74 protein-coding genes, 3 tRNA genes and 1 pseudogene (1 of these 78 running past the window's edge) are annotated in these 81,507 nt (G+C 71.7%); 29 read left to right on the top strand and 49 right to left on the bottom strand.

Annotated features, from left to right (window positions below; genetic code table 11):
• Positions 1–388: 388 nt before the first annotated feature.
• From ADK67_RS46295 to ADK67_RS46270, 6 genes are all read right to left on the bottom strand, one after another.
• Positions 389–658: a GlsB/YeaQ/YmgE family stress response membrane protein gene (locus tag ADK67_RS46295; protein WP_053722976.1), complete on the bottom strand. Its 270-nt coding sequence runs from the start codon at positions 656–658 to the stop codon at positions 389–391.
• Positions 659–697: 39 nt separating this feature from the next.
• A complete protein-coding gene (locus ADK67_RS46290) occupies positions 698–1,228 on the bottom strand; it encodes a hypothetical protein (protein WP_053722975.1) in 531 nt (176 codons plus the stop codon).
• Positions 1,229–1,289: 61 nt separating this feature from the next.
• Positions 1,290–2,378 (bottom strand): DNA cytosine methyltransferase, encoded by a 1,089-nt coding sequence (locus ADK67_RS46285; RefSeq protein ID WP_053723007.1) that lies wholly within the window; start codon positions 2,376–2,378, stop codon positions 1,290–1,292.
• Between the two features lie 14 nt (positions 2,379–2,392).
• Positions 2,393–2,836 carry a very short patch repair endonuclease gene (locus tag ADK67_RS46280; protein WP_053722974.1) on the bottom strand — a complete coding sequence of 148 codons (444 nt, stop codon included), beginning with the start codon at positions 2,834–2,836 and terminating at the stop codon, positions 2,393–2,395.
• A 64-nt stretch (positions 2,837–2,900) separates the two neighbouring features.
• Entirely contained in the window at positions 2,901–3,617 is a 717-nt protein-coding gene (locus ADK67_RS46275; RefSeq protein WP_053722973.1) for a hypothetical protein, read from the bottom strand.
• A 48-nt stretch (positions 3,618–3,665) separates the two neighbouring features.
• The gene (locus tag ADK67_RS46270; protein WP_053722972.1) at positions 3,666–4,781 is read right to left on the bottom strand and encodes a DUF2786 domain-containing protein; all 1,116 of its coding nucleotides are present in this window, start codon (positions 4,779–4,781) and stop codon (positions 3,666–3,668) included.
• A gap of 90 nt (positions 4,782–4,871) precedes the next feature.
• Here ADK67_RS46270 and ADK67_RS46265 point away from each other — a divergent pair, with 90 nt between their 5' ends.
• Positions 4,872–5,543 carry a hypothetical protein gene (locus tag ADK67_RS46265; RefSeq protein ID WP_053722971.1) on the top strand — a complete coding sequence of 224 codons (672 nt, stop codon included), beginning with the start codon at positions 4,872–4,874 and terminating at the stop codon, positions 5,541–5,543.
• 40 nt (positions 5,544–5,583) lie between these two features.
• Here the strand turns inward: ADK67_RS46265 and ADK67_RS54970 are convergent, their stop codons facing one another.
• Both ADK67_RS54970 and ADK67_RS46260 read right to left on the bottom strand, forming a co-directional pair.
• Entirely contained in the window at positions 5,584–5,712 is a 129-nt protein-coding gene (locus tag ADK67_RS54970) for a hypothetical protein (protein WP_269436183.1), read from the bottom strand.
• Positions 5,713–5,850: 138 nt separating this feature from the next.
• A complete protein-coding gene (locus ADK67_RS46260; RefSeq protein WP_197289931.1) occupies positions 5,851–8,820 on the bottom strand; it encodes an AfsR/SARP family transcriptional regulator in 2,970 nt (989 codons plus the stop codon).
• 197 nt (positions 8,821–9,017) lie between these two features.
• Here ADK67_RS46260 and ADK67_RS46255 point away from each other — a divergent pair, with 197 nt between their 5' ends.
• Positions 9,018–10,226 carry a hypothetical protein gene (locus ADK67_RS46255; RefSeq protein WP_053722969.1) on the top strand — a complete coding sequence of 403 codons (1,209 nt, stop codon included), beginning with the start codon at positions 9,018–9,020 and terminating at the stop codon, positions 10,224–10,226.
• Positions 10,216–10,500: a hypothetical protein gene (locus tag ADK67_RS46250; RefSeq protein ID WP_053722968.1), complete on the top strand. Its 285-nt coding sequence runs from the start codon at positions 10,216–10,218 to the stop codon at positions 10,498–10,500. Before ADK67_RS46255 ends, ADK67_RS46250 begins: the two co-directional genes overlap by 11 nt.
• On the opposite strand, the gene ADK67_RS46245 is transcribed toward ADK67_RS46250, so the two are convergent.
• Both ADK67_RS46245 and ADK67_RS46240 read right to left on the bottom strand, forming a co-directional pair.
• Entirely contained in the window at positions 10,456–12,561 is a 2,106-nt protein-coding gene (locus tag ADK67_RS46245; protein ID WP_053722967.1) for an NB-ARC domain-containing protein, read from the bottom strand. The two genes, ADK67_RS46250 and ADK67_RS46245, sit on opposite strands and share 45 nt — an antisense overlap.
• Before the next feature lie 217 nt (positions 12,562–12,778).
• A tRNA-Lys gene (locus ADK67_RS46240) sits at positions 12,779–12,851 on the bottom strand.
• 234 nt (positions 12,852–13,085) lie between these two features.
• Here ADK67_RS46240 and ADK67_RS46235 point away from each other — a divergent pair.
• A complete protein-coding gene (locus ADK67_RS46235; RefSeq protein WP_053722966.1) occupies positions 13,086–14,288 on the top strand; it encodes a L,D-transpeptidase in 1,203 nt (400 codons plus the stop codon).
• A gap of 68 nt (positions 14,289–14,356) precedes the next feature.
• Here ADK67_RS46235 and ADK67_RS46230 read toward each other — a convergent pair whose 3' ends face one another.
• The 5 genes from ADK67_RS46230 to orn all read right to left on the bottom strand — a co-directional run bounded on the left by ADK67_RS46230 (position 14,357) and on the right by orn (position 17,894).
• Positions 14,357–14,926, bottom strand: coding sequence for a PIN domain-containing protein (locus ADK67_RS46230; RefSeq protein ID WP_053722965.1), 570 nt, complete (start codon positions 14,924–14,926; stop codon positions 14,357–14,359).
• 10 nt (positions 14,927–14,936) lie between these two features.
• Positions 14,937–15,398 (bottom strand): helix-turn-helix domain-containing protein, encoded by a 462-nt coding sequence (locus tag ADK67_RS46225; RefSeq protein WP_082404854.1) that lies wholly within the window; start codon positions 15,396–15,398, stop codon positions 14,937–14,939.
• 57 nt (positions 15,399–15,455) lie between these two features.
• Positions 15,456–17,087 (bottom strand): ABC-F family ATP-binding cassette domain-containing protein, encoded by a 1,632-nt coding sequence (locus tag ADK67_RS46220; RefSeq protein WP_053722963.1) that lies wholly within the window; start codon positions 17,085–17,087, stop codon positions 15,456–15,458.
• A 57-nt stretch (positions 17,088–17,144) separates the two neighbouring features.
• Positions 17,145–17,220: transfer RNA gene (locus tag ADK67_RS46215), tRNA-His, on the bottom strand.
• A 62-nt stretch (positions 17,221–17,282) separates the two neighbouring features.
• Complete coding sequence (gene orn / locus ADK67_RS46210) at positions 17,283–17,894, bottom strand: oligoribonuclease (protein ID WP_053722962.1); 612 nt, start codon at positions 17,892–17,894, stop codon at positions 17,283–17,285.
• An 83-nt stretch (positions 17,895–17,977) separates the two neighbouring features.
• Here orn and ADK67_RS46205 point away from each other — a divergent pair, with 83 nt between their 5' ends.
• Complete coding sequence (locus tag ADK67_RS46205; RefSeq protein WP_053722961.1) at positions 17,978–19,516, top strand: helicase HerA-like domain-containing protein; 1,539 nt, start codon at positions 17,978–17,980, stop codon at positions 19,514–19,516.
• Here ADK67_RS46205 and ADK67_RS46200 read toward each other — a convergent pair.
• Positions 19,448–20,743, bottom strand: coding sequence for an MFS transporter (locus tag ADK67_RS46200; RefSeq protein WP_053722960.1), 1,296 nt, complete (start codon positions 20,741–20,743; stop codon positions 19,448–19,450). The two genes, ADK67_RS46205 and ADK67_RS46200, sit on opposite strands and share 69 nt — an antisense overlap.
• 71 nt (positions 20,744–20,814) lie before the next feature.
• On the opposite strand from ADK67_RS46200, the gene ADK67_RS46195 reads away from it, so the two are divergent.
• The gene (locus ADK67_RS46195; RefSeq protein ID WP_231648697.1) at positions 20,815–21,789 is read left to right on the top strand and encodes a GlxA family transcriptional regulator; all 975 of its coding nucleotides are present in this window, start codon (positions 20,815–20,817) and stop codon (positions 21,787–21,789) included.
• Here ADK67_RS46195 and ADK67_RS51940 read toward each other — a convergent pair.
• From ADK67_RS51940 to ADK67_RS46165, 7 genes are all read right to left on the bottom strand, one after another.
• On the bottom strand, positions 21,778–23,376 hold the full coding sequence (locus tag ADK67_RS51940; RefSeq protein WP_053722959.1) for a PH domain-containing protein: 1,599 nt from the start codon (positions 23,374–23,376) through the stop codon (positions 21,778–21,780). The genes ADK67_RS46195 and ADK67_RS51940 overlap by 12 nt on opposite strands.
• A complete protein-coding gene (locus tag ADK67_RS46185; RefSeq protein ID WP_231648696.1) occupies positions 23,373–23,864 on the bottom strand; it encodes a PH domain-containing protein in 492 nt (163 codons plus the stop codon). Before ADK67_RS46185 ends, ADK67_RS51940 begins: the two co-directional genes overlap by 4 nt.
• A 63-nt stretch (positions 23,865–23,927) precedes the next feature.
• On the bottom strand, positions 23,928–24,077 hold the full coding sequence (locus ADK67_RS51935; protein WP_157621617.1) for a hypothetical protein: 150 nt from the start codon (positions 24,075–24,077) through the stop codon (positions 23,928–23,930).
• 223 nt (positions 24,078–24,300) lie between these two features.
• The gene (locus ADK67_RS46180; RefSeq protein WP_053722957.1) at positions 24,301–25,626 is read right to left on the bottom strand and encodes a helix-turn-helix domain-containing protein; all 1,326 of its coding nucleotides are present in this window, start codon (positions 25,624–25,626) and stop codon (positions 24,301–24,303) included.
• A 24-nt stretch (positions 25,627–25,650) separates the two neighbouring features.
• Positions 25,651–27,231, bottom strand: a complete 1,581-nt coding sequence (locus ADK67_RS46175) for an AMP-binding protein (RefSeq protein ID WP_082404853.1) — start codon at positions 27,229–27,231, stop codon at positions 25,651–25,653.
• Positions 27,228–29,087: an SDR family oxidoreductase gene (locus tag ADK67_RS46170; RefSeq protein WP_053722956.1), complete on the bottom strand. Its 1,860-nt coding sequence runs from the start codon at positions 29,085–29,087 to the stop codon at positions 27,228–27,230. Before ADK67_RS46170 ends, ADK67_RS46175 begins: the two co-directional genes overlap by 4 nt.
• Before the next feature lie 67 nt (positions 29,088–29,154).
• A complete protein-coding gene (locus ADK67_RS46165) occupies positions 29,155–29,358 on the bottom strand; it encodes a hypothetical protein (RefSeq protein ID WP_053722955.1) in 204 nt (67 codons plus the stop codon).
• Positions 29,359–29,530: 172 nt separating this feature from the next.
• Here ADK67_RS46165 and ADK67_RS46160 point away from each other — a divergent pair, with 172 nt between their 5' ends.
• Positions 29,531–30,727, top strand: a complete 1,197-nt coding sequence (locus ADK67_RS46160; protein WP_053722954.1) for an NAD(P)/FAD-dependent oxidoreductase — start codon at positions 29,531–29,533, stop codon at positions 30,725–30,727.
• A 15-nt stretch (positions 30,728–30,742) separates the two neighbouring features.
• Here the strand turns inward: ADK67_RS46160 and ADK67_RS46155 are convergent, their stop codons facing one another.
• Complete coding sequence (locus ADK67_RS46155; RefSeq protein ID WP_063797940.1) at positions 30,743–31,213, bottom strand: MarR family winged helix-turn-helix transcriptional regulator; 471 nt, start codon at positions 31,211–31,213, stop codon at positions 30,743–30,745.
• A gap of 104 nt (positions 31,214–31,317) precedes the next feature.
• On the opposite strand from ADK67_RS46155, the gene ADK67_RS46150 reads away from it, so the two are divergent.
• From ADK67_RS46150 to ADK67_RS46125, 6 genes are all read left to right on the top strand, one after another.
• Positions 31,318–31,929, top strand: a complete 612-nt coding sequence (locus ADK67_RS46150) for an FMN-dependent NADH-azoreductase (protein WP_053722952.1) — start codon at positions 31,318–31,320, stop codon at positions 31,927–31,929.
• An 87-nt stretch (positions 31,930–32,016) separates the two neighbouring features.
• The gene (locus ADK67_RS46145; protein ID WP_053722951.1) at positions 32,017–33,009 is read left to right on the top strand and encodes a tetratricopeptide repeat protein; all 993 of its coding nucleotides are present in this window, start codon (positions 32,017–32,019) and stop codon (positions 33,007–33,009) included.
• 23 nt (positions 33,010–33,032) lie between these two features.
• Complete coding sequence (locus ADK67_RS46140) at positions 33,033–33,362, top strand: hypothetical protein (protein ID WP_053722950.1); 330 nt, start codon at positions 33,033–33,035, stop codon at positions 33,360–33,362.
• A gap of 37 nt (positions 33,363–33,399) precedes the next feature.
• On the top strand, positions 33,400–35,553 hold the full coding sequence (gene secD, locus ADK67_RS46135; protein WP_053722949.1) for a protein translocase subunit SecD: 2,154 nt from the start codon (positions 33,400–33,402) through the stop codon (positions 35,551–35,553).
• Positions 35,550–36,719: a cation:proton antiporter gene (locus ADK67_RS46130; protein WP_053722948.1), complete on the top strand. Its 1,170-nt coding sequence runs from the start codon at positions 35,550–35,552 to the stop codon at positions 36,717–36,719. The genes secD and ADK67_RS46130 overlap by 4 nt, the downstream gene beginning before the upstream one ends.
• Before the next feature lie 12 nt (positions 36,720–36,731).
• Complete coding sequence (locus ADK67_RS46125; RefSeq protein ID WP_053722947.1) at positions 36,732–37,892, top strand: lactate 2-monooxygenase; 1,161 nt, start codon at positions 36,732–36,734, stop codon at positions 37,890–37,892.
• On the opposite strand, the gene ADK67_RS46120 is transcribed toward ADK67_RS46125, so the two are convergent.
• The 4 genes from ADK67_RS46120 to ADK67_RS46105 are packed head-to-tail and all read right to left on the bottom strand — an operon-like array spanning position 37,864 to position 41,095.
• Entirely contained in the window at positions 37,864–38,682 is an 819-nt protein-coding gene (locus ADK67_RS46120; RefSeq protein ID WP_053722946.1) for an ESX secretion-associated protein EspG, read from the bottom strand. The two genes, ADK67_RS46125 and ADK67_RS46120, sit on opposite strands and share 29 nt — an antisense overlap.
• 17 nt (positions 38,683–38,699) lie before the next feature.
• Positions 38,700–40,058 carry a hypothetical protein gene (locus ADK67_RS51930; protein WP_053722945.1) on the bottom strand — a complete coding sequence of 453 codons (1,359 nt, stop codon included), beginning with the start codon at positions 40,056–40,058 and terminating at the stop codon, positions 38,700–38,702.
• Positions 40,059–40,063: 5 nt separating this feature from the next.
• The gene (locus ADK67_RS46110; RefSeq protein WP_082404845.1) at positions 40,064–40,675 is read right to left on the bottom strand and encodes a DUF3558 domain-containing protein; all 612 of its coding nucleotides are present in this window, start codon (positions 40,673–40,675) and stop codon (positions 40,064–40,066) included.
• 3 nt (positions 40,676–40,678) lie between these two features.
• On the bottom strand, positions 40,679–41,095 hold the full coding sequence (locus ADK67_RS46105) for a hypothetical protein (protein ID WP_053722943.1): 417 nt from the start codon (positions 41,093–41,095) through the stop codon (positions 40,679–40,681).
• A 150-nt stretch (positions 41,096–41,245) separates the two neighbouring features.
• On the opposite strand from ADK67_RS46105, the gene ADK67_RS46100 reads away from it, so the two are divergent.
• Positions 41,246–42,109: a hypothetical protein gene (locus ADK67_RS46100; RefSeq protein ID WP_053722942.1), complete on the top strand. Its 864-nt coding sequence runs from the start codon at positions 41,246–41,248 to the stop codon at positions 42,107–42,109.
• On the opposite strand, the gene ADK67_RS46095 is transcribed toward ADK67_RS46100, so the two are convergent.
• From ADK67_RS46095 to ADK67_RS46085, 3 genes are all read right to left on the bottom strand, one after another.
• Positions 42,091–42,759: a helix-turn-helix transcriptional regulator gene (locus ADK67_RS46095; protein ID WP_053722941.1), complete on the bottom strand. Its 669-nt coding sequence runs from the start codon at positions 42,757–42,759 to the stop codon at positions 42,091–42,093. The genes ADK67_RS46100 and ADK67_RS46095 overlap by 19 nt on opposite strands.
• A gap of 60 nt (positions 42,760–42,819) precedes the next feature.
• Positions 42,820–44,217 carry a carbohydrate-binding protein gene (locus tag ADK67_RS46090; protein ID WP_053722940.1) on the bottom strand — a complete coding sequence of 466 codons (1,398 nt, stop codon included), beginning with the start codon at positions 44,215–44,217 and terminating at the stop codon, positions 42,820–42,822.
• Positions 44,218–44,333: 116 nt separating this feature from the next.
• The gene (locus tag ADK67_RS46085; protein ID WP_053722939.1) at positions 44,334–46,007 is read right to left on the bottom strand and encodes a bifunctional 3'-5' exonuclease/DNA polymerase; all 1,674 of its coding nucleotides are present in this window, start codon (positions 46,005–46,007) and stop codon (positions 44,334–44,336) included.
• On the opposite strand from ADK67_RS46085, the gene ADK67_RS46080 reads away from it, so the two are divergent.
• A complete protein-coding gene (locus tag ADK67_RS46080) occupies positions 46,006–47,391 on the top strand; it encodes a hypothetical protein (protein ID WP_157621616.1) in 1,386 nt (461 codons plus the stop codon). The two genes, ADK67_RS46085 and ADK67_RS46080, sit on opposite strands and share 2 nt — an antisense overlap.
• On the opposite strand, the gene ADK67_RS46075 is transcribed toward ADK67_RS46080, so the two are convergent.
• Together ADK67_RS46075 and pruA are read right to left on the bottom strand one after the other, a co-directional pair.
• Entirely contained in the window at positions 47,371–48,294 is a 924-nt protein-coding gene (locus tag ADK67_RS46075) for a proline dehydrogenase family protein (RefSeq protein WP_053722937.1), read from the bottom strand. The two genes, ADK67_RS46080 and ADK67_RS46075, sit on opposite strands and share 21 nt — an antisense overlap.
• 2 nt (positions 48,295–48,296) lie before the next feature.
• Complete coding sequence (pruA, locus tag ADK67_RS46070) at positions 48,297–49,922, bottom strand: L-glutamate gamma-semialdehyde dehydrogenase (protein WP_053722936.1); 1,626 nt, start codon at positions 49,920–49,922, stop codon at positions 48,297–48,299.
• A 112-nt stretch (positions 49,923–50,034) separates the two neighbouring features.
• On the opposite strand from pruA, the gene ADK67_RS46065 reads away from it, so the two are divergent.
• Positions 50,035–51,576: a PucR family transcriptional regulator gene (locus tag ADK67_RS46065; RefSeq protein WP_053722935.1), complete on the top strand. Its 1,542-nt coding sequence runs from the start codon at positions 50,035–50,037 to the stop codon at positions 51,574–51,576.
• A gap of 32 nt (positions 51,577–51,608) precedes the next feature.
• Positions 51,609–52,643, top strand: a complete 1,035-nt coding sequence (locus tag ADK67_RS46060; protein WP_053722934.1) for a fatty acid desaturase family protein — start codon at positions 51,609–51,611, stop codon at positions 52,641–52,643.
• Here the strand turns inward: ADK67_RS46060 and ADK67_RS46055 are convergent.
• From ADK67_RS46055 to ADK67_RS46035, 5 genes are read right to left on the bottom strand one after another with little or no spacing between them, the layout of a single operon-like run.
• Entirely contained in the window at positions 52,552–53,220 is a 669-nt protein-coding gene (locus ADK67_RS46055; protein WP_053722933.1) for a YidC/Oxa1 family membrane protein insertase, read from the bottom strand. The two genes, ADK67_RS46060 and ADK67_RS46055, sit on opposite strands and share 92 nt — an antisense overlap.
• Positions 53,221–53,258: 38 nt before the next feature.
• Positions 53,259–53,534 (bottom strand): DUF6412 domain-containing protein, encoded by a 276-nt coding sequence (locus tag ADK67_RS46050; RefSeq protein ID WP_053722932.1) that lies wholly within the window; start codon positions 53,532–53,534, stop codon positions 53,259–53,261.
• Positions 53,535–53,554: 20 nt separating this feature from the next.
• Positions 53,555–54,169 carry a uridine kinase gene (locus ADK67_RS46045; RefSeq protein ID WP_053722931.1) on the bottom strand — a complete coding sequence of 205 codons (615 nt, stop codon included), beginning with the start codon at positions 54,167–54,169 and terminating at the stop codon, positions 53,555–53,557.
• Positions 54,166–54,765, bottom strand: coding sequence for a DUF402 domain-containing protein (locus tag ADK67_RS46040; protein WP_053722930.1), 600 nt, complete (start codon positions 54,763–54,765; stop codon positions 54,166–54,168). The genes ADK67_RS46045 and ADK67_RS46040 overlap by 4 nt, the downstream gene beginning before the upstream one ends.
• A gap of 6 nt (positions 54,766–54,771) precedes the next feature.
• Positions 54,772–56,184: a GAF domain-containing protein gene (locus ADK67_RS46035; RefSeq protein ID WP_053722929.1), complete on the bottom strand. Its 1,413-nt coding sequence runs from the start codon at positions 56,182–56,184 to the stop codon at positions 54,772–54,774.
• A 132-nt stretch (positions 56,185–56,316) separates the two neighbouring features.
• Between ADK67_RS46035 and ADK67_RS46030 the strand changes: the two genes are divergently transcribed.
• Entirely contained in the window at positions 56,317–57,627 is a 1,311-nt protein-coding gene (locus tag ADK67_RS46030; RefSeq protein ID WP_053722928.1) for an aldehyde dehydrogenase family protein, read from the top strand.
• A 6-nt stretch (positions 57,628–57,633) separates the two neighbouring features.
• Here ADK67_RS46030 and ADK67_RS46025 read toward each other — a convergent pair whose 3' ends face one another.
• Both ADK67_RS46025 and ADK67_RS46020 read right to left on the bottom strand, forming a co-directional pair.
• Positions 57,634–59,217 carry a beta-N-acetylhexosaminidase gene (locus ADK67_RS46025; RefSeq protein ID WP_053722927.1) on the bottom strand — a complete coding sequence of 528 codons (1,584 nt, stop codon included), beginning with the start codon at positions 59,215–59,217 and terminating at the stop codon, positions 57,634–57,636.
• An 87-nt stretch (positions 59,218–59,304) separates the two neighbouring features.
• Positions 59,305–60,789, bottom strand: a complete 1,485-nt coding sequence (locus ADK67_RS46020; protein ID WP_053722926.1) for a CYTH and CHAD domain-containing protein — start codon at positions 60,787–60,789, stop codon at positions 59,305–59,307.
• Between the two features lie 151 nt (positions 60,790–60,940).
• Here ADK67_RS46020 and ADK67_RS46015 point away from each other — a divergent pair, with 151 nt between their 5' ends.
• The gene (locus ADK67_RS46015) at positions 60,941–61,732 is read left to right on the top strand and encodes a hypothetical protein (protein ID WP_053722925.1); all 792 of its coding nucleotides are present in this window, start codon (positions 60,941–60,943) and stop codon (positions 61,730–61,732) included.
• Positions 61,733–61,890: 158 nt separating this feature from the next.
• Here the strand turns inward: ADK67_RS46015 and ADK67_RS46010 are convergent, their stop codons facing one another.
• The gene (locus ADK67_RS46010; RefSeq protein ID WP_053722924.1) at positions 61,891–62,553 is read right to left on the bottom strand and encodes an HNH endonuclease family protein; all 663 of its coding nucleotides are present in this window, start codon (positions 62,551–62,553) and stop codon (positions 61,891–61,893) included.
• A gap of 72 nt (positions 62,554–62,625) precedes the next feature.
• Here ADK67_RS46010 and ADK67_RS46005 point away from each other — a divergent pair, with 72 nt between their 5' ends.
• The 3 genes from ADK67_RS46005 to ADK67_RS45995 all read left to right on the top strand — a co-directional run bounded on the left by ADK67_RS46005 (position 62,626) and on the right by ADK67_RS45995 (position 65,317).
• Positions 62,626–63,669, top strand: a complete 1,044-nt coding sequence (locus tag ADK67_RS46005) for a sensor histidine kinase (protein ID WP_053722923.1) — start codon at positions 62,626–62,628, stop codon at positions 63,667–63,669.
• Entirely contained in the window at positions 63,666–64,319 is a 654-nt protein-coding gene (locus tag ADK67_RS46000) for a response regulator (RefSeq protein WP_197289930.1), read from the top strand. The genes ADK67_RS46005 and ADK67_RS46000 overlap by 4 nt, the downstream gene beginning before the upstream one ends.
• Positions 64,320–64,387: 68 nt before the next feature.
• Positions 64,388–65,317, top strand: coding sequence for a hypothetical protein (locus tag ADK67_RS45995; protein WP_053722922.1), 930 nt, complete (start codon positions 64,388–64,390; stop codon positions 65,315–65,317).
• On the opposite strand, the gene ADK67_RS45990 is transcribed toward ADK67_RS45995, so the two are convergent.
• Positions 65,301–66,248, bottom strand: a complete 948-nt coding sequence (locus ADK67_RS45990; protein WP_053722921.1) for a methionyl-tRNA formyltransferase — start codon at positions 66,246–66,248, stop codon at positions 65,301–65,303. The genes ADK67_RS45995 and ADK67_RS45990 overlap by 17 nt on opposite strands.
• A gap of 73 nt (positions 66,249–66,321) precedes the next feature.
• On the opposite strand from ADK67_RS45990, the gene ADK67_RS45985 reads away from it, so the two are divergent.
• On the top strand, positions 66,322–67,908 hold the full coding sequence (locus tag ADK67_RS45985) for an amidohydrolase (RefSeq protein WP_197289929.1): 1,587 nt from the start codon (positions 66,322–66,324) through the stop codon (positions 67,906–67,908).
• 236 nt (positions 67,909–68,144) lie between these two features.
• Here ADK67_RS45985 and ADK67_RS45980 read toward each other — a convergent pair whose 3' ends face one another.
• On the bottom strand, positions 68,145–68,786 hold the full coding sequence (locus tag ADK67_RS45980; RefSeq protein ID WP_053722920.1) for a hypothetical protein: 642 nt from the start codon (positions 68,784–68,786) through the stop codon (positions 68,145–68,147).
• Positions 68,787–69,036: 250 nt separating this feature from the next.
• On the opposite strand from ADK67_RS45980, the gene ADK67_RS45975 reads away from it, so the two are divergent.
• Together ADK67_RS45975 and ADK67_RS45970 are read left to right on the top strand one after the other, a co-directional pair.
• Complete coding sequence (locus tag ADK67_RS45975; protein WP_053722919.1) at positions 69,037–69,828, top strand: SAM-dependent methyltransferase; 792 nt, start codon at positions 69,037–69,039, stop codon at positions 69,826–69,828.
• A gap of 311 nt (positions 69,829–70,139) precedes the next feature.
• The gene (locus ADK67_RS45970; RefSeq protein ID WP_157621615.1) at positions 70,140–71,456 is read left to right on the top strand and encodes a hypothetical protein; all 1,317 of its coding nucleotides are present in this window, start codon (positions 70,140–70,142) and stop codon (positions 71,454–71,456) included.
• A gap of 102 nt (positions 71,457–71,558) precedes the next feature.
• Here the strand turns inward: ADK67_RS45970 and ADK67_RS45965 are convergent.
• Both ADK67_RS45965 and ADK67_RS45960 read right to left on the bottom strand, forming a co-directional pair.
• Positions 71,559–71,631, bottom strand: a tRNA-Arg gene (locus ADK67_RS45965).
• A 126-nt stretch (positions 71,632–71,757) separates the two neighbouring features.
• A complete protein-coding gene (locus ADK67_RS45960; RefSeq protein ID WP_053722917.1) occupies positions 71,758–72,813 on the bottom strand; it encodes a LacI family DNA-binding transcriptional regulator in 1,056 nt (351 codons plus the stop codon).
• A 63-nt stretch (positions 72,814–72,876) separates the two neighbouring features.
• On the opposite strand from ADK67_RS45960, the pseudogene ADK67_RS45955 reads away from it, so the two are divergent.
• Positions 72,877–73,779, top strand: a pseudogene (locus ADK67_RS45955) (MFS transporter); the annotation flags it as partial.
• A 262-nt stretch (positions 73,780–74,041) separates the two neighbouring features.
• Here the strand turns inward: ADK67_RS45955 and ADK67_RS45950 are convergent.
• The gene (locus ADK67_RS45950; protein ID WP_157621614.1) at positions 74,042–74,614 is read right to left on the bottom strand and encodes a DUF3558 family protein; all 573 of its coding nucleotides are present in this window, start codon (positions 74,612–74,614) and stop codon (positions 74,042–74,044) included.
• Positions 74,615–74,693: 79 nt separating this feature from the next.
• Between ADK67_RS45950 and ADK67_RS45945 the strand changes: the two genes are divergently transcribed.
• Complete coding sequence (locus ADK67_RS45945; RefSeq protein WP_053722914.1) at positions 74,694–76,649, top strand: cytochrome c oxidase assembly protein; 1,956 nt, start codon at positions 74,694–74,696, stop codon at positions 76,647–76,649.
• On the opposite strand, the gene ADK67_RS45940 is transcribed toward ADK67_RS45945, so the two are convergent.
• Genes ADK67_RS45940 through ADK67_RS45930 form a run of 3 tightly spaced genes read right to left on the bottom strand, consistent with a single transcriptional unit; the run spans position 76,646 to position 79,019 of the window.
• Entirely contained in the window at positions 76,646–77,449 is an 804-nt protein-coding gene (locus ADK67_RS45940; RefSeq protein ID WP_053722913.1) for an ABC transporter permease, read from the bottom strand. The genes ADK67_RS45945 and ADK67_RS45940 overlap by 4 nt on opposite strands.
• Before the next feature lie 14 nt (positions 77,450–77,463).
• Positions 77,464–78,393, bottom strand: coding sequence for an ATP-binding cassette domain-containing protein (locus ADK67_RS45935; protein WP_082404841.1), 930 nt, complete (start codon positions 78,391–78,393; stop codon positions 77,464–77,466).
• A complete protein-coding gene (locus ADK67_RS45930; protein WP_053722912.1) occupies positions 78,390–79,019 on the bottom strand; it encodes a TetR/AcrR family transcriptional regulator in 630 nt (209 codons plus the stop codon). Before ADK67_RS45930 ends, ADK67_RS45935 begins: the two co-directional genes overlap by 4 nt.
• 164 nt (positions 79,020–79,183) lie before the next feature.
• On the opposite strand from ADK67_RS45930, the gene ADK67_RS45925 reads away from it, so the two are divergent.
• Together ADK67_RS45925 and ettA are read left to right on the top strand one after the other, a co-directional pair.
• Positions 79,184–79,801: a single-stranded DNA-binding protein gene (locus ADK67_RS45925; protein ID WP_053722911.1), complete on the top strand. Its 618-nt coding sequence runs from the start codon at positions 79,184–79,186 to the stop codon at positions 79,799–79,801.
• Between the two features lie 318 nt (positions 79,802–80,119).
• On the top strand, positions 80,120–81,507 hold the 5' portion of the coding sequence (ettA, locus tag ADK67_RS45920; protein WP_053722910.1) for an energy-dependent translational throttle protein EttA. Its footprint extends 289 nt past the window's final position; 1,388 of the gene's 1,677 nt are visible here — the first part of the coding sequence; it begins with the start codon at positions 80,120–80,122; its stop codon lies beyond the right edge, outside the window.

The raw sequence follows: 81,507 nt of genomic DNA, 5'->3' as shown, positions 1-81,507 counted from the left end.
CCCCCAACCCGCCCCCACCAAGCCACCAGCCCGGTCGCCCACTCCGGCAGCCAGCCACCCGGCCCGGCCCGGTCACCCGACCAGTCGAGTCACCTGGCCCAGCCGGGCTGCCCCGCCTGCCTTCGGCCCCGCCCGCCCGGCCAGCCACCTGATCCCGGCGTTCAGCCGTCCGTTCTGGCACCCGGCAGCCAACCTCCGGCACCGAGCCGCCCACCCGGCACTTGGCAGCCACCACCCAGCACTCAGTAGCCAGCCGCCAGCGCCGCCGCCCGATCCCGGCACCGAGCCTCCCGACCCGTCGTCCCGGCGCGGGTGCCAAGCCAGTGCTCGCCGCCGTGGCAGGCCGGACGGGGTCGGACCGGGCGGCCTGCCCGCGGTCGGTGGGCGGTTACTGGGGTTGGCGGGACCTCTTGCGGGCCAGGGCGCCGACGCCGACGGCGGCCAGGCCGACCTGGAGGGCCAGTTCTATCCAGTCGATGCCGGAGGTGTTCGAGACGCCGATGATCGACGCCGCGAACGTGCCCACCAAGGCCGCCGCGATACCGACCACGAGCGTCATCACCATCGAGATCTTCTGCCTGCCCGGCACGACCAGCCGTCCCAGGCCACCGACGATCACGCCGATGACCAGCGCCGAGATGAGCCCGGTGATCTCCACGAGAGGTCCTTTCCTCGCCCTACGCGTCCACCACGAGCATCACTCGACGCCCTCCCCTCCCGAATCGGGTTTGCCCCTGACCCGCCCCTGATCCCGACCCTGAACCCGGAACACCTGCGCGCCCTCGTCGGACAACGTTCGGCCGGGCACGTCCGGGTCGCAGCCCACCTTGGCCAGCCGTGACCTGATCGAGGTGGGTGAGCGCTCCAGCCGCTTGGCGATCGACCGGATCAGGTCGGCGGTCGGGGTGTCGGTGGTGGCGGCCAGCCAGTCGGCGCGCAGGCCGTCGTCCAGCGCCTGCGTCCACGGTTGGTTGGCGTTGGCCGGGCGGTCGCGGGCCGCGAGCGTGGACGGCGTGCTCAGCCTCCCCAACGCCTCCAGCACCTGCGCCAGCAGCTTGCCGATCTTCGCGCCGGCGTCGGCGGGCAGGCGGATCGTGCCTTCGGCCACCAGGACGCCCGAGCCGTCCACGCCGGCCAGGTCGACGGACAGGTCAGGGTCGGCGGTGGCCACCACCTGGTAGGTCGTGGAGCCGATCCGGACCGCGTTCTCATACGTGGTTGTCGTCATGGTGATGACGTTAGCGGAGGGGTCCGACAATTCCGGGTCCGCGCGTCGGAGACCGGCCGGGTCAGGAGCAGAGTGGGCAGGTCGGCGCGGTCGGCTCGGCGCCCGTCAGGTACGGCTTGAGGTGTTCGGCGATGGCCCTGGCCAGCGACGGCGGCACGGCGTTGCCGATCTGCCTGGCCACCTCGATCTTCGACCCGCACCACTCGAACGTGTCCGGGAACGACTGGAGCCGGGCCGCCTCCAGGTGCGTGATCGGGCGGTCGACCCGGTGGCCGTCCTCGCCCGGTTCCCACTGCGGGTGCAGGTAGCGGCCCTTCTCCGGCTTGTAGAACTCCGTGCGGATGGTCACCGACGGCTCGTCCCACCGCAGCCGGCCCATCACGTCCGTCGTGCCGGTCTTCTTCTCCCGCCAGCACCGCGGCAACAGCTCCGTCGGCAGGTCGAACCGACCGCCGCCCGGCGGGATGTGCCGGTACCGCTCCAGCGACAACGGCGTGGGGTTGCGGCCGATGTGCAGGTCCGGGCTCTTGAACGGCCCGGGCAGCTCCCGACCGAAGAACTCCACCGCCGAGTTCGGCAACGCGGTCGTCGCCGGCCGCTCCGGCAGGCCGCGCAGCACGTCGCCCACCGTGTGCCAGTGCCCACGCGGGTGCGTCGCGACCGGCAGCGGGATCGGCCCGATCCGCGAGCCGATCACGATCGTCCGCCGACGCCGCTGTGGCACACCGAAATCCGCCGCCAGCAGGATGCCGAAGCTCAGCTCGTAGCCCTCGGTCTCGGCCTGAAGCAACGCGAACTCGGTCGACGCCAGGAACCGGTCGACGTTCTCGATCACGAACACCTTCGGCCGGGCCTTCCGCACGAACCGCAGGTACTCGCGCCACAGCGAGTTGCGCGGGTCGTCGACGTCCTTCGAGCCCAGGTTCGAGAACCCCTGGCACGGCGGACCGCCCACGATCACGTCGACCTCGGGGATCGCGCTGTCCGGCACGGCCGCGATGTCGGACCAGCGGATGTGGTCCTCGCCGAAGTTCGCCGCGTACGTCGCCGCCGCGTGCAGGTCCCACTCGACCGCCATGACCGGCCGGTAGCCGCCCGCCGCGGCGAACCCGGAGGTCATGCCGCCACAGCCGGCGAACAGGTCGATCATGGACAGCACGAGGCTCAGGCTAGCCGACCGCGCCGCCGCAGGACCGTGCTCCGCACCCGACTCGCCGCGTCGGCCGGGTCCTCGTGCTCCCACACGCGAACCGCGACCCACCCCGCCTCCGCCAGCACCTGGTCGGTGTTCGCGTCACGCGCCTGGTTCGTCTCGATCTTGGTCCGCCAGAACTCGCCGTTGCGCTTGGGCCACGTGCCGTGCTCCGGGCAGCCGTGCCAGAAGCAGCCGTCCACGAACACCGCCACCTTGGCCGGCCCGAACACCACGTCCGCCTCCCGCCGGACCGCCCGCACGGGCCGCTGGTGCACCCGGTAGCGCAGCCCCAGCCGGTGCAGCTCGCGGCGCAACGCCACCTCGATGCCCGTGTCACGGGACCGCTGCTTGCTCATCCGGGCGCGGACGTCGTCCGTCGTCTCCAGGTTCGGCACCCCGTCATGATGGCTCATGCGCATGGTTCGTTGACGCTCGCCACGGCGAGAGTCCAGGGCACAGCGTTGCCCGCAACCGTCCTCATTCCGGGTGCAGCACGTCCCGCAGCCTCCGCGCCGCACGGTCCAGCTGTCCGCGTGACGGCAGCAAGGCCGGGCCCACCTGCGTGAACTCCGTCACCCCCAAGTCCGTGAAGAAGAACGGCGGCATCGCGTGCACCAGCAAGTCCGCCGACCGCTGCCCACCGCCGCGCGGGTTCAGGATCAGCCGCTCCACCCACGCGTCCACCTTGAACACGGTGTCCGCCAACGGGTGCACGCGCACGTCCAGCCCGTGCCCGCGCAGCACCGCGAGCACGTACACGTCACGCAGGAACCCCAGGAAGTCGGACACCACGCGGTTGCGCAGCGCGGCACGCCCCTCCGGCCCCACCTCGGCGATCACCTCACGAGCAGGCGTCCACAACATCCCCCGCGCCTGCTCGTCGGCCTCGCAGAACTCCCGGAACTCCGGCCAGCCGGGTAATCGGCCCAGCGCCTCGACCACGTGGTGCGCCACGTGCGTGAACGCGAAGTCGGGCCGCCAGTCCCGGATCTCCGGCACGTCGGTCGGACCCGGCCGCGGCGCGCTCCGGCACGCGGCCTCGACCTCGTCGGCGGTGATCCGGTGGACGGCGACCGACTCGTGCGCCATCACGTGCGCCACGACGTGCTTGCGCCTGCTGTACCAGTGGTTGAAGTGGAACCGGGTCTCCTGCGTCACGTTGAACAGCCGGCGCACTTCCATCGCGGTGGTCATGACGCGGAGAGTACGGACGACCACCGACAGTTCCGAGGAAACCGCAGGTCAGGTGATCGACAGGTTGGCGCGGTCCGCCGCCGTCCGGCCCGCGTCCCAACCCGCGGCGCTGCGCACCGGCGTCGTCTTGGCGACGGTCCGGCTGAACATCGCGCCGAAGTACTCCTCCACCGCCTTCTTGCGCTCGGCCAGCACGGGCAGCAGCCGGTCGTCGTCGGCGGGCACCTCGTTCGCGGTCCGCAGCCGTTCCCCGATCCGGTGCGCGTAGGACAGCAGGAACGACTTGCGGAACGCCACCGAGCGCGCCTCGTCGCCCTTGCGCGCCTTGTCACCCGCCGCGATCATCGCCCGCGTCGCCTGGACCAGCAACGACGCCGACAGCAGCTCCACGATCTCGAGGTCCAGCTCCTCGCCGACCAACGCCACGAACCCCAGGTCGTACACCACGGCACGGCACCGGTTCGCCTCCGCGACCACGTGCACGACCTGCGCCTTGCCGTCGAAGTACCGCTTGTCCAGCCACAACCGGCGTGACGTCGTCGTCGGCGCCTCCAAGGGCATCCGCTCCAACGCGTACCGCGTCACCAGCTCCTGCGCCTTCGCCGACAGCGCCTCGGCCTCGTCCGGGAACGCGGTCGACTCCGCCTTGGCCAGCAGCCCGCGCACCCGGTTGAGGATCTTCGGGTCCACGTGGTGGTGGTCGATCGCGGCCAGCGGCGTGCCCGGCTTCGGCACGATCACCGGCAGACCCGGCAACGTGACCAGCACCGCCAGCACCGCCACCGCGGCGGCCACGGCGTCGTCGCGCAGCTCGATGTGCCTGCTCGCCCACTGGTCGACGTGCGGCTGGGACGTGTCCCACCACACCGTCGCCCCGATCTCCTCCAGCTGCTCCCGCCAGCGCGGGTGCAACGCCGGGTAGCGGGACGCCTCCAACGCCAGCGAGTCGACCAGGAACGACAGCACGCGTTCGTCCTCGTTGCGCCGCACGACCTCGTACACGTCGTAGGGCAGCCAGCCGTGCTCCCAGAGGTGCTCGAAGGCACGCCTCAGCACCGCCTGGACCGCGTCGTCCACTTCGGCCGGTGGGAGGGAGGAGGTGCGCGGCAGCCTGGCCCGGCGGTTCGCTGCGGCCCGCCACAACGCCTCGCGCAGGGAGTCCACGACTGCCGATTGTCCCCTTTCGGGTGTGGTGTCGCCGCAGCCGGTGCGCGTTGCGGCCTCCCACGTGCCCCGACGTGCCAGCCTCGCGCGGTGAGCCGGAAGACGCAGTACCCGAAGCGGCGGCCGATCGTGGTGGTGAACCGTCCACAGGGGACGCCACTGACCACGGCGCAACGACAGGTCGTCCACCGCTGCCGCGCCCTGCCGCAACTCCTCGACCCGCTGGACGCGGAGCTGACGGTCAGCAGCGCGGTCGCCGACCTCGGCCCGGACGAGGAGTTCTGGGCGGGCCTGATCGAACACGCCGTCTCGCTGCCCAGCCGGCGCAACCACGCCCTGCTGCGCGTCCTGGCCGCCGTGCTCACCGGCCGCCCGCGCGAGTGGGCGGCGAGCGCCGTCACCCCCGCGGGCCCCGCCCTGACGGTCGGCGGCGCCTGGATCTGCGACCGTTCGATCGACGCCGGCTACCTGGCCCTGATCTGCACGTACACGTTCGCCGAGGCCGAGCACGCCATGGTGTTCCTGATCGACGAGCTGACCGGCGGCGAAGTGCGCACGGCGTTCGTCACCAGGGACGTCACCACGGCCCGCACCCGCCTGGCCGACCAGGGCCCGCTGACCCCGATAGGAGCCGAGGCCGCCCACTGGCTGCTGGCCAAGTCGTACAACCGCCTCGACCGCAACGCGGACGCGGTGGTCGACCAGGACGTGCAGCGGACCCGGCTGCTGGCGCGCAGGCGCATCGCCCTCGCGTTCGGCTAGCGCCCGGCGGGGTTGACCACTGGTCGAGGGACTGGACGCGCTAGTGGATGATCGTGATCCAACCCACCAGGTCGGTCGCGACTGCGAAGAACGTCGGGAGAGGGGTGCTCACCAGGGCCGTCATGGCGAACCCGAGTGCTGCGAGAGCCAGAACGACTCGTGCGGTCATGCCGCCGAATTCTAGATCGCCTGGAAACCTCGGGACCGCCGGGGGTGGGCTGACCCCGTTGCGCCGCCGCAACCTGGGACTACTTGCTGTCGTACCAAGTCGACCCGACCGGGTGGCGAGCCACCCGGTGTGATGAACCTAGCGTGTCCCGTCGCGGGTCGTCATGCGGCAAGTCGTCCGGAACCGCTCGTCGTGGGCGCGTGGATCGGGAATGGCTCCCTTCAACGCGCGCAGGTCCCGCAGGTGGTCCAGCACGGTGACGGCCTCGGTGCTCCCGGCGTCGCAGAGCTCCGCGGCCCGGGTCCACCGCCGGTGCGCGCCTTCGTGGTCTCCGATGGCCACGTGCGCGTGGCCGGCGGCGTGGAGGGCTCTCGCCAGCTCGCGGGACGCGCCGGCGGCGGGCAGTTCCTCCGCGCGTTCGGCCGCGGCGATCACCGCGTCGAAGTCGTTCAACGCCAGGTGTGCCTCGGCCGCGGTCGCCAGCGCCTCGACCATGCGTGGCCGGTCGCCGCTGTCCTGGTTCGCTTCGAAAGCGGCGTCGAAGAGCTCCAGCGCCTGCGCGTGCTTGCCCTGGGCGTGCAGGCAGGCCTGCATCTTCACGAGCACGGTGGCCCGGCCGTGCCGGCTGTTGACGGCGTTCCAGACCGCGAGCGCGGCCTCGTAGTGCGCGAAGGCCTCGACCTCACGTTCGACGCGGTGCCGGGCGAAGCCCAACTGCTCCAACGTCGCCGCCTCCAGGCTCGCCAGCCCGAGATCCCGGGCCAGCGCCAGCGCCTCGTCGAAGAGCGCCGTCGCGCGACCGATGTCCCCGCGCTCCAAGTGCATGTTCCCCAGGTTGTGGACGGTGATCGCCTCCAGTTCCGGTTGCCCGACCTCGCGGATCACCGCCAGCGCCTCCTCGCTGAGCCGGATCGCCGTGTCGTACTGGCGGAGTCTGAAGTGGACGGTCGCGGTGTTGCTCAGGGTGCCGCCGAGGGCGGCCCGGTCGCGGAGGGTGCGCACGGCCTCGACCGCCGCGTGCTGCGAGCGCAGGAGGTCCTCGTGGTACCCGAGCCGGTCGAACACCTCGTGCAGGTTGGCCGACAGGCGCCAGGTGTGCTCCGGGAAGCCGTGCCGGCCGGCGTCGAGGACTGCGGCGACCAGGTTCGCCCGCTCGCGCACGAACCAGTCCAGGGCGTCGCGGTCGTGGTCGAACCGCTCGGTCACCGGCACGTCATCGAGCGCGGGGACGGGGGAGCGGTCGGGATTGAGCCGCCGACAGGCGGCGATCGTCGCGCCGAGGTAGTGGTTGAGCAGCCCGGTCCTGGCCCGTGCCCGTTGCGCCGCCGACTCCTCCCGCTGCACGAGGTCGTAGGCGTGCTCGTGCAGGAGGTCGTGCAGGCGGAACCGGTGCGCCGTGCCGTGCTGGAGGAGGTTGACCTTGGTCAGCGTGCGCAGGTGCCGGTCGGCGGTGGTCTCGGGCTCGCCGAGCAGGGCGCTGGTGGCCTCGGCGCTGAACTCGGTGGTCGGGTGCAGGCCGAGCAGGCGGAAGACGCGCGCGGTCTCCACGGGGAGGCTGCGGTAGGACCAGGAGAACGCCGCCAGGAGGCTGCCGTGCTCGTCGTCGCTGTCCTCGGACGAGCCGAGCACCCCGAGACCTTCGTCGCGCCGGAACTCCTCGACGAGGTCGGCGAGCGCGGTCTCCGGCCGGTGGTCCACGTGCTGGGCGATGATCCGCAACGCCAGGGGCAGACCGGCGGAGCGGCGGACCAACTCCCGGACGGCGCGCGGGTCCTCGGCTGCCCGGGACGACCCGATCACCGCCCGCAGCACGGCGGTCGCCTCCGCGGGCGAGAGCGGCGGCACGAGGATCACGTGCGCGTCGTCGTGCACCGGCAGGCCGAACGGCCGGGTGCGGCTGGTGATGAGCACGAAGCACGACGGCATGGCGTCGAGGATCGGTCGGACGTGCCCGCTGTCGCCTGCGTTGTCCAGCAGCACGAGCAGGCGGCGGCCGTCGACGGCGTGCTGGAGCCGGGCCCGGCGTTCCGCGCCGGACGCGGGCACCGGACCCTCGCCCAACTTGGTCAGCAGGATGCCCGCCGCGTCGTCGGCGGCCAGCGGCGCGCCGGGACCGATCCCCTGGAGGTCCAGGGCGAACGCGCCGTCCGGGAAGCGGTCGACGCGCCGGTGCGCCCACTCGGTCGCGAGTCGCGTCTTGCCGACGCCGGGCATGCCGTGCAGCGCCACGACCTGACCGCCGTCGCTGCCGTCGAGGATGGCGTCGAGCCGGTCCAGCAGGTCGGCACGGCCCGCGAAGCTCTTGAGCGCGCGGAACAGGTGCCTGCGCGGCGACTTGCGCGGGTCCGGCTCCGCGTCGCCGGTGTGCGCCTGCTTGCGCAGGATGGCCCGGTAGACGACGCGCAGTTCGGGGCCCGGCTCGACGCCGTTGCTGTCCATGAGGTGGTCGCTGAACCGCTCGTGGAACTCGAGCGCGTGCGAGTACTTGCCCAACCCGTACAGGGATTGCAGGTAGAGCCTCGCGCAAGTCTCGTCCGTGTCGTGCGCTTCGGTCAGCCTGAGCGCCGTGCCGACCACTTCCGCGTACTCGCCGAGTTGCAGCCGGCTGTCCAGCAGCGCCTGCTGCGCGATCAACCGGTCGAACAGCTCCAACTGGTCGCGGATGTGGTCGGCCCACGGTCCGGCCAAGTCCTGCAACGGCTCGCCGCGCCACAGTTCGAGCGCTTCGCCCAACAATGCCTTGGCCAACCTGTGGTCGTCCTGCGCCGCCGCGGCCCGCCCTTTCTCCGCCAATTTGCGGAACCGGTGGTAATCGACCAGCCGTGGGTCGACGTCGATTCGGTACGCGTTGCCGTCCCGGTGGATCGCGCCGTCGAACCCGGCGTCCTTGAGTATCTTGCGCAGCTTGCTGAGCTGCGGCTGGAGTTTCGTCGGCAGGTCCGGTGACGCGACGTCGCGCCACAGCGTCCGGCCGATGAGGTCGGTCGACACCGGTTTCCGGGCGTAGAACAACAACAATGCGAGGAGACCTCGCTGCTTCGCCGATTCGAACTTGACGTCATTCTCGCCGATGTGTAATCGCGTCCTGCCGAGGATCTTGAACTCCACCGACGCCGCCTCTCGCTGGCACGGTATGTCCGGAAAATACAGTGTGAAGCGGCGCCGATCATTCCGCAGCAGCCTCATAAAGGTTGCTCCGACTTGGTGAGCAGAGCAGTGCGATCGGCGCTGCAAGCGAACTGCAAGTCCACCGGCAAACCGGCCCGCCACGCTCGCTCCAGGGAGAGAGCGTGAGGGGGAAGCGCATGACGAACACCGAATGGCTGCGGGTGCCGGTCGGGATCGACGCGCCCAGGTGGGTCACCAGGGGCAGGTGCCGACAGGTGCTCGCCGTGGTGCACACGGTGACCAGCGGACAACGCCTGCTGGAAGCCGTGGAGCTCGTGGAGTCCGATCCGCGGGTGCAGGTCACGTTCAGCCAGGCGCCGGACACCTTCAGCGCGGGCGTGGCCGACTTCCTGAGGTCGACGCGCGGCGTCGTGCTGTCGTGGGAGCAGGCCACCAGGGAGCGGTTCGACCTGGCGTTGGCGGCTTCGTACGGCAGCCTGCACCTGCTGCACGCGCCGTTGCTGCTCATGCCGCACGGCGCCGGGTACGGCAAGTCCGTCTCCGTCGGCGACGAGCCGATGGTCTACGGGCTCGACTCGCAGCGGCTGATGCACAACGGCGTGGTGCTGCCCGCGGCCGTCGTGCTGTCGCACGAAGACCAGCGGGAGGTGCTGCGCCGCCAGTGCCCACAGGCGTTGGACGTCGCGGTGGTGGCGGGTGATCCCTGCTACGACCGCATGGTGGCCAGCCTGCCCCGGCGTGACGCCTATCGCGAGGCGTTGGGCGTGACGCCGGGGCAACGCCTGCTCGTCGTCACGTCCACGTGGGGACTGGACTCGTTGTTCGCGCGGTTCGAGGACTTCCTGCCACGCCTGCTCGAAGAGCTGGCCGCGCACGACTTCAGGGTGGCGGCGATGCTGCACCCGGCCGGCTGGTTCGCGCACGGCGTGCGCCAGGTCCAGGCGTGGCTGGCGGAGTGCCGCGACGCCGGCCTGATCGTGGTGCCGCCGGAAGTGGACTGGCGGGCCGCGGTCGTGGCCGCCGACCAGGTGGTGGCAGACCACGGCTCGACCGGTGTCTACGCCGCGTCGATCGGCACGCCGGTGGTGCTCGCCGAACCGCCGGTCAGCGCGGTGCTGAGCGACGGTTCGGCGCAGGAGCTGCTCCAGCGGGTCGCGCCGCGCCTCACCTTCGACCGGCCGCTGCTCGCGCAGTTCGACGACGCCGCACGGGGCGCGCCGGGGCTCGGCGAGCTGATGCGCGAGCGGCTCACGTCCAGGCCGGGCGGGTCGGCGGCGGAGTTGCGTGGTGCCATGTACCGGTTGCTGGACCTCGAGGAACCGGGACGGCACCGTGCGCCGACACCGGTTCCCGCGCCCACCGGAGGAGGCCGGGATGACCGCTGAGACCGGAGGGCTGCGCGCCGTCGTCTCGTCCGGTGGGCAGATCGTCGCGCTGATGGGCGACGAGGTGCTCGAGTTCGTGCTGGCGCATCGCACGTCCTGCTTGTCGGACGCGGACGCGTGGTGCTCGGCCGTCGAGTCGCTGCGCGCCTGGTCCGAGGCGGGACTCGACCTGCGGATCCTGCGTCGGCACGGGCTGCCGGTCTGGTGCCCGCCGCACCGCGCCGAGCGCTCACCCGAGCCGTGTGGGCGGCTCGACGTCCGCCAACCTCGCTGACACCAGCGCCACCCGGGTCGAGCCGAGTTTCGTCAGCAGCCGCAGCGCGTGGCCCCAGTGCTCGGCGGCGCGCACCGCGTCGGCCCGTTCGGCGGCCGACTCGGCGAGGAGTTCGTGGGCTTCGGCCGCGCCGCGGTCGGAGTCCAGCTCGCGCATCGCCGCCAACGCGACCTCACCGAGGCGGTCGGCGGCGGTGGCGTCACCGCCGTGGTGGTGGACCTTCGCCATCGCCAGGGTCACGCGTGCCCGGTTGTACGGGTCCGGCTCCGCCAAGCCGTCGAACAGGCGCACGGCCTCGTCCAGTGCCTCCAGCCCGGCCGCCGGCTGCCCGGTGCGGGCCAACGTCGTGCCGAGGTGGATCAGGACCAGCCCGAGGCTGCGGTCCGCCGCGAGCTCCCGGTTGACCCGCACGAGGTCGCGCAGTTCGGCCAGCGCCTTGGCGGGCTCGTCCTGGTCGAGGTGCAACAACGCCACCATCTCCCGCGCGTCGGCCGCGCCGCGCCGGTCACCGGCGGCGGTGGCCCGGTCCGCCGACGCGGCCAGGTGCTCCTCGGCTTCGGCGAACCGGCTGAGGGTCGTGAGCGCGAGTCCTTGTCGCTTCAGCATGTCCGCCTCGGCGACGAGGTCGCCGAGGCGGCGTGCCGCGGTGATCCCGCACTCGTTGATCGCCAACCGGTCGCGGTAGTGCTTGTGGTGCAGCAGCAGCGGCCACATCACGTCCGACAGCTGCCAGGCGAGGTCGGGCCACCCGTGGTCCAACGCCGCGCGTCCACCGGCGATCAGGTTCGCCCGCTCGGCCTCCAACCAGGACAGCGCCGCCTCCCGGTCGGCGAGCCGCGGCAGACCCGGTGGCGTGGAGCGGAACTCGTACGCCAACCGCCTGCGGTGCGGGGTGATCACCAGGTCCGCGACCCGTGCGGCGGCGAGGTACCACTCCAGCACCCGGCGCAGGGCCTCCGCCTTCTCCTCCGGGCCCGCCTGGTCCCTGGCGTGGAGCAGGAGCAGGTCGTGGAAGCGGTAGCGGTCCTCGACGATCTCCTCGACCAGGCTGTCCTGCACGAGTTCGTCCAACAGGTCGAGGGCCCGCTCCGGCGGGTCGTCCAGCACCGAGTGCGCCACCTCCGGTCCGAAATCGGGCCCGGGGTGCTGCGCGAGCCGGCGGTACAGCGCGGCGGCGGCCGGTCTCAGCGCCCGGTACGAGAGGTCGAACGTGGTGCGCACCGACAGCTCCGATCCGGGTGACAACGCCGAGAGCCGGTCGCGTTCGTCGGTCAGCTCCGCCACGACGCGCCGCACCGACCACCTCGGTCTGGCGGCGAGCCGTGCCGCCGCCACGCGCAGCGCGATGGGCAGCCCGCCGCACATCCCGACCAGCTCGCGTGCCGGCGCCTGCTCCCGGGTGATCCGGGTGCCGCCCACGGCGTGGCTCAACAGCCGCACCGCCGACGATTCGCCGAGGGGCCCGACCTCGACCAGCCGGGCGCCCTCGGCGACGAGCCCGGCGAGCCTGCTGCGGCTCGTGACGAGGACGGCGCTCTCCGACGAGGCGGGCAGCAACGGCAGCACCTGGCCGACCGACACGGCGTTGTCCAGCAGCACCAGCAGTTCGCGGTCGGCGGTGAGCGAGCGGTAGAGCGAGGCTTGCTCGGCCGGCTCGGCGGGCACCTGACCCGGCGGCGTGCCCAGACCGCGCAGGAACAGCCCGAGCGCGTCGGCGGGCCGCATCGGGTCACCCCCGCTGAACCCGGCCAGGTCGACGTAGAGCTGGCCGTCGCGGAACCGGTCACCCCTCCGGTGCGCCCAGTGCAGCGCGAGCGCCGTTTTCCCGACGCCGCCCGGCCCGTGCAGCAGCGCCAGCGTGCGACCGCCCTGGGCGGCGATGGAGTCGAGTTCGGCCAATTCCTCGGCCCGATCCGTGAAATGCGCGGGCGCGCCGAGCAACTGACGCGGCACGGTTCGCGGTGCGGGAATGCCGTGGAAGTGGACGCCGCCGTGCACCGCGCCGGCTTGGACCACACCGCCGAGCACCGAGCCGGACAACTCGTTCTTCCGGTCGTCCATCGTCGTGCGTCACCTCCCCCGGGCAACGGATCGACCGTACGGGAGGCTTGCGGGCGTGGACGGGTTCGCGGGCCGGAACCACCCGGGTTGGGCAAGCGGGACCGCCGGGGGGTGGCCGCCGGCTGGGGCGATCGGCGCAGGCGCCGTTGGTGGCATCGGCGCAAATGGAAAAACAACAATGGGGGCCACCGAAAGGGTGGCCCCCATTGTTGGGTTGTGCGCCGCCAGGGACTCGAACCCCGAACCCGCTGATTAAGAGTCAGCTGCTCTGCCAGTTGAGCTAGCGGCGCTCGGACTCTCTTGCTCTGTCCGACGCGGAGAACATTAGCACAGCGTCCGACCGGGCTCCCAATCGCCTGGTCAGGGTGGGTGTGCCGCCCTGGTGCAGGGGGAACTTCACCTCGGTAACGATCCAGCATCTCGGGCAACATCGTCAACCCTCCAGGCGTCACCTTGTCAGGGGACGCCGACAGACTCCTGTTGCGGACTGTCATGGCGTTCTGGGGATGAAGCGGAGGACGGGGATGTACCGCAAGCGGGGGGCGCGCAGAGCGCTGGGGATCGTCGCGATGGGGCTCGTTGCGACGTTGATCACAAGTTGTTCGTCCGGTTCGGCCGCGACCGGGGACGCCGGCGACGAGGCCTCGACCACCACCACTTCGTCCACACCGCCGCCCAAGCCCGTGTCGCTCAGCACCGGTCCCGCGGACGCGGCGGTCGACGTGCAGCCCGGCGTGCCGGTCGTCGCCACGGCCACCGACGGCAAGATCACCTCGGTCGCGCTGACCAACCCCGAGGGCAAGGCCGTGGCCGGCCAGGTGAGCCCCGACGGTCTGCAGTGGACGAACACCGAGCCGCTCGGCTACCAGAAGACCTACACGCTGGCCGTGACGGGCGAGGGCGCGGACGGCAAGCCCGTCACCAAGACCTCGACCTTCACCACCGTCAAGCCGCGCACGCTGACCTACCTCTCGGTCAACCCGCAGGACGGCACGACGGTCGGCGTCGGCCAGCCGCTCGCGTTCTACTTCGACGAGCCGATCGCCGACAAGGCCGCCGCCGAGGCGATGATCTCGATCACCACGACGCCGCGCGTCGAGGGCGCCTTCTACTGGTTCGACGAGAAGACCGTGCACTGGCGCCCGCAGGCCTACTGGACGCCCGGCACCAAGATCACGATCAACGCCAAGATCTACGGCAAGCACGTGGGCAACGGCGTGTACGGCGAAGAGGACCGCGTGATCAACACCACGATCGGCGACGCCGTCGTGCACGAGGCGGACGGCCAGACGCACCAGGTCGTCACCAAGGTCAACGGCCAGGTCGTGCGCACCATGCCGACGTCCATGGGCGACGCGCAGAACCCGACCCCCACGGGCACGTACGTGCTCATGGAGAAGCACGCCCACATGGTGATGGACTCCCGCACCTACGGCCTCTCCCTGGAGGCGGGCGGCTACGTCACGCCGGTCGACTGGGCCTACCGGATGTCCAACTCCGGCATCTTCTTCCACAGCGCGCCGTGGTCCATCGGCGACCAGGGCCACCGCAACGTCAGCCACGGCTGCCTGAACCTCTCGCCCGAGAACGCCAAGTGGGTGTTCGACAACTCCAAGCAGGGCGACATCGTGGTGGTCACCAACTCCGGCGGCCCGGTGCTGGAGTCGTGGGACGGCTTCGGCGACTGGCAGATCCCGTGGGAGCAGTGGATCAAGGGCAACCGCTAGGCCTCAGAGGTCGGTGACGCGACCCGCCGCCACCACCAGGCGGCGGGTCGTGCGCACCGCGTCCAGCACTACTTCAACCGGCGACGTACTCGGGCGGCGAAACGGGGCACGCCAGTCGGGTGGCTCAGGCGATCGAGCAGTTCATCGGCAGTCAGACGGGATCTCGTCAGGTCGGCCACTTGGTTGCGGACCACTCGAACGAGATCCTCGGGGAACGCCCCGAACTGCTCGCACATGAACTGATCCGCTGTGGTCACACGCAGGCCGCGCCGACCCAGCGCCGCTTTGGGGAAGCCTTTGGTGTCACGGGTGAGCAGGATGTCGGCCTTGCCCGCGAGGGCGGCGGCGGAATGCGCCCAGTCGTCGGGATCGCTTCCCGGCATGGAGGCGATGAGGTGCTCGTAGTCGCGCCGGGGCACCTCGTCGTCAGGGAAGACCTCCCGGATCGCCGCGCACAGCCCTGCTACGGCCTGCCTGCTCTTGCGCCCTGACCGGGGCACCACTTCGACGAGTTCCGCCAGCAGGTCCTCCGACCACAGCACCCGGAACAGGTCTTCTTCGGCGCAGTGCAACAGCAGGTCGCAAACGTAGAACGGGTACAAGGTGTTGGTGTCGGCGAAGACGCGGGTGATGGTCACCGAAGATCGGTCAGTCCTGTCGATCGTAAAGGCCTGCTTCGGCGATCTCGTTGATCGCCGCGGACAGTCGGGCACGTCGGTCGACCTTGCGGTCGAGGTAGGACTCCAGTGCGGCGACCGAGACGCGTCGATGACGACTTCCCGGCAGGTTCCGCGCCGGGATGGTCCCGTCATCGAGCAACTTGACCAAGAGCGGTCGGGAGATGCCCAAGTACTTCGCGGCCTGGTTCGGCGTCAGCTCCTCGTCCGCGTCGGGCGCCACCACGCGGACCCGGCGCCCGGCGGCCTGCTGGTGCACGGCGTGTAGCAGGACTTGTACCAGCGCCTTCGGGACTTCGACCTCTTGGCCGTCGACCACGAGCACGGCACGGGCGAAGCGCGCGCCCGTCATCGCATGTTCGAGTCGCGAGGATGCCTGTCGGGTCACCTCGTCGGGGCGTTCAAGTTCGAAGAGCGGTTCGACCGCGGACATCGCTACCCCCTCTGCGAATCGAAGGTAACGCGTATCTGCAGTATCTGCAACCGCCAGCTACAAGTCGGTGACGCGACCCGCCGCCACCACCAGGCGGCGGGTCGTGCGCACCGCGTCCAGCATCCGGCGGTCGTGGGTGACCAGCAGCAGCGTGCCCGAGTAGGACTCCAGGGCCGACTCCAGCTGTTCGATCGCGGGCAGGTCGAGGTGGTTCGTCGGCTCGTCCAGCACGAGCAGGTTCACGCCGCGGGCCTGGAGCAGGGCCAGCGCGGCACGCGTGCGCTCACCGGGGGAGAGCGACGCCGCCGTCCGCAGCACGTGCGCCGCCTTCAGCCCGAACTTCGCCAGCAACGTGCGCACCTCGGCGGGCGGCACGTCGGGCACGGCGGCGCCGAACGCGTCCAGCAGCGGCTCGTCGCCCAGGAACAGGCCCCGCGCCTGGTCGATCTCGCCGACCACCACGCCCGAGCCGAGGGACGCCGAACCCGAGGTCAGCGGGACGCGACCGAGCAGCGCCGCCAGCAACGTCGACTTGCCCGAGCCGTTCGCCCCGGTGATGGCGATCCGGTCCGCCCAGTCCACCTGCAGGTCCACCGGCCCCAGCGTGAACGACCCCCGCGTCACCACCGCCGCCCGCAGCACCGACACCACCGACCCGGACCGGGGCGCGGCGGCGATCTCCATCCGCAGCTCCCACTCCTTGCGCGGCTCCTCGACCGTGTCCAGCCGCTCGATCAGGCGCTCGGTCTGCCGTGCCTTCGACGCCTGCTTCTCGGTCGCCTCGGTGCGGAACTTGCGCCCCACCTTGTCGTTGTCGGGCGCCTTGCGGCGGGCGTTCTTCACGCCCTTCTCCATCCACGCCCGTTGCGCCCGAGCGCGCTCCTCCAGCGACGCCCGCGTGGACGCGTACTCCTCGTAGTCCTCACGCGCGTGCCTGCGGGCGATCTCCCGTTCCTCCAGGTACGCCTCGTAGCCGCCGCCGTAGGACCGCACCTGCTGCTGCGCCAGGTCCAGCTCCACGACCCGCGTGACCGTGCGGGCGAGGAACTCGCGGTCGTGCGACACGACCACGACGCCCGCCCGCAGCCCCGTCACGAACCGCTCCAGCCGGGCCAGGCCGTCCAGGTCGAGGTCGTTGGTCGGCTCGTCGAGCAGGAACACGTCGTACCTGCTCAGCAGCAACGACGCCATGCTCGCGCGGGCCGCCTGGCCGCCTGAGAGGGCCGTCATCGGCAGGTCGAGCGAGACGTCGAGCCCCAGGTCGGCCGCCACCTCCCGGGACCGTTCGTCCAGGTCCGCGCCGCCCAGCGCGAGCCACCGCTCCAACGCGTCGGAGTAGCCGTCGTCACCCGAACCGGACGACAACGCCTCGGTCGCCCGGTCCAGCTCGACCTGAGCCGCCGCCACGCCCGTGCGGCGGGCCAGGAACTCGCCCACGGTCTCGCCCGGACGGCGGTCCGGCTCCTGCGGCAGGTGGCCGACGGTCGCGGTCACGGGAGAGAGGCGGATCACACCCCGCTCGGCGGGCAGCAGGCCCGCGAGCGTCCTGAGCAACGTCGACTTGCCCGCGCCGTTGGCGCCGACCAGCCCGATCACGTCACCGGGTGCGACGACCAGGTCCAGACCTTCGAACAGCACGCGGTCGCCGTGCCCGGCGGCCAGGTCCTTCGCGACGAGTGTGGCGCTCATGACAACTCCACGGCAAAAGAAGACGCCCCTCGACAGGGCGTCGAGGGGCGTTCCGCTTGGGGTGAGTGACGGGACTTGAACCCGCGACACCTGGGATCACAACCCAGTGCTCTGCCAGCTGAGCTACACCCACCAAGACCGGCTGACCCGGCGCGTGAAGCATACAGTGCCCCACCGCCGGGTCTGAAATCGACCCTATTTCAGGCCGTCGGCGGCCAGCAGTTCGGCGGCTACGGCCTGCGCCTGCTCCGACGACGGCCCCGGCTGCGGCACGAACGCCGTCCGCCGGTAGTACGCCAGCTCGCGGATCGACTCCTTGATGTCGGCCAGCGCGCGGTGGGCCAGGCCCTTGCCCGGCTGCGCGTAGTAGATGCGCGGGTACCAGCGCCGGCACAGCTCCTTGATCGACGACACGTCGACCATGCGGTAGTGCAGGTGGGCGTCGAGCTCGGGCATGTCACGGGCGATGAACCCGCGGTCGGTGGCGATCGAGTTGCCCGCCAGGGGAGCGGTGCGCGGGTCCGGCACCCACTCCTTGATGTACGCCAGCACCTGGGCCTCGGCGTCGGCGAGCGTCACGGTCGACCGCCGCACCTCCTCGGTGAGCCCCGACTTGGCGTGCATCTGCATGACGACGTCCGGCATCGAGTCGAGCGCGGTGTCGTCGGCGTGGATCACCACGTCGACACCTTCGCCGAGCACGTTCAGCTCCGCGTCGGTCACCAGCGCCGCGATCTCGATCAAGGCGTCCTTGCCCAGGTCGAGGCCTGTCATCTCGCAGTCGATCCACACCAAGCGATCCATCACCCGCGCGAGCCTAGTCGCCCCGTGCCGCCGGTCCCGCGTCGCTTCGGGTGGCGGCCCCTACCAATCTCATTACGCTCAGGGCAATGACGGCCCAGAGCGACATCGCCGCCGGCTACGCCACGGCCGGTGCTGCCATCGAACTCGGCTCGGTGCTCGTGGACGGCGCGGTGGAGGCCACCGCGCACGTGCGGCTGCCGCTGGCCACCCTGAACCGGCACGGCCTGGTCGCGGGCGCCACCGGCACCGGCAAGACGAAGACGTTGCAGCTGATGGCCGAGCAGCTGTCGGCGGCGGGCGTGCCGGTGGTGATGGCGGACGTGAAGGGCGACCTGTCCGGTTTGTCACGACCGGGTGAGGGCGGCGAGCGGGTCACCGCACGGGCCGCCGAGACGGGTGACGACTGGCAGCCGCAGGCGTGTCCGGTGCAGTTCCTGTCGCTGGGCACGGGTGGCGCCGCCGTGCCCGTGCGGGCGACCGTGACGAGCTTCGGGCCGATCCTGCTGTCGAAGGTGCTCGGGCTCAACGACACGCAGGAGTCCACGCTCGGGCTGATCTTCCACTGGGCCGACTCGCGCGGCCTGCCGCTGCTGGACGTCAAGGACCTGCGGTCGGTGATCACGCACCTCACGTCCGACGAGGGCAAGGCGGACCTGAAGGGCCTGGGCGGTGTGTCGTCGGCCACGGCGGGGGTGATCCTGCGGTCGCTGGTGAACCTGGAGGCGCAGGGCGGCGACACGTTCTTCGGCGAGCCGGAGCTGGACCCGCGCGACCTGATGCGGGTGGTCGACGGTCGCGGCGTGGTGTCGCTGCTGGAGCTGGCGGAGTTGCAGGCCAGGCCGGCGTTGTTCTCGACGTTCCTGATGTGGCTGCTGGCGGAGCTGTTCGAGGTGCTGCCCGAGGAGGGCGACCTGGACCAGCCGAAGCTGGTGTTCTTCTTCGACGAGGCGCACCTGCTGTTCGCCGACGCGTCCAAGGCGTTCCTGGAGCGGATCACCCAGACGGTGAAGCTGATCCGGTCCAAGGGCGTGGGCGTGTTCTTCTGCACGCAGCTCCCGACCGACGTGCCGAACGCCGTGCTGTCGCAGTTGGGCGCACGGGTGCAGCACGCGTTGCGGGCGTTCACGCCGGAGGACCAGGCGGCGTTGGCGAAGGCGGTGAAGACGTACCCGACGACGCCGCACTACGAGCTGGACGAGGCGTTGACGTCGTTGGGGATCGGCGAGGCGGTCGTCACCGTGCTGAGCGAGAAGGGCGCGCCGACGCCGGTCGCGTGGACGAGGCTGCGCGCGCCGCGGTCGTTGATGGACACGATCGGGGCGGCGGCGATCTTGCAGGCTGCGGAGGCGTCCGAGCTGCACGGCAAGTACGCCGAGACGGTGGACCGCGAGTCGGCGTACGAGAAGCTGACGGCCAAGGTGGCGCCCCCGGAGCCCGCCGCGTCCGCGGAACGGGTGGAGGCGCCACCGGCTGAGCCCGAACGCCGTGCCGAGCGCGAGGAGCCGGGCGTGGTGTCGCAGGTGCTCGGCAACTCGGCGGTGAAGTCGTTCCTCCGGTCAGCCGCGAGCACGCTGGGTCGCGAGATCACCCGTGGGCTCTTCGGCACCTCCCGCAAGCGCCGGTGAGCGCTTGACCTTCATCGACAGGAACGCGGCGCCGATGCTGAGCGCGCCCGCGACGTACCAGGCAGGCGCGTAGTCGCCGAAGTGGTCGCGGGTGAGGCCGGCGGCCGTGGCGGCGATCGCGGCGCCGACCTGGTGCGAGGCGAAGATCCAGCCGAAGACCACCGGGGCGGACAGGCCGAACACCTGGCGGCACAGCGCCACGGTCGGCGGGACGGTGGCGACCCAGTCCAGGCCGTAGAAGATGATGAACACGAGCATCGACGGGTGCACCGAGTCGTGGAACAGCTGCGGCAGGACGAGCAGCGACGCGCCGCGCAGCACGTAGTACACGGCGAGCAGGATCCGCGGGTCGACGCGGTCGGTGAGCCAGCCCGACAGGACCGTGCCGACGATGTCGAAGATCCCCACCAGGGCGAGCAGGCCCGCGGCCGTCGTGGTCGGCATGCCGTGGTCGTGCGCGGCCGGGATGAAGTGGGTGCCGACCAGGCCGTTCGTGGTCGCGCCGCAGATCGCGAAGCCCGCCGCCAGGAACCAGAACGGTCCGGTGCGCGCGGCGCTCGTCAGGGCGCCGATGGCACGGCGGGCCGCACCGCCCGTCGACGGCGGCACGGGCACGACCTCGTCGCCGCCGTAGGGCGGGATGCCCAGGTCGGCGGGGTGGTCGCGGATGAACAGCAGCACCAGCGGCACCACCGCGAGGGCCGCCACCGACACCACGATCGACGCGCTGCGCCACCCGGACGACTCCGCCAGCGCCGCCACCACCGGCAGGAACACCAGCTGCCCCGTCGCACCGCCCGCGGCCAGGATGCCGGTGACCAGACCGCGGTGCTTGACGAACCAGCGGCCGGTGATGGTCGCCACGAACGCCAGCGCCATCGAACCGGTGCCGAGGCCCACCAGCACGCCCCAGAACAGCACCAGCTGCCAGGCCGCGGTCATGAAGACGGTCAACCCGCTGCCCACCGCGACCAGCGTCAACGCCGAGGCCACGACCTTGCGCACGCCGAGGCGTTCCATCAGGGCGGCGGCGAACGGCGCGGTCAGCCCGAACAGCATCAGGTTCACCGACACGGCGAAGCCGATCGTGGTGGTGGACCAGCCGAACTCGCGTTGCAGCGGTCCGATCAACGCACCCGGGGTGGCCCGGAACGCCGCGGCGCCGACGAGCGCGATGAAAGCGACGCCGGCGACCACCCATGCCCAGTTCTGCCTGCTGCGGATCACTTCGCAAGCCTCATCGATTCCACCCGGTTCCGAGAAGTGGCTCGATGGCCATCATGTGCAAGAATCGGGCCATGGACAGCCGTCACCTGGTCGCCGTGCTCGCGCTGGACGAAGTGGTGACGTTCGACCTGGGCACGCCGACGCAGGTCTTCAACGCCGCCCGCGACGAGCACGACCGGCGGTACTACCGGGTGCGGATCTGCACGCCCGGCGGCCGTCCGGTGCGCAGCGCGGCCGGGTTCACCATCACCCCCGACCACGGCTTGGAGCTGCTGGCGGAGGCGGACACGGTGATCGTGGCCGGCGTGAGCTACGGCGCGCGGGTGCTGGCGGACGGCACGCTGGACGAGCCGGTGCGCGACGCGCTGCTCGCGGCGGCGGAGCGGGGCGCGCGGGTGATGTCGATCTGCACCGGCGCGTTCGTGCTGGCCGCGGCCGGTCTGCTGGACGGGCGCAAGGCGACCACGCACTGGGCGCACGCGGACAACTTCCGCCGCCTGTTCCCGGACGTCGACCTCGACCCGGACGTGCTGTTCGTGGACGAGGGCGACGTGCTGACCTCGGCGGGCGTCGCCGCGGGCGTCGACCTGTGCCTGCACCTCGTGCGGCACGACCACGGCAGCGGGGTGGCGAACATGGCCGCACGCCGGTGCGTCGTGCCGCCGTGGCGTCCGGGCGGGCAGTCCCAGTTCATCGTCCGCCCGATCCCGGACCGGACCGACACGTCCACCGCGCCTGCCCGCGCGTGGGCCGCGGAACACCTGCACGAGCCGCTGGACCTGCGGGCGCTGGCCGCGCACGTCCGGATGAGCGTCCGCACGTTCACCCGGCGGTTCCGCGAGGAGACCGGGGTGAGCCCGGGCAAGTGGATCACGCAGCAGCGCGTCGAACGGGCGCGGCACCTGCTGGAGACCACGGACCTGGCCATCGACCAGGTGGCCCGGCACGCGGGCTTCGGCACGGGCGCGGCGCTGCGGCAGCAGATGAGCGCGACGCTCGGCGTGGCGCCCAGCGTGTACCGGACCACGTTCCGCTCAGTCGGGTAGCTCCAGGAACGGCCGCAGCAGGTCCGGCACCGCCGCGTCGGCCAGCGCCAGGCCGTCGGCCTCGGCCACGTCGATCACGTGGTACGCGCCGTTGCCCGCCGCGGTGGTGGCGGTGATCGTGACCAGGCCCGCGCGGCGTTGGAAGAACGAGCGGGAGATGCGCCAGCCGATGATGCCGGTGCGTTGCAGCGCAACGGTTTCACGGACCGCCGAACCCGCCCGCGCGAGCAGGTGGCGGTCGGTCAGCGCGTGGCCGAGCGAGCGGTAGCGGTCCCAGCCGAGGGCGGCGGAGAACGGCACCAGCGCCAGCACGACCTGCCACGTCCAGCTGGGCGCGAACCACGCCAGGCCCGCCGCGAGCACCAGCAGCGGCACGACGGCGCGCACCATCCGGCGGCGCAGCGCGGCCACCGGGTGCCGCCGCAACGGCGTCCGCGTCGGCGACTCCACGACCTGATCGGCTCCACCGTCGGCCGTCCGGTCGCCCACGCTACCGGGGGTTGCCCAGTCGTCGGCGGTTGTCCGGTCGACGGCGACCCGATCGACGACGTCCGGCTGCCGCAGCACTTCCGCGGACACCCGGTGCGCCTCCGCGACCGGGGCGGGCGGCAGCAGCAGGTTGCTCTCGCCCTTGCGGCCCAGGCCGGTCGTCACGGTCTTGGCGTGCGCGCCCCGCCCGGCGCGCAGCAGCAGCGGTTCGACCAGCTCGACGCCTCGAAGTCGTTGCTCGGCAACGGAAACCGAACGCGTGGTGAGCAGGCCGCGGCGCACGCGGACCGTGTCGTCCGGCTCACGCGTCAGCCGATAACCCCAGAACTGCACCACGTACACCAGCACCGAGCCGAGCGTCGCCACCAGCAGCACGACGCCCGCGAACACCGCGACGGTCAGCCCGAGCGGCTGTGCCACGACCCAGCGCGCGGCCTCGCTCATCGGCTCGAACACCTCGATGTCCAGCTCCCGCGCGAAGTTCATCACGAACCCGAACAACGCGCCCGCGGCCACCAGCCCGGACAGCGTCAACGGCGCGTACCGCAGCCACCGGTTGTCCCATTCGGACAACACGACGCCCGCCCGACCCTCGTCGGCCACCGCGGGGGCTTCCGCCTTGGCGATGGTGAGCAGCAGCACGCGCAGCCGTTCCGCCTCCGCCGACGACACCGCGTCCAACGTCAGGCCGTCCTCGCCGGGCTGGTCGCGCTGCCCGGTGCCGACCCGGATCGCGGACAGCCCGAACAGCCGGTGCCCGAGCTTCGCGGTCAGGTCGACCGTGCGGATCCGGTCACGCGGCACCGCCAGGCGCTTGCGCACGAGCAGACCGGTGTGCATCTCGACCTGCTCGGTGGTGATCCGGTACCGGGTGGTGATCCAGCGCAGCAGGCCGAACAGCACGATCGCCGCGATCACGCCCGCGCTGACCAGGATCCGCCACGTCTCGCCCCGGCCCAGCACGAGCAGGCCGACGAACAGCGGCACCAGGCCGATCAGCTCGTTCAGCGGGCGGACGATGAGCATCCGCACGTCCAGCCGGTGCCAGTCCACCACCGGCTCGGCGTACTCGGGCGCGGCGGGCAGGTCCGTGGTCACGTGGCATCACCCGGCGTGGCCTGGGTGGTGGTGGTCAGCTCGTCGGCCAGCCGCACCGCGTCGTCGTGGTCGAGGCCCTCGATGAGCACGGGGCCGGCCGCCGAGGCGGTGGTCACGGTCACCGTGGACAGCCCGAGGAGCTGTTGCAGGGGGCCGCGCTTGGTGTCCACGGTCTGGATGCGCGAGACCGGCGCGATGCGCCACTCCTGGTTGAGCCAGCCGGCCAGCGTGTACACCGCGTCCGGGGTGGCCTCCCAGCGGTGCACCCGGTACCGCCAGCGCGGCATGACCAGCGTGTGCGCGGTGCCGAGCACGAGGGTCGCGATCGCGGCGGTCACCTGCCACGGCGACGCGGAGAAGATCAGCACGACCAGTTGCGGCGCCAGCAGCACCGCCCAGCCGATCAGCGCGTGCAGGGTCCAGAGGGTGATCGACTTGCGGCTCACCTGGTGCCGCGGCGCACGCAGGCGCAACACTTCGTTGCTCACGCCGTCCACTGTGCCTCAAGGCCGAGCTCACGTGCGCGCGAACCCGGCCTCGGGGCCGATCGGTTACGGCTGCGGTGCGTAGGGCGCCTGGAACACCCTGGCCGTGGCGCTCTCGCCCTGGACGGCCACGGCGGCGGGCACACCGACGACGACCGCGAGACCGGCGCAGATGGCGAGCGCAGCCATGATCTTGTGCAGGGAGTGCACAACCATCGTCGAACTCCGTTCGTTCGTAGCGGCTTTGTCGGCAGGGGGGAGCCGGACCAGATCCGCGGGTAACGCCCGGAAGCGTCCAAGCGGAGCATGGCACAGAGGGGTCGGCACGGTCATCACCCACTTCTGTCCCTGCCCGCTAGGCAATACCCCCGGAGCGGTGGCCCCGATCGTCGGGGACATCCCACCATTACGGGTAACGAGCCGGAAACCCGGAAGTGACTCAGTCCAGCACAGGTCGTGCCCGGGCCTCCTCGTCCAGGTCCACCCACCAGACCGCCGCGCCCGCACGGTCGCGCACGCCGATCGTCCGGTAGATGCGCTGGAGGTGGTTCTGCACGGTCTTCGGCGACAACGACAGCTCGGCCGCGATGTCCGCGGTGCTCTCACCGGCCGCGACGCGCCGCAGCACCTCGATGCCGCGCTTGGTCAACCCGGACCGCAGCGCCCGCGCGATCCGCCGGTTGTCCTGCTCCGCGGTGGCCGAGCTGCGCAGCGGGTCCGGCGCGGCCCGGTTCTCCCGGCGCAGCCCGAACGTCCGCTCGGCCAGCTGGTCGACCAGCCGGGCGGACAGGTCGTGCTCCCGCATCCGCAGCAGGTCGCGGCCTTCCTGCAGCTCCCAGAGCCGGTACTGCTCCAATTGAGACCGGGCGTGTCGCAACGCCGAGTCCAGCTTCCCGGCCCGCTCGTGGGCCACGCTCAGCGCGCCGTGCGCCCGCACCGCGACTTCCCGCGCCAGCACGCCCATCGCCAGCTCCGCGGCACGCGTGAGCAGCCGCACCTGGTCGTCGTGGCGCTCACGCGCGCCGCTGATCCGGGCCCGCGCCATCAGCAGCTCGGCCCGCAGCACGGGCCGGTCCTGCCCGGCCAGCAGCCGGTCGGCCCGCTGGCACGAGCGCAGCGCCCGTTCCACGTCGCCGAGGTCCAGCCGCACGTGCGTGAGCAGCAGGTTCAGCCGGGCCATCCGCAACGGCTGGTCGAGGTGCTTCCAGCGGTCCCGGGCCTGCGCGCACAGCGCCTCCGCGCGCCGCAGCTTGCGCGTGCACGGCTCACCGTCGGGGCTGCACCGGCTCGCCGCCGTGCGCACCATGCAGTGCTCGTGGTACTGCGTGCGCAGCACGTTGGCCTGCTCGAACAGGATCGAGCCGATCAGCTCGACGTCCTTGGTCAGCTCGGCCAGGCCGAGGGCGCGGGCCAACGAGTGCAGCGACCGCTCCCGCGAGTCGAGCCGCAGCTCGACCACGGCCTGCGAGAAGGTGCACCACGCCTGGAGCCCGACGTGCCGGTTGGCGACCGCGATCGCCTGCACCCGGTCGATGGTGTCCAGCGCGCCGGGCAGCAGCCCGCGCTTGCCGAGCGCCACGGACTGGGCCAGCACGCTGTGCGCCACGCCTTCGGCGTCGTCCAGCCACGAGAACGCGGCGACCGCCTTCTCGGCGGACTCCAGCGCGTCACCGGGGCGGCCCTCGTCCAACGCCATCCGCGCCTCGCGCAGGTTGGACACCGCGGCCTCGCGCGGATCCGCCGCTCGCTGGACGGGAATCGTCATGTGTGCCCCCGCCGGAGAGCGTACTCACCCCAACTCGCGCTTGAGCACCTTTCCCGTCTCGTTGCGCGGCAGGGCGTCGAGGAACACCACGTCCCTCGGCACGGAGAACCTGGCCAGGTTGCCGCGCACGTGCTCGCGGACCGCGTCCTCGTCCAGCGCGTCCGGCTCCTCGCGCACGACGTACGCGGCGAGCCGTTGGCCGTACTGCTCGTCCGGCACGCCGACCACGGCCACCTCGCGCACGCCGGCCAGCCCGGCCAGCAGGTCCTCGACCTCGCGCGGGTACACGTTCTCGCCGCCGGAGACGATCATCTCGTCGTCGCGGCCCGCCACGAACAGCAGGCCGTCGTGGTCGCGGTAGCCGACGTCGCCCGTCGACATGAGCCCGTCCCGGACCTCTTTGCCGGAGCCGTTGGTGTAGCCGTCGAACAGCATCTCGTTGGCCACGAAGATCCGGCCGGTCGCGCCGGCGGGGACCCGGTTCCCGGCGTCGTCCAGGATCTCCAGCCGGGTGCCGTGCGGCGGCAGGCCCGCGGTGTCCGGGTGCCGGGTCAGCTCGTCGGGCCGGGCGATGGTCACCCAGGACACCTCGGTGGAGCCGTAGAGGTTGTAGAGCACCGGGCCGAAGTCCTCCAGGCACCGCCGCGCCACCGGCGGCGGCAGCGCCGAGCCGCTGGACGCGATCACCCGCAGCTTCGGCAGGTGCGGACGCCCGGTCAGCTCCAGGATGCGTTGCAGCATCACGGGAACCGCGAACAACGCGTCGCTGCCGTGCTCGCGCGCGTCGGCGAGGACGAGCGCCGGGTCGAACCTGCGGCGCAGCACGAACGTCGCGCCGAGCACGAGCCCGATCTGGAACGCGGCCAGGCCCCAGGTGTGGAACAGCGGCGCGGGCACGGAGAACCGGTCGCCCGCCTTGAGCGGGATGCGGGACAGCAGCGCGGCGGCGGGCGCGAGGCTCGCCGGCTCCGGCCGCTTGGCCCCCTTCGGCGCACCCGTGGTGCCGGACGTCAGCACGATCATCCGGCCGCGCGGAGGGCGTCGCGGCAGGGTCGTGGCGGGGGAGTCGGCGATCAGCTGCTCCAGGGTCTTGCTCTTGGTGACGCCCTCGACCCACGCCATCACCCGGCGCACCTTGCGCGGCGCGTTGGCCAGCAGGCCGCGGAACTCGGTGTCGGCGACGACCACGGACACGTCCTGCTCGCGCAGCACCACCGCGATCTGGCCCGCGCTCAACCCGGTGTTGAGCAGCACGGTGTGCGCGCCGAGCTTCACGCACGCGGCCACGGTCTCCACGAAGCCGCGGTGGTTGCGGCACAGCACCCCGACCTTCGAGCCTGCCCGCACGCCCAGGTCGTGCAGGCCGTGCGCGAGCCGGGTGGTGCGCTCGTCGACCTCGGCGTAGGTGAGCGTGCCCGCGTCGTCGACGATCGCCGGCCGGTCGGGGTGGCGTGCCGCGCCGTGGGCGAAGCCGAACGCGACCGTGACGTCCCACTGGAGGTAGGCGTCGACGACGCCGAGCAGCCTGCCGGGGCCCATCGGCCGCACGACGCCGGCGCGCACCAGCGTCGCCAACGCGCGCAGCGCTCCCAGGACCCGGTTCACCGCGTCGCCCGCAGGACGAGGCGGGTGACGCCCGCGGCGACGGCGGCCGGCGGTGACGTGCGCGGTGCGCCCCGCTCCGGCATCGCCCGGTACGCCAGGTGCAGCAGCGACCGCACCTGCTTCGGCGCGGCCTTGCGGGCCAGCTCGGCCAGCACCCCGAACGGGTGGTTGACCTCCTCGGGACGGCGTTCCAGCGCGCGGACGACCCACCGCGCCGCGCGTTCGGGCGTCGCCGCCGGGAACGCGTCGTAGACCTTCGTGGGACCGATCATGGGTGTTCGCACCAGTGGCATCCGCACGGAGGTGAACGTGACACCGTCGGCGACGGTTTCGCCGGCCGCCACCCGGCTGAACGCGTCCAGCGCGCTCTTCGAGGCCAGGTAGGCGGAGAAGCGCGGGGTGTTGAGCTGCACGCCCATGCTGGAGATGTTCACGATGTGCCCGAACCGCCGTTCCCGCATGTGCGGCAGCAGGCCGAGGACCAGCCGCAGCGGTGCGAAGTAGTTCAACGCCATGGTGCGTTCGTAGTCGTGCAGCCGGTCCACGGACAGGTGCACGCTGCGCCGGATCGACCGGCCCGCGTTGTTGACCAGCATGTCGACGCCCTCGTGCTCGGCGAGGACCTGCTCGATCAGCGCGCCGACCGCTTCCGGGTCGGTCAGGTCGCACGGGTAGGTGTGCGCGGTGCCGCCTTCGGCGCGGATCCGCTCGGCGACCGCCTCCAACTCGTCGGCGCGGCGGGCGACCAGCAGCGGCACGGCCTTCTTCCGCGCCACGGCGAGCGCGGTGGCCGCGCCGATGCCCGACGACGCGCCCGTGATCAGCACGGTCCGCCCGGCCAGGCCGTGACCGCGTGCGGCGCGCAGCGGGTCGAGGTGGTCGGCCCAGTACCGCCACAGGGTGTGCGCGTACGTGGTGAAGTCGGGTGGTTCCAGGCCGGTGACCGCGCGGGTGGCGGTCGAGTCGAACTCGGCGTGCAGCGCGATGTGCGGCACGATCCGCGGCGGGATGCCCAACTCGGTGAGCACGCCGGTGACGATCGCGCTCGTCGGCGCGGCGGGCAGCGGCATCGGCAGGGTGAGCCGGACCTTGGGCGCGCCGGCGGCGTCGGCGAGCGCGTTGTAGACCTCGTCCAGCGACCGCGAGCGGGACGCGGTGAGGTGGAACGTGCTGCCGGACGGCACGTCGGCGTGGATCAACCGGTCCAGCGCCGCCACCACGTAGTCGACCGGGACCAGGTTCGCGGCGCCGAAGTGCGGCGCGACCAGCGGCAGCAGGCGCGGCAGGCGGGCGAGCGCGGCCAGCGCCGGGAAGAAGTGGTACGGGCCGTCGACCTTGTCGACCTCGCCGGTGCGCGAGTCGCCGACCACCGCGCCCGGCCGGTAGACCCGCCACGGCGTCCCCTGTTCCCGGACGATCCGCTCGGCGGCGTGCTTGGTCGCGTGGTACGGCGAGGGCAGGTGTTGGCCCAGGTCGAAGTCGTCCTCGGTGAACGTGCCCCGGTGGTCGCCCGCGACGGCGATCGACGACACGTGGTGCAGCAGCCCGCACCCGGTGCGCTCGGCGTACTCCACCACCCGTCGGGTGCCTTCGACGTTGACGGCGCGGTGCGCGTCGGCGGACGCGGTGAAGTCGTAGACGGCGGCCAGGTGCACCACGTGGTCGACCCGGTCGGCGTCGATGGGTGACGTGAGGTCGCCCAGCACCGGGGTCAGCTTGTCGTGCCGGTCCAGCGTGTCCGCCGACTGGGGTCTGACCAGCGCGAACACCCGTTCGCAGGTCGGCCGTCGGAGGAGCTCGGCGACCAGGCGCCTGCCGATGAAACCCGTCGCGCCGGTGACGAAGTAGGTGCTCACGGCCCCGATACTGACACTACCTACCCGTGAGTAGGAAGAGTGCGGGCCGAAATCGGAACGTGGGTGATCAGTTCTCCGGCGTGCCGGACGCGTTCACCACCGCGTCGCGCAAGGCCGCGCGCAGGCGGCCCACCTCCAGCGGCGTCAGCACGGCCGCCTCACCCGGCGGCACGGTCACCACGACGTGGCCCTGGCTGACGAAGACGGTCATGTCGCGGCGACGTGACGCGATGTCGCGGCAGGAGATCTGCCACTCCTTGCCTGTACTCACGGCCCCCAACCTCCAGGTGTCTCGACACGGGGTGCTCGGACCAATCCGGGCGCTCGTGGGAGGAGACGCACGCGGCTTGGTGCCATGACGGGACGTTCCGTCGGGCGACCGCGCCGAGCAGTCGCTAGCGTCGCATGAGGCTGTCGTTGCAGTCACCCGAAGGGGTTAGAAAATGGCTGAACCGCAACGGATCGTGATAATTGGATCAGGTCTGGCCGGCGCCGCGGCGGCAGGAGCGTTGCGTGAACGCGGTTACACCGGTGATCTCGTCGTCTTCGGCCGTGAAGAGCACCAGCCGTACGAGCTTCCGGCGCTGTCCAAGCAGATGCTGCTCGGCGACGCCGACGAGCCGAACCGCGTGCACGAGCCCGAGTTCTACGAAACCCGCCAGGTCGAGCTGCGGCTCGGCGTCGAGGTCGTCCGCGTCGACGTCGCGGGACGGGTGGTCGAGGACTCGACCGGCGCAACGCGTTCGTACGATCGGCTGATCCTCGCGACGGGCTCGACGCCGCGCCGGCTGCCGGTGCCGGGCGGAGACCTCCCAGGTCTGCGGACGTTGCGCACGGTGGAGGACTCGCTGGCGTTGCGGCGCGAGCTGACCGACGGCGTCGAGGTCGTCATCGTCGGCGCGGGGTGGATCGGCTGCGAGGTCGCCGCCGCGGCCCGGCGGCACGGCGCGTCGGTGACCGTGGTCGACCCGGTCGACCTGCCGCTGCGGCGCGTGCTCGGGCCGCGGATGGGCGAGGTGTTCCGCGACCTGCACGCCGCGCACGACGTGACGTGGCGGCTCGGCATCGGGGTCGACGGCTTCACCGAGCACGGCGTCCGGCTCGCCGACGGCGGTGCGCTGACCGGTGACGTGGTGGTGGTCGCGGTGGGCGCCGCGCCCAACCTGGGACTGGCGCGGGACGCCGGGCTGGCGCTGGCCGACGGCGGGGTGGCGGTGGATGCCGCGCTGCGCACGTCCGCGCCGCACGTCTTCGCCGTCGGCGACATCGCCGCGCACGACCACCCCCGCCACGGGCGCCGGGTCCGGGTCGAGCACTGGGCGAACGCCAAGGGGCAGGGCGAGCACGTGGCGGGCACGGTCCTCGGGCAGGACGAGCCGTACGAGGCGTCGCCGTACTTCTTCACCGACCAGTACGACCTGGGCATGGAGTACCGGGGTCTCGCCGACGCCGAGCGCGACGAGCTGGTGGTGCGCGGCGACGTGGACGCGCGCGAGTTCACCGCGTTCTGGCTGCGCGACGGGCGGGTGCAGGCGGCGATGAACGTCAACCAGTGGGACGACGGCGAGGCGTTGCAGCTGCTGGTCGACGCGCGGGCCGAGGTGGCGCCGGAGCGGCTGTGCGGCGGCGACCTGGGCTAGGGCAGCCCTAGGCCGTCACAGGCAGGAGCCGCTGTCGGGTCCGTGGCCGGTCGCGATCAGACGCTCCAGCAGCTCGCGCAGGGCGCGGGCTTCCTCCGGCGCGAGTTCGGCGGTGAACTCCTGCTCCACCTGCACGTGCAGCTTCTCGACCTCGCACTGGACGGCGCGGCCCCGCTCGGTGATCACCGGCACGCGCACGCGCCGGTCGTTCGGGTCCGGCTTGCGCATGATCAGGCCCGCGCGCTCCAGCCGGTCCAGCTCGGCGGTCAGGGTGGTCTTGTCCACGCCGAGCGCGTGGCCGAGCGCGAGCTGGGTGCGCTGGAACTCCTCGCTCGCCAGCGCGGTCAGCACGATCTGCCCCCGCGTGGTGATGCCGTGGCGCACCGCCGCTTCCTGCGCGACCGTGCCCAGCTTCTGCGCCGCGCGGTGCAGCAGCCAGTTCAGGCCCGCACGGCTGGTGCAGCCGAGGTCAGGGGCGAGATCCATGCCGCCGATCCTACGCCAGGTGTGAGATATTCTTGGATAAGAACATCTTGACTCGGAACGCATCCGCCCATATGTTCCGAGTCAAGAACTTCTGAGAGGGAACCATGGCGCACTTGTTGCACATCGACACCAGCCTGCGGTTCGAGGGTTCGGTGTCGCGCGAGGTCAGCGCGGCTTTCGCGGAGGAGTGGCGCGCCGCGCGCCCGGACGGCGAGTACACCTACCGCGACCTGGCCGCCGACCCGTTGCCGCACGTCGACCCGGCGTCGCTGGCCACGCGGCAGGCCGAGGGCGACGTTCCGCTGGAACGGCAGCTGATCGCGGAGGTCAAGGCTGCGGACACGGTGCTGCTCGGCGTGCCGATGTACAACTACGGCGTGCCGTCGAGCCTCAAGGCGTGGCTGGACTGGATCCTGGTGCCGGAGCTGTTCGCCGACCAGGAGACCGGTGAGGGCGTGCTGACCGGCACCCGGGTCGTGGTCGTGACCGCGCGGGGCGGTTCGTACGCGCCCGGCACGCCACGGCACTCGTTCGACTTCCAGGAGCCGTACCTGCGCGCGGTGTTCGGCGCGGTGGGCCTGGACCGGGACTTGGAGTTCGTGCACGCCGAGCTGACGCTGGCCGGCGTCGTGCCGCACATGGCCCAGTTCCGCGAACTCGCGGTCGCCTCGCTGGAGGACGCGCACCGGGTGGTGCGCAAGTTGGCGGTCGCCTGAGGGGAGAGATCGGGTGACGGGCCGAGGTCGAGGGGGCGGCCCGTCACCCGATAGTGCAAGCGTCGGCGGCCTGCGACCATGTGGACCATGTCCGAGTCGATCGCCGCGGTCGTGGTGCGCGCCGCCGAGCTGACCGCTCGCGGGTTGCCGCACAAGGCGATCGAACTGCTCCAGCCCGCCCTCGTGGTCAACCCCCTGCACGGCGAGGCGTGGTGCCGGCTGGCCGCCGCCTACCTCGACGCGGGCGAACCTGACCCGGCCCTGACCGCCGCCAAGCGCGCCCTCGTGCTCGACGGCGACCCGGCGTGGGCGCAGCGGCTGACCGCGCTGGCGTTGAGCGAACTCGGCAGGCACACCGAGGCGGTGGTCGCGGCACGGGAGTGCGTGCGCCGCAAGCCCGGCGACTGGCGCTGCCAGGTCGTGCTGGCCGAAGTGCTGGCGAACAGCCCCGCAGGCCAACGCGAAGCGGTCGAGGTGGCCCGCGAGGCCGCGCACCTCGCGCCGACGGAAGCCCGCGCGTTCCAGGTGCTCGGCGACTCCGCGTTGCGCGTGCGCGACTGGGGCACCGCCGAACGCGCGTACCGCACCGCGTTGCGCCTCGACCCCGGCGACGACGACGTGCGCGCGAACCTGGCCACCGTCCGGCGCAAGCGCGGCGGCGCGCCCATGCCGCCGCCGTCCGGTGAAGCGCTGCACGCCGCGCACGTCCTGGCCTGGCCCGCGCTGTCCCGGCTCGCCGCGCTGCTCGTCGCCGGCGGCCTGGTCCTGCTGCTGGCGGGCATGCCGAGGCCGACGCCGCTGCTCGGCTGGTTCGCCGGCCTGCTCGTGCTCGGCTGCCTCGTGATCGTGGGGCTGGCCGTGCTGAAGGCGGGGCGCGGTGTGCGGCGGGCGTTGCTCCGCCTGCCGCTGCACCGGCCCAAGGTCGCCGTCGTCGCGACGATGTTCGGGCTGGCCGCGGTGATCCTCGCCGGCTGGGCGGTCGCGCTCCTCCTCGGCGCGACCACGATGCAGCCGCTCGTGATCGCCTGGCTGTGCGCCCTGATCGGCGGAGCCGTCGTCGTCCTCGCCGGCGGTCGCTAACCTGGACGTCGGGAAGGAGGCCGATGACCCGACGCGCGCTGCTCGCGATCCTGGCGTTGATCGCGGGTTTCGTCGTGTCCGGACCCGGCCCGAGCACGCCCGTCGACGTGGTCGCCGTCTCGTCCACCGTGGACGCCGCCCACCTGGCCGGCGCGGCCACCCGCGGCACGAACGCCGCGCACCCCGTGCAGGTGCACCTCGGCCAGCCGCTGGACGGCGTCCAGCCCGCCGTGCACGTCACGCCCGCGCCGCCGATGCGGGTGGACGTCGTCGACCCGACCCACCGCGCGCCCGAGCGCGCCGGCCAGACCCCGCTCGGCGAACGCGCCCCGCCCCCGACCTCCGGTAGCTGAACCCACCCCGTTCACCTCATCCGGAGGTCTCTTCACCATGCCGCGCCCCAGCGCGCGGCGAGCGCTACTCGTCCGTGGGCTGCTTGCCCTCGGCGTGCTCGCCGCGTCTGCGTTCACCCTGCTCACCGTCCAACCGCGCCTCGGCCTCGACCTGCGCGGCGGCACCCAGATCGTGCTCGAAACCCCGTCCGAGGCCACCTCAGACGCCACCGACCGGGCGATGGAGGTGCTGCGCCGCCGGGTCGACGAGCTCGGCGTGGCCGAACCCGTGCTGGCCCGGTCCGGCGATCACCGCATCGTGGTGGAGTTGCCCGGCGTGCAGGACCCGACCGAGGCCATCGAAGTGCTCGGCCGCACGGCCCAGCTGCGCGTGCAGCCGGTCACCGGGCCCGGCGACGTGCCTACGCCAGAGGGCGACGCGGTGGGTCTTGGCGAGGTCGTGATGACGGGCGAGGGCATCGAGGACGCCCGCGCCACCCCCAACTCGCAGGGCGTCGGCTACCTGGTCGGCGTCGACTTCCAGGGCGACGCGCCGCAGGCGTGGCAGCGGGTGACCGCCGAGGCCGCGTGCTCACCGCCGGGCGACCCGAAGCGGCGGGTGGCGTTCGTGCTGGACGGCGAGGTGGTGTCCGCGCCGCAGGTGGACGTGTCGACGGTGTGCGGCACGGGCATGATCGGCGGCAGCACGTCGATCACCGGGCAGTTCAGCCAGGCGGAGGCCGAGGAGCTGGCGCTGGTGATCCGGTCCGGCGCGCTGCCCGTGCCGGTGGAGGTGGTGGAGCAGCGGACCGTCGGGCCCACGCTCGGCGCGGAGGCGATCGAGGCCAGCGCCCGTGCGGCGATCATCGGCGTGGCGCTGACCGGGCTGTTCCTGGTGTTCGTGTACCGGCTGGCGGGGCTCGTCGCCGTGCTGGCGCTGGGTGGTTACGCGGCCTTGGCGTACGCCGCGATGCTCGCGATCGGCGCCACGCTCACGTTGCCGGGGCTGGCCGGGTTCGTGCTGGCCATCGGCATGGCGGTGGACGCGAACGTGCTGGTGTTCGAGCGGTCGCGGGAGGAGTTCGCGCGGCGCAAGCGCCTGCCGCGGTCGGTGGACCAGGGTTTCCGCGGCGCGTTGAGCGCGGTCGCGGACTCGAACGTGACCACGCTGCTGGCCGCCGGCCTGCTGTTCTGGCTGGCCACGGGTCCGGTCAAGGGTTTCGGCGTCACGCTGTCGATCGGTGTGCTGGCGTCGCTGTTCAGCGCCCTGGTGCTGAGCCGGGTGCTGTTGCAGCTGGTCATGCCGCTGCTGGAACGGCGGCCTCGGTGGAGCGGGCTGCACACGTTGGGGCGGGTGCGCACGTGGCTCACCGCACGCGGGATCACCCTGTTCCGGCGGCCCCGGCGTTGGCTGCTCGCCGCCGGGCTCGTGCTGCTGGCGGCCGTCGGCGGGTTGCTGCTGCGCGGGCTGGAGCTGGGCGTGGAGTTCACCGGCGGTCGGATGCTGGAGTTCACCGCGTCGTCGGTGGACACCGGTCGGGTGCGGGCGGAGCTGGCGTCCGCCGGGTTCGGTGACGCCGTCGTGGTGACGTCGGGCTCGGACGGCCTCTCCGTGCGCACCGGCCCGATCGACTCGGCCGCCGCCGTGCGGCTGGGTGAGGCCGTCGACCGCGCCACCGGTGGGGCGGAGCAGGTCAGCAACGAGCTGATCGGCCCCAGCCTCGGCTCGGAGCTGCGGCGCAACGCGCTGATCGCGCTGGCCATCGCGGTGGCCGCGCAGCTGGTCTACCTGGCCGTGCGGTTCGACTGGCGGCTCGGCGTGGCGACCGTGGTCGCGCTGGTCACGGACGTGGTCGTGCTCGTCGGCGCGTTCGCGTGGCTGGGCAAGACGGCCGACGGCGTGTTCCTGGCCGCGCTGCTCACCGTGATCGGGTACTCGGTGAACGACTCGGTGGTGGTGTTCGACCGGGTGCGCGAACTGCGGCGGACGAAGGCGCCGTTCCCCGACGTGATGAGTTCGGCGGTGCTGCAAACCCTGCCGCGGACCGTGAACACGGGTATCGGCGTGCTGTTCGTGCTGGCCGCGCTGCTGGTGCTCGGTGACGGCTCGCTCGCCGACTTCTCCACCGCGCTGCTGATCGGGCTGGTCGCCGGCACGGTCTCGACCGTGCTGACCGCGGCGCCGGTGGCGATCGTGCTGGACGACCGGTGAGCGCGGGCCACGCGCTGCTCGCGGTCGGCGGAGCGTTCCTCGCCGCCGGTGTCATCGCGCGGGCGGGAGTCCGGATCGGACTGCCGACGATCCCGCTGTTCATGGTGGCGGGCATCCTCTTTGGGCCTCACACACCCGGTCTGTCGCTTGTGGACGACCCCGGCGAGCTGGCCGTGCTGTCCAGCCTCGGCCTGGTGTTCCTGCTGTTCTACCTCGGCCTCGAGTTCTCCGTGGACGACCTCGTGTCGGGCGGGCGGCGGTTGGCCCTGGCCGGCGTCGGCTACCTGGCGCTGAACATCGGCGGCGGGCTGGCGTTCGGGTTCGCGCTCGGGTGGGGCACGCGGGAGGCGTTGGTGATCGCCGGCGCGATCGGCATCTCGTCGTCCGCGATCGTGACGAAACTGCTGGTCGAGGCACATCGGTTGCGCAACCCGGAGTCACGGCTGGTGATGGGCATCATCGTGATCGAGGACGTGTTCCTCGCGCTGTACCTGGCCGTGCTGCAACCCGTGCTCAGCGGCACGTCCGGGGTGTCCGCGCTGGTGGACTTCGGCAAGGCGTTCGCGTTCCTGCTGGTGCTGGCCGCCATCGCGCGCTGGGGCGGCCGGGTGGTGACCGGGCTGTTCCGCTCGGCGGACGACGAGCTGCTGGTCGTGTGCTTCGTCGGCGTGGCCGTGACGGGCGCCGCGGTCGCGCACGAACTCGGGGTGTCCGACGCGATCGGCGCGTTCATGGTGGGCGCGGTGCTGGGCGGTTCCGGCGTCGCGCCCCGCGTGCACAAGCTGGTGCTGCCGCTGCGGGACGCGTTCGGGGCGCTGTTCTTCTTCATCTTCGGCCTGAGCATCGACCCCGGCGCCGTGGGCACGGTGGCCCTGCCGATCCTGGCGGCGGTCGCGGTGACCATCGTGCTGAACCTCGGCGCCGGCCTGTTCGCCGCGAAGCTGCACTCGTTCGACCGGCAACAGGCCGTGGGCATCGGCCTGACCGTCCTGACGCGCGGTGAGTTCTCCCTGGTCCTCGCCGCGATGGCGGTGGCGGCGGGCCTGGACTCCCGCATCGCACCGTTCGTGGCGGGTTACGTCCTGCTGCTGGCCGTCGTCGGTCCGCTGGCCGTGCTGCGCTCGGCCCGGCTGACCTGGCTGCTGCCGAAACGCCTGTTCGTGTAGCAAGGTGTCCTCATGACCGGATTCGCCTCGTACCAGAACGAGATCTACCTCCAAGGCCTGGCGGGCAACGTGCCGCCGTTCACCACGGACCCCGAGGCGTTGGAGGAGTCCGCCCGGGTGCGGCTCGGGCCCGGGCCGTTCTGGTACGTGGCGGGCGCGGCCGGTGGGGGGCACACGGCTCGGGCGAACCGGGAGGCGTTCGACGACTGGCGGATCGTGCCCCGGATGCTCACCAACGCCACCGAGCGGCACCTCGGGACGTCGTTGCTCGGCACCGACCTGCCCGCGCCCGTGTTGCTGGCGCCGCTCGGCGTGCAGTCGATCCTGCACCCGGACGGCGAACTGGCGACCGCGCGTGCGGCGGCGGAACTGGGTGTGCCGTTCGTGCTGTCCACGGCGTCCTCGCACACGATCGAGGAGGTCGCCGAGGCCGCCGGTGACGCCGCCCGCTGGTTCCAGCTCTACTGGCCCAACGACCCGGACGTGGCCGCGAGCATCCTGGACCGGGCGCGCCGGGCCGGGTACCGGGTCCTGGTCGTCACCCTCGACACGTGGACGCTCGCGTGGCGCCCGCACGACCTCGACCAGTCCTACCTGCCGTTCCTGCGCGGTGTCGGCACGGCGATCCCGTTCTCCGACCCGGCGTTCCGGGCGGGGCTCGCCGCGTCACCCGAGGACGACCTGCCGATGGCGATCCTGCGGTGGGTGCAGCTGTTCACCGGCACCGACAAGTCGTGGGACCAGCTGTCGTTCCTGCGCGAGCACTGGGACGGGCCGATCGTGCTCAAGGGCATCCAGCACGTCGATGACGCGCGCAAGGCCGTGGACGCGGGCGTGGACGGCATCGTGGTGTCCAACCACGGCGGACGGCAGGTGGACGGCGCGGTCGGGTCGCTGGAGGTCCTGCCGGACATCGCGGACGCCGTCGGCGAGCAGGTCGAGGTGCTGTTCGACTCCGGCATCCGCAGCGGCGCGGACATCGTGAAGGCGCTCGCGTTGGGCGCGAAGGCCGTGCTCGTCGGCCGTCCGTTCGCCTACGGCCTGGCGCACGGCGGTCAGGTCGGCGTGCGGCACGTGCTGCGCAGCCTGCTGGCCGACTTCGACCTGACCCTCGGCCTGTCCGGGCACCGCAGCCCGGCCGAGCTCAACCGCGAGGTGCTGCGTCGGCGCTGAGCTGCCGCAACCGGTTCTGCAACGTGGTGAAGTCGGCCGGCTGCACGGTGATCCACGGCGTGCCGTCGCCGCCGGCCGCCTTCGCCGACAGGTAGCGGCCGGTGATCGTGTCGAAGTACGTCAACGGCGCCGCGCACCGCTGCTTGCGCCCGAACCGGTCACGCCGCGCGGCGTACAGCTGGCCGCCGCCGGTGCGCTCCTCGGCGAGCAGCTTGCGCACCTGCTGCACCTCGGCCACGTGCGCCCCGGTCGGCCTGCTGGCCTGGAGGAACGACCCGCCGTCCTCGTCCGGCCGGGGCTGGCGCGGCTTGTCGCTCAACGCGTCGGCGGGCAGCGAGATCACGCCACCGCGTCCCGGCTTCGCCTCCGGCAGCGCGGACACCAGGGACTGCACCACGTCCTCGACCCGCACGGGCTCCAGCACGAAGTGCTTGTCCGCCCGCAGCACCACGCGCAGCGCGTCGTCACCCGACTGCACCACCAGGGCGGTGCGCGTCTCCTCGTCGCCCTGGTTGAAGAACGCGTAGTACTCGGCGCTCGCGTCCGCGATCAGGCGCAGCGACCGGCCGAGGTCGGCGTGCACCTGCCTGCCGCGGGCCAGGCCGAGCCGTTCCAGCTCGGCCCACCCGCGACGGGCTAGGTCGGCCAGCACCGTGACGTCACCCTCGGCGAGCTGGTCGTCGTCGAAGTCGACCTGGGCCAGCAGCGCGTTGTGCAGCGTCGGCAGACCTTCGGCCTGCCAGGCGTTGTAGAGCGCGACGACCGGGATGGCCACCCTGGTGCGCAGCACTTTCCCCCCTGTTCCCGCTATTCACCGATGACCGGTGGGGCCACCATCGTGCCGTCGCCGAAGATGTCCTCGGTCTCCTGCAGGTACGACGCGGCCTTGTGTTCCTTGTCCTCGTCACCCTGACCGCCGGCACCGGCGCCCATACCGCCCATGGCACCGGCGCCCGCACCACCGCGCCCACCGGCCGCGCCCGACCCACCGGGCCCGAACCCGCCCGCACCGCCGGGCCCGAAGCCACCGCGACCCTCGCCGTGCCCCATGACGCCTGCCGAGCCGCCGGGCCCGAACCCGCCGCCCATGCCGCCTGGTCCGCCCATGCCGGGTATCCGGCCGGCGCCCATCCCGCCACCGCCACCGCCGCCACCGCCGCCCCCACCACGACCGCCGCCGGACTGGCCGGGGCCACCGGGCCCGCCGCCGGGACCGGGCACGCGCGGCACACCGGGTGGCGTGGTCGGCGGCCGGTTGCGCGGGTTGTTGGGGTTGCGCGGGTCGTTCGGGTTGCGGGGGTCGTACGGCAACCGCGGGTCATAGGGCAACCGCGGGTCGTACGGCTGCCGCGGATCCGTCGGCAGCCCCGGCGGCCGGTACCCGATGTCGGGCTTGGGCTGGGTGGGATCGGGCTGGACCCACGACGGCTTGGTCGTGTTGTCACCGGTCGTGCCGGGCGGCGGGATGGTCGGCTCCGTCCACGACGGGTTGGTCGTGCCCGTGCCGTTGCGGTCACCGGTGCTGTTGCTGACGTTGGTGTTGTTGTTCTCGCCGATGTAGTTGTTCTCGCCCTTGCCGGGCTTGGGCGGCGGGATCTCGATCTTCTCTTTTTCGACGTTCGCCCCGATCTCGTCGGGAGACTGGAACGTCGGCATGCTGGCGCTGGCGGTGTTCACGGTCGTGCCGTACGTGCTCAGCACCTGCATGTTGTGCGAGTTGACCTGCTGGCTTTCCTCGACCGCGTCGTCGTAGTCGGTGTCCCAGGGGAGCGCGTCGTTGTACCAGGGCTTGTCCGGCACGTCGACCGGCTTCTGGACTTCGCTCTCCGCGACCCGGAACGCACGGCTGATGTCCGCGGTGTTCTGCCCGGCGGTGTTGGCGCTGGAACTCGCGGTGTCCGACCAACTGGCCAGCGGCGAGGTCGAGGCGCGGGCCTGGTCGCCCGCCGCACCCTCCCAAGCGGTGCCCGAGTCGCGCACCGCCCTGTTGATCATCTCGCTGACTTCGTCCTGACCGGTGGCGATACTGCTCCAGGTCATGTCGCCCACGTCGGTCGTCTGGGACGCGCCCTTGCCCTCGCGGAACCAGGTGTAGATCTTGTCGGCGCCCAAGCCCATCTGGAGGAGCGCGAAACCACCCAGGTCCATGTCCACGTCGCCGGCCATGGTCCCTACCCTCCCAAATTCCCGATCACGGCTTCCGCGATCGCACTGGACACCGAGCACGGGTTGCCGTATTCGGGGAGCGACTTGTTGTTCACGTTGATCTGGACGATGAAGCCGTCGCTCTCGGCCACGCCGACAGCGGTCGAGCAGGAGCCGCTCTTCGTGTCGACGGCGTCACCGTTCACCGCCGGGTATCCGGCCACCTCGGTCGGCTCGAACACCTTGAAATTGGCGCGATTCTCGTAGAAGCCGTCCAGGCCTTTGGACTCCGTCAGGAACGAGATGCTGAAGCTGGTGCCGCGAGCGCGGTCGTCCGGGCGCCATTCGCAGCTCCGTCCGGTCGGCGCGGCCCGCTCGTCGCCGGCCTTGGTGACGCCGCGGTCCGACAGCTGGGCGGACGTCAGGAGGTCGCACGGTCCGCTGACCTTCGACAGGTCCAGTTCGGGGCCGGTGATCGGGGGCGCGTCGCCCGACGCCGCGGACGTGCGCGTGGACTCGGCGGACGTGCTCGTCGTGGTTGTGGTGGTCGCCGCGGTCGGCGAACCGCCGACCGACGTGCAGCTCGCCAGCAACACCAGGGACGCCGCGGAAACAACTGCCGGCACTGCTCGCCTCATCGACTACTTCCCCTCGCCTTTGAAGGCGTCCGCAGTTGCCTCGTCCTGGGCCTTGTAGGAGTCCAACGAGGTCTGAATGTTGTTGATCGTGTTGTTCAGCGCCTCGTAGGCCATCTTATTCGCCCAGCCGTAACCGCCCTCGTCCGTGCCGGCCGCCCGTTGGATGGCCAAGGCGGCCATTCCGCTGTAGACGTCCTTGCCGGGTGACCCGATGGACTGGAGGGCGAAGGCGTCACGGTTCAGCTGCTGCAGCTTGTCGCGCGCCTCGACCAAGCCGTCGATCAGCTTCTGCGCCTGCTCCGGGTCGACGCTGAAGCTCGTCTGGCTCGCCACCAACCCCGAACCCGCTGGTCCGGAGGACACCGTGTCGGCCACGAACTTGATCTGCTTGGCGCCCCCGCCGCCTCCGGCGTCCAACATCGTTCGTGCTCCCCTCGCGCTGAACTGCCCGAAGTGATGATGGCACAGGGGCTCCGCCACGTTGGGACTATCGCGACGGTTACTCCTGGTGGGGGATGGACGTCCGATCCGTTCAAGACGACGCCCCGTTCCCGGCCTACCGTCGGACGCATGATTGCAGCAGCACGTTCCTTCATCTGGCTCAACGCACGCGTCCTCGAACAACGGCGGTTCCTGCACCTCTTCGACGACGGGCCCGGGGAGGCCGTCGTGGCGGCCGTGCTGGCGTACCGCAACGACGACGGAGGTTTCGGGCACGCGTTGGAGCCCGACGGGCGAGGGCCGGAGAGCCAGCCGTTGCACACCTACACGGCGTTGTCCCTGCTGGAAGAGGTGGGCAACACCGAGTACGCGAAGTCGGCGTGCGACTTCCTGACCACGATCACCAACGCGGACGGCGGGGTGGCGAACTGCCTGGACACCGGCCGCGACGACCTGCGGGCGCCCTGGTGGCAGCCGTCCGGCGACAGCGACCTGCTGGTCACGGGCCTGCTGGCGAGCGTCCTGCACAAGATGGGCGCCGAGCACGCGTGGCTCGACCGTGCCACGGAGTTCTGCTGGCAGCGCCTCCAGGGCCTCACCAAGACCCACCCTTACGAGGCCGCCGCCTGTGCACGCTTCCTCGACCACGTGCCCGACCGGCCGAGGGCGGAACGGGAAGCGGAGCGGCTCGGGGAACTCGTGCGCGAGCAGGGGCTGGTGGACGTCGGCGACGGCAAGGCGCACGAGGGTTACGCGGAGGGGGAGACGCACAAGCCGCACGACTACGCGCCGACGCCGGACAGCCTGGCCCGCAGGTGGTTCACCGACGACGAGGTGGACGCCGACCTCGACGCGCTGGCGGCACAGCAGCAGGACGACGGCGGGTGGACGTTCCCGTGGGCCGCGTGGACGCCCGTGACGACCTACGAGTGGCGACCGATCGTGACCATCACGGCGTTGCTGACGCTGCGCGCCTACGACCGGATCAGCTGACCCAGCGGCACGCCCGCCAGCTCGCGCACCTCGCGCGACAGGTGCGCCTGGTCGGCGTACCCGGTGCGGTGGGCGACGTCGGCGAACGGCACGCCGTCCCACGCCAGCTTGACCGCGCGGTCGAACCGCAGCACGCGGTGCAGCACCTTGGGCCCGTAGCCGAACGCGGCCAGGCTGCGCCGGTGCAGCTGCCGGGTGCTGAGGCCGAGCGTCCACGCCAGGTCGCCGACGTTGCCCGAGAACGACGCGATGGCGTCCACCGCTGGGTCCGGCGGCGTCTCCCGCAGCCGTGCCAGGGCGGCCGACGCCAGCACCGAGCACGGGTCCGACGCTGTACCCAGGGCCTCCTCCAGCCGCGCGGACGGCCCCCACAGCTCGGACAGCGCAACGCGCTGGTCGCGCAGCTCCACCGCGGGCACGCCGAACGCCGAAGGCCCCACGCCGGGACCGAACCGGACGCCGAACAACGTGCCCGGCCTGGTCCGCGTCACGTGCCCGACGGTGTCCGGCCCGGCCACGAACACCTCGCCGGTGCCGGCCGCGTAGATGATGTCGGTGCACCCGTCCGGCACGACCAGGCCGGGGACGGCCGACGTCGTGGTCCGGCGCCACACGCACGCCAGACCGGGGAACGGACGTTCCGCGTACACGTGCGGAGATGGTAGTGGCGGGCCGCCCAGGAGGAGGCACGGGCGGCCCGCCACAAGCCCTCACGTGCCGAAACGGATCCAGTTCACGCTCACGTACGGCGCGGGCTGGCCGCTGGTGAACGTGATGTAGACGTCGTGCGTGCCGGTGACCCCGGAGATGTTCGCGGGCACCGTCCGCCAGCTCTGCCACCCGCCGGTGTTGGCGATGGCGAAACTCCCGATCGGCGCCGCGGTCGGGCTGTCCAACCGCACTTCGACCAGGCCGCTCACCCCACCGGACGCGCCGGACGCGGCCCGTGCGACGAACTGCGTCGCGGTGCGCGAGCCGAACCGGACGCCGGAGAACCGCAGCGAGTTGCCGTTGGCGAGTTGCGCCACCGCCTGACCTCCGTCGCCCGACACGATCGAGCCGCCGGACCGCGACGTGGCCTGCTCGGCCTGGATGTCGCCGAACGCGTCCCAGCCGCTGCCGCCGGGCGGGGTGGTGGTGGTCGTGGTCGTCGGCTGCGTGCCGCCGCCCGCCGACCACACCGCCACGTAGTCGACCACCATCGAGTGGCCGGACTGGGTTGCCGCGGTCGGCGTGCCGAAGCCCGCCACGCCGTTGGGGAACGCGCCGCCCATGGCCAGGTTCAGCAGCAGGAAGTAGCCCGCGTGGCCGGTCATGTTGTTCCACGTGGTGGCGTCGAACTGGTTCTGCGTGACGCTGTGGAACTGCTGGCCGTCCACGTACCAGCGCAGCGCCTTGGGCGAGGAGCTCTCGTCCCACTCGAACCGGTAGGTGTGGAACGCCGACTGGCACGTCGAGCCGGGGCACGCGCGGCTGGCGCCGAGGCCGTTGGTCTCGTTGCACGGCCCGCCGGGGTTCACGCCGCAGTGCAGCACGCCCCACACGGAGTTGATGCCGTTGACGTTCTCCATGATGTCGAACTCGCCGATGGCGGGCCAGTTCCAGTAGTTGCCGCGGTAGGGCGAGCCGAGCGCCCAGAACGCGGGCCAGTAGCCGAGCGCGGCCTGGCCGGTGACGTTGGGCATCTGGATGCGGCCCTCGATGGCGAGCTTGCCGCCGGCGGGCGGTTTGAAGTTGGCGCGCTGGGTCTCGACGCGGGCGGACGTCCAGTTGCCCGAGCCGTCGCGCAGGGCGGTGATGCGCAGGTTGCCCGAGCCGTCGAGCTTGATGTTGTTCGTGCTGTTGGTGTAGTTCTGGATCTCGCCGGTGCCCCAGTTGCCCGGACCGCCGGGGTAGCCGTGGCCGAGGTCGAAGATCCAGTTCGAGGACGACGGCAGGGTGTTCGCGGCGCCGTTGAAGTCATCGCTCCACTGCAGCGACCAGCCCGGCGGGGTGGCGGGCACCGACGCGTCGGCCGACATCGTGGCGACGACCGCGAGCGGCACGGCGGTGATCAGGGCGGCAGCGGTCGCGAGGACGCGTCGTCGTCTGCTCCGGCTGAACTCCATGAGCGGTGACCTCCTTGTCACTGTTCTCTAGCGTTCGGCACGACAACAAATTGCCTTCCGACTCATGAGAGCGCTCTCACGATGATCGTTCAAGGGGCCGAACGGCGCAAAAGCCCCTATTTCGCGTCGGCGTAGGAGTCGACGGGCACGGCTTTGAGCGGGAACCGGACCGGCGTCGCGCCGAACACCAGCCGGGACGCCTCCTCGCCCGCCGCCGTCACCTCCGCGCACACCACCTCGGCCTGCTCCTCCGGGCAGTGCACCAGCACCTCGTCGTGCTGGAAGAACACCAGGTGCGCGCCCCGTGCCGACTGGTGCAGCCGCCGCCTCAGCACGCCGAGCAGCGCCGCCGTCCAGTCCGCCGCGCTGGCCTGCACGACGAAGTTGCGGGTGAACCGGCCCCAGTCCCGCGCCGCCCGCCGCGACTGGCGCAGGGCGTCGTCGCCGACGTCGGTGTTGCCGGTCGCGGCGTGCCAGGCCTCCGACGGCGGCGGGCTCGTGCGGCCGAGCCGCGAGCGGACCACCCGGCCCTGCTCACCGGCCAGCGCGGCGGCCTCCACGTACCCGACGGCTTCGGGGAAGCGGCGGCGCAGCACCGCCATCGCGGGGCCGGCGCCGCCGCCCGTGCCGCCGTACATCGCGGACAGCATGGCGAGCTTCGCCTTGCCCCGGTCGCCGTCGAACGCCTCCGCGGCCAACGTCGTGTAGAGGTCGTCGTCCGAGGACACCTCGGTGAACTTGTGGTCGTTCGACAACGCCGCCAGCACCCGCGGCTCCAACTGCGCCGCGTCCGCCGCCACCAGCTTCCACCCCGGATCGGCCCGCACCGCCGTGCGCAGCGTGCGCGGGATCTGCAACGCCGCGCCGCCCCGCGTCGCCCACCTGCCGGACACCACGCCGCCGACCACGTAGTCCGGCCGGAACCGCCCGTCCGCCACCCAGGCGTCCAGCCACGTCCAGCCGTGCGCCACCCACAGCCGGGCCAGTTCCTTGTACTCCAGCAACGGCTCCACGGCCGGGTGGTCGACGTCCTTGAGCACCCACGCGCGGGCCGACGGCACGTCGATGCCCTCCCGGGCGAACGCGCGCACGATGCCCGGCGGGTGGTCGGGGTTGACCTGCTTGCCCCCGAACGCCGCCGTGATCCGGTCGGCCAGCTCGGCGAGCCTGGCCGGGCGCGCGCCGTTGGCCGGCCGCGGCCCCAACGTGTCCACCAGCAGCTTCTCGTGCACGTCCACCCGCCAGGGCAGGCCGAAGTGCGTCATCTCGGCGGCGGCCAGCGCGGAGGCCGACTCGGCCGCGAACAGCAGCCGCAGCCGGTCGGCGTGCGGGAGCGCGGCGACCAGCCGCTGCTGCTCGACGTGCACCGCGATGATCGCGTCGAGCGGGTCGGCGTCGCCGGGCAGCCGCTGCTGCTCGGGTTCGAACAGGGTCGGCTGGGTGTCGCGCTTGCGCGGCCCGTGGTCGTCCGGCACGGGCAGCCCGCGCAGCCGGGCGATCGCCGCGCCCAGGCCACGCGGCTCGCCGTGCCGACCCTGGTAGGCCAGCAGCAGGTACTCGACGTGCGCCAGGTCCTGGCACCGCTCGACCCGCACGCCGCGTGCCAGCAGGTCGGGGTAGACCTCCGCCGTCTCCGCCCACAGCCACCGGGGTCTGTGCCGGACCTCCAGGTCGGACACCGCCGCCGCGAGGTCCGCCGTCGCCACCACCGGTCCCTCGGGCACCCCGGAGTCGGAGAGGACGCGGAACCGGCCCGCGTTCTCGCCGTCCGACCACAGGGCGATGAGCATGGCCCTGATTGTGTACGACGGCACCGACAATTCCGCTGGTCACCCGATCGTGGCGGAGGGTGGGGAGCAGGATGTGCCGGTGGACTGCACCCTGTCGCCCGGCGAACTGCTGGACCCCCGGTACGAGGTGGTGCCGTTCCACGGGCGCGTGGACGAGCTGGCCGAGCTGGCGCGGTGGCTGGAGGGCGACGAGGAGCGTTCCGTCCTGCTCCTGCACGGCCCGGCGGGCGTCGGCAAGACCCGGCTGGCGCGGCACTTCGCGGCAGGCGCGGACCTCCGGCTCGTGGACGACGCCGACCTCGCGCACCACCTGGACCTGCGACAACCCCGCGTGCTGCTGGTCGCCCGGACCACCGGCTGGTGGTGGTCCTCGCTGCGCCAACGCGCCGCCGACCTCGGCTACCGCACCGCGGACCTCGCCGTCACCGCCCGCCCGGACGAGCACGAGACGTCGTTCGCCACCGCCTGCGCCCACTTCGCGTACGCCCTGGGCCTCCCGATCCCGACCACGACCCCGCCGGACGCGCCGACCCTGCACGACCTGCACCTCGCCGCCCTCGTCGCGGTGCACGGCTCGCCCGTCGAGCCGGTGCCGCCCCACGGCCGGCTCGCGGAGGACGCGCTGGCCGTCACGCTGCTGGACGAGCGGATCACGCCCGACCGCACACCGGAAGCCCTGGAGCTCCTGCTCCGCGCCGCCGCACGCCTGCCGCACGCCCGCCGCCGGGCCGAGGAGCTGTTCACCGCCCACCCGGAACTCGCCGACACCGCCACCGGCGCCACGTTGCGGATCCTCGCCGAGTGGCCCGGACCGGCCAGGGCCGTCGCGCGCCGCGTCTTCGACGACCCCCGCTTCCACGGCGACCCGCTGCCCGCGATCCTCACCCGCACTCTCGCGCGGGAGGCCCGGAGCACGCTCGAACGGGCCGAGCTGCACGGCCTGCTGGCCGCCCGCGCCGCCCTCGCGTCACTGCACGAGGAAGCCCTCGAAGCGGCACAGCGGGAGGTCGCCCTGTACGGCGAGCTGGCCGAGGAAGACCCGGCCGAGCACCGCTCCGCGCTGGCGGACGCGTTGGCGGACCTGAGCCTGCGCCACGTCGCCGTGCAGCGGCCCGAGGACGCCCTGGCCGCGGCCGAGGAGGCCGTGGCGCTGTGCCGGGTCGTCGCCGCCGAGGACCGGGACTGCGCGCCGCAGCTCGCCGGCGCCCTCGACCGGCTGAGCAGGCGTTACGCCGCGCTCGGCCGCCGTGACGAGGCGTTGGCCGCGATCGACGAGGCCACCGACCTGTACCGCGGCCTCGCCGAGGCCCACCCGAAGCTGTTCCGGGTGGACCTGGCGAAGGTCACCGACCAGCGGGCCGTGCTAGCCGGTGGTGACCAGTGAGCGGAGGAAGAACGCCACGTTCGCCGGACGTTCCGCCAGCCGCCGCATGAAGTAGCCGTACCACTGGTCGCCGTAGGGCACGTAGACCCGCATGCGGTTGCCCGCGGCGGCGATGCGGCGCTGCTCGTCGGGCCGGATGCCGTACAGCATCTGGTACTCGTAGGTCTCCGGCGACCGGTCCTTGGCCAGCTCGCGCGCGATCGCGATCAGCCGCGGGTCGTGCGAGGCGACCATCGGGTAGCCCTCGCCCGCCATCAACGCCTTCAGGCACCGCACGTACGACCGGTCGACGTCCGCCTTGTCCTGGAACGCCACCGAAGCGGGCTCCCGGTACGCGCCCTTGCACAGCCGCACGCGCGACCCGGCGTGCGCCAGGTCCCGGCAGTCCTGCTCGGTCCGCTTCAGGTACGCCTGGAGCGCCACCCCGACCCACGGGAAGTCCACCCGCAGGTCGCGCAGGATGCCCAACGTCGAGTCGGTCGTGCTGTGGTCCTCCATGTCGAGGGTGACCGTGGTGCCGACCGCGCCCGCCGCCGAGCAGATGCGGCGGGCGTTCTCCAACGCGATCTTCTCGCCGTCCACGGGCAGGAACTGGCCCACCGCGGACAGCTTCACCGACACCTCGGCCCGCTCGGTGTGCCCGGCGAGCTCCAGCCTGCGCAGCAGGTCCAGGTACGCCTCGACGGTGGCCGAGGCCTGCGCCGCGTCCCGGGTGTCCTCGCCGAGGTGGTCCAGCGTGACGAACCGGCCGTCGGCCAGCACCTCGCCGGTGGTGGCGACGGCCGCGGCCACGTCGTCGCCGGAGACGAAGCGCTTGACGACCGGCCGGGTCAGCGGCGTGCGTTCGACCAGCTCGCGGACGGCGCCGGAGCGCGAGGCGGCGAGCAGCGCGGAGCGGAGCATGATCACCCCTGGTGCGGGTAGCGGTAGGAGGTGGGAGCCGCGAACGTCTCCTTGATCGAACGCGGGCTCACCCAGCGCAGCAGGTTGTGCACCGAGCCCGCCTTGTCGTTCGTGCCCGACGCCCGACCGCCGCCGAACGGCTGCTGGCCGACGACCGCGCCGGTCGGCTTGTCGTTGACGTAGAAGTTGCCCGCGGCGAACCGCAGCTCGTGCTGGGCGTGCGCGATGGCGGCCCGGTCCTGGGCGATGATCGCGCCGGTCAGCGCGTACGGCGCGGCGCTCTCCATCTGCTTGAGCACGGTGTCGTAGTCCGAGTCCTCGTACACGTGCACCGCCAGCACCGGCCCGAAGTATTCGGTGGTGAACACCTCGTGCGCCGGGTTGGTGCCCAGCAGCACGGTCGGCCGCACGAAGAAGCCCTCGGAGTCGTCCGCCGTGCCGCCCGCGACGACTTCCAGCTGGTCGTCGGCGTGCGCCGCGCGGAGCACCCCGGACAGCTTGTCGAACGAACGCCGGTCGATGACCGCGCCCATGAAGTTCGACAGGTCCGTGACGTCGCCCGTGGTCAGCGACTCGACGTCGGCCAGGAAGTCGTCCTTCATCCGGTTCCACACCGAGCGCGGGACGTACGCGCGGGACGCGGCCGAGCACTTCTGGCCCTGGTACTCGAACGCGCCGCGGACCAGCGCGGTGCGCAGCACGTCCACGTCGGCCGACGGGTGCGCGAGCACGAAGTCCTTGCCGCCGGTCTCGCCGACGATCCGCGGGTACGACCGGTAGTTCGCGATGTTCGCGCCCACCTGGCCCCACAGGTGCTGGAACGTGCGGGTGGACCCGGTGAAGTGGATGCCCGCGAGGTCCGGGTCGGCCAACGCCACCTCGGACACGGCCAGGCCGTCACCGGGCAGCAGGTTGATCACGCCCGGCGGCATCCCGGCCTCTTCGAGCAGCCGCATGGTCAGGTGCGCGGCGAAGCTCTGCGTCGGCGACGGCTTCCACAGCACCACGTTGCCCATCAGGGCGGGCGCGGTGGGCAGGTTGCCCGCGATGGCGGTGAAGTTGAACGGCGTGATCGCGTAGACGAAGCCCTCCAGCGGGCGGTGGTCCGTGCGGTTCCACACGCCGGTGGACGACTGGGGCTGCTCGGCGAGCAGTTGGCGGCCGAACGAGACGTTGAAGCGCCAGAAGTCGATCAGCTCGCACGCGGCGTCGATCTCGGCCTGGATCGCGGTCTTCGACTGGCCGAGCATGGTGGCCGCGTTGAGCGTGGCCCGCCACTTCGTCGCGAGCAGGTCGGCGGCGCGGAGCAGGATCGCGGCGCGGTCGTCGTAGGACATCGCGCGCCACGCGGGCGCGGCCTGCTTGGCGGCGGCGATGGCGTCCCGGGTGTCCTGCTGCGTGGCGCCGTGCAGCGTGCCGAGGACGGCGCGGTGGTTGTGCGGCTGCACGACGTCGAAGCGCTCGCCGCCGCCGACCCGCTGCTCGCCGCCGATGGTGAGGGTCAGCTCGGTGGGCTCCTTGGCCAGCTCGGCCAACTTCGCCTGCAGCTGCGCGCGCTCCGGGGTGCCGGGGGCGTAGCCGAGGACGGGCTCGTTCACCGGTGCGGGGACCGTGGTCACGGCATCCACAAGCAGCTCCTTCGCCACAGGGTTTGGTGTTCCAACGGTAGGACTTCCGACCAAGCGCGCCGTTGTCCGCGCGTCTAGGCTTGGCCACCCCTCGTTGTGGAACTGGACAAAGATGAGCTTGCGGCAGGTCCTGATCGCGCTCGGCGATCCGCTGGTCGAGGTGCAGGTGGCGCCGCACGGGCTGGAGGCCGACGTCCTCGACGTGGTCATCCTCGACCCGGACGACACGCCCGACGTGCGGCCCGGCGACCTCGCGCTGATCATCGGCGCGCGTGGCCGGGCGGCGGCGCCGCTGGTCAGGGCCGCCGGAGCCGGGGGAGCGGTGGCGGTCGCGGTCAAGGTCGACGCGCCGTCGACCGTGCTGCGGCAGGCGGCGGCGGACGCGGGCGTGGCGTTGCTGGCCGTGCGGCCCGAGGTCCGCTGGGAGCACCTCGAAGCGCTCGCCCGCGGCGTCGTGCACAACGCCCGCGTGACGGCCGACGCGGGCGCGGGCGAGGTGCTCGGCGACCTGTTCGGCCTCGCCCAGACCATCGCCTCGCTGACCGGTGGCATCGTCAGCATCGAGGACACCGCCAGCCGCGTGCTGGCCTACTCCCGCTCCACCGACGAGGTGGACGAGCTGCGGCGGCTGTCCATCCTGGGCCGACAAGGGCCGGAGCCGTACCTCAAGATGCTCCGCGAGTGGGGCGTCTACCAGCGCCTCCGCTCCGGCGAGGAGGTCGTCCGCATCGACGAACGCCCCGAGCTGGGCATCCGCCGCCGCATCGCCGTCGGCATCCACGCGGGCACGCAGCCGCTCGGCACGATCTGGGTGCAGGAAGGCGGCACGCCGCTGACCGAGCAGGCCGAACGCGCGCTCCTCGGCGCGGCCCGCGTCACCGCCCTGCACCTGGTGCAGCAGCGCGAGCCCGCCGCCGCGTTCCGGGAGAACCTGCTCGCGTCCCTGCTCGACGGCCGGATGGACGCCGGGGCGATCGCCGAGCAGATCGGCGCCGACCCGGACAAGCCCGCCGCGGTCGTCGTCTTCGCGCTGCGCGGGCAGGAGCACACCGACCGCACCCAGCACGAGCTGCGCCGTGCCGAGATGACCAGCCTGATCTCCGTGCACGCCGCCGCGTACCGGCGCAGCGCGCTCGTCAGCCAGCAGAGCGGTCGCACGTACGCGCTGCTCACCGACCTGCCGCCGAAGGCGCCGCTGCTGACGTTGACCAAGGAGATCGTGGCCGCCGCGCGCAAGCACATGGGCCTGCGGGTGCAGGGCGCGATCGGCTCCACCGTGCCGACGGTGGACGAGGTGATGATCTCCCGGGACGAGGCCGACCGCGTGCTCGACGCGATGTCGCGCGACCTGGACGCCGACGTGGCGACGCTCGAAGACGTCCGGTCCCGCGTGTTGATCAGTGAAACGCTCGCCCTGCTGGCCGAACACCCGCGCATCCGGGATCCGCGACTCGCGAAGCTCGATGGGGAACTGGCTCGTTCACTTTTGGCCTACTTGGACGAATTCGGTGATGTGAAAAGCGCAGCCGCCCAACTGCACGTTCACCCGAACACCCTCCGATACCGGCTCCGACGTGCGGCGGAGGTCGGCGGATTCGATCTGGACGACCCGCTGCTCCGGTTGTTCGCCCAGTTGCAACTCAGGCTGGGCTGAACCCCGGCGCCGGCGCGCCGTACCCTCCGGGAGTGAGCACCCAAGCCCGCGGCAGCGACTTCGCTGAATTGTCCAGGTTGGTCAAGCAGCAAGGTCTGCTCGACCGGCGCATCGGTTTCTACGTCACGTTCCTGGTCGGCCTGATCGCCGCCCTAGGGCTCACCGTGGCCGGCATGGTGCTGGTAGGCGACTCGTGGTGGCAGCTTCTGCTCGCCGTCGTACTCGCCGTCGTCTTCACCCAGCTCGCGTTCCTCGGTCACGACGCCGGCCACCGACAGATGTTCACCAGCGGCAAGGCCAACTACACGACCGGCCTGCTGCTGGGCAACCTCGGTGTCGGCGTCGGCATCGGCTGGTGGATGGGCAAGCACAGCCGTCACCACGCCAACCCCAACCACGAGGACGACGACCCGGACGTCGACATCTCCGTGCTCGCGTTCAGCGCCGAACAGGCGCAGCGCAAGCGCGGCTTCTTCCGGCTCGTCGTCAAGCACCAGGCGTTCCTGTTCTTCCCGCTCCTCCTGCTCGAAGGCCTCAGCCTGCACATCATCAGCACGTCGGCCGCGGTGCGCCGCGAGGTCAAGGGCTGGAAGCTGGAGCTGGTCCTCCTGTCCGTCCACATCGTCGGCTACCTGAGCCTCGTCTTCCTGGTGATGTCCCCGGTGAAGGCACTCGTGTTCATCGCGGTGCACCAGGGCCTGTTCGGCCTCTACATGGGCATCTCGTTCGCGCCCAACCACAAGGGCATGCCGGTGCTCCAGGCCGGCCACCAGCTCGACTTCCTCCGCAAGCAGGTGCTGACCTCCCGCAACGTCAAGGGCGGCGTGTTCACCGACTTCCTGCTCGGCGGCCTGAACTACCAGATCGAGCACCACCTGTTCCCGAGCATGCCGCGACCGAACCTGCGCCACTCGCAGGCCCTGATCCGCGACTTCTGCCAGCGGCAGTCGGTGTCCTACGCCGAGTGCGGCCTGTTCAGGTCGTACGGGTACGTGCTCCAGTACCTGCACGAGGCGGGAGCTGAACTACGCGGTACAGGAAAGCTCGCTCCAGCAGGGTCCAGGTAGTCGTCGTCACCAGGTAGACGCCGGCCGCCAGCGGCAGCACGGCGGCGATCAGCACGGTGCCGAACGGCAGGAGCCGCAGCAGCCTCGCGAACGGCGGCTGCGGCCCACCGTTCTTCAGCGCCACCGCCGCCTGCCACCGCGACGTCGCGAAGGCGACACCGGTGAGCACGGCGAACAGCGCCAGGAACACCGGCGTGTGCGCCCAGACGCCGAACCAGTGCGCGCCCAGCGGCACGCCGAGCAGCGTGCCGTCCAGCAGCGGGTTGGGCGTGGTGACCAGCCGGTACATCACCATGAAGAACGGCGCCTGTACCAACGCGGGCAGGCAGCCGGCCAGCATCGACGTGCCGTTGGACCGGTAGAGCTCCAGTGTCTTCTCCTGGAGCTTGACCTTGTCCTTGCCGTACTTCTCGGACAGCTTGCGGACCTCGGGCGCCAACGCGGCGCGGGCTTTCTCGCCGCGCACGGCGGCACGGCTGAGCGGGTGCACGAGCAGCCGCACGACGGCGGTGAAGGCGACGATGGCCAGGGCGGGCGTGGCGAACGCGGCCAGGGCTGAGCCCAGGGCGTGGAACAAGGGGGAACTCCGTCCTCAGAGCAAGGGAACTGCGGGCCTCAGGAGCTGAGGCCGAGTCCGGGTGCTCGAGGACGGGGACGGCCCGCCGCGTCGGGGTCGCGCAGCCGCAGGAACGCGGCGCGCAGCGACTTCTCTCGGATCGACAGCGACCGCACCCACGCGGGCGCCGCCTGCACCACCGGCGTGGCGGTGAGCAGCAGCACGACCAGGGCCACGGCCGTCACGGCGGCCAGCACCTCGGTGGGCGTGCTGAGCAGGGTGAGGGCGTACAGGGCCGGCAGGTACAGCGCCAACAGCAGCCGCAAGCTGGCCATGCCCTCACCTCCCCCTGGTCTCAGTCCACTCTACCCACGAGAGCGGGCCGCGAGGGGTGGTCGTAGCGCACCGTCACATCGGCGTGCGGCTCGTAGGAGGCGTACGCGTCCAGCGTCCACCGCCACTCGTCGGGCAGCTGCCGTTCGAGCGCTCCCGACGACAGCCACAGGTGCACGGTCAGCTCCGCGGGCAACCACTTGTCCAGCAGCACCGTGCCGTCCAGCAGCAGCACGCCACCGGCGCCGAGCGTCACGTACCCGGCCCGGTGCGCCCGGTCCGTCGCCGCGTTCCACAACGCCGGCAGCACCCGTCCCGACCCGCCGGGGTCGAGCGGTTCCAGCACCTCGCGCACCAGGCCGCCCACGTCCAGCCACGCGTCGCGGAACGAGTCGGGATCCTCGTGGCCGTACTCGAGCCGCACGGACGCGGGCCGCAGGAAGTCCCACGCCGACACCCGCAGCACCGGACGTCCCAGCGCGCGCAGCGGTTCGACCAGGGTGTCCGCCAGTTCACCGGGCTTGGTCGGCAACGCGCCGTCGATCAACACCCGCGCCCACGTGTCGCGCGGCAACGCGTCGATCCGCGCGACCAACTCGTCCACGAGGGTCTGCGGCGAGAGGGGGACGACCTTCACGGCAGCGGGTAGGCGTCCCAGCCGGCGGGCAGCACGGGCACCGGCCAGCCCGGGTCCGGCTCCCACGACCCCCACGCCGGGTCCCACCACGTCGTGCCGTCGGTCAGCATCGCCTCGACCTCCTTGGCGGTGCGCCGGATCCGCTCGGCCTCGGCGGCGTCGTACTTGCCGTCGGCGACCATCTCCTCGAACTCGTCGCGGTCCAGCTCACGCCAGTCGCCGTCGACCGGCACCCAGAAGTCCAGCGCGTGGTCGAGCGTGTCGAAGCCGAGGGCGGTGCGGCGGAACGGGGCCTGGAGGTTGAGGTAGAAGCCCGCGAACCGGCGTTGCTCGCCCTGCCAGTAAAGGTCGACGGAGTAGGCGTCGCCGGGGCGGTGCAGCTGGAGCTTGCCGATGCCGGTCCAGCGCGTGCGGCCGAGTTCCCGCCAGTGGTGGGTCCGCGGGTGCGGGTAGAAGCCGAACTCGGTGTCCGGCGCGGTGAACACGACGAGCAGGTCCGGCCCGTCCTCGACGACCCGGGTCGGCGTCACCACCCACGGCTTGCCGTGCAGCACCTCGCGGCGCAACGCCACGTCCCCCGGCTGGAAGTACCCCATGTTGGATCAGGCTAATGCCCGTCTCAGTCGGGTCGCGGCCACCTCGCGGCGCGGGTCGGTGCGGGGCAGCAGGCGGACCAGGCGCTCCAGCACGGTCACGTCCTCCGCCACCAGGCCGAACGCCCACAGCGACTCGACGTCGCCCCGTTCCAGCACACCGCGGCGCAGCCCCGCCGCCAGGTCTTCCCGCTCCTCGCGCACCACCGGCGCCTCGGACCGGGGGAGCAACTCACCCCGGTACGCCGCCGCGGCCGTGCCCACGTCGCCGGCACGCAGCGCGTCGCGCACCGCCAGGAAGTCACCGCGCACGTCCGCCGACAGCCGGTACGGCCTGGTCAGCAGCACCCCGCCCAACTGGGCGCGCAGCCGGTGCAGCTCGGCCCGCACGGTCGTCGGGTTGCCGCGCTCGCCGTACAGGTGCAGCGCCAGCCGTTCGGCCGTCAGCCCGCGCGGGTGCAGCGCCAGCGCCGTCAGCAGTTCCGCGTGCCGCAACGACAGCGGCAACGCCCGCCCGTCCAGCGACCCCGTCGGGTCACCCAGGAACCGCAGCGACAGCACGGGTCTTCGCGTGCCCTGTCGTGGCACCCGGAGCAGATACCCCTCGTCCAACGGCTCCAGGAGCGCTTCCCGTCCATCGGCCAGCCGCACGGTCTCGCCGGTCACGTCCACCCGCGAAGTCAGCAGGCCGTGCGGTTCGGCGGCCAGCACCCGACCGCTCGGGCTCAGCAACGCGCCGGGCTCGCCGCGCAAGCCGATCAGGTGCCGCATGTTCACCGACCGCAGCCGCTCGTCCCGGGTGGCCCGCCGCACCTGCAACTGGCTCTCCGCCAACCGGGCGGCGGCCGACACCAGCGCGACCATCGCCGGGTGCGTGCTGCTCAACGGCCCGCTGACGTCCACGACGCCGATCGTGCGGCCGGTGTCCGGGTCGCGCACGGGGCTCGCCGCGCACGTCCAGCCGTGGTAGGTCCGCACCAGGTGCTCGGCGGAGTGCACGGTCACCGGCTTGCCCACCGCCAGCGCCGTGCCCATCGCGTTCGTGCCGATCGCGTCCTCGGCCCAGCACGCGCCCTCGGTCAACCGCACCCGTTCGGCCAGGCCGCGCACGGAGTTCGCGCCCTCGCACCACAGGATGTTGCCGTCCGCGTCGGTGATGATCATGACGTGCTGCGCCTCGTCGGCGATGCCCAGCAACGTCTCCCGCAGCACCGCCAGCGCCGCCGCGATCGGGTGCGCGCCGCGCCGGTCGACCACCTCCGCCGGGTCGAGCACCACGGGCGGCTCGTGCCGGTCCGGGTCGACCCGCGCGGCCAGCGACCGCCGCCACGACGCCACGATCAGCTCACGCGCGCCGTGCGCCCGGCCTCCGCCCAGCACCGCCTCGCGCGCGTGCGCGAGCCGTCGCGGGTCCGGTTGCATGGGCGCCTCCCCGACCAGGATGACCCGACCGCGCCGGTCGCGGCAAGCGAATCGCTGATCCGTTCGGGTGCAACGCGACTGCAACGTTGTGCGTCCCACGCTGCTTCCCACGACGGACGCGGGAGGCGGGACATGGCGAGGTACGCGGAGCCGGGCGCACGGGGCAGCGTGGTGACGTACCGGGACCGGTACGACCACTTCATCGGCGGTGAGCACGTGCCGCCTGCCGAGGGCGGCTACTTCGCCGACCGCACCCCCGTCACCGGCGAGGTGTTCACCGAGGTCGCCAGGGGCACCGCCGAGGACGTCGACCGCGCGTTGGACGCGGCGCACGGCGCGGCCCGCCGCTGGGGCCGCACGTCCACCGCCGAACGCGCGCACGTGCTCAACGAGATCGCCGACCGCGTGGAGGACCACGTCGACGCCCTGGCCGTCGCCGAGACGTGGGACACCGGCGCACCGGTCCGGGAGTCGCTGGCCGACGTGCCGCGGGCGGTGGACTGCTTCCGCCACTTCGCCGCGCTGATCCGCGTGCAGGAGGGCGGCGTGTCGACGCTCGGCGACGACCTGGTGGCCCACCACTTCCGGGAACCGCTCGGCGTGGTCGACCGGCTCGTCCCGTGGCGCTCCCCGCTGCTCACGGCCGCCGCGAACCTCGCGCCCGCGTTGGCGGCGGGCAACACCGCGGTGCTCAGGCCTGCGGAGCGGGCGCCCGCGGCGGTCCACGTGCTGGTGGGTCTGATCGCCGACCTGCTGCCGCCGGGCGTGGTGAACGTCGTAAACGGCGTCGGCGGGGACGAGCCGCCGGTCGGCCGGGGCACGGATGTCTTCTTCGCCGACGTGGCCGCGCGCCGTGACGCGTTCTACGACCGGGCGCTGGAGGGCTTCGCCACGTTCGCCCTCGACCGGGCCCTCGTGCAGAGCCCCATCCACGACCGGTTCCTGTCCGACGCCACCGAGCGCGCGCGGGCGGCCGAGCAGGGCCACCCGCTGGACACCCGGACCGCGGTCGGAGCCCTGGCCGGCCGCGACCAGCTCGACCGGACCATGTCGCTGATCGAGGTCGCCGAGCGGGACGGCGCCCGGGTCCTCTGCGGCGGCAGGCCCGCGGACCTCGGCGGCGAGCTGTCCGGCGGGCACTACCTGGAGCCGACGGTCGTCGTGGGCGAGTCGCGGGTGTCCCGGTCCGACCTCGTCGGCCCGGTCGTGTGGGTGACCGCGTTCGACCACTTCGACGACGCGGTGAAGGAGTTGGCCGGCGCCGCGGACGGGGTCGGCTTGTGGTCCAGGGAGGCGGGCGTCGGCTTCCGGGCGGGCCGGCGGGTCGCCGCGCGCCGGGTGCGGGTGAACACGTTCCGGTCCGGCTCCGGGCACGAGGACCACCGCGCCCTGCTCGACCAGTACCAGCGGACGAAGACGATCCTGGTCGAACAGGGCGGCTGAACGCGGTTACCAGGGCACCTGCGGCGAGGCGTAGTAGTTCACGCCCATCACGTCCCACCGGTCGGCCTGCGCCGCCAGCCGGACCTTGAACTTCTCCCAGTCGTGCGTCGACCAGGGCGACCAGCCCAGCTCCGCGATCGCGGGCAGGCGCGGGAACGCCAGGTACTCCAGGTCGGCGGTGTTCGTGATGGTCTCGCTCCACAGCGGCGCCTCGACGCCGCGCACCGCGTCGGACGGCAGGCCCTCGATGTACGCGCCGGGGTTCCAGTCGTACGCGTCCTGCACGTCGGTGTACCCGGCCCAGCTCAAGCCGAGCTTGGTGTTCGCGTCGTACTTCATGTCCAGGTACGCCTTGGTCGCGGGCGACAGCACGATCTCGCTGCCGCGCGCGGCGGCCTCGACCATGTCCGGCGCCACCGTCTTCGTGCCCCAGAACTGCGGCACCGCCGACGCGGGCGGACCAGCCTTCACGAACTCGTGCCAGCCGGTCGCGGTCTTGCCGTGCTTGGCCACCAGCGGCAGCACCTTGTCCATGAACAGGTCGAAGTCCGGGTCGGTGGTGGCGTGCGCCTCGTCGCCGCCGATGTGGATGTACTCGCCCGGCGTCAACGCGGCCAGCTCGCGCAGCACGTCGTCCACGAACCTGTAGGTGATGTCCTTGTCGATGCACAGGGAGCTGAAGCCGACCTCGATGCCGGTGTAGAGCGGCGGGGCGACGCCGTCGCAGTTCAGCTCCGGGTACGACGACAGCGCGGCGTTGGTGTGGCCCGGCATGTCGATCTCCGGGATCACCGTGATGTGCCGTGCGGCGGCGTAGGCCACCAGGTCCCGGTACTGCTCCTGGGTGTAGAAGCCGCCGGTGCCGCCGCCCACCTCCGTGCTGCCGCCGTGCGCGGTGAGGTTGGGCCAACTCTTGATCTCCAGCCGCCAGCCCTGGTCGTCGGTCAGGTGCAGGTGCAGCCGGTTGACCTTGTAGAGCGCGATCTGGTCGATGTACCTCTTGACCTCGTCGACGGAGAAGAAGTGCCGGGCCACGTCGAGCATCGCGCCGCGGTGGGCGTAGCGCGGGTAGTCCAGCACCCGGCCACCGGGCGCGGTCCACGGCCCGCGCTGCCTGGTCTTCGCCTCCACCTTCGCGGGCAGGAGCTGCCGGAACGTCTGCACGCCCGCGAACAGGCCCGCCGCCGTCCGAGCCCGGATCAGCACGCCCCGCTTCGTCACGTCGAGCTGGTAGCCCTCCGCGCCGACGCGGGCGTCCGCGCCGACGAGCAGCAGCGAGATGTGCCGACCGGACGCGCCGGGCACGACGGGCAGGCGGTAGCCCGTCGACGGGCGCAGCACGCCCGCCAGGTACTCGCCGACTTCCTTCGCCCCGACCGAGCCGGGGTGGGTGTAGATCCTGGTGTCCGCGCTGAGCGTGAACGTCACGCCCGGTCGCGGGGTGACCATGACGGGAGCGGGCACGATGTGCTGCAACGGCGTCTCCGGAGCTGCGTGGGCGGGAACCGCCGCGCCGACCGCGCCGAGGAACAGCAGCGCGACGAGCACTCGACCGAACCCGCGCCGTCCGGCGCCTTCTCTGAGAAGCACTGACGTCCTCCTGGTCAGCGTGGATCACCGAGCGGCGGCTCACGCCACCGTTTCAGCCGCACCAGGAGGTGTCAAGGTCCAGACCAATTAACGCAGCTTCGGCTTGCCGAGACCACGCCACGCGGCGGGGAACCGATCCTCCGCCCGCTGTGCCGCGGCCGTCTCCAGACCGTGCAGCAGGCCGAACGTGAAGCCGTTCTCCCCGTCGAGCTGTGCCTTCGCGCCGAGCTCGCGCAGCACCGGCCGCGCCAGCACGCCGTCCTGGTGCTCGCCGAGCAGCTCCTGCACCGCCTTGACCTCCTTGCGGTACTTCTTGGCCCGCTTGCCGAACCGCGGTTCGGACACCTCCACGGCGTACCGCAGCCGCTTGGCCGCCTTGCGCGCCTCGTGCAGCGACTCGTCGTCGTGCGCGTTCTCGGCCCGTTTCGCCAGCCTGCGGTAGGTCTTGTCGACCAGGTCGGGCAGCGCCTTCTCGGCCTTGACGCGCGCCACCGGCGTGAACGGCGGTCGGGCGATCAACGCGTCGACCGCGTCCAGCAGGGCGAAGTACCGCTCGCTGTCCAACGCCGCCACCGCCGCCTTGTGCGCGGCTGCCTCCAACGGCGCGAAGTGCCGGGTGAGCTGGGCGTGCACCGGGCCGAGCACCAGCTCCTCGTCGAGTTCGGCGACGCGATCGGCGAACCGCGTCCGCAGCACTTCGAGGTCGCGGGCCTCGCCGAGCACGCCCGCGAGCCACTTCAGCTCGTCGGTCAGCTCACGCGTGGCGTCACGTTCGACGATCGTGCCGAACGCCTGGAGCGCGCTGCGCATCCGACGGGTCGCCACCCGCATCTGGTGCACCGCGTCGTCCTCGCCCCGGCGCACCCGCGGGTCCTGGTGCTTCAACGCGTCGGCCTGCTCGCGCAGGTACGCCAGCACCACGTCACCGGCGGACTTGCCCGACGTGGTCGGCGGCGTGGTGGCGGCCATCCGGTCGGCCAGCAGGCGGCTCAGCTTCGCCGACGACGAGGACCGGGTGATGCCCACGTCCGCCAGCCGTGCCTCGACCCGGTCCAGCAGCGCGATGTCGCCGCGTTCGCCCAGCTCCACCTCGATCTCGCGCCACGAGTCGACCGGCGAGTCGTCCGCCAGCGCCTGCCCGGAGACCAGGTCCTCGACCACCTCGGTGAGCAGGCGACCCTTGTCGTCGACGAGCTGCCAGCGCTGCCGCGTGGTCTGGATGCGCGCCACCGGCGCCAACTCGCGGCCGCGGGCGTGCACCTGGACCAGCGAGCCGAGCTGCTTGGGCGGGTGCTTGGCCGCGCGGCCGGGCGGCAGCCGCACCTCTTCCCGCGTGTCCACGCCCGCCGGCAGCTTCAGGTGCCAGCCCGCGTCGTCACCGCCGGTGCGGCGGCGCAACGTCAACCCGGCCCGTGCGAGCCTCAGGTCCGCGGTGTCGTAGTAGACCGCCTCCAGGCGTTGTTCCTCCGGTCCCGCCACGGCGGCCACACCGGGTAGATCGGCGAGGTCGGGCAGCGAGGTGCCGCCGGGGGCCTCGTACTTGCGTTCCGTCTCGTGCACCGACCTCGACATGTACCAGACATACACCGTTTGATCCGGATTCAAGCTGGCGTCACGGTGTGTGACCGAACGTTAACCTTGCCGGGGGTTTGTGTCGGCCCGTACGCGTGGTTTTCCGGTTTCGTCCCTGGACGCGCCCGCTTGGTGCGGTTGGCTGGTTCGCGTGCCCACTGAGAAGGAGCGGCTCGACGAGGTCGAGCCGACCGTCGCTGATCTCGTCGCCACCACCCAGGCGCTGACGGCCGAGCTCGGTCGGGTGAGCGCACGCCTGCACGTGCTCGAACGCAGGCTGTCCGGCGCCGGGTCGGGCCCGGACGAGGACTTGGACTCGACCGAGGGCATCGCCGAGACCGTGGACGCGCTGCGCGCCGCGTGGGACGCCGAGCAGGAGCTGCTGGCCGACTCCGTCCGCGCCGACCTGCGGGCCGAGGTCGCCGAGTACGAGTCGCTGGCGCAGCAGCGGGACGCCGGGCTGGCCAAGCTCTCGGCCGGCCGGATGCCGCGCTTCGAGCGCGACGCGCTGCAGCACGAGGTGCAGAACCTGGAGTGGCGGGTCAACGCGCAGGAGGCGGGCGCGACGGCCGCCGCCCACCGGCTGGCCGCCGACCAGCTCGCCGCCGAGGAGCCGTGGCGCGCGGACGCCGTCGTGGCGGGGGAGAAGGCGCGCGAGGAGATCCTGGACATCGCCCGCCGCCGCCTGGACCGCGCCCTGGCCGCCGACACCCGCCTGCCGCTGTGGTTCCGCGTCGGCCTGGGCGAGATCACCACCCCCGACCCGTCCCGCTGGGTCGAGGCCGCCGTGGCCCTGGTCGCCTACCGCCTCGAGTACGGCGTGGCGGACCCGATCTCACCGCTGGGCGAGATCCCCTCGGCCACCTCCGGCTTCGCCGCGTGGGTCCGCCGGGCAGAGGCCTACACCGACATCGTCGACCAGCTCGAATCCCTGCGCCCCTGAACCCCGCACTCCTCGCGCCCCTGAAACTCCTGCGCTCCTTGCGAGTTGTCCACAGCCGCCCTGTGACGCCGCGATTTTGTCGGTCCGTGGTGGCAGGATCAAAACCGGGGATCCCCCGGGCGGGGACCCCTGCGAAGCGTCGAAGGGTTGACGCGGACTCAGCAGGTCTTGAGCATCGCGGCCAAGGCGTCGCGCTCCGCCTCGTCCACGGTCAGCGAGTACAGCGTCTTCACCGACACCACGGCCCGCGCGTACGTGCACCAGTACGCCTCCACCGGCGGCTTCCACTTGGCCGCGTCCTGGTCGCCCTTGGACCGGTTGCTGCTCGCCGTCACCGCGATCAGCTGCAACCCGCCGAGGTCGTTGGCGAACTTCTCCCGCTGCTCGTCGGTCCACTTGTCCGCGCCCGAACGCCACGCCTCGGCCAACGCCACCGTGTGGTCGATGTCGAGCTCGCCCGCGTCCTTCACGACCTTGCCGTCGTACACACTGGTCCACGTCCCCGACGTGACCTTGCAGCTGTCACCGACCTGCACGTCCGCGCCCTGCCGCTGCAACACCACCTCGCGCGTGTCGCACCCGTCGCCCTGGCCGCTCCAGTGCGGGAACCGGTCACGGCTGTAGCCCGTCATCTTCCCCTCGGGCGCCACGGGCAACGCCGCCAGTTGCGCCGCCGGGTCGTCACCGGGCGCGGCCGGACCGGTCGGCACGGGGGCGGTGGCCGAGCTGTTCGGCACGAGGATGTCGCTGCCGCAACCGGCGACGATCATGAGGAGCACCAGGACACCGCTGACCACCGCTGTCGACCGCTTGCCGCTCATGCACCCCATGATCAGCGATGATCGCCCCGATCGGAACACCGGGGCCGAAATAGTCCGGAATAATCCCGAACCGTGCGCCGCATTCGACAGTCGTTCGACGTGTTCGTGCCTGCCACGGTCGCGGTGCTCGTCGCGTTCATGGTCGTCGGGACGTCCACGTTCACCCCGGCGATCACGGCGCCCGCCGCGCTGATCGCGTTGGCGTCCGGCGCCGCGCTGTGGTGGCGACGCCGCAAACCCGTGCTGGTCATGGGCATCGCGCTGGCCGGCGGCGTGGTCGTGCAACTCGTCGCGCCGATGACGGTGTTCCCGCTCGCCGCGCTCGTCGCCATCGGCTCGCTGGCCGCCGCGCGCTCGCCGAGGTTCTCGTTGCCCGCTTTGGTCTTGCTGCTCGGCGTGATCTCGCTGAACTTCCGCACCACGACGCCCGAGGACACCCAGTTCGTGATGGCCGTCGCCGTGGTCGTCGGTGCGTTGGGCGAAGCGGTGCGCAATCGGCGGGTCGCGTTGGCGCAAGCGGCGCAACGCGCGGTCGGTGAGGAGCAGGCCCGCATCGCCCGCGAACTGCACGACGTGATCGCGCACGGCGTCTCGGTGATCGTGGTGCAGGCCGCGGCGGCGGACGACGTGTTCGACCAACGCCCCGATCGCGCCAGGGAGGCGTTGCGCTCGATCGACGCGACGGGCCGTGCCACGCTCGAAGAGCTGCGCAAACTGCTCGGCGCCGTGCGGCCGGAGGAACGCCCCGGCCTGGACCGGCTGGCCGATCTCGTGGAACCGCTGCGTGCCGCCGGTCTGCACGTCGACGTGCGCCGGGAACCCGTGCCGCTGCCAGCCGGCGTCGACCTCTCGGCCTACCGGATCGTGCAGGAAGCCCTCACGAACACCCTCCGCCACGCCCGCGCGAGCCGTGCGGAAGTCCTGGTGCGCAACGACTCCGGCGTGCTCGAACTCGAAGTACGCGACGACGGCCGAGGCGGCGTGGCGGCGTTCGGCCGCGGCATCACGGGCATGCGGGAACGCGCCGCGCTCCTCGGCGGGACGGTCGACGCGGGCCCGTTGCCCGACGGCGGTTTCCGCGTGCACGCACGACTCCCGCTGGCGGTGACCGCGTGATCCGCGTCCTCATCGCCGACGACCAGGCGTTGGTGCGCGGCGGTTTCCGCATGATCCTGGAATCACGCGACGACCTGGACGTCGTCGGCGAGGCGGCCGACGGCGCGGAAGCGGTCACCCTCACCGCGTCCCTGAACCCGGACGTCGTCCTGATGGACGTGCGGATGCCCGGAGTCGACGGACTGGAAGCGACCCGCCGCATCGTCGCCTCCGGCAGCCCCGCCCGCATCCTCGTCCTCACCACCTACGACGTGGACGACTCCGTCTACGCGGCCCTGCGCGCGGGCGCCAGCGGCTTCCTGCTCAAGGACGTCCGCCCGCCCGAACTCGTCGAGGCCGTCCGCGTGATCGCCCGCGGCGACGCCCTCCTCGCACCTTCGGTGACCCGCCGCCTGCTGGACCGCTTCCTCGACACCCTCCCGGCCCCGTCCCCACGTGCGCTGGACGCGTTGACGAGCCGTGAGGTCGAAGTGCTCCGCCTGGTCTCGCTGGCCCTCTCTAACGCCGAGATCGCCGAACACCTCGTCCTCACCGAGGCCACGATCAAGACGCACGTCTCCGCGATCCTGCGCAAGCTCGGCCTCCGCGACCGCGTCCAAGCCGTCGTGCTGGCCTACGAAGTAGGACTCGTCCGGCCGCGCTCAGTCTGAAGACGGAGGCAGGACACCGTTCCCAAGCCCGATGTGCCGAGCCGGGGCCGCTCCTAGCGTTCCGACCCATGTCCCGCAACCTCCGCGCCGCCTTGATCCTGTTCCTCTTGGCGCCGTTGATCGGCGAGTACGTCCTGGGCAACATCCCGTTGTCCGAGATCGGCGCGCTCATCGTCCTCGCGCCGCTGTACGGCGGGGGAGCGCTGCTGATCCGCGAGGTCGTCCGGCGCACGGGCCGGGGCTGGCCGACCATCCTCACGCTCGGCCTGGCCTACGGCGTCCTGGAAGCGGGCCTGTTGGACCAGTCGCTCTTCAACCCGGCGTTCGAGGAGCACCACTTCCAGGCCGTCACACCGATCCCCGCCCTGGGCATCAGCGCGCTGAACGGCTACTCGTTCGTCGTCGGCCACGCCGTCTGGAGCATCGGCGTGCCGATCGCGCTCGTCGAGTCGCTGGCGTGGCGGCGGCGCACCACACCGTGGCTCGGCCGAACCGGCTTGATCGTCTTGTCGGTGGTCTTCATCGCCGGTTCGGCCCTGGTCTTCCGGATCCTCCTCCGCCAGGAGGACTTCATGGCCACCCCGGCTCAACGCATCGGCGCGGCCACCGTCGTGCTGGCGCTGATCGCCATCGCGTTCCTGTTCCGACCGCGCACCACCGCGGACCGACGCGTGCCCGGCCCGGGTCCGCTCGGCATCGGCGCGTTCCTGGTGTCCTCGATCTTCGTCGCCGTGCCCGAGAACTGGACCGGCTTCGGCCTCAAGATCGCCCTCACGATCGTCGCCGCCACCGCCTTGACCTGGTGGGGCCGCGGCACGACCTGGGGCGCCGCCCACCGGTTCGCGGTGGCGGCCGGCGCCCTGGTCACCTACACGTGGCTGGGGTGGATCCTCGTGGAGAAGTCGCCGGGACCCCTCATCGCCCACGCCGTCCTGGTCCTCGTCACGTGGGCGTTCCTCTTCGTCGTGCGCCAGCCGTCGATCAGGGGCGACTCGTGAGGTACCCGCCCATGTGCGTGAAGTACTCCGTCGCGCCCAACTCGACGCCGTCCTCCGTCCGCACCCGCTTGACCAGCAGGGCGTGGTTGCGGCCACGGCGCGCCTCCGCGCCCGCGACGATCGCGACGCCGTCACCCTCGCGGTAGAAGATCCGGCCGGGCGTGCCGCCGTACCGCTCCTGGGACACCTCGGCCTCCACGATCTCCAGCCGCTTGCCCTTGTGGAACGCGAACGCGCTCGGGTACGGCGGGCACTGGGCGCGCACCAGCCGGTCCAGTTCCTCCGCCTCCCACGTCCAGTCGATGCGCAGGTCCTCCTCCGCGCGCTTGTGGAAGAAGCTGGCCTTCGACCGGTCCTGCTTGGTGAAGTCCGTGCGGCCCTTGGCGATCTCGGCCAGGCCGTCCACCGTGATGGGCCCGAACAGCTCCAGCGTCTTGTGGAACAGGTCCGCCGTCGTGTCGCGCGGGCCGACCGGGACGGCGCGCTGGAGCACGATGTCGCCGGCGTCCAGCGTGTCGTCCATCATGTGCGCGGTGACGCCGACCTCCTTCTCGTCGTTGATCAGGGCCCAGATCAACGGCGAGAAGCCCGCGTAGGCGGGGAGCAGCGAGTCGTGCACGTTCAGCGTGCCGTGCTTGGGGAGCGTGAAGATGTGCGGCGGGATCCACGTGCGCCAGTTCGTGGCGACGATGACGTCCGGCTCGGCTTCCTTGAGCCGCTGGAACAACTCGTCGTCGTCCGGCCGGTTGCGGATGATCGTCTCGACACCGTGCTCGGCGGCCAGGTCCGCGACCGAGTCGCTCCAGATGCGCTCGTAGGCGTGGTCGCTCTTGGGGTGCGTGACGACCAGCACCACCTCGTGCTCGGAGTCCAGCAGCGCCTGGAGCGTGCGATGACCCCAGGTCTGGTAGCCGAACATGACGACCCGCATAGGAGCTCCTCCTTGGATAGGCTCGCCTAAGTTATCCAACCCTAACCTAAGTGCTGTGGGCTAGCCTTTGCGGGTGATCCTTGACCTCAAGGTGGTTGGCGGGCAGGTCGTGACCATGGACCCGGCCCGGCCGGTGGCGTCGGTGATCGGGGTGTGGGCCGGGAGGATCGTCGGCTTGGACGACGACGTCGCCGACCTGCCCGCGCGGCGCGTGGTCGACCTCGACGGCGCGGTCGTGCTGCCAGGTTTCGTCGACGCCCACAACCACCTCGCGTGGGCCGGCCGTGCGGCGAGGACCCCGGACCTCTCGTCCTGCAAGACCGTCGCCCAGGCCCTGGAAATCCTCCGCGACGCACCGCGCGCCTCCGGCTGGGTCGAAGCTTCCGGCTACGACCACCGCGCCCTGGACCGCCCGCTGACTTCCCGTGACCTGGACCTGATCGGGCCGCGGATCTACGTGCAGGACCTGTCCGGGCACGCCTGCGTCGTCAGCAGCGACGTGCTCGCCGTACTGCCCGCCTCGGCCTTGCGCGAGGCCCAACGTGACGCGACCGGCACCCCGACGGGCTTCCTCGCCGAAGCCGCCCAGACCGCGGTCCGCGCACTCCGCCTGCCCTACTCGCTGGACGACATCGCCGCGGACGTCGAATCAGGCGCACACCAGTGCCTCACCGAAGGCATCGTGCTCGCCGCCGAAGCCGGCGTGGGCGGCGGCCTGATCGGCAGCAGCCCGTTGGAAGTCGAGGCCTACCAACGCGCCACCCTCCCCATCCGCGTCCAACTGATGGTCTCCGCCGACCGCCTGGAACCGGTGGCCGCCCACGCCACCGACGGAATCCGCCGCGCCGTGCCCCTGGGCCTGCGCACAGGCCTGGGCGACGACCGCCTCTCCATCGGCCCCCTCAAGCTCTGGACCGACGGCGGCATGATGGCCCGCACGGCCGCGCTGACCTGGCCGTACGAAGGCATGGACACGTCCGGCCAACTGCAGGACGACCCGGACCTCATGCTCGCCGCGATCATCGACGGCCACGCCGCCGGCTGGCAACTGGCCGTCCACGCCATCGGCGACCGCGCCGTCGACTTCGCCCTCGACGCCCTCTCCGAAGCCCAGCACACCGTCCCCCGCCTGGACACCAGGCACCGGATCGAGCACTGCGGCCTGGTCCGACCGGAGCAACTGGCCCGCATCGCCGAACTGAACGTCATCCCGGTGGTCCAACCGACCTTCCTGTGGGCCTACGGCGACGACTACACCAAGATCATGGGCCCACAACGCTCACCCTGGATGTACCGGGGCAAGTCCTTCCTCGACCGGGGAATCGTCCTGGCCGGCAGCTCCGACCGCCCAGTGGCCGACGGCAAACCGTTGCGCGCCATCCAGTTCATGGCCGAACGAAAGTCGAAGGAAGGCCACCCCATCGGCCCGGACGAGGCCATCACAGTCCACGAGGCACTCGCCGCCTACACCATCGGCTCCGCCTACGCCTGCCGCCAAGAAACCGCCCTGGGCACCATCACCCCGGGCAAACTGGCCGACTTCGCCATCCTCGAAACCAACCCCCTCACCACCGACATCTCCAAGATCGGCGACATCCCCATCGCCGCCACCGTCATCGCCGGCCACTTCACCCACAACCCCGCCACCTTTCCCGCCTAACCCCAACCACCATCCGCCGCCAGCCCACCACGGCCACCTCACCAACCGGCCGCACATCGGACCCGCAATCCCACCGCAGAGGCCCGATTTGACATGGGTTCGGGTGCTTTAGGCTGGTCGGGCCTGGCGGGACGCTTTACCCCGCCGGGCCTGCCGGCTTTGGCCTGCCTGGAGTGCCCGTAAGGGCCCCATGTCAAATCGAGCCGAACAGCACCACCGCGCCGAGGCTGGACCTACTACGCACTCATCCTCCAATGCACCACATACCCCGCCGCCTCCGCCGCGATCAACGCGTCCAACTTCGCCAGGTTCGTCCGCCGAGACATCCGGAACGCCCGCCCCCGCCGCGCGTCCAACACCAACGGCACCACCTCCGGCGTCGCCCCCGGCAACGTCTCGGGCATCGTCTGCTGCAGGATCCGCAACCCGATGTTGGCCGCCTCCTGCGTCATCGGCGCTTCCTTGACGTACACCAGCACCGCCGCCCGCGACCCGTCCGGCATCCTCAACCCCAGGTGCGGCCGCACCCGCAACGCCAGGTCACCCGTCCGCCACTTGGCCGCCACCGTGGGCACACCGGTCGCTCTGGTCGACCGCAACCACGGCAGGAACCCCTCCCTCAACTCCTCGTACGCCCGAGGCTGCCCGGCCCGGGGCTGCCGATGCGCCGCCTCCACCACCTTGTCCAACTCCGCGGCCGGGTCGGGCGAGTTCGCCGCCCGCCGCATGGCGTCCCGCATCGGGTTGTAGAACCCGGCCACCCACTGCTCGGACGACAGGTAGATGCGCCGCTGCTCGGACACGATGCTGATCCGGCCCCGCTGACCGCTCATGACGTACTCGGTGAAGGACAGGGCGGTGACGCTGATCGGCTCCACGACAAGCTCCCCTCGCACGCGATCGAACTCGTGTTCGATTCTACCGACGGGGTCCGACAATCCGGGGCCCGCGAACGGGGTATCCGCAGGTAGCACGCGATCGGCCTAGTCTCGAACTCGAGCACCCCCACACCGCCGCCACACCCACACCGCCACGCCACCGCCACACCTACGCCGCCACACCCACACCACGCCGCCGCCCACACCACGCCGACGCTTAAGCTGCCGAGCCTGGGGGAAGGAGCAAGTCGTGGGTGAACGACCGGACATCGACCTGACCAGGCCGAGCGCCGCCCGGGTGTACGACTACTACCTCGGCGGCGCGCACAACTTCGCCGTCGACCGGGAGATGGCCGAGCAGGCGATCTCGATGTGGCCGGACCTGCCGCTGATCATGCAGGCCAACCGGGCGTTCCTGCGCCGGGCCGTCCAGTTCTGCGTGCGCCGGGGCGTGACCCAGTTCCTCGACCTCGGCTCCGGCATCCCGACTGTGGGCAACGTCCACGAGGTGGCTCGCGAAGCCGATCCCGACGCACGCGTGGTCTACGTCGACAACGACCCGATCGCGGTGACGTACAGCCGCACGATCCTCGGCGACGACCTGCGGACCACCGTCGTCCAGGAGGACCTGCGCCACCCGGGCGAGGTGCTGGCCGCCCCTGAGGTCGCGAACCTCCTCGACTTCGACCGGCCGATCGCGGTGATGATGGTCGCGGTGCTGCACTTCGTCCAGGACGACCCGGCGAAGATCATCGCCGCCTACCGCGACGCCGTGCCGCCCGGCAGCTACCTCGTCATCTCGCACGCCACCCACGACGGCCAGGACAACCAGGCCGACGACCACACCGACCTGTACCGACGACGCACCGCGACCCCGATGACGATGCGTTCCAAGACCGAGGTCGAGGCGCTGTTCGAGGGTTACGAGCTGGTCGAGCCGGGCGTCGTGCACCTGCCGTTGTGGCGCCCCGCGTCCCCGGAAGACGTCGACGAGCACCCGGAGCGGTTCGCCGGCCTGGCCGCCGTGGGCCGCAAGCTCTGACTCCACCGCCCACCGCCCACTCACCGAACACCACCACCACACCCGCAAACCGACGAGTTCGCACGTTCGAGTGATCGAGCCCCACCGGCCATCACCGCTGTTGTAGTTTTGTGACCTGGCGGGTGCGGCTGCCACCGAGGCTCCTCCTGACCCGGATGGAGTGGGTGCCTCCAAAGCGCGTTCGAGCGAACGTGTCCCGTATGTCCGCCTCTCCCCCCCGGGGTTCGGTGCTCGCGCGTTCGTACCTTTCGTGCGTTCGCACGTCCGCGAACCCGGTGGCGCCGACCGGGTGGCGTCCGCGGAGGTTCCTCGTGTCCACAAGCTCTCTGGTCAAGCGCTACTGGTGCACCGGCGAGACGCCGAACATGGTGCGCAGGCAACGCGGCGGCACCCACCCCGCTCCCTCCGACCCCGACCCCTCCGACCCCTCAAACCCGGATTCCCTCGTCCCCAGCGCCCGCCTGCCGGCCCAACGCAAGTTCGAGGCGTCACTCCTCGCCGCCGCCAACCGCGCCATGGCCGGCATGCGCCGCCGCGGCCACTCCCTGCGGCCGACGTCCCTGGTGAGCCGCGTGCGACCGGACGCGAAGGTGCTCGGCCTGCGGGTCCACGACGCCGGGCTGGACCAACTCCTGACCGAAGCGCTGCCGGTGGTCACCGGCGACCGGGTCAGGGGCGTGCCGGGCCTGCGCGTCCACCCGCGGCGCGACCACCTCGACCTGCGTTCACCGGACGGCGAGGTGCGCCTCCTCGGCGTGACGCGGGAACGCTGGCGACAAGCCGTCGCCACGGGCCTGCCGGTCGACCTGGCCATGACCGACGACCTCGACCCCCTCGAATCCGCACCCGAGTCCGCACCACCGCCGGACCTCCCCGCCGACCTGATGAGCGGCGTCCTCCGCCGGCTGCCGCTGTGGCGCGGCGCCGCGTGGCTGGACGGCATCGTCGTGGGCGACGCCTTGGAGCTGTACTGGCGAGGCGGTCCGCCAAGCGAATCCGTCGCCGCGATCCTGGCCGGTTCCACGTGCGGCATCCCCGCGTCGTCGGCCGTCCCGTACCGCTTCCGCAACGCCGTGCACGGCGTTGCCCTGTCCGCCGCCGACCCGCACGCCGTGACGAGGCCTGCCGAACCGGAGTGGGCGTGGGCCGAGTGGACCGCCACCACCGCGCCCGGTCCCGCCGTGGCCGAACGCGCGGTCCAACCCGTCCTCCGGGCCCGACCCGATCTGCCCGACGTGTGGGAGCAGCACGAGATGCGCGCCGCGCTGGCGTTGCGCGACATCACCACCGTCTACCGGATCTTGACGCACCACGGCGTGCCGCGAGGCCGGATCGCCGCGTTGACCGGCCAACCGGACCACGACGTCGACCGGATCCTCTCGGGTGCCGACGTCGAGTCCTACGACGTCCTGACCGACATCGCCAACGGCCTCGGCATCCCACCGGGCTACATGGGCCTGGCCCACGACGAACAACCGGCCCCGGACTCCCCGTGCGACTGCGCGACCCTGGACGAGCGCACCAAACGCGACCGCTTCCTCGCCCACGCCGCCCTCGTCACCGTGGGAACGACCACCACGTGGGGCTGCGAAGCCCCGAGCTGCCACTCCGCCCGCCCCGTCCGGTGATCCCCACCCGCGGACCACCGACCACGACCGACATGTCATGTGCGTCTGACGTGGGCCGATCTTGACCGGAGACCGGCCCCGACGTCATCACCTGCACTGCTGCGCCCCCGGCAGGATTCGAACCTGCGACCTCGGGATTAGAAGTCCCTCGCTCTCTCCACTGAGCTACGGAGGCTGGAGGGGCTGTTGACCACGCGCTGTAGCAGCGTAGCCGCCCCACCGGACACATCGTCCGGAAGACTCGTCGCGTTTCCGTCCAGGCACCGGAAGGGGGATCAAGATGGCCAAAAAGTGATGTGGATCACTTTGGAGGGGCCGTCGAGTCGCGCGTGACGAGGGAAACCGGCAGTCTTGTCGGCTCGCCTGGTCTGCCGCCGTCGAGCAGTCGCAGGGCCAGTTCGCCCGCGTGCCGCCCCTTCTCGGCCAGAGGTTGACGGACCGTAGTCAACGGTGGGTCTGAGTGTTCGGCGGCGGGCACGTCGTCGAAACCGACGACCGACACGTCGGCCGGCACGCGCAGGCCCAAGTCGCGTACGGCCTGGAGCGCGCCGAACGCCAGCTCGTCCGAAGCGCACAGCAACGCCGTCGGCCGCGGTGATGTGGAGAGCAGTGCTCGGGCGCCCGCACGGCCCAGTTCGCGGTTGCTCCGGGTGCACTCCCACACGGGGGTGTCCGCACCCGTCACGTCGAGGTACCCGTGCAGCCGGTCCCGGGTCACCCGGAACGACGTGGAAGCCAGCCGGGCGGGCGTCACGAGGCCGTCGTGCCCGTCCGGGTGCAACGCGAACGTCACGACACCGAACCGCCGGTGCCCCATTCCCCACAGCGACGACGCCGCGAGCCGCGCCCCGCCGAAGTCGTCCACCTCGACCCGCGCGGTGTCCGGCAGCACGGGCTGGTCGATCACGACCAGCGGCAGCCCGCGCGCCCGCACCGCCGCCAACGCCGGCGCGTCGTCCGGCAATGAGTACGCCACCACGACATCGGCCTGGGCCCGCGTCACGGTCTCCGGTCGCGGCCCGCCCTTGTCCCGCCCGGGCATCAACACCAGGCAGTGGTCGTGGCCGTCCACGGTCGACGCCAGGCCGTCCAGCACGATCGACAGCGCCGCGTCGGCGAACGACGCCGACAACCCCTGCCCGAGCATGAACCCGACGGCCGCGCTGTGCCGGGTCGCCAGGCTGCGTGCCACCGGGTCCGGCCCCGCGTACCCGATGGACGCCGCCGTCTCCAGGATCCGCTCGCGCAACGCGGCGGACAGCTGGTCCGGCCGGTTGTAGGCGTTGGACACCGTGGCGCGCGACACGCCGACCACGCCGGCCACCGTGTCGAGCGTCGGCTTCCGAGGGCGGTCCACGTGATGAGCGTAACCAGGTAATCGGTTGGACGTTCTGAAGCGCTCTAGTTCACACTCGAAAGCATGCCCACGCCACGCGTCGCCGTCTTCGCGGTGTTCCTGTTCAACGGCGCGCTGTTCCTGTCCTGGGCCGCGCGCATGCCCGTGGTGGCGGCCCAGGTCGGCGCGACCGAGGCCACGCTCGGCCTCGCCTTGTTCGGCGCGAGCGTCGGCCTGGCGTCGACGGCGCCGTTCGCGGCCAGGATCTGCGCGCGGGTGGGCGCCCGGAAGCTGATCCTCGGCGGCGCGGTGGTCACCGTGCTGGGCGTGCCCGCCCTCACGCTCGCCGAGACGCCCTTCCAGCTGGGCCTGATCCTCTTCGTGCTCGGCTCGTGCGGCGCGTCGCTGGACGTCGGCATGAACGTCGCCGCGGTGGCCGTCACGCGGAGCCTGAACCGGCCGCTGATGCCGCAGTTCCACGCGGGCTTCAGCGTCGGTGGCCTGGTGGGCTCGCTCGGCGCGGCCGCCGCGGCGGGCGTGGGCTGGAACCTGACCCGCCACCTGGTCTTCGTCGCGGTGATCGGCGCGGTCGTGATGGCGTGGGTGATCAGGTCCGTGCCGAACACCACAGCGGATTCGACCGGTGAGAACGCCGATCGGGCCAAGGACGACCGCCCGGTCCTCAAGCGACCGCTGCTGTGGCTGCTCGCGATGATCACGCTGTTCTCCGCGATCGCCGAGGGCGCGGCGGCCGACTGGTCGGCGCTGTTCTTCGTCAACGAACGGGGTGTGAGCGAGGCAGGCGCCGCGGCCGCGTACGCGGGGTTCTCCATCGCGATGGCCGCCGCCCGCCTGGTCGGCGAGCCCGCGCAACGCCGGGTCGGCCCGTACCGGCTGCTCGCGGCGGGCGCCGTGGTCGCCGCGGCGGGGTTGGCGCTGGCCGTGCTGGTGGTGTCGCCCGCGGCCGGTTACGTCGGGTTCGCCCTCGTGGGCCTCGGCCTGGCGTTCGCGTTCCCGGTGATCATGGATCTGGCCGGTGACGCAGGCAGGCGCGCCGACGGCACGGGTGGCGAACGCGAGATCGGCCTGGTCACGACGGTCGCCTACACCGGCTTCCTGCTCGGACCGCCCCTCGTCGGCGGTATCGCGCACGCCGCCAACCTGTCGATCTCGCTGGGCTTCGTGGCGGTCGTGATCGCGCTGATGGTGCCCGCCGTGCTGCTGGCGCGCCGGTCACGCGCCCGTGAGCTCAGGCGACCGGAAGCCGGTTCAACGCGGCCTTGAGCAGCGGCTGCATCTCGGCCAGCATCTGCTCGGGCACGCCACCCGCCTGCGCCATCGCCACCAGGACGCTGCGGTTGGCGTTCACCGCCAGGGTCGCGGTGCACGCCATCTCGCCGCCGCTCAGCTCGCACAGCGTCCACGTCGAGTGCCCCTCCACGACCACCTCACGGCCCTTGGACTGCCGCGTCCGCACCTGCTCGTACTTCTGGTAGAGCGCGACGACCACGGTCCGCCCGGGCTGCGAGCCGTCGTCCAGCACGTACTGGCACGACTCCTGGATCACGTCGTCCTTGCGCGCGGGGTCTTTCTTGTACGGCCCGATGGGCTTCAGGTCGGCCGCGGTGAGCAGGGAGCACGGTTCGACGCCGACGACCGTGCGCGCCTTGGCGATCTTCGGCGCGCCGGTGGGCTCGGCGGGAGCCGTCGTCTCGGGTGTGACCCCGGCCTGGGGCAACGCGTCCCCGTTGATGGAGTAGCTGCACCCCGCCGAGAAGAGCAGGGCGAGGGCCATCAGGAGCGCCGTGCGAGAACTGGTCACGTCCGGCAACGGTAGTGGGTGTGATCTGCGCACGTCCGGCGGTTGGTGGCGGTGTGGTCAGGCCGCCTACGCTCGTCATGTGCCCACTGACGCGCCTTCTCGCACCCGGCGGACCGGTCTCATCCCCTTGTTGATCGTCGGCACGACGATAGCCGCCGTGGTCGCGGCGGCACTGCTCGTCGTCACCGGTGGCGATGCGTCCGGGCTGATCGTCGTGCGCGTGCTGACCGAGGCGGCGGCGGTGGTGACGGTCGGGTCGCTGCTGCTGGCGGCATTCCTGGTGCCGCCGCAGGGGAGCGGCACGCTGGCCGCGGACGGTTACGCGGCCGTGCGCACGGCGGGCTGGGCGGCGTTGGTGTGGACGTTGGGCGCGGTGCTGTCGGTGCCGTTCACGGTGGCCGACGCGCTGGGGCAGCCGGTGACGGCGCTGCTGGAGCCGTCCGTGCTGTTCCAGGTGGCCGGGCTGGTGGAGCAGTCGAAGGCGTGGATGTTCACGGCGGTGATCGTGGCGCTGCTGGCGCTGGGCTGCCGGTTGGTGCTGTCGTGGGGCTGGACCGTGCCGCTGTTCTTCCTGTCGGTGTTCGCGCTGATGCCGGTGGCGGTGACGGGGCACTCGTCCGGCGGCGGTTCGCACGACGTGGCCACGAACAGCCTGCTGTACCACCTGATCGGCGCGGCGTTGTGGGTCGGCGGCCTGATCGCGCTGCTGGCCCACGGTCGACGGGGTGGCGACCACCTGGGGCTGGCGACGTCGCGGTTCTCCAGGCTGGCGCTGGTCTGCTGGCTCGTGATGGCGGTGTCCGGCGTGATCAACGCGTGGGTGCGGTTGCCGTTGAGCCAGCTGTTCGGCAGCGAGTACGGCCTGCTGGTGCTCGGCAAGACGCTCGCGCTGGTCGTCCTGGGTGTCGTGGGGTACTTCCAGCGCGAGAAGAGCGTGAAGGAAGTCGTGGCCACCGGCTCCGGGCGTGCGCTGGTGAGGCTCGCGGGCGTCGAAGTGCTGTTGATGTTCCTCACGCTCGGCCTGGCCGCCGCGTTGAGCCGAACGCCCCCGCCGATGGAGGGCCGCGTGCTGCCCAGCACGGTGGAGCTGCGCATCGGCTACGACCTGGCCGGCGCGCCGACGTTGTCGCGGCTGCTGTTCGACTGGCGGTTCGACCTGATCTTCGGCGCGATCTTCATCGCCCTCGGCGTGCTGTACCTGCTCGGGGTACGGCGGCTGCGCAAGCGCGGTGACGCGTGGCCGGTCGGCCGCACGGTCGCGTGGGTCGCGGGCTGCCTGACCGTGGTGTTCGCCACGTCGTCCGGCGTGGGTCGGTACGCGCCCGCGATGTTCAGCATCCACATGGAAGCGCACATGCTGCTGTCCATGCTGGCGCCGATCCTGCTGGTGCTCGGCGGTCCGGTGACGTTGGCGATGCGGGCGCTGCCGACGGCGGGCAGGGGCAACCCGCCGGGGCCGCGGGAGTGGCTGCTGGCGTTCGTGCACTCGCCGGTGGCGAAGGTGCTGACCAACCCGTTCGTGGCGTTGGCGCTGTTCGTCGGCTCGTTCTACGGCCTGTACTTCTCCGGCTTGTTCGACGGCGCGCTGGACTACCACTGGGCGCACCTGGCGATGAACGCGCACTTCATCCTGGTCGGCTACGTCTTCTACTGGCCGGTGATCGGCATCGACCCGGCGCCGAACCGGCTGCCGCCGCTGGGCCGGCTGGGCCTGCTGTTCGCCTCGATCCCGTTCCACGCGTTCTTCGGCATCGTGCTGATGAGCTCGCAGACCGTGATCGGCGACAACTTCTACCGCTCGCTCGGCCTGCCGTGGGTGACGTCGCAGCTGGAGGACCAGCGGCTCGGCGGCGGTATCGCGTGGGCGGCGGGCGAGCTGCCGCTGATCGTGGTGATGGTGGCGTTGCTGGTGCAGTGGGCCAGGTCGGACAGCCGTGACGCCCGCCGGGCGGACCGGCGGGCGGACGCGGACGGTGACGCGGACCTGGCCGCGTACAACGCGATGCTGCGCAAGATGTCGGGCAAGGACTCTTAGAGCGGCCTGCGGAAGCCCTTCACGGCGACGATCCAGCCCGCGGCGGCCAGGACGGCACTGGTCACCAGCGCCCCGACCACCCCCGTCACGGGCTGGGCCAGCGCCAACGACCGCGCCGCGTCCACCGCGAAGGTCAACGGGTTGACGTTCGCGACCGCCTGGAGCCAGCTCGGCAGGCCGCTGATCGGCACGTACGCGCTCGACGCGAACATCAGCGGGAACATGGCCAGGAAGCCCACGGTCTGCATCAGCTCGGCGTTGCGCAGCCACGCCGCGATCGCCAGGAAGATCCAGCCCAACCCCCAGCCGACCGCCAGTGCCAGCGCGAGCGCCGCGACGGTGCCCGTCACGCCGCCGGCTGGGGAGTAGCCGAAGACCACGACCGCGAACACCAGCATCAGCAGCAGCTGCGCGGCCGTGCGGACGAGGTCGGACAGGCTGCGTGCGACGAGCACCGAGCCCGACCGGATGGGCAGCGAGCGGAACCGGGCCAGCACGCCGTTCTTCATGTCCGTGACCAGGCCGACGCCCGCCTGCAACGCGGACTGCATGGCGGTGTTGACCAGGATCGCGGGCATCAGGAAGTCGATGTAGGCCACGCCCTGCGGAAAGCCGGGGGTGTTGGCGATGCTGGCGAAGATCTGGCTGAACAGCGTGAGCATGATCAGCGGTTGGAGGATGCTGAACACGATCATGCGCGGGTCGCTGACCAGCGTGCGCAGGGACCGCTGGGTCAGCACGAGCACCTGGGTGCCGAAGTCCGTGCCACGCCAGCGCGGCGCGGCGGTGAGGGTGGTCATCCGATGGCTCCTGTTCAGGCCGCGTGCTGCGCGAGGGTGAGGTAGACGTCGTCCAGGGTCGGCTCGCCGAGGGCCAGCTCGGTGGCCTCCAGGCCGACCTCGTCCAGCGCGCGGACCACCGTGGCGATCTCGCGGGACGACGTGACGGGCGCGGTCAGCGTGTTCTCCGCCGCCACGGGCTGCATGCCCGCCCGTTCCAGGGCTCCGGTGGCCTTGGGGACGTCCGAGGCGTCCGCCAGGGTCACGGTGACCGTGCGTTGGCCGACTTGGGCCTTCAGCTCGGCGCTGGTGCCCGCGGCGACGACCTTGCCCTTCGAGAGGACCGTGATCGAGTCGGCCAGGCGGTCGGCCTCGTCGAGGTACTGGGTGGTGAGCAGGACCGTGGTGCCGTCGGTGACCAGGCCTTCCACGATCTCCCACAGGCCGAGCCTGCTGGCCGGGTCCAGGCCCGTGGTCGGCTCGTCGAGGAAGATCACTTCCGGGTGGCCGACGAGGCTCGCGGCCAGGTCGAGGCGTCGCCGCATGCCTCCGGAGTAGGTACGAGACGGCCGTTTCGCCGCGTCCGCCAGCCCGAACAGCTCCAGCAGTTCGTTGCCCCTGGCCCTCGCCTCACGCGGGGTCGCGCCGAGCAGGCGGGCGATCAGGATCAGGTTGTCCAGGCCGGACAGCTGCTCGTCCACGGCGGCGAACTGGCCGGTCAGCCCGATCCGGCTGCGCACCTGGTGCGCCTGCGCGACCACGTCGAACCCGGCCACCTTCGCGTGGCCGGAGTCCGGCGGGAGCATCGTGGTGAGCACGTTGACCAGCGTCGTCTTGCCCGCGCCGTTGTGGCCGAGGAGTCCGAGCACGGTGCCCTTGGGCACGGCGACGCTCACCCCGTCCAGGGCTTTCTGCGCGCCGAACGCCTTGCCGACGTCGACTGCTTCGATCATCAGGTCCTTCACTGCTTCCCCCTCAGTACGCCGTGCAGGAACAGTTCGACGAGCTGGTCGGCGTCGGCGGTGGAGTCGCCGAAGCCCTCGCCCTGCATGCGGTTGGTGAACACGAGCCCGAGCAGCAGCCGTGCGGCGAGGGACGGGTCGACGCGCAGGTCGTCGTCCGGGCCGAACAGCGAGGCGACGTGCTCGGTGATGCGCTGCATCTCGACCGGCGGTCCCTTGTGCTCGCGCTGCTTGTCGTGCCCGTCGTGCCCGTCGTGCGGGTCGTAGCCGGAGTCGCGGAGCACGCTGATCAGCTTCCACATCCGGTCCAGGTAGCCGGAGACGGCGCTGATGGCCCAGGAGAGGCGTTCGGCGAGGGTGTTCGCCTGCCTCGCCTGCTCGATCAGCTCCAGCTCGGAGTTGACCGCCAGGACGCTCTGCACGCACGTGCGGATGAGCTCCGGCTTGTCCTTGAACGCCCGGAAGACGGTGCCCTCGGCGATGCCGGCCGCCTTGGCGATCTGGCTGGTCGTCACGTTGGCGCCGTGCGTGAAGAGCAGCGGGACGGTGGCGGCGACGATCGCCTCGCGGCGGTCCTCGGGGCTCATCGCGGGCGCGCGCCGACGGCGTTGGGTGGTCTCCTCGGGCATGGGACCAGCGTATGAGTGAGTCCTCACTCATGTCAACGAGTGAGCGCTCACTCATTGCAGTTATGCATGCTCCAGCCAGTTGTCCACAGATCCGAAACCGCCCCTCGCCACCCACCGCGCACCCCGGCAACCTGGTCCCAAGCACTCATCCCGAGGGGGCGGACATGGCGTACAACGAGACCAAGGTCACCATCTGCGGCAACGTCGCGAGCCCGGTCACCCACACCAAGGTCGGCACCGGCTTCAGCCGGGCGAAGTTCCGGCTGTTCACCGCGGAACGGGTCTGGGACCAGGAGCAGCGCACCTGGGAGGACGGCGCGCGGATGTTCCTGTCGGTGTCGTGCTGGCGGATGCTCGCGGACAACGCGCAGGCGTCGCTGAACAAGGGCGACCCGGTGGTGGTCACCGGCCGGTTGACGATCAGGGAGGTGGAGTACGAGGGCAAGACCCGGCCGGTCGTGGAGATCGAGGCCACCGCGATCGGCCCCAACCTGGCCCTGTGCACGGCCACGCCGACGCGCACCAGGGTCGCGGCGGACGCCGTCGAGGCGCGGGCAGCGCCCGAGATCGCCGCGCCCCGCAAACCGGAGGACTCGGCCCACAAACGGGAGGACTCGGCCCTCAAACCGGAGGATTCGGCCCGCAAAGATGACAGCGGGGCCCGCAAACCGGACAGCGCGCACCGCAAACCGGACGGCGGGGCTCGCAAACCGGACGAGTTGCCGCTGGTCCTCACGGGCGAGGCGGAGCGTCCGAAGGAGGTGGCCGAAGTGCCGTTCTGAGCCAAACGAGCTACAAGGGCTTCCGCAGGGCGTCGTGGGGCGGAGAATGCGCGGGCAGTCGTCGCCGTTGCGAGCGTGGAGGAGGGAGGTCGTCGGGCCGGCGCCAGGGCCGGATCCGCACGCAGGCACCGGGGGTTGACAGCGCACCGAGTTCGCGCATCGGGTCGGAGTCGCTGGTCGCAGGGTCGCGCCAGGCAGGCCCGGCGGTCGTGTTACGACTGTGGGTGACCCACGTTCGCGTTAACTCTGCGTTGTGCCCACGTCCGTTGCCGGCGTCCGAGGTTCGGGCCCGATCGGCACCGCTCTACGATCGCGGGCATGGCCGAGTACGTCTACACCATGAAGAAGGTGCGCAAGGCGCACGGGGACAAAGTCATCCTGGATGACGTCACCATCATGTTCCTCCCCGGTGCGAAGATCGGCGTCGTCGGTCCGAACGGGGCCGGCAAGTCGAGCGTGCTGAAGATCATGGCCGGCCTGGACACACCGGGCAACGGCGAGGCCTTCCTCGCGCCGGGCTACACGGTCGGCATCCTCCAGCAGGAGCCGCCTCTCAACGAGGAGAAGACCGTCCTGGGCAACGTCCAGGAGGGTCTCGGCGAGATCAAGGTGAAGCTCGACCGCTTCAACGAGATCGCCGAGAAGATGGCCGTCGACTACTCCGACGAGCTGATGGAGGAGATGGGTCAACTCCAGGAAGACCTGGACCACGCGAACGCGTGGGACCTCGACTCCCAGCTGGAGCAGGCGATGGACGCCCTCCGCTGCCCGCCGCCCGACGCCGACGTCAAGACCCTCTCCGGTGGCGAGCGCCGCCGGGTCGCCCTGTGCAAGCTGCTGCTGAGCAAGCCGGACCTGCTGCTGCTCGACGAGCCCACCAACCACCTGGACGCGGAGAGCGTGCTGTGGCTGGAGCAGCACCTGGCGCAGTACGCGGGTGCCGTCCTGGCGGTCACCCACGACCGGTACTTCCTGGACAACCTCGCCGAGTGGATCCTGGAGCTCGACCGCGGTCGGGCCCACCCGTACGAGGGCAACTACTCCACATACCTGGAGAAGAAGGCCGAGCGGTTGGCGGTCACGGGCAAGAAGGACCAGAAGCTGCAGAAGCGGCTGAAGGACGAGCTGGAGTGGGTCCGGTCGGGCGCCAAGGCCCGGCAGGCCAAGTCCAAGGCCCGCCTCGGCCGCTACGAGGAGATGGCCGCGGAGGCGGAGAAGACCCGCAAGCTCGACTTCGAGGAGATCCAGATCCCGCCGGGCCCGCGTCTGGGCAGCGTCGTGGTCGAGGTCGACAAGCTGAAGAAGGGCTTCGGCGACCGGGTGCTGATCGACGGCCTGTCGTTCAGCCTGCCGCGCAACGGCATCGTCGGCGTCATCGGTCCGAACGGCGTCGGCAAGACGACGCTGTTCAAGACCATCGTGGGGCTGGAGGAGCCCGACTCGGGCACCGTCCGGATCGGCGAGACTGTCAAGCTGTCCTACGTCGACCAGAACCGCGGCGGCATCGACCCGAAGAAGAACGTGTGGGAGGTCGTCTCCGACGGCCTGGACTACATCCACGTCGGCAACGTCGAGATGCCGTCGCGGGCGTACGTCAGCGCGTTCGGCTTCAAGGGCCCGGACCAGCAGAAGCCGGCGGGCGTGCTCTCCGGTGGTGAGCGCAACCGGCTCAACCTGGCGCTGACCCTCAAGGAGGGCGGCAACCT

It is taken from the genome of Saccharothrix sp. NRRL B-16348, from assembly GCF_001280085.1.
In the GTDB taxonomy this organism is placed as follows: Bacteria; Actinomycetota; Actinomycetes; order Mycobacteriales; family Pseudonocardiaceae; genus Actinosynnema.
The sequence above is the reverse complement of the archived record's forward strand: the minus strand, read 5'-3'. Positions and strand labels throughout refer to the sequence as shown.

What these genes read in the sequence shown, in the direction of transcription:
- ADK67_RS46290 (WP_053722975.1), bottom strand. Translation starts at nt 1,228, where the DNA reads ATGACGACAACCACGTATGAGAACGCGGTCCGGATCGGCTCCACGACC.
- ADK67_RS46285 (WP_053723007.1), bottom strand. Translation starts at nt 2,378, where the DNA reads ATGATCGACCTGTTCGCCGGCTGTGGCGGCATGACCTCCGGGTTCGCC.
- ADK67_RS46280 (WP_053722974.1), bottom strand. Translation starts at nt 2,836, where the DNA reads ATGAGCCATCATGACGGGGTGCCGAACCTGGAGACGACGGACGACGTC.
- ADK67_RS46275 (WP_053722973.1), bottom strand. Translation starts at nt 3,617, where the DNA reads ATGACCACCGCGATGGAAGTGCGCCGGCTGTTCAACGTGACGCAGGAG.
- ADK67_RS54970 (WP_269436183.1), bottom strand. Translation starts at nt 5,712, where the DNA reads ATGACCGCACGAGTCGTTCTGGCTCTCGCAGCACTCGGGTTCGCCATG.
- ADK67_RS46255 (WP_053722969.1), top strand. Translation starts at nt 9,018, where the DNA reads ATGACGAACACCGAATGGCTGCGGGTGCCGGTCGGGATCGACGCGCCC.
- ADK67_RS46250 (WP_053722968.1), top strand. Translation starts at nt 10,216, where the DNA reads ATGACCGCTGAGACCGGAGGGCTGCGCGCCGTCGTCTCGTCCGGTGGG.
- ADK67_RS46245 (WP_053722967.1), bottom strand. Translation starts at nt 12,561, where the DNA reads ATGGACGACCGGAAGAACGAGTTGTCCGGCTCGGTGCTCGGCGGTGTG.
- ADK67_RS46235 (WP_053722966.1), top strand. Translation starts at nt 13,086, where the DNA reads ATGTACCGCAAGCGGGGGGCGCGCAGAGCGCTGGGGATCGTCGCGATG.
- ADK67_RS46225 (WP_082404854.1), bottom strand. Translation starts at nt 15,398, where the DNA reads ATGTCCGCGGTCGAACCGCTCTTCGAACTTGAACGCCCCGACGAGGTG.
- ADK67_RS46220 (WP_053722963.1), bottom strand. Translation starts at nt 17,087, where the DNA reads ATGAGCGCCACACTCGTCGCGAAGGACCTGGCCGCCGGGCACGGCGAC.
- ADK67_RS46205 (WP_053722961.1), top strand. Translation starts at nt 17,978, where the DNA reads ATGACGGCCCAGAGCGACATCGCCGCCGGCTACGCCACGGCCGGTGCT.
- ADK67_RS46195 (WP_231648697.1), top strand. Translation starts at nt 20,815, where the DNA reads ATGGACAGCCGTCACCTGGTCGCCGTGCTCGCGCTGGACGAAGTGGTG.
- ADK67_RS51935 (WP_157621617.1), bottom strand. Translation starts at nt 24,077, where the DNA reads ATGGTTGTGCACTCCCTGCACAAGATCATGGCTGCGCTCGCCATCTGC.
- ADK67_RS46180 (WP_053722957.1), bottom strand. Translation starts at nt 25,626, where the DNA reads ATGACGATTCCCGTCCAGCGAGCGGCGGATCCGCGCGAGGCCGCGGTG.
- ADK67_RS46160 (WP_053722954.1), top strand. Translation starts at nt 29,531, where the DNA reads ATGGCTGAACCGCAACGGATCGTGATAATTGGATCAGGTCTGGCCGGC.
- ADK67_RS46155 (WP_063797940.1), bottom strand. Translation starts at nt 31,213, where the DNA reads ATGGATCTCGCCCCTGACCTCGGCTGCACCAGCCGTGCGGGCCTGAAC.
- ADK67_RS46150 (WP_053722952.1), top strand. Translation starts at nt 31,318, where the DNA reads ATGGCGCACTTGTTGCACATCGACACCAGCCTGCGGTTCGAGGGTTCG.
- ADK67_RS46145 (WP_053722951.1), top strand. Translation starts at nt 32,017, where the DNA reads ATGTCCGAGTCGATCGCCGCGGTCGTGGTGCGCGCCGCCGAGCTGACC.
- ADK67_RS46140 (WP_053722950.1), top strand. Translation starts at nt 33,033, where the DNA reads ATGACCCGACGCGCGCTGCTCGCGATCCTGGCGTTGATCGCGGGTTTC.
- secD (WP_053722949.1), top strand. Translation starts at nt 33,400, where the DNA reads ATGCCGCGCCCCAGCGCGCGGCGAGCGCTACTCGTCCGTGGGCTGCTT.
- ADK67_RS46125 (WP_053722947.1), top strand. Translation starts at nt 36,732, where the DNA reads ATGACCGGATTCGCCTCGTACCAGAACGAGATCTACCTCCAAGGCCTG.
- ADK67_RS51930 (WP_053722945.1), bottom strand. Translation starts at nt 40,058, where the DNA reads ATGGCCGGCGACGTGGACATGGACCTGGGTGGTTTCGCGCTCCTCCAG.
- ADK67_RS46110 (WP_082404845.1), bottom strand. Translation starts at nt 40,675, where the DNA reads ATGAGGCGAGCAGTGCCGGCAGTTGTTTCCGCGGCGTCCCTGGTGTTG.
- ADK67_RS46105 (WP_053722943.1), bottom strand. Translation starts at nt 41,095, where the DNA reads ATGTTGGACGCCGGAGGCGGCGGGGGCGCCAAGCAGATCAAGTTCGTG.
- ADK67_RS46100 (WP_053722942.1), top strand. Translation starts at nt 41,246, where the DNA reads ATGATTGCAGCAGCACGTTCCTTCATCTGGCTCAACGCACGCGTCCTC.
- ADK67_RS46090 (WP_053722940.1), bottom strand. Translation starts at nt 44,217, where the DNA reads ATGGAGTTCAGCCGGAGCAGACGACGACGCGTCCTCGCGACCGCTGCC.
- ADK67_RS46080 (WP_157621616.1), top strand. Translation starts at nt 46,006, where the DNA reads ATGGCCCTGATTGTGTACGACGGCACCGACAATTCCGCTGGTCACCCG.
- ADK67_RS46085 (WP_053722939.1), bottom strand. Translation starts at nt 46,007, where the DNA reads ATGCTCATCGCCCTGTGGTCGGACGGCGAGAACGCGGGCCGGTTCCGC.
- ADK67_RS46075 (WP_053722937.1), bottom strand. Translation starts at nt 48,294, where the DNA reads ATGCTCCGCTCCGCGCTGCTCGCCGCCTCGCGCTCCGGCGCCGTCCGC.
- ADK67_RS46065 (WP_053722935.1), top strand. Translation starts at nt 50,035, where the DNA reads ATGAGCTTGCGGCAGGTCCTGATCGCGCTCGGCGATCCGCTGGTCGAG.
- ADK67_RS46050 (WP_053722932.1), bottom strand. Translation starts at nt 53,534, where the DNA reads ATGGCCAGCTTGCGGCTGCTGTTGGCGCTGTACCTGCCGGCCCTGTAC.
- ADK67_RS46040 (WP_053722930.1), bottom strand. Translation starts at nt 54,765, where the DNA reads ATGGGGTACTTCCAGCCGGGGGACGTGGCGTTGCGCCGCGAGGTGCTG.
- ADK67_RS46035 (WP_053722929.1), bottom strand. Translation starts at nt 56,184, where the DNA reads ATGCAACCGGACCCGCGACGGCTCGCGCACGCGCGCGAGGCGGTGCTG.
- ADK67_RS46030 (WP_053722928.1), top strand. Translation starts at nt 56,317, where the DNA reads ATGGCGAGGTACGCGGAGCCGGGCGCACGGGGCAGCGTGGTGACGTAC.
- ADK67_RS46020 (WP_053722926.1), bottom strand. Translation starts at nt 60,789, where the DNA reads ATGTCGAGGTCGGTGCACGAGACGGAACGCAAGTACGAGGCCCCCGGC.
- ADK67_RS46010 (WP_053722924.1), bottom strand. Translation starts at nt 62,553, where the DNA reads ATGAGCGGCAAGCGGTCGACAGCGGTGGTCAGCGGTGTCCTGGTGCTC.
- ADK67_RS45995 (WP_053722922.1), top strand. Translation starts at nt 64,388, where the DNA reads ATGTCCCGCAACCTCCGCGCCGCCTTGATCCTGTTCCTCTTGGCGCCG.
- ADK67_RS45990 (WP_053722921.1), bottom strand. Translation starts at nt 66,248, where the DNA reads ATGCGGGTCGTCATGTTCGGCTACCAGACCTGGGGTCATCGCACGCTC.
- ADK67_RS45940 (WP_053722913.1), bottom strand. Translation starts at nt 77,449, where the DNA reads ATGACCACCCTCACCGCCGCGCCGCGCTGGCGTGGCACGGACTTCGGC.
- ADK67_RS45930 (WP_053722912.1), bottom strand. Translation starts at nt 79,019, where the DNA reads ATGCCCGAGGAGACCACCCAACGCCGTCGGCGCGCGCCCGCGATGAGC.
- ADK67_RS45925 (WP_053722911.1), top strand. Translation starts at nt 79,184, where the DNA reads ATGGCGTACAACGAGACCAAGGTCACCATCTGCGGCAACGTCGCGAGC.